The 115,343-nt window shown below is 59.4% G+C and carries 98 protein-coding genes, 2 tRNA genes, 2 rRNA genes, 1 other RNA gene and 1 riboswitch (2 of these 104 only partly in view); of the genes, 46 read left to right on the top strand and 57 right to left on the bottom strand.

Annotated elements, in window-relative coordinates; all coding sequences use genetic code 11:
* The 4 genes from hutC to FGF54_RS14170 form a co-directional block, all read right to left on the bottom strand.
* Nucleotides 1–6, bottom strand: partial view of a histidine utilization repressor gene (gene hutC / locus FGF54_RS14185; RefSeq protein ID WP_078051436.1) — the 5' portion only. The gene continues 732 nt to the left of window position 1, outside the view; only the first 6 of its 738 coding nucleotides appear in the window; it begins with the start codon at nucleotides 4–6; its stop codon lies off the left edge, out of view.
* Nucleotides 7–40: 34 nt separating this feature from the next.
* Nucleotides 41–826, bottom strand: coding sequence for an ABC transporter ATP-binding protein (locus tag FGF54_RS14180; RefSeq protein ID WP_142779993.1), 786 nt, complete (start codon nucleotides 824–826; stop codon nucleotides 41–43).
* Nucleotides 826–1,599, bottom strand: coding sequence for an ABC transporter permease (locus FGF54_RS14175; protein WP_020809179.1), 774 nt, complete (start codon nucleotides 1,597–1,599; stop codon nucleotides 826–828). The genes FGF54_RS14180 and FGF54_RS14175 overlap by 1 nt, the downstream gene beginning before the upstream one ends.
* A 137-nt stretch (nucleotides 1,600–1,736) precedes the next feature.
* Complete coding sequence (locus tag FGF54_RS14170; RefSeq protein WP_142779992.1) at nucleotides 1,737–2,678, bottom strand: ABC transporter substrate-binding protein; 942 nt, start codon at nucleotides 2,676–2,678, stop codon at nucleotides 1,737–1,739.
* A gap of 206 nt (nucleotides 2,679–2,884) precedes the next feature.
* Between FGF54_RS14170 and FGF54_RS14165 the strand changes: the two genes are divergently transcribed.
* Entirely contained in the window at nucleotides 2,885–3,595 is a 711-nt protein-coding gene (locus FGF54_RS14165) for a YoaK family protein (protein WP_003524382.1), read from the top strand.
* 12 nt (nucleotides 3,596–3,607) lie between these two features.
* Here FGF54_RS14165 and FGF54_RS14160 read toward each other — a convergent pair whose 3' ends face one another.
* Nucleotides 3,608–4,126: a hypothetical protein gene (locus FGF54_RS14160; protein WP_003524381.1), complete on the bottom strand. Its 519-nt coding sequence runs from the start codon at nucleotides 4,124–4,126 to the stop codon at nucleotides 3,608–3,610.
* 78 nt (nucleotides 4,127–4,204) lie between these two features.
* Here FGF54_RS14160 and FGF54_RS14155 point away from each other — a divergent pair, with 78 nt between their 5' ends.
* Nucleotides 4,205–4,843 carry a trimeric intracellular cation channel family protein gene (locus FGF54_RS14155; protein WP_003524379.1) on the top strand — a complete coding sequence of 213 codons (639 nt, stop codon included), beginning with the start codon at nucleotides 4,205–4,207 and terminating at the stop codon, nucleotides 4,841–4,843.
* A 75-nt stretch (nucleotides 4,844–4,918) separates the two neighbouring features.
* Here FGF54_RS14155 and irrA read toward each other — a convergent pair whose 3' ends face one another.
* Nucleotides 4,919–5,338 carry an iron response transcriptional regulator IrrA gene (irrA, locus tag FGF54_RS14150; protein ID WP_003507276.1) on the bottom strand — a complete coding sequence of 140 codons (420 nt, stop codon included), beginning with the start codon at nucleotides 5,336–5,338 and terminating at the stop codon, nucleotides 4,919–4,921.
* 317 nt (nucleotides 5,339–5,655) lie between these two features.
* Between irrA and fabA the strand changes: the two genes are divergently transcribed.
* The 5 genes from fabA to FGF54_RS14120 all read left to right on the top strand — a co-directional run bounded on the left by fabA (nucleotide 5,656) and on the right by FGF54_RS14120 (nucleotide 9,658).
* Nucleotides 5,656–6,171, top strand: a complete 516-nt coding sequence (gene fabA, locus FGF54_RS14140; protein ID WP_003507274.1) for a 3-hydroxyacyl-[acyl-carrier-protein] dehydratase FabA — start codon at nucleotides 5,656–5,658, stop codon at nucleotides 6,169–6,171.
* A 75-nt stretch (nucleotides 6,172–6,246) separates the two neighbouring features.
* Nucleotides 6,247–7,470: a beta-ketoacyl-ACP synthase I gene (gene fabB, locus FGF54_RS14135; RefSeq protein WP_003524377.1), complete on the top strand. Its 1,224-nt coding sequence runs from the start codon at nucleotides 6,247–6,249 to the stop codon at nucleotides 7,468–7,470.
* Nucleotides 7,471–7,476: 6 nt separating this feature from the next.
* Nucleotides 7,477–8,283, top strand: a complete 807-nt coding sequence (fabI, locus tag FGF54_RS14130; protein ID WP_020812529.1) for an enoyl-ACP reductase FabI — start codon at nucleotides 7,477–7,479, stop codon at nucleotides 8,281–8,283.
* 188 nt (nucleotides 8,284–8,471) lie between these two features.
* Nucleotides 8,472–9,068 carry a TadE/TadG family type IV pilus assembly protein gene (locus tag FGF54_RS14125; protein ID WP_003524373.1) on the top strand — a complete coding sequence of 199 codons (597 nt, stop codon included), beginning with the start codon at nucleotides 8,472–8,474 and terminating at the stop codon, nucleotides 9,066–9,068.
* The gene (locus tag FGF54_RS14120; protein WP_142779991.1) at nucleotides 9,065–9,658 is read left to right on the top strand and encodes a TadE/TadG family type IV pilus assembly protein; all 594 of its coding nucleotides are present in this window, start codon (nucleotides 9,065–9,067) and stop codon (nucleotides 9,656–9,658) included. Before FGF54_RS14125 ends, FGF54_RS14120 begins: the two co-directional genes overlap by 4 nt.
* 39 nt (nucleotides 9,659–9,697) lie before the next feature.
* On the opposite strand, the gene FGF54_RS14115 is transcribed toward FGF54_RS14120, so the two are convergent.
* The 3 genes from FGF54_RS14115 to FGF54_RS14100 all read right to left on the bottom strand — a co-directional run bounded on the left by FGF54_RS14115 (nucleotide 9,698) and on the right by FGF54_RS14100 (nucleotide 18,701).
* A complete protein-coding gene (locus tag FGF54_RS14115) occupies nucleotides 9,698–11,467 on the bottom strand; it encodes a sulfite reductase subunit alpha (protein WP_142779990.1) in 1,770 nt (589 codons plus the stop codon).
* On the bottom strand, nucleotides 11,464–16,965 hold the full coding sequence (locus FGF54_RS14110) for a glutamate synthase-related protein (RefSeq protein WP_142779989.1): 5,502 nt from the start codon (nucleotides 16,963–16,965) through the stop codon (nucleotides 11,464–11,466). Before FGF54_RS14110 ends, FGF54_RS14115 begins: the two co-directional genes overlap by 4 nt.
* A gap of 407 nt (nucleotides 16,966–17,372) precedes the next feature.
* A complete protein-coding gene (locus FGF54_RS14100) occupies nucleotides 17,373–18,701 on the bottom strand; it encodes an MFS transporter (protein WP_020812534.1) in 1,329 nt (442 codons plus the stop codon).
* Between the two features lie 249 nt (nucleotides 18,702–18,950).
* Between FGF54_RS14100 and cyoA the strand changes: the two genes are divergently transcribed.
* The 9 genes from cyoA to FGF54_RS14055 all read left to right on the top strand — a co-directional run bounded on the left by cyoA (nucleotide 18,951) and on the right by FGF54_RS14055 (nucleotide 27,918).
* On the top strand, nucleotides 18,951–20,081 hold the full coding sequence (gene cyoA, locus FGF54_RS14095) for a ubiquinol oxidase subunit II (protein ID WP_080852864.1): 1,131 nt from the start codon (nucleotides 18,951–18,953) through the stop codon (nucleotides 20,079–20,081).
* A 76-nt stretch (nucleotides 20,082–20,157) separates the two neighbouring features.
* The gene (gene cyoB, locus FGF54_RS14090) at nucleotides 20,158–22,161 is read left to right on the top strand and encodes a cytochrome o ubiquinol oxidase subunit I (protein WP_003524365.1); all 2,004 of its coding nucleotides are present in this window, start codon (nucleotides 20,158–20,160) and stop codon (nucleotides 22,159–22,161) included.
* 6 nt (nucleotides 22,162–22,167) lie between these two features.
* The gene (gene cyoC, locus FGF54_RS14085) at nucleotides 22,168–22,794 is read left to right on the top strand and encodes a cytochrome o ubiquinol oxidase subunit III (RefSeq protein ID WP_003524364.1); all 627 of its coding nucleotides are present in this window, start codon (nucleotides 22,168–22,170) and stop codon (nucleotides 22,792–22,794) included.
* Nucleotides 22,794–23,189 (top strand): cytochrome o ubiquinol oxidase subunit IV, encoded by a 396-nt coding sequence (gene cyoD / locus FGF54_RS14080; protein ID WP_003514416.1) that lies wholly within the window; start codon nucleotides 22,794–22,796, stop codon nucleotides 23,187–23,189. Before cyoC ends, cyoD begins: the two co-directional genes overlap by 1 nt.
* A 278-nt stretch (nucleotides 23,190–23,467) precedes the next feature.
* Entirely contained in the window at nucleotides 23,468–24,229 is a 762-nt protein-coding gene (locus FGF54_RS14075; RefSeq protein ID WP_168208104.1) for an SURF1 family protein, read from the top strand.
* 113 nt (nucleotides 24,230–24,342) lie between these two features.
* A complete protein-coding gene (locus FGF54_RS14070; RefSeq protein ID WP_142779987.1) occupies nucleotides 24,343–25,563 on the top strand; it encodes a phosphopentomutase in 1,221 nt (406 codons plus the stop codon).
* Nucleotides 25,560–26,537, top strand: a complete 978-nt coding sequence (locus FGF54_RS14065) for an adenosine deaminase (protein ID WP_142779986.1) — start codon at nucleotides 25,560–25,562, stop codon at nucleotides 26,535–26,537. The genes FGF54_RS14070 and FGF54_RS14065 overlap by 4 nt, the downstream gene beginning before the upstream one ends.
* 95 nt (nucleotides 26,538–26,632) lie before the next feature.
* Nucleotides 26,633–27,262 carry a uracil phosphoribosyltransferase gene (gene upp / locus FGF54_RS14060; protein ID WP_003524359.1) on the top strand — a complete coding sequence of 210 codons (630 nt, stop codon included), beginning with the start codon at nucleotides 26,633–26,635 and terminating at the stop codon, nucleotides 27,260–27,262.
* A gap of 134 nt (nucleotides 27,263–27,396) precedes the next feature.
* Nucleotides 27,397–27,918: a TIGR02281 family clan AA aspartic protease gene (locus tag FGF54_RS14055; RefSeq protein ID WP_142779985.1), complete on the top strand. Its 522-nt coding sequence runs from the start codon at nucleotides 27,397–27,399 to the stop codon at nucleotides 27,916–27,918.
* On the opposite strand, the gene deoA is transcribed toward FGF54_RS14055, so the two are convergent.
* The 10 genes from deoA to FGF54_RS14005 all read right to left on the bottom strand — a co-directional run bounded on the left by deoA (nucleotide 27,911) and on the right by FGF54_RS14005 (nucleotide 37,135).
* Nucleotides 27,911–29,227 carry a thymidine phosphorylase gene (gene deoA / locus FGF54_RS14050; protein WP_142779984.1) on the bottom strand — a complete coding sequence of 439 codons (1,317 nt, stop codon included), beginning with the start codon at nucleotides 29,225–29,227 and terminating at the stop codon, nucleotides 27,911–27,913. The two genes, FGF54_RS14055 and deoA, sit on opposite strands and share 8 nt — an antisense overlap.
* Nucleotides 29,224–29,997 carry a deoxyribose-phosphate aldolase gene (deoC, locus tag FGF54_RS14045; protein WP_003524355.1) on the bottom strand — a complete coding sequence of 258 codons (774 nt, stop codon included), beginning with the start codon at nucleotides 29,995–29,997 and terminating at the stop codon, nucleotides 29,224–29,226. Before deoC ends, deoA begins: the two co-directional genes overlap by 4 nt.
* Before the next feature lie 2 nt (nucleotides 29,998–29,999).
* Complete coding sequence (locus tag FGF54_RS14040; RefSeq protein WP_003524354.1) at nucleotides 30,000–30,800, bottom strand: purine-nucleoside phosphorylase; 801 nt, start codon at nucleotides 30,798–30,800, stop codon at nucleotides 30,000–30,002.
* Nucleotides 30,800–31,189: a cytidine deaminase gene (locus FGF54_RS14035; RefSeq protein WP_168208102.1), complete on the bottom strand. Its 390-nt coding sequence runs from the start codon at nucleotides 31,187–31,189 to the stop codon at nucleotides 30,800–30,802. The genes FGF54_RS14040 and FGF54_RS14035 overlap by 1 nt, the downstream gene beginning before the upstream one ends.
* A 19-nt stretch (nucleotides 31,190–31,208) precedes the next feature.
* Nucleotides 31,209–32,180, bottom strand: a complete 972-nt coding sequence (locus FGF54_RS14030; RefSeq protein ID WP_142779982.1) for an ABC transporter permease — start codon at nucleotides 32,178–32,180, stop codon at nucleotides 31,209–31,211.
* 6 nt (nucleotides 32,181–32,186) lie between these two features.
* Nucleotides 32,187–33,290 carry an ABC transporter permease gene (locus FGF54_RS14025; RefSeq protein ID WP_142779981.1) on the bottom strand — a complete coding sequence of 368 codons (1,104 nt, stop codon included), beginning with the start codon at nucleotides 33,288–33,290 and terminating at the stop codon, nucleotides 32,187–32,189.
* 7 nt (nucleotides 33,291–33,297) lie between these two features.
* Entirely contained in the window at nucleotides 33,298–34,803 is a 1,506-nt protein-coding gene (locus FGF54_RS14020) for an ABC transporter ATP-binding protein (protein WP_142780252.1), read from the bottom strand.
* An 82-nt stretch (nucleotides 34,804–34,885) separates the two neighbouring features.
* A complete protein-coding gene (locus FGF54_RS14015; protein ID WP_065654768.1) occupies nucleotides 34,886–35,878 on the bottom strand; it encodes a BMP family protein in 993 nt (330 codons plus the stop codon).
* 214 nt (nucleotides 35,879–36,092) lie between these two features.
* On the bottom strand, nucleotides 36,093–36,743 hold the full coding sequence (gene msrA / locus FGF54_RS14010; RefSeq protein ID WP_020812546.1) for a peptide-methionine (S)-S-oxide reductase MsrA: 651 nt from the start codon (nucleotides 36,741–36,743) through the stop codon (nucleotides 36,093–36,095).
* Between the two features lie 74 nt (nucleotides 36,744–36,817).
* Nucleotides 36,818–37,135: a hypothetical protein gene (locus FGF54_RS14005; RefSeq protein WP_059758969.1), complete on the bottom strand. Its 318-nt coding sequence runs from the start codon at nucleotides 37,133–37,135 to the stop codon at nucleotides 36,818–36,820.
* Nucleotides 37,136–37,355: 220 nt separating this feature from the next.
* Between FGF54_RS14005 and FGF54_RS14000 the strand changes: the two genes are divergently transcribed.
* The 3 genes from FGF54_RS14000 (at nucleotide 37,356) to dnaJ (ending at nucleotide 40,883) form a co-directional block, all read left to right on the top strand.
* A tRNA-Ser gene (locus tag FGF54_RS14000) sits at nucleotides 37,356–37,445 on the top strand.
* 309 nt (nucleotides 37,446–37,754) lie between these two features.
* Nucleotides 37,755–39,656, top strand: coding sequence for a molecular chaperone DnaK (gene dnaK, locus FGF54_RS13995; RefSeq protein WP_003524342.1), 1,902 nt, complete (start codon nucleotides 37,755–37,757; stop codon nucleotides 39,654–39,656).
* 90 nt (nucleotides 39,657–39,746) lie between these two features.
* Nucleotides 39,747–40,883: a molecular chaperone DnaJ gene (dnaJ, locus tag FGF54_RS13990; protein ID WP_004439156.1), complete on the top strand. Its 1,137-nt coding sequence runs from the start codon at nucleotides 39,747–39,749 to the stop codon at nucleotides 40,881–40,883.
* A 67-nt stretch (nucleotides 40,884–40,950) separates the two neighbouring features.
* On the opposite strand, the gene FGF54_RS13985 is transcribed toward dnaJ, so the two are convergent.
* The 9 genes from FGF54_RS13985 to polA all read right to left on the bottom strand — a co-directional run bounded on the left by FGF54_RS13985 (nucleotide 40,951) and on the right by polA (nucleotide 51,918).
* On the bottom strand, nucleotides 40,951–41,502 hold the full coding sequence (locus tag FGF54_RS13985) for a DUF924 family protein (protein WP_142779980.1): 552 nt from the start codon (nucleotides 41,500–41,502) through the stop codon (nucleotides 40,951–40,953).
* A 13-nt stretch (nucleotides 41,503–41,515) separates the two neighbouring features.
* Nucleotides 41,516–41,728, bottom strand: coding sequence for a SlyX family protein (locus FGF54_RS13980; RefSeq protein WP_142779979.1), 213 nt, complete (start codon nucleotides 41,726–41,728; stop codon nucleotides 41,516–41,518).
* Nucleotides 41,729–41,876: 148 nt separating this feature from the next.
* The gene (locus tag FGF54_RS13975; protein WP_059758961.1) at nucleotides 41,877–43,382 is read right to left on the bottom strand and encodes a tripartite tricarboxylate transporter permease; all 1,506 of its coding nucleotides are present in this window, start codon (nucleotides 43,380–43,382) and stop codon (nucleotides 41,877–41,879) included.
* Nucleotides 43,383–43,391: 9 nt separating this feature from the next.
* Entirely contained in the window at nucleotides 43,392–43,853 is a 462-nt protein-coding gene (locus FGF54_RS13970) for a tripartite tricarboxylate transporter TctB family protein (protein WP_035240376.1), read from the bottom strand.
* 99 nt (nucleotides 43,854–43,952) lie between these two features.
* Complete coding sequence (locus tag FGF54_RS13965; protein ID WP_003524332.1) at nucleotides 43,953–44,936, bottom strand: tripartite tricarboxylate transporter substrate-binding protein; 984 nt, start codon at nucleotides 44,934–44,936, stop codon at nucleotides 43,953–43,955.
* A gap of 198 nt (nucleotides 44,937–45,134) precedes the next feature.
* Entirely contained in the window at nucleotides 45,135–46,481 is a 1,347-nt protein-coding gene (locus FGF54_RS13955; RefSeq protein WP_142779978.1) for a sigma-54 dependent transcriptional regulator, read from the bottom strand.
* Nucleotides 46,478–48,280 carry a sensor histidine kinase gene (locus tag FGF54_RS13950; RefSeq protein WP_161987735.1) on the bottom strand — a complete coding sequence of 601 codons (1,803 nt, stop codon included), beginning with the start codon at nucleotides 48,278–48,280 and terminating at the stop codon, nucleotides 46,478–46,480. Before FGF54_RS13950 ends, FGF54_RS13955 begins: the two co-directional genes overlap by 4 nt.
* A 186-nt stretch (nucleotides 48,281–48,466) precedes the next feature.
* A complete protein-coding gene (gene rpmF / locus FGF54_RS13945) occupies nucleotides 48,467–48,652 on the bottom strand; it encodes a 50S ribosomal protein L32 (protein WP_003507205.1) in 186 nt (61 codons plus the stop codon).
* Nucleotides 48,653–48,918: 266 nt separating this feature from the next.
* Nucleotides 48,919–51,918, bottom strand: coding sequence for a DNA polymerase I (polA, locus tag FGF54_RS13940; RefSeq protein ID WP_142779976.1), 3,000 nt, complete (start codon nucleotides 51,916–51,918; stop codon nucleotides 48,919–48,921).
* Nucleotides 51,919–52,333: 415 nt separating this feature from the next.
* Here polA and FGF54_RS13935 point away from each other — a divergent pair, with 415 nt between their 5' ends.
* Both FGF54_RS13935 and FGF54_RS13930 read left to right on the top strand, forming a co-directional pair.
* Nucleotides 52,334–52,768, top strand: coding sequence for a MarR family winged helix-turn-helix transcriptional regulator (locus tag FGF54_RS13935; protein ID WP_168208101.1), 435 nt, complete (start codon nucleotides 52,334–52,336; stop codon nucleotides 52,766–52,768).
* 166 nt (nucleotides 52,769–52,934) lie between these two features.
* A complete protein-coding gene (locus FGF54_RS13930) occupies nucleotides 52,935–54,326 on the top strand; it encodes a dipeptidase (protein WP_142779974.1) in 1,392 nt (463 codons plus the stop codon).
* A gap of 402 nt (nucleotides 54,327–54,728) precedes the next feature.
* On the opposite strand, the gene FGF54_RS13925 is transcribed toward FGF54_RS13930, so the two are convergent.
* Nucleotides 54,729–54,938, bottom strand: coding sequence for a cold-shock protein (locus FGF54_RS13925; RefSeq protein WP_003492998.1), 210 nt, complete (start codon nucleotides 54,936–54,938; stop codon nucleotides 54,729–54,731).
* 470 nt (nucleotides 54,939–55,408) lie between these two features.
* Between FGF54_RS13925 and FGF54_RS13915 the strand changes: the two genes are divergently transcribed.
* The 3 genes from FGF54_RS13915 (at nucleotide 55,409) to FGF54_RS13905 (ending at nucleotide 59,327) form a co-directional block, all read left to right on the top strand.
* Nucleotides 55,409–55,867, top strand: coding sequence for a YbaK/EbsC family protein (locus tag FGF54_RS13915; RefSeq protein WP_142779973.1), 459 nt, complete (start codon nucleotides 55,409–55,411; stop codon nucleotides 55,865–55,867).
* Nucleotides 55,868–56,014: 147 nt separating this feature from the next.
* Entirely contained in the window at nucleotides 56,015–58,309 is a 2,295-nt protein-coding gene (locus FGF54_RS13910; protein ID WP_142779972.1) for a transglycosylase domain-containing protein, read from the top strand.
* A 289-nt stretch (nucleotides 58,310–58,598) separates the two neighbouring features.
* Nucleotides 58,599–59,327, top strand: a complete 729-nt coding sequence (locus FGF54_RS13905) for a sugar transferase (RefSeq protein WP_003524319.1) — start codon at nucleotides 58,599–58,601, stop codon at nucleotides 59,325–59,327.
* A gap of 97 nt (nucleotides 59,328–59,424) precedes the next feature.
* Here the strand turns inward: FGF54_RS13905 and FGF54_RS13900 are convergent, their stop codons facing one another.
* On the bottom strand, nucleotides 59,425–60,000 hold the full coding sequence (locus tag FGF54_RS13900; RefSeq protein ID WP_059758943.1) for a cytochrome c family protein: 576 nt from the start codon (nucleotides 59,998–60,000) through the stop codon (nucleotides 59,425–59,427).
* Between the two features lie 149 nt (nucleotides 60,001–60,149).
* Here FGF54_RS13900 and FGF54_RS13895 point away from each other — a divergent pair, with 149 nt between their 5' ends.
* Both FGF54_RS13895 and FGF54_RS13890 read left to right on the top strand, forming a co-directional pair.
* On the top strand, nucleotides 60,150–60,905 hold the full coding sequence (locus FGF54_RS13895; RefSeq protein ID WP_142779971.1) for a 3-deoxy-manno-octulosonate cytidylyltransferase: 756 nt from the start codon (nucleotides 60,150–60,152) through the stop codon (nucleotides 60,903–60,905).
* Between the two features lie 11 nt (nucleotides 60,906–60,916).
* Nucleotides 60,917–61,780 carry a prephenate dehydratase gene (locus FGF54_RS13890; RefSeq protein WP_142779970.1) on the top strand — a complete coding sequence of 288 codons (864 nt, stop codon included), beginning with the start codon at nucleotides 60,917–60,919 and terminating at the stop codon, nucleotides 61,778–61,780.
* A 15-nt stretch (nucleotides 61,781–61,795) separates the two neighbouring features.
* Here the strand turns inward: FGF54_RS13890 and nudC are convergent, their stop codons facing one another.
* A complete protein-coding gene (nudC, locus tag FGF54_RS13885) occupies nucleotides 61,796–62,758 on the bottom strand; it encodes an NAD(+) diphosphatase (RefSeq protein WP_142779969.1) in 963 nt (320 codons plus the stop codon).
* On the bottom strand, nucleotides 62,758–63,186 hold the full coding sequence (locus FGF54_RS13880; protein WP_065654787.1) for an HIT domain-containing protein: 429 nt from the start codon (nucleotides 63,184–63,186) through the stop codon (nucleotides 62,758–62,760). The genes nudC and FGF54_RS13880 overlap by 1 nt, the downstream gene beginning before the upstream one ends.
* A 65-nt stretch (nucleotides 63,187–63,251) precedes the next feature.
* Between FGF54_RS13880 and ffs the strand changes: the two genes are divergently transcribed.
* From ffs to FGF54_RS13865, 3 genes are all read left to right on the top strand, one after another.
* Nucleotides 63,252–63,348, top strand: an RNA gene (ffs, locus tag FGF54_RS13875) — signal recognition particle sRNA small type.
* A gap of 79 nt (nucleotides 63,349–63,427) precedes the next feature.
* Nucleotides 63,428–65,302 carry a DNA polymerase III subunit gamma/tau gene (locus FGF54_RS13870; RefSeq protein ID WP_142779968.1) on the top strand — a complete coding sequence of 625 codons (1,875 nt, stop codon included), beginning with the start codon at nucleotides 63,428–63,430 and terminating at the stop codon, nucleotides 65,300–65,302.
* A gap of 24 nt (nucleotides 65,303–65,326) precedes the next feature.
* The gene (locus FGF54_RS13865) at nucleotides 65,327–65,650 is read left to right on the top strand and encodes a YbaB/EbfC family nucleoid-associated protein (RefSeq protein ID WP_003507179.1); all 324 of its coding nucleotides are present in this window, start codon (nucleotides 65,327–65,329) and stop codon (nucleotides 65,648–65,650) included.
* 57 nt (nucleotides 65,651–65,707) lie between these two features.
* Here the strand turns inward: FGF54_RS13865 and FGF54_RS13860 are convergent, their stop codons facing one another.
* Complete coding sequence (locus tag FGF54_RS13860; RefSeq protein ID WP_168208100.1) at nucleotides 65,708–66,343, bottom strand: MOSC domain-containing protein; 636 nt, start codon at nucleotides 66,341–66,343, stop codon at nucleotides 65,708–65,710.
* A 37-nt stretch (nucleotides 66,344–66,380) separates the two neighbouring features.
* On the opposite strand from FGF54_RS13860, the gene recR reads away from it, so the two are divergent.
* Together recR and FGF54_RS13850 are read left to right on the top strand one after the other, a co-directional pair.
* Nucleotides 66,381–66,986 carry a recombination mediator RecR gene (gene recR, locus FGF54_RS13855; RefSeq protein ID WP_142779967.1) on the top strand — a complete coding sequence of 202 codons (606 nt, stop codon included), beginning with the start codon at nucleotides 66,381–66,383 and terminating at the stop codon, nucleotides 66,984–66,986.
* A gap of 35 nt (nucleotides 66,987–67,021) precedes the next feature.
* On the top strand, nucleotides 67,022–68,287 hold the full coding sequence (locus FGF54_RS13850) for a lytic murein transglycosylase (protein WP_142779966.1): 1,266 nt from the start codon (nucleotides 67,022–67,024) through the stop codon (nucleotides 68,285–68,287).
* A 21-nt stretch (nucleotides 68,288–68,308) separates the two neighbouring features.
* Here FGF54_RS13850 and FGF54_RS13845 read toward each other — a convergent pair whose 3' ends face one another.
* Nucleotides 68,309–69,937: an MFS transporter gene (locus FGF54_RS13845; RefSeq protein WP_142779965.1), complete on the bottom strand. Its 1,629-nt coding sequence runs from the start codon at nucleotides 69,935–69,937 to the stop codon at nucleotides 68,309–68,311.
* 286 nt (nucleotides 69,938–70,223) lie between these two features.
* Between FGF54_RS13845 and rimP the strand changes: the two genes are divergently transcribed.
* The 9 genes from rimP (at nucleotide 70,224) to FGF54_RS13800 (ending at nucleotide 81,613) form a co-directional block, all read left to right on the top strand.
* A complete protein-coding gene (gene rimP / locus FGF54_RS13840; protein ID WP_059758925.1) occupies nucleotides 70,224–70,820 on the top strand; it encodes a ribosome maturation factor RimP in 597 nt (198 codons plus the stop codon).
* 64 nt (nucleotides 70,821–70,884) lie between these two features.
* Nucleotides 70,885–72,501 (top strand): transcription termination factor NusA, encoded by a 1,617-nt coding sequence (gene nusA / locus FGF54_RS13835; RefSeq protein WP_059758923.1) that lies wholly within the window; start codon nucleotides 70,885–70,887, stop codon nucleotides 72,499–72,501.
* Entirely contained in the window at nucleotides 72,498–73,199 is a 702-nt protein-coding gene (locus tag FGF54_RS13830; protein WP_059758920.1) for an RNA-binding protein, read from the top strand. Before nusA ends, FGF54_RS13830 begins: the two co-directional genes overlap by 4 nt.
* A gap of 102 nt (nucleotides 73,200–73,301) precedes the next feature.
* Entirely contained in the window at nucleotides 73,302–76,040 is a 2,739-nt protein-coding gene (gene infB, locus FGF54_RS13825; protein ID WP_142779964.1) for a translation initiation factor IF-2, read from the top strand.
* A gap of 134 nt (nucleotides 76,041–76,174) precedes the next feature.
* Nucleotides 76,175–76,591 carry a 30S ribosome-binding factor RbfA gene (gene rbfA / locus FGF54_RS13820; RefSeq protein WP_004439055.1) on the top strand — a complete coding sequence of 139 codons (417 nt, stop codon included), beginning with the start codon at nucleotides 76,175–76,177 and terminating at the stop codon, nucleotides 76,589–76,591.
* A gap of 3 nt (nucleotides 76,592–76,594) precedes the next feature.
* Nucleotides 76,595–77,542: a tRNA pseudouridine(55) synthase TruB gene (gene truB / locus FGF54_RS13815; protein WP_142779963.1), complete on the top strand. Its 948-nt coding sequence runs from the start codon at nucleotides 76,595–76,597 to the stop codon at nucleotides 77,540–77,542.
* A gap of 225 nt (nucleotides 77,543–77,767) precedes the next feature.
* Nucleotides 77,768–78,037, top strand: a complete 270-nt coding sequence (gene rpsO / locus FGF54_RS13810) for a 30S ribosomal protein S15 (RefSeq protein ID WP_004439050.1) — start codon at nucleotides 77,768–77,770, stop codon at nucleotides 78,035–78,037.
* A gap of 277 nt (nucleotides 78,038–78,314) precedes the next feature.
* Nucleotides 78,315–80,462 (top strand): polyribonucleotide nucleotidyltransferase, encoded by a 2,148-nt coding sequence (pnp, locus tag FGF54_RS13805; protein ID WP_065656375.1) that lies wholly within the window; start codon nucleotides 78,315–78,317, stop codon nucleotides 80,460–80,462.
* A gap of 134 nt (nucleotides 80,463–80,596) precedes the next feature.
* Nucleotides 80,597–81,613, top strand: coding sequence for a class I SAM-dependent methyltransferase (locus FGF54_RS13800; protein WP_020812682.1), 1,017 nt, complete (start codon nucleotides 80,597–80,599; stop codon nucleotides 81,611–81,613).
* A gap of 17 nt (nucleotides 81,614–81,630) precedes the next feature.
* Here FGF54_RS13800 and FGF54_RS13795 read toward each other — a convergent pair whose 3' ends face one another.
* Nucleotides 81,631–82,575 carry an AEC family transporter gene (locus FGF54_RS13795; protein ID WP_003524298.1) on the bottom strand — a complete coding sequence of 315 codons (945 nt, stop codon included), beginning with the start codon at nucleotides 82,573–82,575 and terminating at the stop codon, nucleotides 81,631–81,633.
* Nucleotides 82,576–83,053: 478 nt separating this feature from the next.
* On the opposite strand from FGF54_RS13795, the gene FGF54_RS13790 reads away from it, so the two are divergent.
* The gene (locus tag FGF54_RS13790) at nucleotides 83,054–84,046 is read left to right on the top strand and encodes an adenosine kinase (protein ID WP_142779962.1); all 993 of its coding nucleotides are present in this window, start codon (nucleotides 83,054–83,056) and stop codon (nucleotides 84,044–84,046) included.
* Here the strand turns inward: FGF54_RS13790 and FGF54_RS13785 are convergent.
* The gene (locus FGF54_RS13785) at nucleotides 84,039–84,572 is read right to left on the bottom strand and encodes an SH3 domain-containing protein (RefSeq protein WP_168208099.1); all 534 of its coding nucleotides are present in this window, start codon (nucleotides 84,570–84,572) and stop codon (nucleotides 84,039–84,041) included. The two genes, FGF54_RS13790 and FGF54_RS13785, sit on opposite strands and share 8 nt — an antisense overlap.
* A 180-nt stretch (nucleotides 84,573–84,752) precedes the next feature.
* Here FGF54_RS13785 and FGF54_RS13780 point away from each other — a divergent pair, with 180 nt between their 5' ends.
* Complete coding sequence (locus FGF54_RS13780; RefSeq protein ID WP_142779960.1) at nucleotides 84,753–85,757, top strand: D-glycerate dehydrogenase; 1,005 nt, start codon at nucleotides 84,753–84,755, stop codon at nucleotides 85,755–85,757.
* A 45-nt stretch (nucleotides 85,758–85,802) separates the two neighbouring features.
* On the top strand, nucleotides 85,803–86,492 hold the full coding sequence (locus FGF54_RS13775; protein WP_142779959.1) for a hypothetical protein: 690 nt from the start codon (nucleotides 85,803–85,805) through the stop codon (nucleotides 86,490–86,492).
* Between the two features lie 46 nt (nucleotides 86,493–86,538).
* Here the strand turns inward: FGF54_RS13775 and FGF54_RS13770 are convergent, their stop codons facing one another.
* The 3 genes from FGF54_RS13770 to recF are packed head-to-tail and all read right to left on the bottom strand — an operon-like array spanning nucleotide 86,539 to nucleotide 88,926.
* Nucleotides 86,539–87,012, bottom strand: coding sequence for a GNAT family N-acetyltransferase (locus FGF54_RS13770; RefSeq protein ID WP_142779958.1), 474 nt, complete (start codon nucleotides 87,010–87,012; stop codon nucleotides 86,539–86,541).
* Entirely contained in the window at nucleotides 87,009–87,776 is a 768-nt protein-coding gene (locus FGF54_RS13765; protein ID WP_142779957.1) for a molybdopterin-synthase adenylyltransferase MoeB, read from the bottom strand. The genes FGF54_RS13770 and FGF54_RS13765 overlap by 4 nt, the downstream gene beginning before the upstream one ends.
* A 22-nt stretch (nucleotides 87,777–87,798) precedes the next feature.
* Nucleotides 87,799–88,926: a DNA replication/repair protein RecF gene (gene recF, locus FGF54_RS13760; protein ID WP_142779956.1), complete on the bottom strand. Its 1,128-nt coding sequence runs from the start codon at nucleotides 88,924–88,926 to the stop codon at nucleotides 87,799–87,801.
* Nucleotides 88,927–89,078: 152 nt separating this feature from the next.
* On the opposite strand from recF, the gene FGF54_RS13755 reads away from it, so the two are divergent.
* On the top strand, nucleotides 89,079–90,182 hold the full coding sequence (locus tag FGF54_RS13755; protein WP_142779955.1) for an alpha/beta hydrolase: 1,104 nt from the start codon (nucleotides 89,079–89,081) through the stop codon (nucleotides 90,180–90,182).
* A gap of 29 nt (nucleotides 90,183–90,211) precedes the next feature.
* Here FGF54_RS13755 and nrdF read toward each other — a convergent pair whose 3' ends face one another.
* The 8 genes from nrdF to FGF54_RS13715 form a co-directional block, all read right to left on the bottom strand.
* Nucleotides 90,212–91,186: a class 1b ribonucleoside-diphosphate reductase subunit beta gene (gene nrdF, locus FGF54_RS13750; RefSeq protein ID WP_142779954.1), complete on the bottom strand. Its 975-nt coding sequence runs from the start codon at nucleotides 91,184–91,186 to the stop codon at nucleotides 90,212–90,214.
* Between the two features lie 16 nt (nucleotides 91,187–91,202).
* The gene (gene nrdE / locus FGF54_RS13745) at nucleotides 91,203–93,365 is read right to left on the bottom strand and encodes a class 1b ribonucleoside-diphosphate reductase subunit alpha (RefSeq protein WP_142780250.1); all 2,163 of its coding nucleotides are present in this window, start codon (nucleotides 93,363–93,365) and stop codon (nucleotides 91,203–91,205) included.
* Between the two features lie 11 nt (nucleotides 93,366–93,376).
* A complete protein-coding gene (gene nrdI / locus FGF54_RS13740; RefSeq protein WP_080852901.1) occupies nucleotides 93,377–93,775 on the bottom strand; it encodes a class Ib ribonucleoside-diphosphate reductase assembly flavoprotein NrdI in 399 nt (132 codons plus the stop codon).
* A 12-nt stretch (nucleotides 93,776–93,787) separates the two neighbouring features.
* A complete protein-coding gene (gene nrdH, locus FGF54_RS13735; RefSeq protein WP_003492911.1) occupies nucleotides 93,788–94,009 on the bottom strand; it encodes a glutaredoxin-like protein NrdH in 222 nt (73 codons plus the stop codon).
* A gap of 255 nt (nucleotides 94,010–94,264) precedes the next feature.
* Nucleotides 94,265–94,489, bottom strand: a riboswitch (cobalamin riboswitch).
* A 133-nt stretch (nucleotides 94,490–94,622) separates the two neighbouring features.
* Nucleotides 94,623–95,252 carry a nucleoside triphosphate hydrolase gene (locus FGF54_RS13730; protein ID WP_142779953.1) on the bottom strand — a complete coding sequence of 210 codons (630 nt, stop codon included), beginning with the start codon at nucleotides 95,250–95,252 and terminating at the stop codon, nucleotides 94,623–94,625.
* The gene (locus FGF54_RS13725; protein ID WP_003524281.1) at nucleotides 95,249–96,031 is read right to left on the bottom strand and encodes an ATP-binding cassette domain-containing protein; all 783 of its coding nucleotides are present in this window, start codon (nucleotides 96,029–96,031) and stop codon (nucleotides 95,249–95,251) included. Before FGF54_RS13725 ends, FGF54_RS13730 begins: the two co-directional genes overlap by 4 nt.
* Nucleotides 96,031–97,113, bottom strand: coding sequence for an ABC transporter permease (locus tag FGF54_RS13720; RefSeq protein WP_142779952.1), 1,083 nt, complete (start codon nucleotides 97,111–97,113; stop codon nucleotides 96,031–96,033). Before FGF54_RS13720 ends, FGF54_RS13725 begins: the two co-directional genes overlap by 1 nt.
* A 224-nt stretch (nucleotides 97,114–97,337) precedes the next feature.
* Nucleotides 97,338–98,360: a sugar ABC transporter substrate-binding protein gene (locus FGF54_RS13715; protein WP_080818485.1), complete on the bottom strand. Its 1,023-nt coding sequence runs from the start codon at nucleotides 98,358–98,360 to the stop codon at nucleotides 97,338–97,340.
* A gap of 264 nt (nucleotides 98,361–98,624) precedes the next feature.
* Between FGF54_RS13715 and FGF54_RS13710 the strand changes: the two genes are divergently transcribed.
* The gene (locus FGF54_RS13710; RefSeq protein WP_020812694.1) at nucleotides 98,625–99,857 is read left to right on the top strand and encodes an ROK family transcriptional regulator; all 1,233 of its coding nucleotides are present in this window, start codon (nucleotides 98,625–98,627) and stop codon (nucleotides 99,855–99,857) included.
* Between the two features lie 56 nt (nucleotides 99,858–99,913).
* Here the strand turns inward: FGF54_RS13710 and recQ are convergent, their stop codons facing one another.
* The 7 genes from recQ to FGF54_RS13675 all read right to left on the bottom strand — a co-directional run bounded on the left by recQ (nucleotide 99,914) and on the right by FGF54_RS13675 (nucleotide 110,970).
* The gene (gene recQ, locus FGF54_RS13705; protein ID WP_142779951.1) at nucleotides 99,914–101,722 is read right to left on the bottom strand and encodes a DNA helicase RecQ; all 1,809 of its coding nucleotides are present in this window, start codon (nucleotides 101,720–101,722) and stop codon (nucleotides 99,914–99,916) included.
* A gap of 654 nt (nucleotides 101,723–102,376) precedes the next feature.
* Complete coding sequence (hutH, locus tag FGF54_RS13700; RefSeq protein WP_142779950.1) at nucleotides 102,377–104,041, bottom strand: histidine ammonia-lyase; 1,665 nt, start codon at nucleotides 104,039–104,041, stop codon at nucleotides 102,377–102,379.
* Between the two features lie 142 nt (nucleotides 104,042–104,183).
* Nucleotides 104,184–105,491 carry an MFS transporter gene (locus FGF54_RS13695; RefSeq protein WP_142779949.1) on the bottom strand — a complete coding sequence of 436 codons (1,308 nt, stop codon included), beginning with the start codon at nucleotides 105,489–105,491 and terminating at the stop codon, nucleotides 104,184–104,186.
* Nucleotides 105,492–105,594: 103 nt separating this feature from the next.
* Nucleotides 105,595–107,253, bottom strand: a complete 1,659-nt coding sequence (locus tag FGF54_RS13690; RefSeq protein ID WP_142779948.1) for a urocanate hydratase — start codon at nucleotides 107,251–107,253, stop codon at nucleotides 105,595–105,597.
* Between the two features lie 2 nt (nucleotides 107,254–107,255).
* Complete coding sequence (locus FGF54_RS13685; protein WP_137039314.1) at nucleotides 107,256–108,347, bottom strand: DUF917 family protein; 1,092 nt, start codon at nucleotides 108,345–108,347, stop codon at nucleotides 107,256–107,258.
* A gap of 2 nt (nucleotides 108,348–108,349) precedes the next feature.
* Entirely contained in the window at nucleotides 108,350–109,588 is a 1,239-nt protein-coding gene (locus tag FGF54_RS13680; RefSeq protein ID WP_142779947.1) for a Zn-dependent hydrolase, read from the bottom strand.
* Nucleotides 109,588–110,970 carry a dihydroorotase family protein gene (locus FGF54_RS13675; RefSeq protein ID WP_142779946.1) on the bottom strand — a complete coding sequence of 461 codons (1,383 nt, stop codon included), beginning with the start codon at nucleotides 110,968–110,970 and terminating at the stop codon, nucleotides 109,588–109,590. Before FGF54_RS13675 ends, FGF54_RS13680 begins: the two co-directional genes overlap by 1 nt.
* Before the next feature lie 108 nt (nucleotides 110,971–111,078).
* On the opposite strand from FGF54_RS13675, the gene FGF54_RS13670 reads away from it, so the two are divergent.
* Nucleotides 111,079–112,263, top strand: coding sequence for a LysR family transcriptional regulator (locus tag FGF54_RS13670; protein WP_142779945.1), 1,185 nt, complete (start codon nucleotides 111,079–111,081; stop codon nucleotides 112,261–112,263).
* A 399-nt stretch (nucleotides 112,264–112,662) separates the two neighbouring features.
* Here the strand turns inward: FGF54_RS13670 and FGF54_RS13665 are convergent.
* The 3 genes from FGF54_RS13665 to FGF54_RS13655 form a co-directional block, all read right to left on the bottom strand.
* A tRNA-Met gene (locus tag FGF54_RS13665) sits at nucleotides 112,663–112,739 on the bottom strand.
* 126 nt (nucleotides 112,740–112,865) lie between these two features.
* Nucleotides 112,866–112,980: ribosomal RNA gene (rrf, locus tag FGF54_RS13660) — 5S ribosomal RNA — on the bottom strand.
* 391 nt (nucleotides 112,981–113,371) lie between these two features.
* Nucleotides 113,372–115,343, bottom strand: a 23S ribosomal RNA gene (locus tag FGF54_RS13655); it runs 824 nt beyond the window's last position.

Here is a 115,343-nt window from a genome sequence, read left to right as displayed (position 1 = left end):
CCTCATCCCGATGCTTTTATCCTCCCCTTTGCCTGATCAACTATCCATGGGCAGCGGCGGCAATCGCCTCGCTGCGGATTTCCTCCGTAAGCTTGGCGCGCAGCTCAGAAAATTCCGGGCTGGCCTTGACGGTGTAGTGACGCGGATGCGGCAGGTCGACCGGCGTGATCGACTTGATGCGACCCGGCCTTGCAGACATGGTCACCACACGCGACGCCATGAAGACCGCCTCCTCGATATCGTGGGTCACAAAAATGACCGTCTTCTGCTCCCGCTCCCAAATGCCGAGCAGCAATTCCTGCATCAGCCCGCGCGTCTGGTTATCGAGAGCGCCGAAAGGCTCGTCGAGCAGCAGGATTTTCGGGCCGTTCGCCAGGGCACGGGCAATGGCCGTTCTCTGCTGCATACCGCCGGAGAGCTGTTTCGGCCAATGGTTCTCGAAGCCGCGCAGGCCGACCTTGTCGATATAGCTGTCGACGACCTCCCATTTTTCCTTCTCGGCAACGCCGCGTTCGCGCAGGCCGAAGGCGACATTTTCGCGGATCGTCAGCCAGGGAAACAGGGTGTAGGACTGGAACACCATGCCGCGATCCGCCCCCGGGCCCGTTACCGCTTTGCCGGACAGCAGCACTTCGCCGGTCGTCGGGCGGTCGAGACCGGCGATGATGCGCAGCAAGGTCGATTTTCCGCATCCCGACGGGCCGAGGATGGTGACGAAATCATTGCGGGGAATTTCCAGATCAGTGGGCTGCAAGGCCAGCGTCGGTTGCCCGCCCTGCACACCCGGAAAAGTGCGGCTGACGCCCTTGATAACGAGTTCGCTCATCAGGCAAGCCTCCAGGCGAAAAGCTTCCGGTTCAGCGATTTGAACGCGAAGTCCGAAATAAGACCGATAATGCCGATGACGATGATGCCGAAGATGATCTGCCCGGTCGCCATCAGCGCCTGGCTGTTGATGATCATATAACCGATGCCCGAGGAGGCGCCGATCAATTCCGCAACGATAACGTAGGTCCAGGCCCAGCCGAGAACGAGACGGAGGATTTCCGCAATATCGGGCGCATTGGCGGGAATGAGAACACGGCGAACAACGCCCCGGTCCTTCGCACCAAGCGTATAGGCGGCCTCCACCAGATCACGCCGCGTGCCGGCGACAGCCACGGCCACCATCAGGATGATCTGGAACACCGCGCCGATGAAGATCACCAGCAGCTTCTGCATCTCGCCGATGCCGGCCCAAAGAATGAGGAGCGGCACGAAGGCGGAAGCAGGCAGATAGCGCGCGAAGGAGACGAAGGGCTCCAGCAGCGCCTCGATGGGCTTATAGGCACCCATGGCGATGCCGACCGGCACGGCAACGAGCGATGCCAGCACGAAACCGCCGACCACGCGCCAGATCGTCATGCCGATATCGCTGGCAAAACCCTGATCGGTAAGCAGATAGATGCCGTCCTTCAGCATAGTGATGGGGTCGGCCAGAAAGGTCGGCGATACGAAACCGCCCAGCGTGGCAAAGCCCCAGGCGGAAAAAAACAGCACGAAGAACAGGATGCCGAGAGCAATTCTCGTGCTGTTCCTTATGGGTTGAAGAGGTTGCATCTGTCGCCTGTCCGGAAAACCGGCGCGGCACCTTCGCCGCGCCATCAGAACGCCGTGCGCGTCTCGTGACGCACAATCGACGCACTCACCTGTCTTTGGCTGCATATTCCCTGCAGGGAACGCGGCCATCTTTTCTGTTACTTGATGAAGGAAGTATCCGCGAGGGTCGAAAGATCGGGTTTCGACTTTATCACGCCGATTTCCAGCAGCAGGTCCGCCGATTTTTCCGAGAATGCCTTGAATTCACCCTCGAAAAACTTCTGGTTGGCGGCCTTGTCCTGCCATTCGAGGAACTTTGCCGAAGCGGCAAAGGCCTCGCCGGTCTGCTTCACATCCGCGCCCATCGTCGCATAGGACTTTTCGGGATCGGCCTTGATGAGCTCGAGGGCCTGGAAATAGCTGTCCGCCAGGGCTTTCGCCGCCTGCGGATTGGCCTTCAGGAAATCCGGGGTGCAACCGAACGTATCCATGACGGCGGGATAATCCAGCGTCGTGGCGAGGATTTTGCCCTTGTCGGGGGCGGCGCGGACAGTGGACAGATAGGGCTCATAGGTCATGGCCGCATCATTTTGACCGGCAACGAATGCCTGCGCGGCCGGTCCCGGCTCGAGGTTGACGACCTTGACATCTTTAAGAGTGAGGCCGTTTTCCTTGAGTATCCAGGCAAGGAAGAAATAGGGGGAAGTGCCCGGCGCGGAAGCGGCAACCGTCTTGCCTTTCAGGTCTGCGACCTTGGCAACATCACTGCGCACCGCAATGCCATCGGCGCCATGCGACTTGTCCATCTGGAAAATCTGGGTGGATTTCACGCCATTGGCATTCCACGCGATCCATGTTTCCACCGTGGTGGCGGCGCACTGGATGTCACCGGAAGCAAGGGCCAGATGGCGGCTCGCCTGCGGGATTTTCTTGATATCGACCTTCAGGCCGTTCTTTTCGAAAATGCCGGCCTGTTTGGCGAGCGTCAGCGGCGCAAAACCAGTCCACCCGGACATGCCGATCGTCACCGACGTCTCGGCATAGGCGGAAGCGGATGACAACAGCGCGGCGACTGTGGCGAGAACCCATGTTTTCTTCATGATCTGAACCCCTTTTGATTTATTTTTGTGCGATGTTGTTTATCGCTTTATTTGAGGCATGGTAGGCAGGGATTTTATATTTGTCTAGACAAAATAGAAGCTTCCGAAGGCCTCCAGAAAGATTGCAAATACACCATCCGGCATTCTAGACATAGGATAACACGGCCCCGCGCGCAGGCCCGCCGTTTTTCCATATCGAGCTTTCCATGACCAGACAAAGACGTCGCAGTATCATCAGGGCAAGACGAACCGGAACCGGAATTGCGCTGGTTGCCGCCATTTCCTTCATCGCGGGCATGACGGATGCGGTGGGCCTGCATATTTCAGGTGACTTCGTGTCCTTCATGACCGGCAACACCACGCGCGCCGCAGTCTCGATGGAGGCTGGCCTCTATTCCCATGCCGCGAAACTGCTTTTCGCGATCGTTGCCTTCGTGGCGGGCAATGCCGGCGGCATCGTGGTGGCGCATAAGTTCGACCGGCGCATCTTCGCCGTTCTGATGGCGGTGGGATTGCTGGTAACAATTGCCGCGCTGCTCGGCGGCGAGACTTCCGCTCTTGCGCAATTTTATCTCGTCGTTTTCGCCATGGGCATGGTCAACGCCGCCGTTGAGCACATTGAGGGACTGCCAATCGGGCTTACCTATGTGACCGGCGCGCTTTCCCGCTTCGGCCGCGGCATCGGCCGTTTTCTTCTCGGCGAACGAAGCCTCGACTGGGGCATTCAGATCGTGCCATGGCTTGGCATGATATGCGGCGCAATCTGCGGCGCCGTTCTCGCCGCCACCCTGCAATCGAATGCCCTTTGGGTGGTTGCGGCCACGGTTTTCGCCGTCGCCATCGCCACCTTCATCATCCCGCGCTCGCTTCGCCAGCGCTACAATCAAAGGGTCAAAATCCGGCGGATTACGCCCTGAAAATCGTCGCCGTCACTTTCGCGAGATGGTGACGAATTTCGTGCCGCGCACCCGCACCGTCATCAGGCAGGGTTCCTTGTCGGTACGCTCGCAATAACGCGGATGCATCTTCAGCACGAAAACCATGTTGCCGAAGCGCTTGATGAAATCATAGTCGTAAATCCGGGCCGTCGCGATCATCAGATAACCGCCCTCTTTCACCTGGACATAGAAATTATAGGGGCATCCCTCGTCGTCGCAGCTGCGGCCCTTTTCGCCGTCGCAATCGAGAACACCGTGATTGACGACGGCGTCCATCAGCCCATCATTGTTGATATCCAGCCGCGTGACGAAATCGTCGCCGAAGGCCGCCACCTTGCACTCGTTGCGGAAATGGTCCTTCTCGTAGATCTCGGGGTCGTTCACCAGTTGCTGCTGCGCCGAGAGCGCCACCGGAAACATCAAGAGAACCAGCGCCTGAAGAGCGGCAACGAGAGCGATTCGCACGGCATTTTCCTTTGCATCCGTTTCGGTTATGGATGTTGCGATCATCCGGGCGGCCAGCCTAGAGTTTAGTGCTTGCGCGACACTGACGTGTTCGCAGCCCTTGTTTCCGGGGGGAACCTTTTCATGACGCTTCTGGGTTTTCTCGACTATGCCGGCGTCGCCATCTTTGCCGCAACCGGCGCGCTCGCCGCCTCGCGCAAGCAGCTCGACCTGATCGGCTTCCTGTTTTTCGCCGCCGCAACCGGCATCGGCGGCGGCACGGTGCGCGATCTGGTGCTTGGCAGGACGCCGGTATTCTGGGTGGTGAACCCGACCTATATCCTCGTCTGCGTCTCGGTCGCGGTGCTGCTGTTTTTCACCGCGCATCTTTTTGAATCCCGTTACCGTGTACTGATCTGGCTCGATGCACTCGGGCTTTCCGCTTATTGCGTCATGGGAGCAGCCAAGGGGCTTGCCGCCAGCGGCTCCGCAACCGTCGCCATCGTCACCGGCGTTCTGACGGCGACGTTCGGTGGTGTGCTGCGCGATATTCTCGCCGGCGAACCGTCCGTGTTGCTGCGGCCGGAGATCTACATCACCTGCGCGCTCTTGGGTTCCTCCACCTTCATTGTCGTCTATTTCCTCGGCGCACCGCTTTATGCCGCATCAGCCGCAGGCGTCCTTACGGCCTTCGCCGTCCGGTCCGGCGCGCTGATCTTCGGCTGGACTTTTCCGCCCTATAAGGCAAAGCCCGGCAGACGGCCGGAAGATGTCATGAAGTGACATATAGAAATGACCGCCGAAAACAGAAATGGCGCCCGCGGGCGCCATTTTCACATCCGCTATCGGACTGAAGCCTCATCCGCGCTTGCGACGAAGGCGGATGACCACGTCCACATGGGCGATTTCCATGCCCTCGGGCGCTTCCGGCAAATTGTCGATCTGGAGGTTATTGACGGGAATATCCAGAACCTCGTTCTCGCCCTCCACGAAGAAGTGGTGGTGATCCGAGACGTTGGTGTCGAAATAGGTGCGGGCGCCTTCCACGGCGAGAACACGGATGAGGCCGGCTTCGGTGAACTGGTGCAGCGTATTGTAGACCGTGGCGAGAGAAACGGGCACGCCGGCGGTGACCGCCTCATCGTGCAGTTCCTCGACCGTCAGATGGCGATCGCCCTTTGCGAAAAGCAGATCGCCCAAAGCCACACGCTGTCGCGTGGGGCGCAGCCCCGAGCGCCGCAACCTCGTTCCGATATCCAATGTGGCGTCAAATGCCATGCAATCCCATTCCAAACAGAGGTATGAAACTTACCAATTGCATTAGCATATATCTTTTGCGGCGAGTGCTTTCAATAGTTTCGGCGTGGCTTAGGCGCGGCAAATGGCGGCAAACCGGCCATTCCTGCAAATTTCCTCTGGTTCCAGCCGTACGGTTCCTGTATGCGGACGGCATATTGAGGTAATGACTTCTGCGAAGAAGGTTCGAAGACAAAGAATGTGGGCAGAGCGGCCTCTGCCCTTGCAGCGCTTCATTTTGAACCTAACTTGCTCTAGTGAAGTCGATCAACACCAGTAACTGGGGAAGTGAAAGCGGTATGGCAACGAGGCAATCAAGTTACAATTACGAGGAGATCCTGTCCTGCGGTCGCGGCGAATTGTTCGGCCCGGGAAATGCACAGCTCCCATTGCCCCCCATGCTCATGGTCCATCGCATTACCGAAATTTCCGAAACCGGCGGCGCCTTCGACAAGGGTTTCATCCGCGCCGAATACGATGTCAGCCCCGACGACTGGTATTTCCCCTGCCACTTCCAGGGCAACCCGATCATGCCGGGGTGCCTCGGCCTTGACGGCATGTGGCAGCTGACCGGTTTCTTCCTCGGCTGGCTGGGCGAAGAAGGCCGCGGCATGGCGCTTTCAACCGGCGAAGTGAAGTTCAAGGGCATGGTTCGCCCTCACACGAAGCTCCTTCAATATGGTATTGATTTCAAGCGCGTGATGCGCGGTCGTCTGGTGCTCGGAACCGCCGACGGCTGGCTCAAGGCGGATGGCGAAACCATCTATCAGGCGACGGACCTGCGCGTAGGCCTGTCGAAGGAAAAGGCTGCCTGAGGCAGACGGAATAGTCCTGACAAACGCCGGGCGGCTTCTGTCGTCCAGCCGAAATCTTAAGAAAAGGTCCCTTTCATGAGACGAGTTGTTGTCACCGGCCTCGGTATTGTTTCTTCCATCGGCGGTGATGCCGCTGAAGTCACCGCATCGCTGCGCAATGCCAAATCCGGCATTTCATTTTCGCCGGATTTTGCCGAACACGGTTTCAAATGCCAGGTCTGGGGCAAGCCGTCTCTCGACCCGACCGATCTGGTCGACCGCCGCGCCATGCGCTTCCTGTCGCAGGGCGGCGCGTGGAACCATGTCGCGATGAAGCAGGCGATCGCCGATTCCGGTCTCGAAGAGAGCGACATCAGCGGCAATGAGCGCACCGGCATCATCATGGGTTCGGGCGGTCCTTCCACCCGCACCATCGTCGAGGCAGCCGATATCACGCTGAAGAACAACAGCCCGAAGCGCATCGGCCCCTTTGCCGTGCCGAAGGCCATGTCCTCCACCGCCTCCGCGACGCTCGCCACTTGGTTCAAGATCCATGGCGTCAACTACTCCATCTCGTCGGCCTGCTCCACCTCGGCGCATTGTATCGGCAACGCCGCTGAAATGATCCAGTGGGGCAAGCAGGACGTGATGTTTGCGGGCGGCCATGAGGATCTGGACTGGTCGATGTCCAACCTCTTCGACGCCATGGGCGCCATGTCGTCCAAATATAACGAGACGCCGAGCGTCGCCTCGCGCGCCTATGACGTCAACCGCGACGGTTTCGTGATTGCCGGCGGTGCGGGCGTGCTGGTTCTCGAAGAGCTGGAACATGCCAAGGCGCGCGGCGCCAAGATTTACGCCGAAATCGTCGGTTACGGCGCGACCTCGGACGGTTACGACATGGTGGCGCCTTCAGGCGAAGGCGCGATCCGCTGCATGCGTCAGGCCCTTTCCACCGTCAAGGGCGATATCGACTATATCAATACCCACGGCACCTCGACGCCGGTTGGCGACAGCAAGGAAATCGGCGCGATCCGGGAAGTCTTTGGCGACAAAATCCCGCATATCCAGTCGACCAAGTCGCTCACCGGCCATTCGCTGGGTGCGGCCGGCGTGCAGGAATCGATCTACGGCCTGCTGATGATGCAGGAACGCTTCATCGGCGAAAGCGCGCATATTTCCGAACTCGATCCCGAATTTGCGGGCGTTCCGATCGTTCGCAGCCGCATCGACAACGCCAAGATCGACACCATCCTTTCCAATTCCTTCGGCTTCGGCGGCACCAACGCCACGCTCGTCTTCCAGCGTCATAACGGATAATTGCCCATGAACGGCATCATGCAGGGTAAACGCGGCCTCATCATGGGCGTCGCAAACAATCATTCCATCGCCTGGGGTATCTCCAAGGCGCTTGCGGCACAGGGCGCGGAACTGGCCTTCACCTATCAGGGTGAAGCGCTCGGCAAGCGTGTGAAACCGCTCGCCGCCGAACTCGGATCCGATTTCATCGTACCATGCGATGTCGAGGATATCGCCTCGGTCGACGCCCTGTTCGCGACGATCCGCGAAAAATGGGGCTCGCTGGATTTCATCGTCCACGCCATCGGCTTTTCCGACAAGAACGAGCTGAAGGGCCTCTACGCGGATACGACGCGCGAGAATTTCAGCCGTACCATGGTCATTTCCTGTTTCTCCTTCACGGAAATCGCCAAGCGCGCCGCCGAACTGATGACCAATGGCGGCTCCATGCTGACGCTGACCTATAATGGTTCGCAGCGTGTCATTCCGAACTACAACGTCATGGGCGTCGCCAAGGCAGCTCTCGAAGCGTCCGTGCGCTATCTCGCTGCCGACTACGGCCCGCGCGATATTCGCGTCAACGCCATCTCGGCCGGTCCGGTCCGCACGCTGGCAGGCGCCGGCATCTCGGATGCACGGGCGATCTACGCATGGAACCAGAAAAACGCACCGCTTCGGCGGACCGCGGATATCGACGATATCGGCGGATCGGCGCTTTACCTGCTGTCCAATCTGTCGCGCGGTGTAACCGGCGAATGCCATTATGTGGACTGTGGTTATAACATCACCTCCACACCCACGCTGGAGGTTCTCTCCAAAGCGGATGCGGAATAAGCGTCCGTTTCGGCTTCAACAAAAGCCCGGCCATGTGCCGGGCTTTTTATATTGTGGGCCGTATCAATTTCGGAAATCACTAAAGTATAATTTATTGGAGTAACTGAATTTAAACATCGGGTGGTTATGGTCCGCAACAAATTCAACGGTTGCGCTTGCCGCATATTCTTAGAGATCGATATCGCCTCATGCGACTGGCCAGACTGAAGCCATTGCTGGAAAAATTCGGAGTATCGCGCGACGGGACAGCGGCTATAGAATTCGCGATACTCGCGATCCCCTATTTCCTCGTCGTCTTTGCGATCATCGAGACCTTCATCGCCCTGATGGCGGAACAGGTCGTCGCCAATGCCACCGAGAACATGGCGCGGCGTCTGCGCACCGGGCAGATCAGCAGCTCGATTTCGAAAGAGGATTTCCGCAAGAGCTTCTGCAATGAAGTTTCGGTGATGATCACCTGCTCAGCGGATGAAATCCAGAAAGAACAGAAGCTCTATATCGACCTTCGCTCCTTTACCGCCTTCAAGGATATTCCGACCACGATACCGCTGAAGGCCTACGGCGAATATTACGATCTCGATACCGCTCAATTCGGCTTCAAACCGGGCGGGCCGGAAACCATCAACATGTTGCGCGTCTATTATCGCTGGCGTGTGGTTGCCGATATCATCCGGCCATACCTGACAAAAATACGTCCGGCCGATGGATCGATGCCCTCACATTTCCTCATCGTCGCGACAAATGCGTTCATGAACGAGAAATACATCACAGGCGGGGGCTCATGATGGCAGGGCTGGTGTCCGTTTCGGCAAACGGCAAACGACGCCTGATGGCGCTCGTTTCACGCTTTGCCAAAGATCGCCGAGGCGTGGGCGCGGTGGAGTTCGCGATCCTCTTTCCGATATTGCTTGCGCTTTATCTGACCTCTTTCGAATTGACGATCGGATACAACACCTACAAGCGGGCAAGCAGCGCCGCAGCCTCCATCAACGATCTGATATCGAAAACAGGTTCCGTCGATAAAACCTATCTCGCGGGCATGCAGGACGTCGCAGCCGCCGTGTTTGCGCCCTACAGCACCAAGGGTCTGCAGCTGAAGATCAGCGGCATCAAGATCGATGCGCAAAAACAGGCGAAAATCACATGGTCCTGGGATGAGAAAAATCTGAGACCCTATGCGGTGGGTTCACCGGTCGCCGTTCCGACACGCCTGCTCGTGGAAAACAGCTTTCTCATCCACGTCGAACTTTCCATCCCGCATGAATTGCTGATGTTCATGCCCGATCTTGCCTCGTCCGGGGTGAAGTCGATCACGATCGGCCGCGAGTATTTCTTCAAACAGCGCGACGCCGAGACCGTCTGCACCAATTGCTGAACCAATCGGTGCGTCAGGACGGTCTCGTCATGGCAATCGTTAGTAGACGTCGCGCAGATAACGTTTTTCGCGCTTCAGCCGGTTCACGTATTCGCTTGCCGCCTCGGCGGAGATGCCGGCCTCATCGCTGATGATGTTGTGCAGGGCATCATCGACATCCTTCGCCATGCGGGTCGCGTCGCCGCAGACGTAAAAGTAACCGCCCTCTTCAAGCCATTGATAAAGCGCCTTGCCGTTCTGCCGCATGCGGGTCTGGACATAGATCTTCTCCGCCTGATCCCGCGAGAAAGCGAGATCGAGGCGGGTGAGCACACCATCGCGGCTCATGTCGCCAAGCTCGTTTTCATAGATGAAATCCGACTGCCGGTGCTGGTCGCCGAAAAACAGCCAGTTTTTGCCCTTTGCGCCTCGGGCTTGCCGTTCCTGCAAAAAAGCCCGGAACGGCGCGATGCCCGTACCCGGTCCCACCATGATAACAGGCGCATCATTGTCCTGCGGCACACGAAACGCCTTGTTCGGCGAGATGAAAATCCCGGCACTCTGCCCGGCCTCCACGCGGTCGGCGAGATAGGTGGAGCACACGCCGCCACGCTCACGGCCCTCGGCGCGATAACGCACGCTGGCGATGGTCAGATGCACGCTGTCTTTTGCAACCAGAGGGCTGGAGGAAATGGAATAGGCGCGATGTTGCAGAGGCTTCAGGAATGTCACGAATTCAGCAACCTCGAACAGCGGCTTTCCGCCGAGATTGATGAGGTCGAGAATATCCTTGCTCCAGAGAAAGGCGGCCAGCTGCTCCCTGTCTCCGTTCGCGAGAATGTGGCTGAGTTCGTCATGCCCCGCCCGCTTGCCGATTTCGGCGACGAGTTCACGCGAAGGCGTCGATATCTCGAACATGTTGAGAAGCGCGTCGCCGACCGGCCGGTCCAGCCCGGCGATTTGGCTGTCCGCAGCCGCCCCGAAGTGTTCCAGTAGCGCGCCGACCAATTTCGGATCGTTCAGGGGCACGACGCCAAGAGCGTCACCCGCCTCATAGTCCAGGCCACTTTCGCCGAGATCGAATTCGTAGTGACGAATTTCCTTGGATGAGCCGGGACCGGACAGACGACGATTGACGCTTACCTCAGCCGAATAGGGATTTTTGCGGCTCCAGCCCTGTTTTGCCCGTACGAGCGGCTCGGCGATGTCGGGCATGGTGACAGATGCCGCGCTGCCGCCATCGACAGCAACCGCGAGCGGCAGGGTCTCGCCGATCCATGCGGCGGCAGCGTCCTCGAAGTCGATATCGCAATCGATACGCGTCTTCATACGCTTGCCGCCGAGTTGTTCGAACCGCGTATCGATAAGCTTGCCCGCCTGGCAGAAGCCGTCATAGCCGGTATCGCCGAGCGCAAGCACGGCAAAATTCATCTCGTCCAGACGCGGCGCGCTGTCGGCGGCGAGCACTTCCCAGAAAAGCTGGGCGTTGTCGGGCATTTCACCTTCGCCATATGTCGAGGTGACGACGATGACCCGTTTCATCGCGCCGAGACTGTCCATCGAGACATCATCGAGTGCCGTCACCACCGGCTGCATGCCCTGCGCACGGGCGGCGGCGGCAATATCCATCGCCAGCGCCTCGGCATTGCCGGTCTGGGTGCCGAAGAGAATATTCAGCACGCTGGCCGCCGCCCTGGGAGCAGCGGCGGAAACCGATGTCTCCAGGCCGATGGCGGCGCGGGAATGGAGCCCCGCCAGAAAACCGGAAAGCCATGCGCGCTGATCACCGTTGAAGGGCGCGTCTTCGGGAATATAAGGTATCTTCATCATGCTGCCCTGTGGCTGGATGCGGTGGCGAGATCGGGGATGGCGCGGGCTGCGAAAAGCTCCTCGAAGCCGGGCAGGCGACCGATCTTCTCGATGTTTTTCCGGTTCTGCTGAATGATCCAGCCATAGGTGCCGGGGCTGTCCACCGACCAGATGTTCCTGCGCGCCAGCGCCTGCTTGTAATCGTCGAGCCGCTTGGCGGCGATCATCACCGCAAGCTGTTCATCGCTATGGTCTGAAAGCGCCTCGCGCGCATATTTCAGCAGCCGCTGCATCAGCGCATGGTCTTCCGTGAGGATGAGATTGCGCACGGCTTTTTCAATGGCCGGGTCGGAAGGACCTGATGCCGTCGGCACCCGCTGCAGGGCGATGGCCTGCGCCATGCTCAACACGGTATAATTGTTGAGCAGCGCATACATCTCCTCCGTATCCGTCTCGCCATAACCCGGCACCGTTCCGTTCAGGACGGCCTTGCGGTCACGATAAGCGAGCTTGAACTTGCGCAGTTGATGAGCGGCAAGCGCGGATGCGAGTTCCTCCAGCAGTTCCTTGCGGGGCTTCGCCTTCAAAATCTCATCGCTATCCTGATAAAGCAGCAGGGCGCGTGGCATACCATAGACGAAATTATGCTGTTCGCTTTCCCAGTTTTCCAGAAGCCACGCCGCCTTGGCCGAGCCGGTCTCTGCGACATGCCAGGTCAGAAGCTGGTGGATGGCCTGATTATGAATGGCGGCCTGTTCATCCTCACCGGCGACTGAACCGAGCAGGATGGAATCGTGGCTGACCTTCTTCGGCAGATCGCCATAGGGATCATACTGATAAACGAAACCGCCACTCATGCCGTTGCCGAAACCCTTGCCGAAGCTGCCAAGGTTCAGCACCGCGCCGTTGGTCATATATTCGCAGGCGAAATCACCCACGCCTTCGACCACGGCGGTGGCGCCGGAGTTACGCACCGCGAAACGGTCACCCGCCTGCCCCTCCACGAAGGTGCGGCCGCCGGTGGCGCCGAACAGCGCGAAATTGCCGACCAGCACATTGCCGCCCGCCTCTTCCGAGCCGCCGCCCGGGGAGCGCAAGACGATGGTGCCGCCGCAGGCGCTTTTGCCGACGCCGTCATTGCAGGTGCCGGTATGGACCATGACCATGCCGTCATTGCAGAAAGCGCCGAAAGACTGCCCGGCGGAACCGGACGTATCGATGCGCACCGAACCCGCCTCCAGGAACCGGCGGCCGCGGCTGTCCCGCTTCACGGCCGGCAACGCATCCGCCTCTTCGTCGGAAAGCTCATGGTTCAGCATGCGTTCGATATCGACGGCGAGCTGACCGCCGACGCTCTTGTTGCAATTGTTGAGGAAACGATTGCCGCCAAGCTCGATGTTCTCGCGCCGGCTGTCGATGAGGGCCGAGCGCACGAGTTCGATGAAGGCGTCGTCCAGTGCAAAGTCCTTTTCCATATAGACGGGGCTGTCGATCTTCACCTCTTCGACCACGGCGAGCATTGCCCGGAGGTCAAGCTGGCCGACGCTCGCCGGATGATCGAGGAGGTGAAGAAGATCGGAACGGCCGCGTGCTTCCCGCAGTGAGGCAACCCCAAGCCCGGCCAAAATCTCGCGCGTTTCATGGGCGATGTTCATGAGATATTGCGCCAGAGCGCGCGGATCGCCGTTGAAGGCCTCCTGATTGGTGGTGAGACCGGCCGGGCACTTGATGTTGCAGTTCTTGGCCATGACGCATTTCAGCATCATCAGCGCCGTCGTGCCGAATTCGAAGCTGTCACCGCCGAGAAGTGCCGATTTCACCACGTCGCTCGCCGTCTGGTGCGCGCCGGAGCAGCGCAGCAGCACCTTGGCGCGCAGGCCGGTGGCGCAAAGCGCCTGATGCACTTCTGCGATACCGATTTCCGCCGCGCGGCCGGTATATTTGAGGCTGGTGACGGCAGCTGCCCCCGTGCCGCCGGTGTTGCCGGCGACATTGATGACATCCGCCCCCGCCTTGGCGACGCCGACCGCAATCGTGCCGATGCCTTCCGACGAGACCAGCTTGACGATGACGCGCACGCGCGCCGCCTTGGCATCGTGGATGAGCTGGGCCAGATCCTCGATCGAATAGGTATCGTGATGCGGCGGCGGCGAGACAAGTTCGACGCCCGGCGTGCCGCCGCGTGCGGCGGCGATTTCCACCGTCACCTTGGGAGACGGCAACTGCCCGCCCTCACCCGGCTTTGCGCCCTGACCGATCTTGATCTCGATCTCTTCCAGCATCGGATCGGCAAGATAACCGGCCCAGACGCCGAAGCGGCCGGAAGCGAACTGCTTGATGCGCGAGGCACGGATGGTGCCGTAACGGGAAATATGCTCGCCACCCTCGCCCGAATTCGACATGCCGCCGACCATGTTGGTGCCATGGGCGACCGCCTCATGGGCGGCGGCGACGAGCGCGCCGTGGCTCATGGCGCCCGATGCGAGGGTTTTGGTGATCTCGCTCGCCTTCTGAACGGCATCGAGCGGAATGCTTTCCGGTGCAGTGCGGATAAGCGAGAGATAAGCGGACGCTTCACCCTTAGCCTGAACCATGAGCGCGCCGCCTTCCAGCCAATGGCCTGAAATATCCGCGCCGAAACGGTCGAGCAGCGATTGGCCGAGTGCGGCAAGCCGGGCAAGCTCATGACCGTGCGGGCCGGTCAATTGCAGCCGGAAAGCGCCGTCTCCCGCCTCTTCGCAGCGCAATCCGCGCACCATGAAGCTGTTATTGCCCTGCCGGGAAAAACGGCCCATTTCCCGGCGGAATTCTTCCGCGGAACCGGCGAAGGTCACATCGGCGGGCAATTCCAGAACATCGCGCAGGGCGGCCGGGCGGCGCGCCCTTTCTTCCGCCATCATGCGGGCGAAGGCGCGGTAACCGGGCGTTACCTCGAATCTGTCGATTGCGTCTGGCGTTAGCCGGTCGAAGCTGTTGTGATAATAGGCCGCATCGTTGAGACCGAAGGCATCCTCCAGCCGGTTAAGCGGCAGCAGGCGCAAAGCCTCCTCGTTTTCGGTTCCCTTGTCGAAACCGATCTTTTCCTCCGTCATATCCACGAAACCGCGAACAGCCGTCGTGCCATAGGAATGGCCGGCACCTTCCGCGCGCTCCTTGAAGAGACCGAGCAAGGGTATGTCGTTTTCGCCCTTCACGGACAACGCCTTGCGGTGCCAGTCCGCCACCGCCTGCGCGATGACAGCGAAGTTGACGCCGCCAACCGGGGTCTTCACATTCGGGAAATAGCGCTTCAGCACCGCATCGTCGGTATCGAGGAAGTTCGGTTCGAAGAACTCGCCGCCGATATAGCTTTCCGCTGTGCACAGGCCGACCTTGCCCATGGTCTTCATCAGCGACTTTTCCGCCGCCTTGGCAAAACGCTTGAAGGCCTTGTCGGCATCGGCACCAAATTTCTCCTCGGCACGGAACTGCACACCGAGCGGATAGGCGGCCGAAGCGCCGAAGCCGAGGCTCGCTGCTATGTGATGCGAAGAGGAAAATTGCCCGCTTTCAACGATCAGCGACACGCGCAGCCGCAAACCTTCCTCGATCAGCCGCTGATTGATGGCGGAGACGACCATGATCATCGGCAAGGCCGCACGGTTTGTCGAAACGTGCCGGTCGGTGATGATGGCGATGCCGCCTTCCTCAGCCGCAAAAGCCACAACCTCATCGCAGAGACCATCGATTGCCTGCCGCAGCGCGGCTTCGTTGGCCTCCGCAACATCGAAGACCGGCGAATAGAGCATTTCGAAACGGCGAAGGGGCGTCTCCGACTGTTCGCGGATACGCAGCATATCGAGATGGGTCAGGATCGGAGAGCGCACGACGATCTGGCGGGCCTTTTTCGCACCGCTGTTCGGCTTTGCACCGAGGGCCACACGCAACGTCATGCCGTCGGCCTCACGTATACTGTCGAGCGGCGGATTGGTGACCTGCGCGAAACGCTGCGAGAAATACTTCGCGACGCCGCCTTCCTGATCGGAAAGCGCATTGATGGCATTGCCGTAACCCATCGCCGAGATCTTTTCCGCGCCGGAGGCCAGCATCGGGTCCATCAGGAACTTGAAGCTTTCCTGATTGTGCGAATAGGCGACATAGCGCTGGTGGCGTTCCAGATCGCCATTGTAACGCAGCGGCGATCCCTGCTTTTCCGCCGGCACTTCCGGCAGATCCTCCAGCATGACACGGGCTTCGCGCAGCAGGGATGAATAGTCGCGGCGTGAGGCGAGAAGCTCCAACGCCTCGACGGTGGAAAAGGCGCAGCGTTCTGCATGGTCGTAATAAAGCATGCCGCCCGCCTCGATGCGGCCGCGACGGATAACGCTCTCTGCCGGAAAGGCGATCTGCCCGGCTTCCGACATGACGCAGAGATAATCTTGCGTCTCGACGGTGCGCAGCGGGCGCAGGCCAAGGCGATCGAGCCGCGCGCCGATAATGGTTCCGTCGCCGAAGATCAGCGCGGCCGGGCCGTCATTCTTCTCCTCATAGAGCGAGAAATACTCCAGCATCGCCTTGACGTCGGGTGACAGGGTATCGTCGTTTTCCCAGGCTGGCGGCATCATCGAGACCACGGCGGTGACAAGGTCGAGACCGTCTTCCATCACCCGCGCCTGCAGGGTCTGGTCCAGGCGGCAGCTATCCGACTGGCCCTTCGGGCGGATGATGCTGGCGTTCTTCGCCAGCGCCACGGCCGCTTCCGACAACCGGTTCTTCTTGTCGGTATTGAGTTCGCCATTATGCGCCATCAGGCGGAAGGGCTGCGCCATGGAGGGATGCGGATCGGTATTGGTGGAGAACCGCGTGTGGAAATACATTGTATGCACTTCATGGCGCAGATCGGTGAGATCGCAGAAATAGGGCATGACCTCATGGGAGTTCAGGCGGCCCTTCAGAACCTGCGTGCGGGCGCTGAGCGATAGCGGATAAAAGCCGGCGAGTTCCGGCACGGTATAGGCCAGCGCCTCGATGGCGAGCAGCGCCTTGTGGATGCGCCAATCAAATTCGGCGAGGGTTGCGCATTCGGCCGGAGCCGAAAAGACCCATTGGCGGATCGGCAACTGGTAGGGGATGGCGGCGGGACGGATGGCCGCATCATTCACCGGCACATCGCGCACGAGCAGGATTGCAAAGCCCTGCTCTTTGAGGGCGTTTGCGATGATACCGACAGCCTCGCCATGGAAAGCCGGATTTTGCGGCAGGAAAAAATTGCCGACGCCGAACCGGCCGGCCTGCAAGCCGGCCTCACCGGTCAATTCCCGAAAGAAGGAAAGCGACAAATCCAGCGACACGCCGGCACCATCGCCGACACCTTCCGCCGACATGCCGCCGCGATGCGGCACGGCACAGAGAGCCTCGTGGCCGCGCTTCAGCACATCATGCGTCTGCACGCCGTCCTTGCGGGTGATGAAACCGACACCACAGCTGCTTTTTTCAAAAGCCGCATCGTAAAGGCCGAATTTTTGCTCCGTCACGCTCAAGGCACTCTCCTCTCGTTGCGCATTTCGCGCGGCATCGCCCTCTTTCCCGAAACCCGGCGCGTCAGCCGGCACTCTGCGGGCGGAGCCGCAGGCGACCTGGCTGCTCCTCTTGTCTGCTGCCTATCGGCGTTTAATGGCGCGAACGGTCGTTTTGCGGCCGTCAAACGGCTTGGCGGCGATGGCCGCTTTTTCGCAAATAATGATCGTCGTCGTTCGCATCGCGTTCCCTGATAGCCGGCTTTCCGGCGGTGAGATACACTGAATTACGTCAGTATTACTTACATAATATTTCATGATCGACCGAGTCAAGATTAAAATCGGCCCGGCGCAATAAAAAAACAAAAACGCCGCGAAATCCGACAGGATTCCGCGGCGCGATGGCTGCAGAGATTTTTAAATTGCCCGGATCACTCCGAAGGCATGTCCAGCGTGCGGCTAAACCAGAGAGCAATCAGCGTGCAGAGCGCACCCGACATCAGGTAAATGCCGACGGCAAAAAGGCCGAATTTGGACGAAAATCCGAGCGCGACGAGCGGTGCGAAACCGGCGCCGATCAGCCAGGAAATATCCGAGGTGAGCGATGCGCCGGTATAGCGGTACTCACGGCTGAAGCGGGAAGCAAGCGCGCCGCCCGCCTGGCCGAAGGACAGGCCAAGCAGCGAAAAGCCAATTAGCACAAAGAGATAGCGGCCAATATCGCCGGAACCAAGAAGAACCGGCGCAACCAGACTGAAAAGGCCGATCAGCACCGCCGCGATGGCCAGAAGCTTCCGTCGACCGATCCGGTCGGCCAGAATACCGGAGACCACGATCATTCCGCCGGCGATGATGGCGCTGACGAATTGCACGAACAGGAAGTCCGAGACACGCTGGCTGGTGTTGAGCGAAACCCAGCTCAACGGGAAGACCGTGACAAGATGAAAGAGCGCAAAGCTTGCCAGCGGCACGAATGCACCTGTGACCACCACCGGAAACTGCGAACGCAGCATCTTGAACATGGGACGCGGTTCCAGCTCGTGCTGTTCCAGCATGGCCTGGAATTCCGGCGTCACGATCATGCGCAGGCGGGCGAAAAGCGCGAGAACATTCAGCGCCAGCGCCACGAAGAACGGGAAACGCCAGCCCCAGGCGAGGAATTCCGCATTGGAAAGCTGCGTCACGAAGACAATGAAAAAGGCGCTGGCGAGACCGAAGCCCATGGCCGCACCGATCTGCGGCATCATGGCGTACCAGCCGCGCTGTTTCTGCGGTGCATTCATGGCGAGCAGCGAAACCAGACCGTCCCATGCGCCGCCAAGCCCAAGGCCCTGGCCGATGCGGAATACCGCCAGAAGACAGGGGGCAAGCATGCCCGCTTCCGCATAGGACGGAAGAAAGCTGATCGCCATGGTGGAACCACAGAGCGTGAAGAGCGCGGCCATCAGCTTCACGGCGCGCCCGAATTTGCGGTCGATCTGGAGGAAGATCAGCGAGCCGATTGGCCTTGCGATAAAGGCCAATGAGAAGACCGCAAAGGAATAGAGCGTCGCCGTCAGCGGGTCGACGAAAGAAAAGAAGACGTGGGGAAAAACGAGCGCGGAAGCGATGGCATAGATGAAAAAGTCGAAGAATTCCGTCATTCTCGCAAGAATGACCGCAATCGTGATGCGATCCGGATCGACCTTAACGGGACCGGCCCCATTTCCGTTCGCCTCCGGCGCCTGCCCAAAGGATGGAGCAGCATTCGTATAACTCATAATATCCCTCCTGCGTCATGGACGAACCATTTCCTGTAACGCGCCGGCTCCTCTTCCGTTGCGTTACGATGCGGCGGATTGTCACACGCACCCTACGTAACGTCAATTGAAGTTTGGCAATAAAGGGTTGCCCAGTCAGCTGACCATGCGATAATGCACGCGCTCCGTCCTTAAACGCAGCTCTGCCCGAGACATGGTGCATCGCGAAGGTTTCGCTGCACCGCGACAATATACCTCATTTGAAAAATGATGTTCGGCAATTATTCGCGGCATAATCCAAACTGTACGAGTTCAAAGAACGTGCGCACGATCAAAAAAATCCTATCCGCCCTTCTGGCAATCCCGGCTCTGCTGCTGCTCAGCGGCTGTAACCTCGTGGTGATGAACCCTTCGGGCGACGTCGCCATCCAGCAGCGCGATCTTATCATCACGTCCACGGTCTTGATGCTGCTGATCATCGTCCCCGTCATCGTCCTGACGCTTTTCTTCGCATGGAAGTATCGGGAATCGGCAAAGGCCGAGGATTACGATCCCGAGTGGCACCACTCCACGCGCCTTGAAATGGTGATCTGGTCGGCTCCGGTCGCCATCATCCTGATGCTCGGCACGGTGACCTGGATTTCCACTCACCGTCTCGACCCCTATCGCCCGCTGGAGCGTATCGACGAGAACCGCCAGGTGACTGCCGATGTCAAGCCGATCACGGTGGAAGTGGTGGCCATGGACTGGAAGTGGCTGTTCTTCTATCCCGAACTCGGCATTGGCAGCGTCAATGAATTCGCCGCTCCGGTCGATGTTCCGATCAATTTCAAGATCACCGGCACGACGGCGATGAACTCCTTCTTCGTGCCCGCGCTCGCCGGCCAGATCTACGCCATGGGCGGCATGCAGACCAAGCTGCACGCGGTCATCAACAAGGAAGGCGTTTATGACGGCTTCTCGGCCAACTTCTCCGGCCCCGGCTTCTCCCACATGCGCTTCAAGTTCCATGGCCTCAGCCAGCAGGGCTTCGACCAGTGGGTTGCCAAGGCGAAAGAGGGCGGCAAGGGCTTCGGCCGTCAGGAATATCTGGAATTCGCCAAGCCTTCCGAGCGCGAACCGGTGCAATATTTCGCTTCGGTCGATCCGGAGCTCTACAGCGCCATCCTCAACCGCTGCGTCGAGCCGAACAAGCTCTGCATGCGTGACATGATGCATATCGACGCCAATGGCGGCGGCGGCAAGGAAGGCATCGATATCGCCAAGGCGCTGAACTCCGTCGTCTGCACGCCGCTTGCGCCCTTTGGCGTCGCCAGCGGTCCCCAATCCACTCCGGCTGCGCTCGAAGGACAGACTTTCGAGCCTGCGGCGCTGCCGGAAACGAAACAAGTCGCTGGCTGACGGATACGTCCCGGCATTATGCGGCGCGGCCAATGGCTGCGCCGATCTTATGTCTTAGAATCGCAAGAGGCTAAAAATGATCGTCAATTCCGATCAAACGTCGTTCCTGTTCGGGAAGCTGACATGGGAGTCCATCCCGCTTCACGAGCCCATTCTTGTCGCAACCTTCGCGGCCGTGGCTCTGGGCGGTATCGCCGTCGTCGGCGCCCTCACCTATTTCCGCCTCTGGGGCTATCTCTGGAATGAATGGTTCACGAGCATCGATCACAAGAAGATCGGTATCATGTACATCATTCTGGCGCTGGTCATGCTGCTGCGCGGTTTCGCCGATGCCATCATGATGCGCGTCCAGCAGGCGATCGCGTCGGGCGGATCGGAAGGTTACCTTCCGCCGCACCATTACGACCAGATCTTCACGGCCCACGGCGTCATCATGATCTTCTTCATGGCCATGCCGATGATCACGGGTCTGATGAACTTCGTCGTGCCGCTGCAGATCGGCGCACGCGACGTTTCGTTCCCCTTCCTCAACAACTTCTCCTTCTGGATGACCACGGCCGGCGCCGTCATCACCATGATCTCGCTGTTCATCGGTGAATATGCGCAGACCGGCTGGCTGGCCTACCCGCCGCTTTCCGGTATCGATGGAAGCCCGGGGGTCGGGGTCGATTATTATATCTGGGGTCTGCAGATCGCCGGTGTGGGAACGACGCTATCGGGCATCAACCTGATCGTGACGATCATCAAGATGCGCGCGCCTGGCATGACCATGATGCGCCTGCCGATCTTCGTCTGGACATCGCTGTGTTCGAACATCCTGATCGTGGCCTCCTTCCCGATCCTGACCGGCACGCTCGCGCTTCTCACCCTCGACCGTTACGTTGGCACCAACTTCTTCACCAACGATCTCGGCGGCAATCCGATGATGTATGTCAACCTCATCTGGATCTGGGGCCATCCCGAAGTCTACATCCTGGTGCTGCCGGCCTTCGGCGTCTTCTCGGAAATCGTCTCGACCTTCTCCAACAAGCGCCTTTTCGGTTATGCCTCGATGGTCTACGCCACGGGCGTCATCACCATCCTCGCCTATATCGTGTGGCTGCACCACTTCTTCACGATGGGTTCCGGCGCAAGCGTGAATGCCTTCTTCGGCATCACCACGATGATCATCTCGATCCCGACGGGCGCGAAGATCTTCAACTGGCTCTTCACCATGTATAAGGGCCGTATCAAGTTCGACGTTCCGATGCTCTGGACCATCGGCTTCATGATCACCTTCGTCATCGGCGGCATGACCGGCGTTCTTCTCGCCGTTCCGCCGGCGGACTTCGTGCTGCACAACTCGCTGTTCCTCATCGCCCACTTCCACAACACCATCATCGGTGGCGTCGTGTTCGGTGTGCTTGCGGGTATCGTCTACTGGTTCCCGAAGGCCTTCGGCTACCGGCTCGATCCGTTCTGGGGCAAGCTGTCCTTCTGGTTCTGGTTCATCGGCTTCTATTTCGCCTTCATGCCGCTTTATATTCTCGGCCTGATGGGCATCACCCGCCGGATCAGCCAGTTCGAGGATAATTCCCTGCAGATCTGGTTCGTGATCGCCGCATTCGGCGCCTTCCTGATCGCGCTCGGCATAGCCTCCTTCGTCATCCAGCTCATCGTCAGCTTCCTGAAGCGCGACAAGCTGCGTGACGTGACCGGCGACCCCTATAACGGCCGTACGCTGGAATGGTCGACGTCTTCGCCGCCGCCCGCCTACAACTTCGCCTTCACGCCCGTCATCCACGATGTCGACGCCTGGGCGGATATGAAGAAGCGCGGTTACAACCGTCCCAAGGAAGGCTTCATTCCGATCCATATGCCGAAGAACACCGGCGCCGGCGTGATCATCAGCGCCATCAGCGTGGTTCTCGGCTTCGCCCTGGTATGGCACATCTGGTGGCTTGCGGCTCTGTCGATGCTCGCCATCATCGCGGTCTCCATCGCCCATACCTTCAACTACAATCGCGATTATTACATTCCGGCTTCCGACGTTTCGACGGTCGAAGCGGAACGTACCAAGCTGCTCGCGGAACAGGCGTAACGGAACATGTCTCATACACCTGCACAAAGCGTCGACGGCGCTGAACCACCGGTCTTCTACCTGAAGGAAGACCATCACCCGGAGAACGGCACCTCGCTGGGCTTCTGGCTCTACCTGATGAGCGACTGCCTTATCTTCGCGACGCTGTTTGCCACCTATGCCGTTGTCGGCCGCAACTATGCGGCCGGCCCTTCCGGTGCCGACCTGTTCGACCTGAAGCTGGTGGCGATCAATACCGGCTTCCTGCTTTTCTCCTCCATCACCTATGGCTTCGCCATGCTGGAAATGGAAAAGCAGAAGGTAAAGGCCACGCTGGTCTGGCTGGGTGTGACCGGCCTCTTCGGCCTCGCCTTCCTCGCGGTCGAACTCTACGAGTTCCATCACCTGATCGCGGAAGGTGCCGGTCCGCAGCGTTCGGCGTTCCTGTCGGCCTTCTTCGCGCTGGTCGGCACGCACGGTCTGCACGTCACCTTCGGCATCATCTGGCTCGTCACGCTCATGTTCCAGGTCGCCAAGCACGGCCTGATCGCGGCAAACAAGCGTCGCCTGATGTGCCTGTCGATGTTCTGGCACTTCCTTGACGTCATCTGGATCGGCGTCTTCTCCTTCGTTTACCTCATGGGAGTTCTTTGATGAGTTCCGAAGCACACGCACATCACGACGCGCATGGCGACGACCATCATCACCATGATGGCGCGAGCCATGGCACCTTCAAGAGCTACATGATCGGCTTCGTCCTGTCGGTTATACTGACGGCGATCCCCTTCTGGCTGGTCATGGGCGACGTTCTTGAAAACAAGACCCTGCTGGTCATCGCCATCATGGGTCTCGGCGTCATCCAGATCTTCGTGCACATGATCTACTTCCTGCACATGGACACCAAGTCCGAAGGCGGCTGGACCTTCATGGCGCTGATCTTCACCGTCGTGGTGCTCCTGATCACGCTCTCCGGCTCGCTCTGGGTCATGTACAACATGAACAAGAACATGATGCCGCTGCACATCGAGGATGTGAAAAACCTGCCCTGAGCAGCAGAGACCTACGGCCTGCCGGGTTTCCGGCGGGCCGCCTTCGCGCCAACACATAACCCCATGAATCCTGGTGCGATTTATGGGGTTATTTGCTGAAAAAAGCGCATGCGGGCGCTAGAGTTTTTTCGCTTTTCTTCGAATCGCGAAAACACTCTAACTCTTTGTTTTGGCGCATTTCCGGACGGAAAACCGGGTTCCACTTTTCCTGGAAATGCTCTAGGAAACCCGCCAAAGCAGACTGGTTTCTGCCAGGCGCGCTTCGCAAGGACCGTGACATGAGCGAAACCACACCCCATAACCGGCGCATCCGCCCTGCGGCCATCGTCGTCCTGTTCCTGACCGTTGTTCTGACGGGTCTGCTGCTCGCGCTCGGCACATGGCAGGTCAAGCGCCTTTCCTGGAAGCTCGATCTTATCGAGCGGGTCGAAGCCCGCGCCCATGCCGATCCCGTCGACGCCCCTGCCGCCAAAGAATGGCCGGTGCTCGGCGATCCGGCGGAATACGAATATCGCCGTGTGAAACTGTCCGGCACCTTCCTCAATGACAGGGAGGTTCAGGTCTATACGGTCACGGACCTCGGCCCCGGTTACTGGGTGATGACGCCGCTCAAGCGCGACGATGGCTCCAGCATCATCGTCAATCGCGGCTTCGTGCCGTCCGACAGACGCGACCCGTCCTCCCGCCAGGAAGGCGAACCGGCCGGAAAGGTCGAGATCGTCGGGCTGATGCGCGCGCCCGAAACCGGCGGGCTTTTCCTGCGCACCAACGATCCGGCAAATGGCCGCTGGTATTCCCGCAACATTCCGCAAATCTCGCAGGCATCCGGCCTTTCCGATGTCGCGCCGTTTTATGTCGACGCCGATGCGACGCCCAATCCGGGCGGCCTGCCGGTCGGCGGCAAGACCATGCTCACCTTCCCCAACAATCACCTCTCCTATGCCGTTACGTGGTATATTCTGGCGGCGATGGTGGTGGCTGCGGGGTGGTATGTCCTGCGCAACCTCAACGCCCCCAAACCGAAACGGGACGAGGACTAAGCAGCTGGTTTTACCGGATGGTTCATAAAAGCACTTCCTTCTTCACGTTTTGCTGATCTATAACGGCAGTTCGGCCTGACATTGCCCGTCGGCGCATTTTGTTTCGGTGAGTTATGGCAAGAGCATTTCTTCTCGTTCTGGATTCCTTCGGCGTCGGCGGCGCGCCCGACGCGGAGCGCTATGGCGATCTTGGCGCAAACACACTCGGCCATATCGCGGAATTCTGTGCAGCGGGCGCTGCCGACAAAGCGGGGCTTCGCTCCGGTCCGCTGAAACTGCCGAACATGTGTTCGCTCGGCCTGCTGGAGATCGCGCGGCAGGCAAGCGGCGACATTCCCGCCGGCATGGAACCGCCGGAGCGCATTTTCGGCCTACACGGCTCCGCCAGCGAAATCTCCAAGGGCAAGGACACGCCTTCCGGCCACTGGGAGATCGCCGGTACGCCCGTCACCTTCGACTGGGGATATTTCCCGACGGAAGGCGATGCGTTTTCGCCGGAACTGGTGGAAGCGATCTGCAGGCAAGCCGATATTCCGGGCATTCTCGGCAATTGCCATGCTTCCGGCACCGAGATCATCGCTGCGCTCGGCGAGGAGCATATCAGGACCGGTAAACCGATCTGCTACACCTCATCCGATTCCGTTTTCCAGATCGCCGCGCACGAAACGCATTTCGGCCTGGAGCGCCTCATCGCGCTCTGCGAGACGGTGCGCAAGCTGCTCGATCCGCTGAATATCGGCCGCGTCATCGCCCGCCCCTTCATCGGCGAAACGGTCGCCACCTTTGAACGCACCGGCAACCGTCGCGATTTCTCCGTTCTGCCACCGGAACCGACCCTGCTCGGCAGGCTTGTGGAGGCCGGCCGAAAAGTGCACGCCATCGGCAAGATCGGCGATATCTACGCCCATCAGGGTGTGACGCGCGTCATCAAGGCAAATGGCAACAGCGCCCTGATGGATGCGACATTGCAGGCCATCGATGAGGCCGAAAACGGCGATCTCGTCTTCACCAATTTCGTCGATTTCGACATGCTTTATGGCCATCGCCGGGACGTTGCCGGTTACGCCGCAGCCCTCGAGGCCTTCGATGCGCGAATCCCCGAAATCCATCGCAAGATGGCGCCGGGTGACATCGCCCTTCTGACCGCCGATCACGGTTGCGACCCCACCTGGCGGGGCACGGACCATACACGGGAAAGGGTGCCGATCATGGCATTCGGACCGGGCATTCGCTCACGCGATGTCGGCATCCGTTCAAGCTACGCCGATATCGGCGAAAGCATCGCCCACCATCTTGGCATCGAGGCCGGTTCTCACGGCAGGAGCTTCATTTGACATCGCATTTGCTGAAAGCGGAAATTCACTGCCACATCGAAGGTGCGGCCCCGCCCGCACTCGTCGCGAAACAGGCGGAGAAATACGGTATCGACACCAGCGGCTTTCTGCGGGACGGCCAATATGTCTGGTCGGATTTCGCCGAATTCATCCGTTGTTACGATGCGGTGGCGCAGGTGTTCAAGACGGATGAGGATTATGCCATCCTGACTGAAACCTATCTGACCGAACTTGCCGAAGCCAATACCATCTATAGCGAGCTGATCATTTCGCCCGATCACGGCGACCGCATCGGGCTCGGTGCCGACGCCTATCTGGCCGGCATTGCCGAAGGCATCCGCATCGCAAGGGAAAAGACGGGGATCGAAACCCGCATCATCGTCACCGGTGAGCGCCACTTCGGCCCGGAGCGGGTAATCGCCGCGGCCGAATATGCGGCACGCGCCCAACATCCGCTGGTGACGGGCTTCAACATGGCCGGCGAAGAGCGCATGGGCCGCGTCGCCGATTATGCACGTGCCTTCGACATCGCCCGCGATGCCGGCCTTGGGCTGACCATTCATGCCGGCGAGGTTTGCGGGCCGGAAAGCGTTGCCGATGCGCTCGACCTCGTCAAACCGTCTCGCATCGGGCATGGCGTGCGCGCCATCGAAGATGCCGGTCTCATCGCCCGGCTAGCCGAGGCGGGAACGGTTCTGGAAGTCTGCCCCGGCTCGAATATCGCGCTCAACATCTATCCCGATTTTGCCAGCCACCCGCTGAAAGCTCTGAGCGACGCCGGGGTGCGCGTCTGCATCAGTTCCGACGACCCGCCATTCTTCTTCACGTCGCTTGCGCGGGAATATGCGCTGGCTGCGGATGAGTTCGGCTTCAGCGATGCCGAGATCGACCGTATGACGCGGACCGCACTGGAATGCGCCTTCGTGGACGAGGCGACACGCGCACGACTGCTTGCGAAACTCGATGGCGCCTGACGCTGCGGTTCGCGGGGGTAAAACCGCGAAGAAGGCTTGCGAAAAGCGCGCTTTCGGTGAATTACAAGGCATAAGATAAAAGGAAGGCCAGTTTCATGGACGGCGTCACAGTCATCGAACATCCGCTGGTGCGGCACAAACTTACCATCATGCGCAAGAAGGAAACTTCCACGGCCGGCTTCCGCCGCCTGCTCAGGGAAATTTCAACGCTGCTCTGCTATGAAGTGACGCGCGACCTTGAGATGACGATGGAAACCATCGATACGCCGCTCGAAACCATCGAGGCCCCCGTGCTCGAAGGCAAGAAGCTGGTTTTCGCCTCCATCCTGCGCGCCGGCAACGGCCTGCTGGAAGGCATGCTCGAACTCGTTCCTTCGGCGCGTGTTTCCCATATCGGCGTTTATCGCGATCATGACACGCTGGAAGCTGTCGAGTATTACTTCAAGGCTCCGGAAAGCCTCGATGCGCGCCTTATCATCGTTGTCGATCCGATGCTGGCAACCGGCAATTCCTCCATCGCCGCCGTTGAGAAGCTGAAGGAGCGCGGCGCGAAGAACATCCGCTTCCTGTGTCTGCTGGCGGCGCCCGAAGGCATCAAGAACTTCCGTGAAGCGCACCCCGATGTGCATATCTACACCGCCGCGATCGACAGCCATCTGAACGAGAAGGGTTATATCGTTCCCGGTCTCGGCGATGCCGGCGACCGCATGTACGGCACCAAATAACGCCGTTCATCATCGCTTAACCGTTTGAGCCATTCGCCGCCTCCACCAGCGGCGAATGGCTTTTTATTTTAAGGTTTCAGCATGTTTTGCGTCTATTCTGGGCAAGAATAACCTGCCCCTGGAGGAGCAAAGACTTGCTGACGCGCGCGATTTTCCTGCTTGTTGGCCTTTCCCTCGGCGCAACGCAAATTCCGGCGCTGGTGGAAAAGTTTCAGCCGCGCCCGGAAGCAAGCATTGAGAAAGCGGAAGTCAGACCCGAAGCGGCCAAGCCGGAGCCCGTTTCGCTGGGCGGCGTCAATCTGAAAGCGGATGCCCGCGGCCACTTCAACGCCACCTTCCGCATCAACGGCAAATCCTTCGACGGACTTGTCGATACCGGCGCTTCCATGGTCGCCATCAACGAGACGATTGCGCGCCGGCTCGGTTACGGCGTCAACAGCCTCGATTATAAATATGCGATTTCAACGGCCAATGGCCAGACCATGGCCGCCTATGTGAAACTCGACCGGGTGGAAATCGGCGCTATCCGGGTTCAGAACGTCGACGCCATGGTGCTGAAGGACAATGCGCTTAGCAACATGCTGATCGGCATGAGCTTCCTGAAACAACTATCGTCCTTCAAGGTATCGGGCGGCGAGATGCGGCTGGTCAGGTGATCCGCTCAAGAACGGGCGCACCAATCTCCGGCGCGCTGTCAGCAATTCCGTAGCAGGCCGCTACCCTTTTCACGGCGCGTTCCGCTTCGTCCCTGGAAGCGGCATGAACGGTGGCGAGCCGCTCGCCCTTTTCCACTTTTGCACCGAGCGGCAGAATATCCGAGATACCGACGGACGGATCGATCGTGTCCGATGGCTTTCTTCTGCCGCCGCCGAGTTCGACGACAACCATGCCAAGATCGCGCGTGGCGCAGGAGGCGAGCAAACCGCTGCGCTCCGCCAGAACCGGAAGAATGACCGGCGCTGATGGCAAATAGCGCGACGGGCGCTCGACGAAATCCGATGGACCACCCAGCGCCGAAACCATCCGTGCAAAGATTTCCAGCGCCCGGCCGGAGGACAGCGCAGCCGACGCCAGCGTCTCTCCTTCCTCCAGCGTGACCGCCTTTTGCGCCTGCACCAGCATTTCCGCCGCAAAGGACAGGACTACCTTTTCAAGACGGGTGCCGGCCTTGCGACCGGCCAGAAAATCCAGACAATTGACGATTTCGACCGCATTGCCAGCGGCATCGCCAAGCGGCTGGTTCATGTCGGTTATCAGCGCCGTTGTCGGCAGGCCTGCGCCATTCGCCACATCGACCAGCGCGCGGGCCAGATTGCGGGCATCCTCAACGCTCTGCATGAAAGCACCGCTGCCGACCTTCACATCCAAAACCAGCGTCTGCAGCCCGGCCGCAAGCTTTTTCGACAGGATGGAGGCGGTGATCAACGGTATGGAATCGACCGTCGCGGTCACATCGCGAATGGCATAAAGGCGTTTATCAGCGGGGGCGAGATCGCCCGTCTGACCGATGATGGCGCAGCCGACCGTCTTCACCGTCCGGCGAAACAACACCTCATCCGGCATGACGTTGTAACCGGGGATCGCTTCCAGCTTGTCCAGCGTGCCGCCGGTATGGCCAAGGCCCCTGCCGGAAATCATCGGCACGGCGAGACCACAGGCGGCAACAATGGGGGCGAGCATCAGGGAGACGTTATCGCCAACACCGCCGGTGGAGTGCTTGTCCGCCACCGGCCTGCCAAGATCGCTCCAGGACAGAACCTCACCGCTGTCGCGCATGGCGAGTGTCAGCGCCACCATCTCATCCCGGCTCATGCCGCGAAAGAACACCGCCATGGCAAAGGCAGCCGCCTGCCCTTCCGAGATGCCGTCTTTCGAAAGCGCCTCTATGAAAGCGGCAATCTCCCGAGGCTCAAGTGACAGGCCATCGCGTTTGCGGCGGATGATTTCCTGCGGGATCAAGCTCAATACCCGCTGGCGGCCTTGGCGGGCTCGCCGCCTGCCAGCACGTTCAGCACATCATCGAGAACACCCGAAGCGCCGAAACGGAAGGTGGACGGCATGGCCCAGTTGGGCGCCATGATGGTTTCCGCCAACCTGAGGTAAAGCGTGGCGTCTTCCACCGTGCCGATACCGCCGGCGGGCTTGAAACCAACCTTCTGCCGGCTGTCGCGGATCGCCTGCAACATGATGTCGGCTGCCTCCAGCGTGGCATTGATGGCAACCTTGCCGGTCGAGGTCTTGATGAAATCGGCCCCTTCGGCAATGGCGAGTTCGGATGCGCGACGGATCAGCGCCTTGTCCTTCAACTCGCCGGTTTCAAGAATGACCTTGAGCAGCACGGGTGCAACGCAGGCCTTGCGAACGGCGGCCACCATGGTGGAAACCGCCGTTTCATCGCCGGCTATGAATTTGCGATAGGGAATGACGAGATCGATTTCGTCAGCGCCGTCGCGGATTGCCGCCTCGGTTTCGGCAACCACGGTCGCGATGTCGAGATCGCCCGAAGGAAAATTGACGACCGTGGCGATGCGGATAGCATGGTCTTTTCCGAAAGCAGCACGGGCCTGCGCCACGAAGCGCGGCCAGATGCAGATTGCAGCCGTATTGCCATACTCCGTATGCGCCCGCTGGCACAGAGCGGCGATCTGCTCGGGCGTGCAGTCTTCCTTGAGATTGGTCAGGTCCAGCAAGGACAGGGTGAGGGCAGCCGCTTCGCGCGGACGCTGGAGTTCCATGGTCACGCTCCTCCTGCGATCATTTCCTTCAGAATGGCGGCAAGCCTCTTGCCACCCACGGGAGCCATATCCTTGGTTTCTTCATGGCTCAGTTCCGCGCCGGTCATGCCGGCACCGTAATTGGTAATAACCGATGCGGCGGCAACGCGCATCCCGAAAAAGCGCGCAAGGATGACTTCCGGCACGGTGGACATGCCAACGGCATCCGCCCCCAGCAGCCGCGCCATGCGGATTTCCGCCGGCGTTTCGAAGCTCGGGCCGGAAAACCACATATAGACACCGCCGAACAAAGGCACCGTGGCGCGGATGGCGGCGTTGCGCATGGCAAGCATCAGATCGGGATCGTAAGCGGTGGTCATGCCGACGAAGCGGCGGTCGCTTTCCTCGCCAATCAGCGGGTTCATGCCGGAATAGTTGATGTGATCGGTGATCTGCATGACCGAGCCGGGCGGCATATCCTGCCTGACCGAACCTGCCGAATTGGTGAGGATGAGCGACTGCACGCCGAGACCGGCCAGCGCCCCGATGATCGCGCGCATGGCGGACGGATCGCCCTTTTCGTAATAATGCACCCGGCCGGAGAGCATCATGACCGGCTCACCACCAAGATAGCCCGCCACCAGCTCGCCCGCATGGCCGGAAACGCCGCTCGCAGGAAAACCGGGAAGTTCGGCATAGGGCACCCGGATCGGATCGCTGACGTCTTCCACCAGCGAACCGAGGCCCGAGCCGAGGACGATGGCGACGCGCGGCATCAGGCCGTTCAGGCGCTCCACCAGAATATCGATCAGCATATCCGGCATCAGGGCAGCTCTGTCTTGAAGCTGAAGGGCAAAAGCTCTTCCATGGTCATGACCTTCTGCACGCCGGTTGCGTCGCAGAGATAGACTTTCGTATCCGGCGTGGCGAATTCGGCGATCTTCTGCCGGCAGCCGCCGCAGGGTGGGCAGAGAGCAAGTTTTTCGGCGATAACGGCGATTTCACTGATCTTCTTCGCCCCACCCATGATCATGGCGCTGATGGCGGAAGGTTCAGCGCACCAGCCCTGCGGGAAGGAAAGATTCTCGATATTGGCGCCCTTGTAAATCTTGCCGTCTTCGGCGCGGATCGCCGCACCGACCGGAAATTTCGAATAGGGCGCATGGGCAAAGGCCATGGCCTCCACCGCCGCCTCGAAAAGGGCATGGGACATCGGGTCTCGGGACATGGATTTAACGCTCCTTCGCATAGGCAACGCCACCGGCCTTGGGGGGCTTGGCGACGCCGATGAAACCGGCAAGCAGGATGCAGGTCAGAATATAGGGCATGGCCTGGAATATCTGCACCGGCACCTCGCCGATACCCGGCACGGATTTGCCCTGCATGAAGTTGGCGAAGGCATCCAGAAAACCGAAGAGCAGGCAGGCGAACATGACCGGCACCGGCTTCCATTTCGCGAAGATCAGCGCCGCTAGCGCGATATAGCCCTTGCCGGCCGACATGTTGGCGATGAAGGCCGCCGACTGCGCAACGGCGAGATAGGCCCCCGAAAAACCGCAGAGGAAACCGGCAACGATGACGGCGCGGAAGCGCATCCATGTCACCGAAATGCCTGCCGTATCCACCGCGCCCGGGTTTTCACCCACGGCGCGCAGACGCAGGCCGAAACGGGTGCGGTAAAGCACCCACCACGACAGCGGTACCGCCAGAAAGGCGAGATAGGTGAGGATATTGTTGCCGGAAATGACATTGGCATACAGCGGGCCGATGAAGGGCACCTCGCGCATCGCATCCGCACCCGGCAGGATGATCGGCGCAAAGCGGCCCTCGGACGGCAATTGCGGCGTGCGGCCGCCTTGCCCGAACCAGGCCTGCCCCAGAACCACCGTCAGGCCGGCGGCGATGAAGTTCAGCGCCACGCCCGACACGATCTGGTTGCCGCGATTGGTGATGACGGCGAAACCATGGATCAGCGAGAAGAGGATGGAGATGGTGATGCCCGCCAGCAGACCGGCCCATGGATCTGCCGTGAGATAGGCGACGCAGGCGGAAGCGAAGGCCGCCGCCAGCATCTTGCCTTCAAGGCCGATATCGAACACGCCAGCGCGTTCGGAAAAAAGCCCGGCAAGTGCGGTGAAGAGAAGCGGGATGGTGAGGCGGACGGTCGAGCCGAGGATGCTGACCAGCATATCGAAGAAATCCATATCAGCTCACCCCTTTGCCAAACGCTGGTAGATGCGGACGACCGCCGGCCGGTACATATATTCCAGCGCGCCGGCGAAGAGGATCACCAGACCCTGAATGACCACGATCATTTCGCGGGTAATGTTCGGCATCTCGAAGGAAAGATCCGCACCGCCCTGATAGAGAATGCCGAACAGCAATGCCGCGAAGATGATGCCAAGCGGATGGCTTCGCCCCATCAGCGACACGGCGATGCCGACGAAACCCGCACCGCCGACGAATTCCACCTGCAGGCGGGCTGAAGCGCCCATGACCGGGTTCAGCGCCATCATGCCCGCAAGACCGCCGGAAATCAGCATGGCGATGATGACCGTTCGCGCATAGGGAATGCCGGCATAGATGGCGGCCGACGGGCTGATGCCGAGCGTGCGCATCTCATAACCGAGCTTGGTGCGCCAGATCAGCACCCAGACGAGGAAACACATGACCAGCGCGATGATGAAGGAGACGTTGAACGGCGCCGGCCCGAGCTTAAGGCCGAACAGCGCCATCAGCCAGTCCAATTTCGGCAATTGCCCGCCCGGCAGGAAGGTGCGCGTTTCCGGCGCCATCTTGCCCGGCACGATCAGCACATTCACCAGCAGATAGACCATCAGTGCAGCTGCGATGAAGTTGAACATGATGGTGGTGATGACGACGTGGCTGCCGCGTTTTGCCTGCAACCATGCCGGAATGAAGGCCCAAGCCGCGCCGAAAAGCGCGGCACCGATGACGGCGAAAGGCATCGTCACATACCACGGCACGTAACGATCAAGCGTCAGCGCCACCAGCGCCGCACCCAGACCGCCAATATAGGCCTGACCTTCGGAGCCGATATTGAAGAGGCCGGCATGGAAGGCCACGGCGACGGAAAGGCCGGTGAAGATGAAGCTCGTCGTGTAGAACAGCGTGAAGCCGATGGCGTCGCCACGGCCGAGCGCACCTTCGATGAGCAGGCGCAGCGCCGCCAGCGGGCTTTCACCGATGGACCAGACAACGAGGCCGGAAATCAGAAAGGCGGTGACGACGTTCAGCAGCGGCAACAGGCCGTAGCTGATCCAGTTTGGTAGGGGAACGGAAGCGGTGCTCATTCATGCCTCATGCGGCGATGCCGGCCATCATCAGGCCCAGCGTCTGTTCTTCGGCTTCCGCCGTTTTTTCTCCAACGACACGGCCCGCGAACATGACCATGATCCGATCCGAAAGAGAACGGATTTCATCGAGTTCGACAGAAACCAGCAAAATCGCCTTTCCGGCATCGCGCATTTCAATGATGCGGCGATGGATGAATTCGATGGCGCCGATATCCACGCCGCGTGTCGGCTGGCCGATGATCAGCATCTTGGGGTCGCGTTCAATTTCGCGGGCGACGACGATCTTCTGCTGATTGCCGCCGGAAAAATTGGCGGTCTTCAGCTGCGGGTTCGGCGGGCGGATATCGTATTTCTCTATCTTTTCGACCGCATCCCTGCGGATGGCCTCAGGGTTGAGGAAAGGTCCTTTGCCGTATCGCTCATCATGGTGATAACCGAGGATGGAGTTTTCATATTCCTCGAATTTCAGCACCAGCCCCATATGGTGGCGGTCTTCCGGGATATGCGCGAGGCCGAGCCTGCGCAGAATGGCCGGATCGGGGCGGTCCACCTTCTGGCCATCCACCCATATCTCGCCCGAATGGGGCTTGCGGATACCGGCGATGGCTTCGAGCAGCTCGGACTGGCCATTGCCTGCCACGCCGGCAATGCCGACGATTTCACCGGCGCGGACGTCGAGCGAGACATCATCCACCATGGTGACGCCGCGACTGTCCTTGACAGTGAGATTACGGATGGAGAGCAGAACATCGCCCGGTGTCGTCTCGCCCTTTTCCACCCTGAGCAGCACGCGGCGGCCAACCATCAGTTCGGCCAGTTCCTCGACGCTGGTTTCGGAGGTCTTGCGGGTCGCAACCATTTCACCGCGGCGCATGACGGAGACGGAATCCGTGATCGCCATGATCTCGCGCAGCTTGTGGGTGATGAGGATGACGGTCTTGCCCTGCTCGCGCAGGACGCCGAGAATCTTGAAAAGGTGATCGGCCTCGGCCGGTGTCAGAACGCCGGTCGGCTCATCCAGGATCAGGATTTCGGCGCCACGATACATGGCTTTGAGGATTTCGACGCGCTGCTGCAGACCGACCGGCAGTTCCTCGATAACCGCATCCGGATCGACTTCCAGACCGTAGTCGTCCTCGAGGCGTTTCAGTTCCTTACGTGCTCCAGCCCGGCCACTCGATAGCGTCGCGCCGCCTTCAGCACCAAGCATGACGTTTTCCAGCACTGTGAAATTTTCCACCAGCATAAAGTGTTGATGCACCATGCCTATACCGGCATTGATTGCTGCCTGGCTATCGCGGATCGAGACTGGAGTGCCATTCACCCGGATTTCACCGGCGTCCGCCTGGTAAAAGCCGTAGAGGATCGACATCAGGGTCGATTTCCCGGCACCGTTTTCCCCGATGATGCCGTGGATTGTGCCCTTGGCAATGGTCAGATTGATGTTCTTGTTGGCGTGAACGGCACCGAATTTCTTGTCGATGTCCACGAGTTCGATTGCAGGGTCCATACTCAAACCGAAACCTCTCCGAAGGCTGGATATGAAAAGGGCGCAAGATGAAAATCATCATGCGCCCCAAGCTTGTATCATATCATTTCGGGCAGGACTTGTCCGCCATATAGTCATGGACCTTGACGGCGCCAGAGATGATGTCGGCCTTCGCCTTGTCCACGGCAGCAGTCATTTCCGGTGTGATCAGAGCCTTGTTGTTGTCGTCAACCGCGTAAGCGACGCCGTCCTCCTTCACGCCGAGCGCCACGACGCCAGCTGTGAACTTGTCGTCTTTGGCATCCTTGAACGCGTTATAAACTGCGAGATCGACCCGCTTGACCATGGACGTCAGAACCGAGCCGGGATGCAGGTGGTTCTGGTTGGAATCGACGCCGATCGAAAGCTTCTTATTGTCTGCGGCTGTCTGCAGAACGCCGAGACCGGTCGCACCGGCTGCCGCGTAGATCACGTCGGCGCCTTGGTCGATCTGGTTCTTGGTGAGTTCACCGCCGCGGACGGGATCGTTCCAGGCTGCACCCGTCGTTCCCGTCATGTTTTGGAAGACTTCGATTTTATCGTTGGCGGCCTTGGCGCCCTGTGCATAACCACAGGCGAATTTACGGATCAAGGGAACATCCATTCCGCCGACGAAGCCGACCTTGCCGGTCTTGGAGGCCATGCCCGCCAAAAGACCTACAAGGTAAGAGCCCTCATGTTCCTTATAAACAACAGAACGCACGTTAGGCGCATCTACAACGGTATCAACGATCACGAACTTGGTATCGGGATATTCCGCCGCAACCTTGGCCATCGGCGCTTCCCAGATGAAGGAAATCGCAACGACAGGATTGAAGCCCTTGCTGGCGAAGTTGCGGATGGCCTGTTCGCCCTGCGTGTCGCTGGTCGGTTCGAAATCGCGGAACTCGATGCCCGTTTCTGCCTTGAACTTTTCAGCGCCGGCCGCAGCGGCTTCGTTGAACGATTTGTCGAACTTGCCGCCCGTGCCATAGACCAGCGCCGGCTTGATATCGGCGGCGAGCGCGGAAGCCGACATTGCGGCGAGCGCAAAAAGCGTCAGAAGGGATTTTTTCATTGTGCAGCCCTGTTGTTGCAATTGATATTTTAAGGGTCCTCCCGCAATCCCGTTGACCGGGAATGTCTGCGGAACCGCCAGCCGTTTTCCCGGCTGTGCTTGCCTCATATCCTTGCATGGCTCAATGAAAAATTCATCCGGTTTTTTTGACCCGGTGGAAAAACTTTATTCTGGCGCTTTTTTGGTCTTTCCACCGGGGCGACCTGCAAAAAATCTAGTCGATATTGCAGCTTACGCCGGTTCCCCTCAGGCCGCAGTAGCCGCCCGGGTTCTTGGCAAGATATTGCTGATGGTAGTCTTCAGCGTAATAAAACTTTTCAAGCGGCCCGATCTCGGTGGTGATGGCGCTGCCATGGCCGGCCTCATCCAAAGCCTGTTGAAAAGCATCGCTCGCCTTCTGCGCCTGCTGCAACTGCCCTTCCGTCGTCGCGTAAATGGCGGAACGGTAGGTCGTGCCGACATCGTTGCCCTGCCGCATCCCTTGCGTCGGATCATGCTCCTCGAAGAATATCTTCAGCAGACCCGAGAGCGAGATCACGGCCGGATCGTAGACAACCTTGACCACTTCGGCGTGGCCCGTCTGGCCCGTCGTCGTCTCCTGATAGGTGGGGTTGCGGGTGAAGCCGCCGGCATAACCCACCGCCGTCACCCACACGCCCGGCGTTTTCCAGAACAACCGTTCCGCGCCCCAGAAGCAGCCCATGCCGAGATAGATGGTTTCAAGTCCGTCAGGATAAGGCCCCTTCAAGGGCCGGCCATTGACGAAATGGGCTTCCGGCACCGCAAGCGCCTCTTCACGGCCGGGCAAGGCGGTTTCTTCGGTCGGCATCGTCGTTTTTTTTGAAAGCGTATCGAACAGGAACATTCGGTCCTCCATGCGGCCAGTTCCGCCGCTTCTCATGGTTCACGTCCGCGGGCGCCCAATTCGACAGATACAAGTCAGGCCGATAAACGCCTCATCGCCTTGTGTTTCCTGTAACCCGCCATCCAGCAGAGCAGGGAAAGCGCCAGGGAAACGGCAAATGCGGGCACCGCCGACAGGGCATTTTCAATGAAGCGCCACGCTTCAGGGTGAATATAGTGAGCCATGGCCGCTTCCACCATGGTACGGGAAGCAGGAAGAAGATAGTTCCAGACGGACAGGATGCCGGTGATGTTGACCGAGGATGTGGAAACCGAGCGGATCGAATCGAGCACGCCCAGAAAAACCGCCGCAACGAGGAAAAGAAAGCTCAAAAACCGCAAAAAAGCTTTCATCAGGGACACCTCGTTTACGATCTGCCGGTCAGACAGCCATATTTTGAAATCTATAATGCATCGATAAAGGCGGGAAAACCGGTTTGCAATCGCATCGGAACACAGGAAATTGCCGACATTTCAAAAAACTGTCAGATTCGTGTTGATCCCTGCGAATTCATCGGTATATATCGCGCCGTTCCAGTGATTTGCATTCTTCAAAACATGCAGATTTGAAAAAGGACAGGTGGCCGAGTGGTTTAAGGCGCACGCCTGGAACGCGTGTGTGCGTGAAAGCGTACCGTGGGTTCGAATCCCACCCTGTCCGCCATTTCACCCCACCCCGATGCCGTTAAAAGCAAACCTCACCGGTTCACCCGCCGCGATGCCGACCGACGGCGCCGTGTAACACACAAGTCGCGTTTTCCCGCTTCCGCAAGCCGTGATGGCTATGCTTCTGCACAGACAGGGGTTTCTTGCGCTTTTTTGCTGCGCTTCCCCCTCTCTTGCGCCTTGCAGCAGGAAAAATCGCTCCTTATATACGCCGCAGAACTGCAGCAAATACTGCAAATCCAAGTCAAGGAGCTGCCACAAGAATGCCTCACGGGGTTCCGACAGCTCGCTTCAAGGAGAGAAGAGCATGGCAAAAGTAATCGGTATCGACCTTGGCACGACCAATTCCTGCGTTGCAGTGATGGACGGCAAGGACACGAAAGTTATTGAAAACGCGGAAGGCGCGCGTACCACGCCGTCCATGGTGGCATTTTCCGACGATGGCGAGCGCCTTGTCGGCCAGCCGGCCAAGCGCCAGGCGGTCACCAACCCGACCAACACCCTGTTTGCGGTCAAGCGCCTGATCGGCCGCCGTTATGAAGACCCGACCGTCGAAAAGGACAAGGCCCTCGTTCCCTTTGAAATCGTCAAGGGTGACAATGGCGACGCATGGGTGAAGGCGCAGGACAAGCCCTATTCCCCTTCGCAAATTTCCGCGATGATCCTTCAGAAGATGAAGGAAACGGCTGAATCCTATCTCGGCGAAAAGGTCGAGAAGGCCGTCATCACGGTTCCTGCCTACTTCAACGACGCCCAGCGTCAGGCAACCAAGGATGCCGGCCGCATTGCCGGTCTGGACGTCCTGCGCATCATCAACGAGCCGACTGCGGCAGCGCTCGCTTATGGCCTCGACAAGAAGGACGGCAAGACCATCGCCGTTTACGACCTTGGCGGCGGTACCTTCGATATTTCCGTGCTGGAAATCGGCGACGGCGTCTTCGAAGTGAAGTCCACCAATGGCGATACCTTCCTTGGTGGTGAAGACTTCGACATGCGTCTGGTCGAGTATCTGGCCGGTGAGTTCAAGAAGGATCAGGGCATCGACCTGAAGAACGACAAGCTCGCCCTGCAGCGCCTCAAGGAAGCTGCCGAAAAGGCGAAGATCGAACTTTCGTCCTCGCAGCAGACCGAAATCAACCTGCCGTTCATCACGGCCGATGCTTCCGGTCCGAAGCACCTGACGCTGAAGCTGACCCGCGCCAAGTTTGAAAGCCTGGTCGACGACCTGGTGCAGCGCACCGTCGCACCGTGCAAGGCAGCGCTGAAGGATGCCGGCGTTTCCGCTTCCGAGATCGATGAAGTCGTTCTCGTTGGTGGCATGAGCCGCATGCCGAAGGTGCAGGAAGTCGTCAAGCAGCTGTTCGGCAAGGAGCCGCACAAGGGCGTGAACCCGGATGAAGTGGTCGCCATGGGCGCTGCCATCCAGGCCGGCGTTCTGCAGGGCGACGTCAAGGACGTTCTGCTGCTCGACGTGACCCCGCTGTCGCTCGGCATCGAAACGCTGGGTGGCGTCTTCACCCGTCTGATCGATCGCAACACGACGATCCCGACCAAGAAGAGCCAGACCTTCTCGACCGCCGAAGACAACCAGTCGGCCGTGACCATCCGCGTCTCGCAGGGTGAGCGCGAAATGGCGCAGGACAACAAGCTGCTCGGCCAGTTCGACCTCGTCGGCCTGCCGCCGGCACCGCGTGGCGTTCCGCAGATCGAAGTAACCTTCGATATCGACGCCAACGGCATCGTGCAGGTTTCGGCGAAAGACAAGGGCACCGGCAAGGAACAGCAGATCCGCATCCAGGCTTCCGGTGGTCTCTCCGACGCCGACATCGAGAAGATGGTGAAGGACGCCGAAGCCAATGCCGAAGCCGACAAGAAGCGCCGTGCGGGTGTAGAAGCCAAGAATCAGGCCGAAAGCCTCATCCACTCCACCGAGAAGTCGGTGAAGGAATATGGCGACAAGGTTTCCGAGACCGACCGCAAGGCTATCGAAGACGCCATTGCCAGCCTGAAGACCGCCGTCGAAGCCGCTGAGCCTGACGCAGACGACATTCAGGCGAAGACCCAGACCCTCATGGAAGTTTCCATGAAGCTCGGTCAGGCCATCTACGAAGCGCAGCAGGCCGAGGCCGGCGATGCTTCTGCAGAAGGCAAGGACGATGTCGTCGATGCCGACTATGAAGAAATCAAGGACGATAAGAAGTCCGCATAATAGCGCGACTTCCCGACTCCTCACACCATATGCAAGACATCCGGCTGCCGACGTGCAGCCGGAAATCCATTTGCGGGGCTTGTTATCTTAATGGCGAAAGCAGACTTTTACGAAACACTTGGCGTCAGCAAGACCGCGGACGAAAAAGAGCTGAAAAGCGCCTTCCGCAAACTCGCGATGAAGTACCATCCGGACAAGAACCCGGACGATGCCGATTCCGAACGGAAATTCAAAGAAATCAACGAAGCATACGAAACGCTGAAGGACCCGCAGAAGCGCGCGGCCTATGACCGTTTCGGCCACGCCGCATTTGAAAATGGCGGCATGGGCGGCGGTGGCGGCTTTGGCGGCGGCGGTTTCGCCAATGGCGGCTTCTCGGATATTTTCGAAGACATCTTCGGCGAGATGATGGGCGGCGGCCGTGCGCGCCGCTCTTCCGGCGGACGCGAGCGCGGCGCCGACCTTCGCTACAATATGGAAATCACGCTGGAAGAGGCCTTCACCGGCAAGACGGCGCAGATCAGGGTTCCGACCTCGATCACCTGCGATGTCTGTTCCGGCTCGGGTGCAAAGCCCGGCACGCAGCCGAAGACCTGCGCGACCTGTCAGGGTTCCGGCCGCGTGCGCGCGGCGCAGGGCTTCTTCTCGGTGGAACGCACCTGCCCCACCTGCCATGGTCGCGGGCAGACGATCTCCGATCCCTGCGGCAAGTGCCACGGTCAGGGCCGTGTAACCGAAGAGCGTTCGCTTTCCGTCAACATTCCCTCGGGCATCGAGGACGGTACCCGCATTCGCCTGCAGGGCGAAGGCGAGGCCGGCATGCGTGGCGGCCCGGCGGGCGATCTCTACATCTTCCTGTCCGTGCGTCCGCATGAATTCTTCCAGCGCGACGGCGCCGACCTTTATTGCACCGTACCGATTTCCATGACCACGGCGGCACTTGGCGGCACTTTCGATGTCACGACGCTCGATGGCACCAAGTCGCGCGTTACGGTTCCGGAAGGAACCCAGCCGGGCAAGCAGTTCCGTCTGAAGGGTAAGGGCATGCCGGTGCTGCGTTCGGCGCAGACGGGCGACCTCTATATCCAGATCCAGATCGAAACGCCGCAGAAACTCAGCAAGCGTCAGCGCGAGCTGTTGCAGGAGTTCGAGCAGCTCTCCTCCAAGGAGAACAATCCGGAATCAACGGGCTTCTTCGCCCGGATGAAGGAATTCTTCGACGGCTGATTGTCGCCGCTCCCATGCCTTTAGAACGCCGCCACTCTTCGGGACTGGCGGCGTTTTCGTTTCCGGCTCAGCCGGAAAAGCCGCCTTCATTCAAATATTTCCGTTCCGCCGGCGTCGTTTCCCGCAGCAATATGTGGTTGCGATGCGGAAAGCGGCCGAAACGCTCGATGATATCGCGATGTTCTTCGGCGTGGTGAAGATAGAGCCCGCCAAGCGGCTGGTTCAGGACGCAGGCACGCTGCTGGGCCTTGATATCCTCCGCATGGGAAAAGGGCAGATAGAAAAAAACACGCAAATCCTCGCCCATCGCCTGATCGTGGCCACGGCGGATGGCCTCATCGGCAAAGAGCCGCGCCAGCGGGTCGGTTGCATACATGTGAGCGGTGCCGCGAAAGCAGTTGCGCGGAAACTGATCCAGCAGAAGCATCAGCGCGAGGCTGCTTTCCGCACTCTCCAGCCAGTCGTCCAGCTCACGCCGTGCTGCTGCAAAATGGGCATCGCGGAAACGGTCGTGAAAGTGGTTGTCGAAGGCGGCGTCCTTGTCGAACCACTTGTCCGGTCCGGCCTTCTTCCAGAAATCGACGATATCGGCGGCCAGCGCGGCGGTGTCGTTTTTCATTGGCTCTTCCCTGTCAATAATGCGGCGGTCGAGTGATCGCGGGCGCGTCCAGCGATTGCTCCTCCAGGCTCAGGAACCTCTCCGTCAGGCGGTCGAGCTTGGCGCGGGCCTGCTCCACCACCTTCCATTGTTCCGCCAGCTGATCGGACAGCTCCTCTATCACCTTGGCCTGGTGCGCGGCCGTCTCCTCGAGCGCGATGATCCGTTTTTCGGTTTCCGACGTCATATCGACCTCTCTTTCCAGCCCTTCCTTGGGCCTAAAAGCTTCCGAGTCAACCATATGTCGCTTTGGTGAAGCGAATTTGTCGTAACGATCCAGAAACGGAAAAAGCCGGCGATGTTTCCATCACCGGCATCCGAGTCTTTGGCATTCCTCAGTCTTCTTCTACGAAAACCTCTTCGCGCTTCTTCTTCACGCTGGGCAGGAAGACAACGATCAGCACGGCCAGAGCAATGAAAAGCAGGGTGGCGCTGATCGGCCGGGTGACGAAGGTGGTCGGATCGCCGCGCGACAGGATCATGGCGCGGCGCAGGTTCTCCTCCAGCAGCGGCCCAAGCACGAAGCCCAGGAGCAGCGGCGCCGGCTCGCAGCGCAGTTTCACCAGCACGTAACCGATGAAACCGAAGAAGGCGACGGCATAGAGATCGAAGACGTTGGAATTGACACTGTAGACCCCGATAGCGCAGAAGGCCATGATGATGGGGAACAGCACATAATAGGGCACCGTCAGCAGCTTCACCCACAGCCCGATCAACGGCAGGTTCAGGATGACGAGCATCAGGTTGCCGATCCACATGGAGGCGATGATGCCCCAGAACAGCGCCGGCTGTTCGGTCGCAACGTTCGGACCAGGCACGATACCCTGAATGATCATCGCGCCGATCATCAGCGCCATCACCGGATTGGCGGGGATGCCGAGCGTGAGCAGCGGGATGAAGGACGTCTGCGCGCCGGCATTGTTGGCGGACTCCGGACCGGCCACGCCGGCAACCGCGCCGTGCCCGAATTCTTCCGGGTTCTTGGAGACGCGTTTTTCCACCGTGTAGGAAGCGAAGGCCGCGAGGATCGCGCCGCCGCCCGGAAGAATGCCGAGAGCGGAACCAATGACCGTGCCGCGCAGCACCGGCGCGATCATTTTCCTGAAATCCTCCCGTGTCGGCATCAGCCCGCTGACCTTGGCGATCAGCACCGAACGGGTGCGCTCATTTTCGAGATTGCGCAGGATTTCGGCGATACCGAAGACTCCGACGGCCACGGCCACGAAGTTCAGACCGTCGGCATATTCGCGGATGCCGAGGGTGAAACGCGGTGTACCGCTATAGATATCGGTGCCAACCAAACCCAGTAGCAGGCCCAGCACGACCATGGCCAGCGCCTTGACGATGGAGCCATGGGCAAGCGCAATGGATGAAACGAGGCCGACGACCATCAGCGAAAAATATTCCGCCGCACCGAATTCCAGCGCAATCGCCGTCAGAGGCGGAGCGAAGATCGCCACAAGGAAGGTGGAGACCGTGCCGGCAAAGAACGAGCCGATGGCGGCGATGGCGAGTGCGGCGCCCGCCTTGCCCTTGCGCGCCATCTGATACCCATCGATGGCGGTGACGGCAGAGGAGGATTCGCCGGGCATATTGATCAGGATGGCCGTGGTCGAGCCGCCATATTGCGCGCCGTAATAAATACCGGCGAGCATGATCAGCGACGAGACGGGCTCGAGCTGGAAGGTAATCGGCAGCAGCATGGCGATGGTCGCCGTCGCACCGATGCCGGGCAGCACACCGATCAGGGTGCCGAGCAGCACGCCGATCAGGCAGAAGAACAGGTTGGCCAGCGAAGATGCCGTGACGAAACCGAGAGCGAGATTATCGAGCAAATCCATCACGGCACCTCAAAATTTAAGCCAGGGGCCGAAGCGCTGGAACGGCAGGCCGAGACCGTAGTTGAAAACAGCGACGGAAAAGACCGTGATGGCAGCGGAAAGAATGACCGCCATGAGCGGGCTCATCTTGTGCGAGGCAAAGGCCGCGATAAGGGCGCTGAAAAAAAGCGCCGGCACGAAACCGAGACCCCGGACAGTAAAACCGAAGAAGATCGGTGCGGGCAGGATGAAGAATATGCCCCGCCAGGCGATTGCTCCGATACCTTCTCCGGCCGGGCGGGCTGAGCGCAGAAATATGACGCCACCGAGCAGGATCAGGATGATTGCCAACACGAGCGGGAAATAGCCCGGCCCCATGCGAAAGGCGGTTCCGATCTCCAGCCCATAAGACTGCAAGGCGAAAAAGACGCCAAGTCCCATGAAAATTGCCCCGCAGACTGCCTCGGCAGGGTCATTAAATAACGACTTCATGAAAGATGCCTCTCCACCGCGGCCGGCATCACACCGGTCCGTCTGTTAAAATGATCACGGTCGACCGGCGGCGAGACACCGCCGGTCATTCCGCGTTCATCAGTCGGCATATTGGCCGGCAGCTTCGATCACCGGCTTCCAGCGCGCGATTTCGCTTTCAAGCTTGGCCTTCAGCGCCGCAGGCGTCGCATCGCTTTCCGAGGAGGGCGTCGTGCCGAGTTCGGCAAAACGAGCCGCGACATTCTTGTCCTTCAGCGCGACCTGCAGCGACTTGGAGAGCTTTTCGTTGATTTCCGCAGGCGTGCCCTTCGGCGTATAGATGCCGTGCCAGATACCCACTTCAAGCTTCGGCAGGCCCGCTTCAACAACAGTCGGCACATCCGGCAGCACGTCCAGCCGCTTGGCCGTGGTCACGGCATAGGCTTTCACGGTTCCGCCCTGAATCTGCTTGGTGGTGTTGGTGGTCTGGTCGCACATGATGTCAACCTGGCCGCCGAGCAGATCGGTCATGGCCGGACCGGTACCCTTATAGGGAACGGTGACGAGCGGGGTTTCGATGGCGCTCATGAACAGCATGCCGCACAGATGCGAGGCAGCGCCGATGCCGGCATTGGCGACGGTGACCTTGTCCTTGTTCGCCTTGGCGTATTCGATCAGACCTTTCAGATCCGTCGTCTCGAGGTTCTTGCGCGACAGGATGGTCATCGGCACTTCGGTGACCAGGCCGACATATTCGAAGGCGTTCAGCGTGTCATAGGCAAGCTTGCGGTAGAGCGTGGCGCTTGTCGCCATGCCGATATGGTGGAGAAGAACGGTGTAACCGTCCGGATCGGACGATGCCACACGACCAGCACCCAGCGTACCGCCTGCGCCGCCGACATTTTCGACGATGATCTGCTGGCCAAGGTCCTTCGACATGGATTCAGCGACAAGGCGCGCAACCGTATCCGTCGGGCCGCCAGCGGCAAAGGGCACGACCATGGTGATGTTGCGCTCCGGATAGTTCTGAGCGGATGCGGACAGCGCAAAAAGGGAAACGGCAGCGGCGGCAGCAAGGCCGGTGACTGTCTTCAGTATTTTCATCGATTCCTCCCGGATGAAAATGTTTCGCCACTTCAGCCGCGCATGCTCCTCCATGGCGACCGGGGTGAGATATTTGCGATCCGGGATCACCGTTCAGCAATGGCGGTCTTGTCGTAAGGTGCGCTTTTATTGCTATCCCGGACGGCAATGGGTGGATTTCTACCCATAGGGGCTCATCCATGGGTGGAAATCCACCCATCAGACCTCGGTCATGTGCCGGTGCAGCCCGTATTTCTGCATTTTTTCGTAGAGCGTTTTGCGCGAAATGCCGAGATTTTCATAAACGGATTTCAGGTTTCCGCCGTGCGCGGCGATTGCATGTGCGATCAGGCTTTTTTCATAAGCCGCGACCCGCGCGGCAAGGGCCGCTTTTCCGTCATCCTGAAACGGCAGCGAGGCTTCGGAAACATCGCTTTCCAGACCGAGAACGAAGCGGTCTGCGGCGTTGCGCAATTCACGCACATTGCCCGGCCACTCACGCAGGGAGACGGCCGAAAGCAGACTTTGCGGCACCTCCATGTCTTCCCGCCCGTAACGGGCAGCGGCTTCCCGCACGAGGTGCAGGAAAAGCAAGGGTATGTCGGCGCTGCGTTGTGACAGGGAGGGGACAAGAAGCGTCGCCACGTTGAGCCGATAAAGAAGATCGGCACGGAACCGGCCAGCCGCGACTTCCTGTTCCAGATCTACCTTGCTGGTGGCGATGAAACGGACATCGAGTTCGACCGTTTCATTCGAGCCGAGACGGGTAATCACTCGTTCCTGCAAGACACGCAGGAAGCGGCCCTGCAATTCGAAAGGCATGGAGCCGATCTCATCCAGCAATATGGTGCCGCCGCGAGCATGTTCGAACTTGCCGTAGCGCGGGCGCAGCGCTCCGGGAAACGCACCGGCCTCATGGCCGAATAGTTCACTTTCAATCAGTGTCTGCGGAAGGGCGGCGCAATTGATCGCCACGAAGGGCCGGTTGGCTCTGGCGCTGATATCGTGAAGCGCCCGTGCCACAACCTCCTTGCCCGCGCCCGTGTCACCGACGATCAGCGTATCGGCGTCCGTCGCGCCGATGGCGCGGATACGATACCGCAGATCGACCATGATCTGGGTTCTGCCGGGCAGACGCGTTTCGAGATCGTCATGCTTGCCCGCTACCGCCTTGAGGCGGCGGTTTTCCAGTACCAGCGCCCGCCGATCGTTCGCCCTTTTGATGATGCCGGCGAGATATTGCGGCGTGAACGGCTTTTCGATGAAATCATACGCGCCGTTGCGCATGGCGTTGACCGCGAGCTGCACATCGCCGTGGCCCGTCATCAGGATGACAGGTATTTCAGGATCGAGCTCCCGCACCTTCTGCAGCAGCGTCATGCCATCCATGCCGGGCATCCTGATATCGCTGACCACGACGCCGTCGAAGCTGTAGCCGATGAGTTCGAGCGCATGTTCTGCGCTTGCCAGCATGGTGACGGCAAAGCCGGAAAGCTCCAGCGCCTGCGCGGTGGAAAAGCGCAGTTCTTCCTCATCATCGATCAACAGAACCCGCGACATGGTCATTCCGCAGCCGCCTCCACGCGCCAGGCGGCGGCTGGCAATTCGATCTCGAACTCCGCCCCGCCATCTTCATGGTTTCTGACGCGGAGCTGGCCGCCAAAATCCTTGATGATGTTATAGGAGATGGACAGGCCAAGACCGAGGCCGCGCCCCACACCCTTGGTGGTGAAGAAGGGATCGAAAATGCGTTCTGAAATCGCCGCCGGCACGCCCGGACCGCGATCACGAATGAAAATCGACACCGACTGGCCATGCTGCACGGCCCGCAGCGCAATGCGGCGATCCTCGCGCCCCTCCACCGCATCGGCAGCATTGGAGATGATGTTGACGAGCACCTGCTGCAGCCGCACCGGGCCGGCCTTCACGGCAAGCGGCACCCGGCCGAGATCCACATCCAGCACCGCATCGGCGGCCTTCAGGCGCGCACCGACGATTTCGAGCGTATCGCGAAGGACGGCTTCCAGACTTACCGCGGCCATTTTTTCATTGGGCTTGCGGGCGAAATTCCTGAGATGCTTGCTGATGGAGGCCATGCGATCGATAAGGCCCGAAATGCGCCTGAGGTTTTCCGTCACCTCCTCCAGCCGTCCCCTCTCCACGAGAAGCGAGGCGTTTTCGGCATAGTTCTTGGCGGCTGCGAGCGGCTGGTTGAACTCATGCGACAACGCCGCCGACATCTGCCCGAGCGCTGCGAGCTTGCCCGCCTGCACCAGATCGTTCTGCATCTTGCGCAATTGTTTTTCCGTCTGGCGGCGTTCGGCGATTTCGTGCTCGATCTCCTGATTGACCCGCGCCAGATCGGCCGTACGCTCCTCCACCCGGCGTTCCAGTTCCGCCTGCGCCTCCGCCTGATGGGTCAGACGCTCCCGCAGACGACGACGCCTTTGCAGCATGGCGGCGATGAGGGCGGCCGCCAGGCAGAGGCAGAGGATGATGGCTATCATCGCCGTCTTCACCTGCGTTCGGAGCGAGCCCGTGTCCATCAGCACGCTGACTGTCCAGCCCGCGTCCGGCATCGGCTGCGACAGAACCATGTATTCCCTTTCACCGTCATCCTGGCTGATCGTCATCAGCTGATGCGAACCGAAATTGCCGTTTTTCAGGGGCAATTCCTTAAGGGTGGCATTGGCGTAACGGCGGGAAGTCTCCGTTCGCGCCAGCCTTTCGGGCGTCAGCGGCATCAGGCCGGAATAAAGCCATTGCGGCGTTCCGGTCATGAAGATGATGCCTTCCGGGTCCGATACCAGAATTCGGTTCTCGCCATCGCCGAATGACGCTTCTATGCCTTCAATATCGACCTTGAAGACGATGACGCCCTTGATCTCCTCGTTGAAGAGAATGGGCGCTGAAAAATAATAGCCACGCTTGTGGGACGTGGTGCCAAGCGCGAAGAAGCGTGACTGGAAGCCTTTGGCGGCATCCTGAAAATAGGGACGGTAGCTGAAATTCTCACCGACGAAACTCGTTGGACCATCATAGTTGCTGGCGGCGATGGTCTCCCCATCCAGCGTGATGATGTAGATATCGGAGGATTCCAGCAGGGTGTTGATGGATTTGAGGTAGATATTGGCGCGCTGGCGCAGTTCGGCATCCTTGGGATGTGCGACCAGCTCCTCAATGTCGTCGTGATCGGCAATCAGGGCCGGCAGCGGCTCGTAACGGTTCAAAAGCCCACCGAGCGCGGAAACGGCCAGCCGCAGCGTCGTGCGGCCCTGCTCGGACATTTCGCCGAAATAGCTTTCCGCTATGATGCCGCCACCTCTCGTCACGGCGCCATAACCGAGACCAAGGCTGAGAAGCATCAATAAAATCCAGCGATATTTCACCGAAGCTCCCCTCCTGTTGCAGGCGTCAAAACCTGCTCTCCCTGAAAGAGTGTAGGAGGAGTGGCCGAATTTTCCAAGTGAGCGGAAAAGGCAGGTGGACGGTCCTGAAAACAAAAAACCGGCCACAAGGACCGGTTTTTGCAAAGATGATTTCAGAAAAGCTTATGCGCTTTCCTTCGGCGTCAGAACCTGACGGCCGCGATACATACCGGTCTTCAGATCGATATGGTGCGGACGGCGCAGTTCGCCGGAGTTCTTGTCTTCAACATAGGTCGCAGACTTGAGACCGTCAGCCGAGCGGCGCATACCGCGCTTGGACGGGCTTGTTTTTCTTTTTGGTACAGCCATTTTTGTTACTCCACTTAAGCGGCGAAACAACGGAACCGGCCAGAACCAAAGGCCGAATGTCGGATGTCTCGATATCGGAAATTTGGCGCGCTTATACATGCCCAAACGGGCTTTGACCAGCCCTGACGCACATTTTTTCCGATTCAACGGAATCAGCGTGGCGAGCTGCCCTCATGCATCACAAATCACGGCTCACATCTTATCGAAAACGACATGCCCCTTGAAGTGGTTCATGTCCCGGAATCCACAGAAAGCCGGTTCGCCAGTTAGTGCGCTTCATCCCAATTGTCAGCCGCACGTGCATCCACTTTCAGCGGAACCTTCATTGAAATCGCCGGCATGGCCGCGTTTTCCATCACCGAGACGACGACCGGTAGGGTCTTTTCGATTTCCGCTTCCTCGACTTCGAAGATAAGTTCGTCGTGCACCTGCAAAAGCATGCGGGCGGAAAGCTTTTCCGCCTCCAGCGCAGGCTCGATACGAACCATCGCCCGGCGGATGATATCGGCAGCCGAGCCCTGGATCGGCGCGTTGATGGCCGCGCGTTCGTTGAAGGCTTTTACCGAAGGGTTGGAAGAGCGGATTTCCGGATAATGGGCGCGGCGGCCGAAAATCGTTTCGACATAACCGTTTTCGCGGGCGAAGGCTTTGGTTGCCTCCATGTAGTCGCGAATGCCGGGAAAGCGCTCGAAATATTTCTTGATGTAGTCGCCGGCTTCGGAGCGGGCGATGCTGAGCTGGTTGGCGAGACCGAAGGCGGAAATGCCGTAGATGATACCGAAGTTGATGGCCTTGGCGCGGCGGCGCACTTCCGACGGCATGCCTTCCACCGGCACGCCGAACATTTCCGATGCCGTCATGGCATGAATGTCGATGCCGTTTTCAAAGGCGTTGCGGAGCTGCGGAATATCGGCGACATGGGCCAGCACGCGCAGCTCGATCTGGCTGTAATCGGCCGACAGAAGCTTGTGACCGGGCGTGGAGATGAAAGCCGTGCGGATCTTGCGGCCTTCGGCGGTGCGGACCGGGATGTTCTGAAGGTTCGGCTCCGAGGAGGACAGACGCCCCGTTGTGGTGGAGGCGAGCGCATAGGACGTATGCACCCGTTTCGTCTCGGGATGGATATATCCGGGCAGCGCATCCGTATAGGTCGATTTCAGCTTCGTCAGCTGCCGCCAGTCGACGATCTTGCGCGGCAGTTCGGCGCCTTCCGCCGCGAGATCTTCGAGAACCTGCGCCGATGTCGACCATTGCCCGGTCTTGGTTTTGGAGCCGCCCGGCAGGCCCATCTTGCCAAACAGGATATCGCCGAGCTGCTTTGGCGAGCCTATGTTGAAACGCTCGCCCGCCAGCTCGTAGATTTCCTCTTCGAAGGATGCGGCCTTCTGGGCGAGTTCGCCGGAAAGACGCGAGAGAATCTGCCGGTCGACGGTGATGCCGCGCTCTTCCATATGCGCCAGAACCGGCACAAGGGGGCGCTCCAGCCGCTCGTAAACCTTGGTCAGCCGTTCCGAGACAAGCCTCGGCTTCAGCGCCATCCAGAGCCGCAGGGTCACATCGGCATCTTCCGCAGCATAAGCGGTCGCCTTGTCGATATCGACAAAATCGAAGGTGACGCTCGACTTGCCCGATCCCGCCACGTCCTTATAGGCGATCGGCGTGTGGCCGAGCCAGCGTTCGGAAAGCGAATCCATGCCATGCGTGGCCTTGCCGGCCTCAAGGACATAAGAAATCAGCATCGTGTCGTCGAAGCTCTGCATGACGACGCCGTGGCGCTTCATCAGCAGATAGTCATATTTCAGGTTCTGCGCGACCTTCAGAACGGCCTCATCCTCGAGCAGGTCCTTCAGACGCTCCAGTGCCTCGGCAAATGGCACCTGCCCTTCGGCCAGTTTGATGCCATCGCTGAAGAGATCGCCGCCGGAACCGGTCTTGTGCGTCAAAGGGACATAGGCGGCCCGGATATCGGTGCCCGTAGCATCCTTGCCATTATCGGCAATGGCCAGAGAAAAACCGACAAGTTCCGCCTGCATCGGGTCGAGCGAGGTCGTTTCCGTATCGAAGGCGACGACGCCTGTCTCCCGGGCCGCCGCGATCCAGCGGTCGAGCGTCGCAAGGTCCCTGATCGTCAGATAGGCGGTCGTATCGATCTTGGCGGCGGAAAAAAGCGCCTGTCGCGCTGTCGCGAGATCAGCGGGCGCGCTGCCCTCCCCCGTTACTTTCCTTGCCGGAGCGGCAGGCGAAGCCGAAGCGCCGGCGGCGTTAGTGGCCACTTCGCCAGCGTTCACGGCAGCGGCCGGCGCATCGAGATCGGGACCATGGGCATCGGCACCCCATTGTACCGGCACATTGGCGGGGTCGATGGCGGAAGCGTCGGTTTCGGTCGCCTCGGCCACCCGGCGTGTCAGCGTCGTGAACTCCATCGCCTTCAGGAAGGCGATCAGTTTCGGCCCATTCTGCGGTTCGAGCACCAGCGCTTCGAGAGACTGATCCAGCGGTACATCGGTTCTGAGCGCCACGAGCTGTCTGGAAAGACGGGCAAGCTCCGCATTGGCGATGATATTTTCCCGACGCTTCTGCTGCTTGATTTCGCCTGCCCGCGCCAGCAGCGTATCGAGATCGCCGTATTCCTCCAGCAATTGCGCCGCTGTCTTGGGCCCGATACCCGGAATGCCCGGAACATTATCGGTAGAATCGCCGGTCATCGCCTGCAGGTCGATCATCTTTTCGGGGCCTACGCCCCACTTCTCGACAACGTCCGGAATGCCGATCTGCTTGTCCTTCATGGCGTCGTACATGTGTACATTGGCCGTGACGAGCTGCATCAGATCCTTGTCGGAGGAGATGATCGTGACATCGGCGCCGATCGCCTCGGCCTGCCGGGCATAGGTGGCGATGATATCGTCCGCCTCGAAGCCTTCTGTCTCGATGCAGGGAAGGTTGAAGGCGCGCGTCGCCTCACGGATCAGGCCGAATTGCGGCACCAGATCTTCCGGCGGCGCGGTGCGGTTGGCCTTGTAGAGATCATAAAGTTCGTTGCGGAAGGTCTTCGATGAATAGTCGAAAATCACCGCAAAATGGGTCGGCGTCACGCCGACATCGGTATTGCGCGCATCCTTGAGCAGCTTCCACAACATGTTGCAGAAGCCAGAGACGGCGTTGACCGGCAGCCCGTCCGACTTGCGGTTCAGCGGCGGGATTGCATGGAAGGCCCGGAAAATGAAACCGGAACCGTCAACGAGGAAGAGATGATCGCCTTTTTTCATGGGTAGCATGGATAGCGCGGGGCCGTTTTGACGTCTACCGAAACTTCGCACAACGCACCGCAAAGAGCGGGGAATGAGGCGGTAGCACAGGCCTGCAAAATTCACCTGAACGTTACCGATTTGTAATCCGCCCTTCCCTTGAAAAGCCGCATTTGCAGACACATTTCATAAGGGACGGCGCCTGATCACGCCGTAGTCTGATAGCTGGCTCGTCCCCCGCCGCGTCAGACCGGACAAAGGCCTTTCCCCCTCTCCGGGCCTTTGTCCTCCAATATGACCGCCATGGCCGACCCCTCCCGGCCATGGCGGTTTTATTTTATGCGCCGTTTCGGGCTGGCTTAAACATGTCATGCGATATATATCGCGCTATCGAATTGCCGGGCTAAGCCGGCCGTGATGCTTTATGGGCGGAAAAATGGGTTTTTCCCGGGACGAATCGGCAATCTATCTCGCTTCGAAAATGGCGCGAGAATTCACCATGACGCTGCAGAAAAGAGCCGCCGCCCTGGGTTTCTCGCCCGGACAATTCCCCATCCTCATCGAACTCTGGCATGAGGACGGCCTGACCCAGAGACAATTGCTCGATAGAATCGATGTCGAACAGGCGACGCTCGCCAATACGCTCTCGCGCATGGAACGCGACGGGCTGATCGTCCGCAAATCCCATCCAAGCGACCGCCGCGCCCAGATCATCGAACTGACCCAGCGCGGCAGGGATTTGGAAGCCAACGCCATTGCCGCCTCCGAAGCCACCGAAGACGCGCTGCTCAAGGATTTCCGGCGTTTCGAGAGACAGCTTTTGCTGGAATATATGCGCCGGGCGATCGAAAGCGCCAAAAAAGCGAAATAGCATTTACAGCCCGAAACCGCTTCGCACTTTCCCTGAACTGCTCTATCGTTCCGGCGGCCGCACGTTTGCCGATTCACGACGCGCCGGCCCCCTTGTTTCCCGCGATGCGCGATGCCCGGACGTTTTGTCTTATCGCCGGGTCACGACAGACATGACAGGATCAGCGATGACAGACGTTTCCCCCATTCTTTCCACCGCCGACAACAATCTCACCTCCAGCCTTGAGCGACTGTTCGAGCTCGTACGCATTCCGTCGATTTCGACGGACCCCGCTTACAAGGCGGAATGCCGCAAGGCGGCGGAATGGCTGGTCAGAACGCTTTCAGCGCTCGGCTTTACGGCCTCCGTGCGCGATACGGCCGGCCACCCCATGGTCGTGGCGCATCACGATGCGGCCACCAAGGACGCGCCGCATGTGCTTTTCTACGGCCATTATGACGTACAGCCGGTCGATCCGCTCGAGCTGTGGGAAAACGATCCGTTCGAACCCGCCGTCAAGGATATCGGCGCCGGTCGACAGGTGATCACCGGACGCGGGACGGCGGACGACAAGGGCCAGCTGATGACCTTCGTGGAGGCCTGCCGGGCGTACAAGGCTGTCAATGGCGGCCTGCCGGTGCGCGTCACCATTCTTTTTGAGGGCGAAGAAGAATCCGGCTCGCCGTCGCTGAAGCCTTTCCTCGAAGCCAATGCGGAAGAACTGAAAGCCGATTATGCGCTGGTCTGCGATACCGGCATGTGGGACAGGGATACACCCGCCATTGCCGCAGCCCTTCGCGGCCTGGTCGGCGAAGAAGTCGTCATCACCGCAGCCGACCGCGATCTGCATTCCGGTCTGTTCGGCGGGGCGGCGGCAAACCCCATCCACATCCTCACCGACATTCTCGCCGGCCTGCATGACGAGACCGGCCGGGTGACGCTTTCCGGCTTTTATGACGGCGTGGAAGAAACCCCCGCCAACATCAAGGCCTCCTGGGAAACGCTGGGCCGCACGGCCGAAGCCTTCCTCGGCGAAGTCGGCCTTTCGGTTCCCTCGGGTGAAAAGGGTCGCTCCGTGCTGGAGCAGACCTGGGCGCGGCCGACGGCGGAAGTCAACGGCATTATCGGCGGCTATACCGGCGATGGTTTCAAGACCGTGATCGCCGCCAAGGCCTCCGCCAAGGTGTCTTTCCGCCTCGTCGGCGAGCAGGACCCTGCGGCCATTCGTGAAAGCTTCCGGGCCTATGTGCGCTCGAAGGTTCCCGCCGATTGCTCCGTGGAGTTCCACGAACATGGCGGCTCACCCGCCATCCAGCTGTCTTACGACTCGCCCGTGCTGACCAAAGCCAAAAACGCGCTTTCGGAAGAGTGGCCGAAACCAGCCGTCGTCATCGGCATGGGTGGCTCGATCCCTATCGTCGGCGATTTCCAGAAGATGCTGGGAATGGATTCGCTGCTTGTCGGCTTCGGACTTACCGATGACCGTATTCATTCGCCGAATGAAAAATACGACCTGCAGTCCTTCCACAAGGGCATTCGCTCCTGGGTCCGCATTCTCGACGCGCTCGCGACGAAATAATCCAGAAAAAAGAGGAGGTGCCGAATATTCGGCACCTCCTCGGCACATAAAACAAAAAGGCCGGGCAAGCCCGACCTTTCCATCCGTTTTCCGTCAATGCCAGTACATCCGTGGTCAAAGCGTTCAAACGGCCTGATGCTCCAGAGCGCGTCAAAGATATCGACGCTGCTTTCCGGCTCAGGATCGGCTGCTTTGGTTAATCTTTGGTTAACACAACAGCAGCGGCACTTTTAGAAGCGCCATTCCCGGCAGTTCCGGTCCGGAGCACTGTTGAACCCTATATTGGTATGTGACCCGGCTTTTTCAAGGGCAACCGGTCCAGCCCCTTCCTGCAAAAGAAAAAGGCCGGAAAAATCCGGCCTTTCCATTCATGCGAATGACCCTTTCGGGCCAAAGCGCTTATCAGGCAGCAACGAGGTTGCCTGCGGACATCTTGCCCGAGCGACGATCCTGCATCAGCTCGTAGGAGAGCTTCTGGCCGTCGTTGAGGGCGGTCAGACCAGCGCGCTCAACAGCGGAGATGTGAACGAATACGTCCTGCGAACCGTCGTCAGGCTGAATGAAGCCGTAGCCCTTGGTTGCGTTGAACCACTTTACTGTACCAGTCGCCATAACGATTTCCTTCCGTTGGCAATTGTATTTGCACTGCGAGCAGTGCGGACTTGGGTCGAATTTGAAGGAAAAGATCGTCGTGAGCGCCTAAAAAGACGCCGAAGCTCTGGTCGTCAAACAAATATCGATGGCGAAGTACCTAGGTTGGAAGGGGCTGAAAGTCAAGTTTCTTTGAACATGACCATCTGGTCAGGGTTCAGCGGGGAGCCAGACAACAGGAACGCCAAAAAGCAAAAACCCGGCGCGGGAGGAGGTGCGCCGGGTTCTTGAAACTGACTGACAATTGGGAGGAGGAGTATTGTCAGTCCAATCGGGCGACGCTGGGAGGAGGAGTGCGTCGCTTCGATGATTTGAAGATACAGGATCGCCGCTTAAAAAACAGACGTTTCATCGCAGCGCAGCATTGCGCATAATGCATAGCTGTTTCGAGGTGACTTGAAGCTTCTCCGCGTAACGCCTAATAAATACGCATGTCTATCGAATCCGTCAGAGCCTTTTTCACCGAAAAGTCGCCCGAGGTTGCCGTGATCGAAACGGAAACAAGTTCGGCGACGGTTGCGTTGGCCGCTGAAGCGCATGGCGTCGACCCCGACCAGATTGCGAAAACCATTTGCCTGAAGGCGGGTGAAACCATTCTTCTTGTCGTCGCCGCCGGCACGAAGCGGCTCGACAACCGCAAATTCCGCGATCATTTCGGCGCAAAGCCGCGCATGCTCGGACCGGAGGAGGTGGTTGCGGTGACCAGCCATCCCATAGGCGGCGTGTGCCCTTTCGGCCTACCCTCCCCGCTTCCGGTGTTTTGCGACGTCTCGCTGAAAAACTATCATGAGGTGGTTCCCGCGGCCGGCGCCACCAATGCGGCGGTGAGAATTTCGCCGGAGGTGATGGCCGAGCTGACGGATGCGGAATGGGTCGACGTCTGCCAATGACGCCGATTTGATCCGGCCAGGACTTAACCCCGCCTTAAATTGCCGCATTTAAACTCTTCATCCTGGATTAAGGATCGCGCAGGCATAGAAGCCTGAAAACCCGAACGGGATGCGCGCGGTTTCGCGAATAGGAGCGACTTCGGCTGGATGGCAGGCAAGGGTAAATCACGCGAACGGGTAGAACCCTCCTTCGGGGATTTCCACGAATCCGGCGATGACCTGCGCCTCGACGCCAGCGAGCGCATCAGCGGAACCACAAAGCAGCAAGCCAGAAAACCGAAGCCGACATCCGGCCGCACCAAATCCAGGAAAAAAGGAAAGCGCACCCGCAGCTCCGGCCGCGGCGCGACGGGCTTCATTCGCTCCCTCGTCTATTGGTGCATCGTACTCGGCATCTGGGGCGGCATCGGTATTGCAGGTCTCGTTCTCTATTACGGCGCGCGCATGCCGAGCGCCAGCAGCTGGTCCATTCCCGAACGCCCGCCGAATGTGAAGATCGTTTCGGTGAATGGCAGCGTGCTGGCCAATCGCGGCACCACCGGCGGCGAGGCGCTCGCGCTGGAAGATATGTCGCCCTATATTCCGCAGGCCGTCATGGCGATCGAGGACCGGCGGTTTTATTCGCATTTCGGGGTCGATCCGCTCGGCCTCGGACGCGCCATCGTCACGAATGTGCTGACGGGACGAACCGTGCAGGGCGGCTCGACGCTGACGCAGCAGCTCGCGAAAAACCTGTTCCTCTCGCCGGATCGCACGCTGGAACGCAAGGTTCAGGAAGTGCTGTTGTCCTTCTGGCTGGAGCATGAGTTCACCAAGGACCAGATTCTCGCGATGTATCTCAATCGCGTCTATTTCGGCTCCAATGCCTATGGTGTCGAGGCGGCCTCGCGGCGCTACTTCAACAAATCCGCGCGCGACGTCAATCTGGGCGAGGCGGCGATGCTGGCCGGACTTCTTAAAGCGCCCTCGCGCCTCTCGCCGGCGCGCGATCCGCAGGCGGCGGAAGAACGGGCGCAGGTCGTGCTGCAATCCATGCGCGATGTCGGCTTCATCACCGACGATGAAATCAAGACGGCCATGTCGCAGCCGCCGACCAAGGCGAAACGTTTCTGGTCTGGCGCCGAACATTACGCCGCCGATATGGTGCTGGAGGAAGTGCGCAACCTCGTCGGCGAGGTCAAGCAGGACATCGTCGTCGATACGACCATCGACCCCAATCTCGAGCGCGACGCCGAAAAGGCGCTGACCCACGTACTGCAGGGCGATGGCAAGAAGCAGGGCGCTTCGCAGGCGGCGCTGGTTTCCATCGATGGCACGGGCGCGATCCGGGCCGTGGTGGGCGGGGCGGATTATGCGGACAGCCAGTTCAACCGCGCCGCCAAGGCAAAACGGCAACCCGGCTCCGCATTCAAGCCCTTCGTTTACGTCGCCGCACTCGAATCCGGGCTCACTCCCTATACCGTTCGTAACGACGCGCCTGTTCGTATCGGCAACTGGACCCCGGAAAATTACGAGAAGAAATATCGAGGCGAAGTGACGCTCGCCACCGCGCTCGCCAATTCGCTGAATACCATTGCCGCGCAGCTGGTGATGGAAGTGGGTCCCGATCGTGTGACCCAGGTGGCGCATCGCATGGGCATCGAATCCGAACTGCAGAACAATGCCTCCATCGCGCTCGGCACCTCGGAAGTGTCGCTGATGGAGCTGACGGCCTCCTACGCCCCCTTCATGAATGGCGGCTACAAGGCGACGCCGCATATCGTCAAACGCATCACCGATGCGGATGGCAAAGTGCTTTACGAAAACAAATACGACAACCCGCCGCGCGTCCTGAGCGAAGAGATCGCCGCGACCATGAACAGCATGCTGTCGCGCGTCATCACCGAAGGCACCGGCAAGGCGGCACGGCTGCAGGGCTGGCAGGCGGCAGGAAAATCCGGCACGACGCAATCCTTCCGCGACGCCCTTTTTGTCGGCTACACAAGCAACCTGACCACCGGCGTCTGGTTCGGCAATGACGACGGCACGTCGATGAAGAAGGTCACCGGCGGCGGGCTTCCCGCAAAGGCCTGGAAAGATTTCATGACCGCCGCCCATTCGGGGCTTTCGCCCTCACCGCTCTTCGGGCTTGGCGCAGGCGGCGTGCCGCCGCTTGGGGAAATGCAGCAGCCGGCGCCGGAAAGCGCGCCCTCCTCCATCGGCGATATCATTTCCAATGCGCTCGGCGGCGGAACGGTGGATACGCGCGCCTATCCCGAAGCCCCGGTTGCGCCGAATCCGAATCAGCCCGGCGCACCGATGCCGCCGGCAAATATCCCTTCCCGCGATATCGAACCCGGCTATTCAGCCGGCAACGGGCCTGTACCACCCGCCGATATCGGCGGTCAGGCGCCATCCGGACCGAAGCAGACGACCCTGCTCGATATTCTGATGGGAAACTAGCGGCTTAGAGCGAGCGGCAGGTGCTGGTCTCAAGACCGATGGAGTTTCGCCAGTGCTGCATGAAAACTCCCGATTTTGCAGGTTTTGGTTCCATGGGACAGGCCGTCTCCGCAGCCACGAGCGGAGAGGATGCCGACCCTGCAACATCCGCGTGCAGTCACATTAACCGTAGATTGCCATTTGCGCCGGCGCGGTTACATTTCGGATGACTTTTTACGGTAAATGAATTATTAATCGTTCATATAAATTAATTTTCTTCTATCAAAATAACTTTTCAGGGCTTTATATTATGCTGGGTACTAAAGGCTCATCGCATGCCGTTTTTTACGGTGCCTCCTATTCCGCAGCCACCACTTTCGAATCGCCGGAAACGCAACCTTCCTCTTCGGAAAAAACCGTCTCCGCATTCCTGCGCGGCCAGTTCGCGCTCAAAAGAACGATTGACATCGCAGGGGCGTCCATCGCCCTTGTCGCACTCGCGCCGGTGCTGCTCACCGTGGCAGTGATGGTCAAACTCGACAGCAAGGGACCGGTCCTGTTTTCGCAGGTCCGCTGGGGCATGAACGGGCGGAAAATCCGTGTCTATAAATTCCGCTCCATGAGGACCGATCTTTGCGACGCCACCGGCGTGGCGCAGACGGTGAAGAACGACCCCAGAATAACCCGGATCGGCGCGGTTCTTCGCCGCACCAATATCGATGAACTGCCGCAGCTTCTGAATGTGCTGAAAGGCGATATGTCGCTGGTCGGGCCCCGCTGCCATGCCATCGGCATGCTGGCGGCCGGCCGTCTTTATGAGGAGCTGGTACCGCACTACCATATGCGGCACCGGGTGCGGCCGGGCATTACCGGCCTTGCCCAGATGCGGGGGTTGCGCGGCCCAACGGATCGCAGCGACAAGGCGCGCGCCCGAATCGTCTCCGATCTTTATTACGTCGACAATTTTTCGCTCTGGCTGGATATCAAGATCATGGTCGGAACGGTGATTTCCGAATTGCGCGGCGGCAAGGGGTTCTGATTTTTCAGGCGCCATTGCCGCAGCCGCAATCCGCCGCTGCAAAAATTAGAAAGCCCGGCATCGCTGCCGGGCTTTTTTCATGAGATCATCATGACAATCAGTTTGTCGGCGCGGGAGCCGCAGCAGGATCCGGAAGCGGTGCCGGGTTTGCCGACAGCGTCCGCAGATAAGCGATGAGATCGGCGCGTTCCGTCTCCTTCTTCACGCCCGCAAAGCCCATGGCCGTGCCGGGAACGTGTTTCTTGGGAGCTTCGAGGAAGAAGCTGAGATGATCGTAATCCCAATGCACGGAACCACCCTTGGAGAAATCCTTCATCCCTGCGGAGTAGCTGAAACCTTCATGGCTGGCGATCGGCCGGTTGACGATATCGAAGAGATTGGGGCCGACCTTGTTTGCACCACCACTCTCTCCGGTATGACAGCTCGTACACTTCTTGAAGACCGTCTCGCCCTTGGCGGCATCGGCGCTCGCAAGCAATTGCGCGATCGGCGTCGCCGCGGCAGCGGCTTCTCCGCCGGCTGCTTCGCCGCCACCCTCTGCCGCAGCGATGGCATAACCTTCCTTTTCGGGCGCAGGCGCATGGAAAATGCCCTCAGACGCAATCGACACCGACATCAGGACGAAAACCGTGCCAAGCAACGCCCCAACGCCCATATTTACATAAGAATTCATCTATATGCGCTCCCTCGCATCCGCTTGATATAACGGGCATCTTGAAATTGCTCGAAAGCTATGGCTTTTGCACAGCCTGCGCAACTTGAATAATGCTCCCCACACCGTGACGTTTTGACACTTTTCGGGCGGGATTTGAAGGGTGTCGGATGAAGAATCGGGATTTCGAGAAAGCTGTCGTCCTCATACCGGCGCGGATGGCATCCACGCGCCTGCCGGGCAAGCCGCTCGCCGACATCGGCGGCAAGCCGATGATCGTGCAGGTGGCGCTGCGCGCACGCGAGGCCGGCGCAGAGCGAATCGTTGTAGCCGTCGACGACGAACAGGTGTTTTCGGCCGTCAAAAATGCCGGTTTCGACGTGATGATGACGCGCGACGACCACCAATCCGGCTCGGATCGCATTTTCGAAGCGCTGCAAAAGGCCGACCCCTATGGCAAGGCGGAATATGTCATCAATGTCCAGGGCGATCTTCCGACCATCGAAGCGGAGACGATCCGCGCTTCGCTGCGTCCACTGGAAAATGCCGCCGTCGATATTGCGACACTGACGGTCGAAATCACCGACGAAGAAGAAAAAACCAATCCGAACGTGGTGAAAGTGGTGGGCAGTCCGCTTTCCGAGTCGCGATTGCGCGCGCTTTATTTTACCCGCACCACCGCCCCTTATGGCGATGGCCCGCTTTATCATCACATCGGACTTTATACCTATCGCCGCGCCGCGCTGGAGACATTCGTGAGCCTGCCGCCCTCGCCGCTAGAAAAACGCGAGCGGCTGGAGCAGCTGCGCGCGCTGGAAGCCAGCATGCGCATCGACGCCGAAATCGTCAGTTCCGTGCCGCTCGGGGTCGATACGCCGCACGATCTGGAAAAAGCCCGCAAAATTCTCGCAAGCAGAACCCTCTAACGGACAGTCCCATGACCTTGAGCACAAATCGCATTGCCTTCCAGGGCGAATTCGGCGCGAATTCCGATATGGCCTGCCGCGACATGTTCCCGGATATGGAGCCTTTGCCGTGCCCGACATTCGAGGATGCCTTCAACGCCATTGAAAACGGCGAAGCCGATCTCGGCATGATCCCGATTGAAAACACACTGGCCGGCCGCGTTGCGGATATTCATCACCTGTTGCCGGAATCGCGCCTGCACATCATCGGCGAATATTTCATGCCGATCCGCTTCCAGTTGATGGTGATGCCGGGCGTGAAGAAGGATGAGATCCGCACCGTCCACAGCCACATTCACGCGCTTGGCCAGTGCCGGAAAATCATCCGTTCGAACGGCTGGAAGCCCGTCATCGCCGGCGATACGGCGGGCTCCGCGAAACTGGTGTCCGAAAAGGGCGACCGCAGCATGGCGGCACTTGCGCCGCGCCTTGCCGCCAATCTCTACGGCCTCGATATTCTCGCTGAAAACGTCGAGGATTCGGAAAACAACGTCACGCGTTTCGTTGTGCTTTCCCGCGATGAAAACTGGGCCCAGCGTCAGTCGAGCGACGAAATCGTCGTCACCACCTTTGTCTTCAACGTCCGCAATATTCCGGCCGCGCTCTACAAGGCCATGGGCGGTTTTGCCACGAACGGCATCAACATGACGAAGCTCGAAAGCTACCAGCTCGGCGGCAAATTCGTGGCGACGCAGTTTTATGCCGATATCGAAGGCCACCCCGATGACGAGCCGGTGCGGCATGCGCTGGACGAGTTGCGCTTCTTCTCCGAAAAAGTTCGCATTCTCGGCGTCTACAAGGGCCATGCGATGCGTGGCAAGCTCAACCAGGGTTGAGCCTGCCGAACGCGATTATTTCGTCCATTCCACCCAATCGCGCATCAGCCGATGCGCGATGGCGCCGCCGGGAGGCGCGGAAAAGCCCTCGCCCGTTGCCGTTTCCAGCATCTTGGCGACTTCCGCCCGCGTGAACCAGCGGCAATCCTCCAGTTCGATCTCATCGCGGGCAATATCGAAAGACAGTGCCTCGGCATAACAGCCGATCATCAGCGTATGCGGCATCGGCCAGGGCTGCGACGCGTGATAACGCACACGACCGACTTCAACACCGGATTCCTCATGCGTTTCGCGGCGGACGGCCTGCTCGATGGTTTCCCCCGGCTCCACAAAACCGGCAAGGCACGAATACATGCCCGGTGCAAAATGCGCACCACGGCCAAGCAGACAAAGATCACGCTCTATATCGATCGTCATCATGATGACGACGGGATCGGTGCGGGGAAAAATCGTGTGGTTGCAGGAGGCGCAGATACGCTTGTAGCCGCCGATGCGCAGTTCCATGGTGCCGCCGCACTTTCCACAAAAGCGATTGTCGGCGTTCCAGTGGGTGAGACTGACGGCCTGGGCAACCTCGCTCAACAATTCCTCATCGAGAAGATGGTCGCGATAAAGGATGCGAGCGTCGGCGAGCTTGTAGTGGCTCGCCAGCTGATCCTCGGCAACGGCGACCGGCACCGCAATTCTCGGCTCGCCGGTTTCGCGATATCCGAGCAGCACGGCACTGTCGAAATCCGGCTGCAATTCAGCCAGCTCATAGGCGGAAAACAGGGGATCGATGACCTGCTCGTCATGCTTCAGGACAAGTCGGTTGCCCGAGAAAGCGAAAATATGGGTGCCATCGATCTTCAGCGCATCGGCGACGCACTCTTCCGACCGCTTTTCGGCGAAACGGTCGAGGGCGTTCTTGGAAAAGGCTGTCAGCAGGCTTGCTTCGGGATGGGGGGCAGTGGTTTCAAAAATTTTCATGGAAATCATCAGAGCGCGCCGGAGATTTTTTTCATCAAACTTTCCTTTTCGCCCGCGGCATAGGGCACAGGCGTTCCGTGACCCCAGATGGGACCCGGCCAGCAGGTGTCGCCTTCATTGCGGGCGATTATATGGACATGAAGCTGCCGGACGATATTGCCCAAAGCACCGACATTGATCTTGGTGGCTCCGGTGATTTCTTTCAAGGCAGAGGCGACGAGATTGGTCTCGAATGTCAGCACGGCCTGATCAAGCGGGGTGAGATCGAACAATTCACTGACGCCGTCTCGCTGCGGCACGAGCACCAGCCAGGGCCAGCGGTTGTCGTTTTGCAAACGCAGTTCACATAGTCCCAAACGCGTCACAAGCACGCTGTCGCGCGCCAGTCTGTCGTCCAGCCGGAATGTCTCCAAGGTGTCCTCCATGTTTGTTTTCATTGTGATAGCAGTTTTTTGAAGGCTTGGCTTGCATTTGCTTTCGATATTGCCGATATGTGGCCCCGGGAGGTTGGTGGTGGACGAGCCACTCGCCAACCGGGTCAGGTCCGGAAGGAAGCAGCCCTAACGAGCCCGGCACGGGTCGCCGTGCCAGCCTCCCACCTTTTTTAAAAGACGTGCTCAGCTTTCGCCGGGCCAGTTCAGCGCCCCAAGACAACTGGCAAAACAAACTGGCGAGGCAATGAGCGACACCGTACCCACCACATCAAGCGAATCCCAGGTCGGGACCGGCTACCGGGTACTGGCGCGCAAATATCGCCCCAAGGATTTTTCCGATCTGATGGTCGGCCAGGAGCCGATGGTCCGCACGCTGACCAACGCGTTTGAGACCGGCCGTATCGCGCAGGCCTATATGCTGACCGGCGTTCGCGGCGTGGGCAAGACGACCACGGCCCGCATTCTCGCCCGCGCGCTGAATTACAAGACCGACACCATCGACAAGCCAACCATCGACCTGCGTATCCCCGGCGAACATTGCCAGGCGATCATGGAAGGCCGGCATGTCGACGTGATCGAGATGGATGCCGCCTCCCATACCGGTATCGACGATATTCGCGAGATCATCGAACAGGTGCGTTACCGCCCGGTTTCGGCGCGCTACAAGGTCTATATCATCGACGAAGTGCACATGCTGTCGACGCAGGCTTTCAACGGTCTTTTGAAGACCTTGGAAGAGCCGCCAGAGCATGTGAAATTCATCTTCGCGACTACCGAAATCCGCAAGGTTCCGATCACCGTTCTGTCTCGTTGCCAGCGCTTCGATCTGCGTCGCATCAGCGCCGCCGATCTGGTCGGCCTGTTCACCGCCATTGCCGGCAAGGAAGGTTTCGAAGCCGATCCGCAGGCACTGTCGATGATCGCCCGCGCTGCCGAAGGTTCCGCCCGTGACGGCCTTTCGCTGCTCGATCAGGCGATTGCCCATGGCAGTGGGCGTGTGGAAGCGGAAGCCGTGCGCGGCATGCTCGGTCTTGCCGACCGTGCACGTATCGTCGATCTCTTTCAGCATGTCGTCAAAGGCGATGTCGCGGCCGCCCTTTCGGAATTCAACGGGCAATATGAGGCGGGCGCAAACCCCGTTGTCGTATTGAACGATCTTGCCGATTTCACCCATCTCGTCACCCGCATGAAATATGTGCCTGACGCGGCGGAAGACCCCTCGCTTTCCGAGATCGAGCGCGTGCGCGGCGCGGAATTTGCCGAGACGATTGCGGTAACCGCGCTTTCGCGCATCTGGCAGATGCTGCTGAAGGGCATTCCGGAAACGGAAAATGCCTCGCGCCCGGCCGGTGCGGCCGAAATGGTGCTGATCCGGCTTTCGCACGCCGCCAATCTGCCCGCACCTGAAGATGCCGCGCGGCGCTTGGCGGAGCTTTCGAACGGTGACGGCGGTTACGCCAATGGCGGACCTTCGGGCGGCGGCAATGGCGGCGGTGCGCGCGCCTATTCGTCAGGACAGGCCGTGGCCGCGGGAAGACCTGTCGATCTTCCCGCCCAGCGCCAGACGACACCGCAGACCTCCGCCGTGCTGCGCGCCGTTCCGGACAGCCGCCCGCAGGAGATGCAGGTCGCGGCACCGAAAACCGAAGAGCGGCCGGAGCCGAAGGTTCCCGTCAATTCGGTGCAGGATATTGCCGATCTCTGCCAGAAGAACCGCGATCCCGTCATGCGGGCGAAGGTGCGAAACTTTGTGCGGATGGTGCGGCTGGAGCCCGGCCGGCTTGATATGCGCCTCGGCGAAGGCGCGCCGGGCTCTCTGCCGGGTGAACTTGGCGTGAAGCTCAAGGAATGGACCGGTATCCACTGGATCGTCAGCCTCAGCAAGGAACAGGGCGAGCCGACCCTTGTTGAAGCGGAAAGCAATGCCCGGGATGCCCGTCTTGTCGATGCGCGTCAGGATCCTGACGTTGCCGCCATTCTGGCGCAGTTTCCCGGCGCAAAAATCACCGACGTGCGCATCCGCGCCGCCGCACAGGATGAGGCGGAAGAAATCGCACCGCCATCGGTTGCCGAATCGAGCGAAGGCGACATCCTTCCCGGCGACGACATCGAGTTTTAAACAAAAAGAACAGGAGATTGGCACATGCGTGACATCATGGGCATGATGGGCAAGGTCAAGGAAATGCAGTCCAAGATGGAGAAGGTGCAGGAAGAAATCGCCGCCCTTGAAGTCGAAGGCAGGGCCGGTGGCGGCCTGGTGACCGTCATTCTCAATGGCAAGGGCGAAATGCGCGGCCTGAAAATCGATCCTTCGCTGTTCAAGGAAGACGAGGTTGAAATCCTCGAAGACCTGATCGTGGCTGCCCACAAGGACGCCAAGGAAAAGGGCGAAGCACAGGCGCAGGAAAAGATGGCCGGCCTGACCGCGGGTCTGCCGCTGCCGCCCGGCATGAAATTCCCGTTCTGATATAATCCGGCCGAAGAGGATGGCGTGATGCACGCCGTCCTCGCGGCAAGACAAGGTCTAGGCTTCCAGCATCGCGCGGAACCGGCTTGCAAGCGGCGTTTCGAGATAGGCCCTGCGTTCGGCCATGTCGAGCTGCATGGGGCGGAAGCGCTGCAGAATAGTCGGTATGGCCAGTTTCGTTCCCTGATAGGGTTCGAAGGCGATATCCTCCCCGGCGGCGAGCATTCCGCCTTTCAACACCCGGCAATAAAAACCCGGCTGGCCCGCCTGCCGGAAACGCGGTGCGAAATCGGCGTCGCCGATGCGGGCCGACAGGGTGGCGCAGGGAATGCGGGCGGCGGTCACCTCCAGCACGACTTCGTGGGCCGAGAACCTGTCGCCGACATGGAGTTTTGCGCTGTCGACGCCATCCAGAACAAGGTTTTCGCCGAAAAACCCGGCTTCGACGACAAAGCCCAGAGAGCGCGACCAGAAATCGAGATCGACGGACCCCATGACGTAAATCGCCTGATCCGGCCCGCCATGATGTTTGCGATTGCAGACGGCGTCGCTGACGATACCTTCCGCGTCAACCATGACCGGGCCCTGCACGGCATGTTTGAAGATGCCCGTCTTCGCCGTCTTTCCCGGCAGGCTTTTTGCCTCGCCCCGGCATACCGCCCTGATTTTCATGGACTGCCCTTTGCGCTTCATGATTCCCGTTTCCCGATTTATGCAGTAGAAAGCGCTCATGGCAAAACGAGTCACCGGTCCCGAAATTGAAAAACTGATCCAGCTTCTGGCAAAAGTGCCGGGGCTTGGGCCCCGCTCTGCGCGGCGGGCGGCGTTGCATCTCATCAAGAAGAAGGAACAGCTTCTCGGGCCGTTGGGCCATGCGATGGGCGAGGCCTATGACAAGGTGAAGATCTGCTCCTGCTGCGGCAATGTCGATACGATCGATCCCTGCACCGTCTGCACCGACGACCGGCGCGACCAGTCGGTCATCATCGTGGTGGAAGACGTGTCGGATCTTTGGGCGCTGGAGCGGACGGGCGCGATGAACACCGCCTATCACGTTCTCGGCGGCACGCTGTCGCCGCTCGACGGCGTCGGGCCGGAGGATTTGAATATCAAGGGCCTGATCGACCGTGTCAGCGCCGGCGGCATTCGCGAACTTATCATCGCCGTCAATGCGACGGTGGAGGGGCAGGCAACCGCCCACTACATCACCGACCGCCTTTCCGGTCTCGACATCAATATCACCCGGCTTGCGCATGGCGTGCCGGTGGGCGGTGAACTCGATTATCTCGACGAGGGTACATTGACGGCGGCGCTTCGGGCGCGCACGACGATCTGAAGCCTCCCCCCCCCGTCATTCAAAGAGGAGACCGAATGCGAAACCATTTTGTCCCGAAGGCACTGGCTGCACTTCTTTCCGTTTTTTCAGCGGCGACGGCTTTTGCGCAGTCGGTACCGACAGGTGCAGCCGCAGCCCGATACGACGCCGAATTTAACGTCTGGCTGAAAAAGGAAATCTGGCCGGAAGCCCGTAAAGCCGGCATATCGCAGAAAACGCTTGAAGCCACCCTCAGCGGTCTGTCCATTAGCTGGAACCTGCCCGATCTCGTCATTCCCGGCCAGAAGCCACCGAAGGAGCAGAGCCAGAGTCAGGCGGAATTCTCCTCGCCGGGCGCCTATTTCTCCGAAAAGCGGCTGCAGGGGCTGGCCGGCACCGGCCGCTCGCTTGCCGCCACCCACGCCGCGACGCTGCGCAGGATCGAGACGAAATACGGCGTGCCCGGCGATATCGTCGTTGCGATATGGGGCCGCGAATCCGGTTTCGGCCGGGCAAAACTGCCGCATTCGGTGGTCGATGTGCTGGCAACGAAAGCCTATATGTCGACCCGCAAGGAGATGTTCCGCGCCGAGCTGATCGATGCGCTGAAGATCGTTGAAAGCGGCGATATCGCAGCCTCGCGCATGATGGGCTCCTGGGCCGGCGCGCTCGGCCAGCCGCAATTCATGCCGTCGAGCTATCTCAAATATGCCGTGGACTTCGATGGCGACGGCCATCGCGATATCTGGAATTCCGTACCGGATGCGCTGGCATCCATAGCGAACTATCTTTCCCAGCGCGGCTGGCAGCGCAATCGCGACTGGGGTTTCGAAGTGTCGATCCCCGCCAATGTCTCCTGCGCGCAGGAAGGCCCTGATCTTGCCCGGCCGGTGGCCGACTGGGCGAAGATGGGCATCACCCGCATTTCCGGAAAAGCTTTCCCGTCCAATGACCTATCCGCCGATGGCATGATGCTGGTGCCGGCCGGACGGCACGGACCAGAATTCGTGGTGACGCCGAATTTCTACGTCATCAAGGAATATAATAATTCCGATCTCTATGCGCTGTTCATCGGCAATCTCGCCGACCGCATCACCCATGGGGCCGGCCCGTTCAAGGGTGAATGGGGCAATGTCCGATCGATGCTGCGCTCGGATGTTCTCGCCATGCAGAAGGCGCTGGTGGCCAAAGGTTACGATGTCGGCAAGGCAGATGGGCTGGCCGGTTTCAAGACGCGGCGGTCGCTGGGCGACTGGCAGGCGAAAAACGGCCTCGCTCCGACCTGCTTTCCCGATGCGACGCTGAAGGCGAAGCTGAGATAATCCGCTTTTAGCCCTCGCCTCTCAATGCTGGTCGGTATGGGGCTTGTGGAAGATATCGTCGGTCGGCGGAATGGTCTGCCGCTCGATCATCCGGTGCACGCGCGGCCTTGTCTTGCCGCGGTGAAGCTCGAGCAGCCGATCCCAGGCTTCCGCATCCGCTTGGGTGCGGCGGTGGTTATGGCGGACATATTCCACCCAGGTCGGCACATGGTAGCTTTCGGTCCAGATGTCGGGGTTCTCCAGATCGCGCATCAGGTTCCAGTTGCGGGCACCGTCCCGGATGCGGATACGGCGACGCTCGGCCATCAGCGGCAGGAATTCGCCGAGGTCCTCATCATGGATTTCATAGTCGATGAGGATAGCGATGGGGCCGCTGCGCGGCTTGATATCCAACCTCAGCGGCGGTTCCACGAAACGGTTGAGCGGATCGAGATTGAGCGAAGCGAAGGCTGGCATGGCGAGCTTGAGGCCGACGATGACACCGAGCAGCATCAGCGCGCACGAACAGAGCAGCGAATAGGAAATGCCATAGTCTTCCGCCAGCTCGCCCCACAGCCAGCTACCGACCGCAATGCCGCCGAAGGTGAGCGTCTGGTAGAGCGAGAGCGCCCGGCCAACCACCCAGCGCGGGGTGGAGAGCTGGACGATGGTGTTGAAGAGCGATAGCGCCAGAACCCAGCAGGCGCCGGCAACGGTCAGCACCAGCGAAGTGACGATCGCACTCGTGCTCACCGCCGTTACGCCAGCGCTGAAGGCGAAGCCTAGAAATGCAACGCGCACGATCCATTCGCTGGACAGGACCTCGCGCAATCTGGCGCTGATCAGCGCACCGCCAATGGCGCCGACACCGAAGGCGCCCAGCATGACGCCGTAGGTCAGAGGGCCGCCTTCGACCAGATCGCGGGCGACGATGGGCATCAAAGCGAGGATGGCGCTGGCGGAAAGGCCGAAAAGGAAGCCGCGCACCAGCACCTTGCCGATGTTGGGCGACATTGCCACATAACGCATGCCGGCCGAAATGGCGGCCAGAAGCTGCTCGCGCGGCAGGGTCGAGGCATATTTGGGCGGCTGCCAGCGAAACAGGGCGTAGATCAGCGTGAAATAGCTCAGCGCATTCACGAAAAACGCGGCAGCGGCGCCGGCGGCAGCAACGATGATGCCGCCGATTGCCGGGCCAACGCTGCGGGTGATGTTGAAGCCAACGCTGTTCAGCGTCACGGCGGCCGGCAAATCCTCGCGCGGCACCATTTCGCCGACGGAGGCCTGCCAGGACGGGTTGTTGAGCGCCGTGCCGCAGCCGATCATGAAGGTGAAGAAGAGCAGAAGCCACGGCGTGAGCCAGCCGGACCAGGCAAAAACCGTCAGCAGCACGGAGGCCGTCAGCATCAAAAGCTGCGCCGAAATCATGATGCGGCGGCGGTCGAAACTATCTGCCAGCGCCCCCGAAATCAGCGAGAACAGCATGATCGGCAAAGAGGTGGAGGCCTGCACCAGCGCGATCATGTTTTCAGAACTGGAGAGCGACGTCATCATCCATGCGGCGCCCACCGCCTGGATCAATCCGCCGAAATTCGAGGCAAGGCTGGCGATCCAGATTCGTCTGTAAGTCAAATGCCTTAAAGGCGCGAGTGGCGATTTACGGTCAGGCACGCTCTGTCCACTTGATGCAACTGCGATTTGTCAAACGGCAACTATAGACAGTGCCGGCAATCATGCCAGCCTTTCCGACATGGTAAGGGTGAAAATGTGGCCGAGCCGTCACTGAAACGCAGACGCCCGCGAAAACCTTGCAATCCTGCCCCGATGGGTCTATATGAGCCCTGAAATTCTTGATCGCTTGATGAAGAGTGGGGCCGCAAGGCTCCGCTCTTTTTCGTTAGGCGAACCGGAAACCACGGGCAGAAGGCCCGGTGAACATCAAAGACCGGAAGGCCAGATGGCAGACACCGCACATGAACCGCGACTGATAACCGAAACGGGCATCGACCAGCGTATCGCCGAGATCATCGAGCCTGTTTTGACGGGCATGGGATATCTTCTGGTGCGCGTGCGGCTCTCCAACCAGAACGGCATGACGCTTCAGATCATGGCCGAGCGCGAAGACGGCACCATGACCGTCGAGGACTGTGAAGCCGTCTCCATGGCGATTTCACCGGTTCTTGATGTGGAAGATCCGGTCGATAAAGCGTATCATCTCGAAGTTTCCTCGCCCGGCATCGACCGGCCGATGGTTCGCAAATCGGATTTCACCCGCTGGCAGGGTCATCTGGTGAAGGTCGAAACCTCCATTCTGGTCGAGAACCGCAAGCGGTTTCGCGGCAAGATCGTCGAGGTCAATGCGGACGGCTTCAAGCTGGAACGCGACCAGATCGCCTATGGCGAGGAACCGACAGTCATCATTCCGTTCAGCGCGCTTTCGGATGCGAAGCTCATTCTGACGGACGATCTTATTCGTGATGCGCTGCGGGCAGACAAGGCGGCCAAGGCCGCCGCCGCAAACCAGAACGACGAAAACGAAGCAGACGAAGACTAATTCCAACGTAAAGCCCGGAAACAAGGGCGAACCCCGCAATCATGCGACTTACGGAGATAGAAAAATGGCAGTGAGTGCTAACCGGCTTGAGCTTCTGCAGATCGCCGATGCTGTGGCGCGCGAAAAGGTCATCGACCGCGAAATCGTGCTTGCCGCAATGGCCGACGCTATCCAGAAAGCCGCCCGCTCGCGCTATGGTTCGGAAACCAACATCCGCGCCGACATCAACTCCAAGACCGGCGAAATCCGCCTGCAGCGTCTTCTGGAAGTTGTCGAGGCCGCTGAGGATTATTCGACCCAGATCCCGCTGGAGCTGGCCCGCGACCGCAACCCGGACGCCAAGCTCGGCGACTTCATTGCCGATCCGCTGCCGCCGATGGATTTCGGCCGTATCGCCGCCCAGTCCGCCAAGCAGGTCATCGTGCAGAAGGTGCGCGAAGCCGAGCGTGACCGCCAGTATGACGAGTTCAAGGACCGCATCGGCGAAATCGTCAACGGCACCGTCAAGCGCGTCGAATATGGCAACGTCATCGTCGATCTCGGCCGTGGCGAAGGCATCATCCGTCGTGACGAAATGATCCCGCGGGAAAACATGCGTTACGGCGACCGTGTACGCGCTTACGTCTACGACGTTCGCCGCGAACAGCGTGGCCCGCAGATTTTCCTGTCGCGTACCCATCCGCAGTTCATGGTGAAGCTCTTCACCATGGAAGTTCCGGAAATCTACGACGGCATCATCCAGATCAAGTCGGTTGCCCGTGACCCGGGTTCGCGCGCCAAGATCGCCGTCATCTCGAACGACTCGTCGATCGATCCGGTCGGCGCCTGCGTCGGTATGCGCGGTTCGCGCGTTCAGGCCGTCGTCGGCGAATTGCAGGGCGAAAAGATCGACATCATCCCATGGAGCCAGGAGCCGGCCTCCTTCATCGTCAACGCCCTGCAGCCGGCGGAAGTCGCCAAGGTCGTTCTGGATGAAGAATCCGAGCGCATCGAAGTGGTGGTTCCGGACGAGCAGCTGTCGCTCGCCATCGGCCGCCGCGGCCAGAACGTGCGTCTGGCATCGCAGCTGACCGGCTGGGATATCGACATCATGACCGAGCAGGAAGAATCCGAGCGCCGCCAGAAGGAATTCAACGAGCGCACGGCCCTGTTCATGGAAGCCCTCGACGTCGACGAAATGGTCGGTCAGGTTCTGGCCTCCGAAGGTTTCGCGCAGGTCGAAGAACTGGCCTATGTCGATCTCGACGAAATTTCCTCGATCGACGGTTTCGATGAAGACACCGCCGATGAAATCCAGACCCGTGCCCGCGAATATCTGGAGCGCCTGGAAGCCGAAATGGACGCCAAGCGCAAGGAGCTCGGCGTTTCCGACGAGCTGCGCCAGATTGACGGTCTGACCTCGCAGATGATGGTGGCGCTGGGTGAAGACGGCATCAAGACCATTGAGGATTTTGCCGGCTGTGCAGCGGACGATCTGGTCGGCTGGAGCGAGCGCAAGGATGGCGAGACGAAGAAGTTCGAAGGCATCTTCTCCAAGCTCGATGTTTCACGCGTCGAGGCCGAGAACATGGTGGTACAGGCCCGTCTTCTGGCAGGCTGGATCACCGCCGAGGAGCTTGCTTCCGCTGAGGAAGCCGATCCTGAGGCTGCCGAGGAGGCGGATACCGCCGAACAGGAATGATATCGCAGGCGCATGAGCCGGATGAGCTGCCCGAAACGGATGACGACGGGCGGCTCAAGGGCGACGTCAATGGACGTATGTGCATTGTGACACGGCAAAGCGGATCGCCCGATGAGCTGATCCGCTTCGTCGCAGGGCCGGACGGCAGCGTCGTTCCGGATCTGAAACGCCAATTGCCGGGGCGCGGCTGCTGGGTAACACCCGAGCGCGCCCTGATCGAGAAAGCCATCGCGAAGAAGCTCTTCGCACGGGCTCTCAAACGCGACGTCAAGGCCGGGCCGGAGCTTCTTGCTCTTCTCGACCGGCTGATGGCGCAGCAGCTTGCAGGCATGATGAACATGGCGCGCAAGGCGGGCCAGTTCATCAGCGGCGCGATGAAAGTCGACGCCGCCGTCCGTTCGGGGAATGCGATTGCCGTGTTCCACGCGACCGATGCTGCGGCAGACGGCGTGAGAAAACTGGACCAGGCCCGCAAGGCCTGGGCGCTCGGCAGCGATGCCGGCAACGAAATTCCGTCCTTCCGGCTCTTCAGCGGCGCCGAAATGGACGAGTTGATGGGCCAGAATGCTTTTATCCATGCCTGCGCGCTTGCAGGGCAGGCGGGTGAGGGTGTAGTGAAGCGCGCAACGATGCTTGAGCAGTACCGTCTTGGCGGTCGATCTCAGGCGGAACGCGACGCTGCCCGGACAGAACAATGACGCGGTTGCCCGACATGAACGGTCGCCGCGTTCCGATGCAGCAATTGAACGACGAGACCTGATGAACGTCATCCGGTTCTCGTCCGAAGGAACGGGAACGGAATGACCGACAACAACGACGACAAGACACTTAACGCACCTGCCAAGAAGACTCTCACCCTCAAGCCGGGCGGGATGAATCAGGGCACCGTGCGGCAGGATATGGGTCGAGGTCGCACGAACGCGGTTGTCGTGGAAACACGCAAGCGCCGCCCCATGCGTCCTGAAGACGAGAAGCAGGTTCATTCGGTTGCAGCGCCCGCTCCGAAGCCGGCCGCCCCTGCCCCCGCGGCAGCACCGCGTCCGCAGGCACCGCAGCAGCGCATCCACCAGCCCAGCGGCCAGCAGCAGCGTCCGGGTTCCTCCCAGCCGCAGCAGCGTCCCGGCTCGTCCGCACCGCAGCAGCGCCAGCCTGAGCGTCCGCGCGGCAACGTCCTGCACGACCTGTCCGCAGGCGAGATGGAAGCCCGCCGCCGCGCACTGATGGAAGCACAGGCCCGCGACGTGATCGAAGCCAAGCAGCGTGCTGAAGACGAAGCGCGCCGCAAGGTGGAAGAAGAGCGCCGCATCGCGGCCGAAAAGGAAGAGGCCGCACGCCGCGCCGCCGAAGAGGCCGCTGCCGCCAAGGTGGCCGCAAGCCAGCCCGCCGTGGAAGCAAAGCCGGAACCGGTCGATGAAAAGCCGGCCGCTGCCGCTCAGCCGGCGCTGCGCGCCGAGGCTCGTCCTCAGCCCGCCGCTGCCGCCCCTGCTCGCGCAACTCCCGAAACCGCCGCTCCGCGCGGACGCCGTACCGATGGCGACGACGAGGACGACCGCGGTGCACGCCGTGGCAACCTGCCGGTCCGTGGCAAGGTCGCCGCGCCTGCGCCTGCGAAGCCCGCAGCCCGCCTGAAGACAGAAGAAGAACGCCGTCGCGGCAAGCTGACCGTCACCTCGTCCAACCTCGATGAAGACGGCACGCCGCGCGGACGCTCCATGGCATCCATGCGCCGCCGACAGGAAAAATTCCGCCGCAGCCAGATGCAAGAGACCCGTGAAAAGGTCATGCGCGAAGTGATCCTGCCGGAAACCATCACCATTCAGGAACTGTCGCAGCGCATGTCCGAACGCGCCGTCGACGTCATCAAGTTCCTGATGAAGGAAGGCCAGATGATGAAGCCGGGCGACGTGATCGACGCCGATCTGGCGGAACTGATCGCCGTCGAATTCGGCCACACCGTCAAGCGCGTTTCTGAATCCGACGTGGAAGAAGGCATCTTCAACCAGGCAGACGACGAGGGCGAAATGCTGCCGCGCCCGCCGGTTGTCACGATCATGGGCCACGTCGACCACGGCAAGACCTCGCTGCTTGACGCCATTCGTCAGGCGAATGTGGTCGCAGGCGAAGCCGGTGGCATCACCCAGCATATCGGTGCCTATCAGGTCGAGAAGAACGGCCAGAAGATCACCTTCATCGACACCCCCGGCCACGCCGCCTTCACGGCCATGCGTGCCCGCGGTGCGCAGGCGACGGATATCGCCGTTCTGGTGGTCGCCGCTGACGACAGCGTGATGCCGCAGACGATCGAGTCCATTAATCATGCCAAGGCGGCCGGTGTTCCGATCGTCGTTGCGATCAACAAGATCGACAAGCACGAGGCAAACCCGGAAAAGGTTCGCCAGCAGCTCCTGCAGCACGAAGTGTTCGTGGAATCCATGGGCGGTGAAGTGCTTGACGTGGAAGTCTCCGCCAAGAAGCAGCTCGGTCTCGACAAACTGCTTGAAGCGATCCTGCTGCAGGCTGAAATTCTCGACCTCAAGGCAGATCCGAACCGTACCGCAGAAGGTACCGTCATCGAAGCGGAACTCGACCGCGGCCGTGGTGCCGTCGCGACAGTTCTCGTGCAGAAGGGTACGCTGAAGCCTGGTCAGATCATCGTGGCCGGCGACCAGTGGGGCCGCGTTCGCGCCCTCGTCAACGACAAGGGTGAACACGTCAAGGAAGCCGGTCCGGCCATGCCTGTCGAGATTCTCGGTCTTTCCGGCACGCCATCTGCCGGTGACCGTTTCGCGGTTGTCGAAAACGAAAGCCGCGCTCGCGAGATTTCCGAGTACCGCCAGCGTCTGGCACGTGACAAGGCTGTCGCACGTCAGACCGGCCAGCGCGGTTCGCTGGAACAGATGATGAGCCAGCTGCAGACTTCGGGAATGAAGGAATTCCCGCTGGTCATCAAGGCAGACGTGCAGGGTTCGGTCGAAGCCATTATCGCTTCGCTCGACAAGCTCGGCACCGACGAAGTCCGCGCTCGTATCGTTCACTCGGGCGCTGGCGCCATCACGGAATCGGATATCTCGCTTGCCGAGGCATCCAACGCCGCGATCATCGGCTTCAACGTTCGCGCCAACGCACAGGCACGTACGGCTTCCGAACGCGCCGGCATCGAGATCCGCTACTACAACATCATCTACGATCTGGTGGATGACGTGAAGGCAGCGATGTCGGGCCTGCTTTCGCCGGAGCGTCGCGAGACCTTCCTCGGCAACGCGGAAATCCTCGAGGTGTTCAACATCACCAAGGTCGGCAAGGTCGCGGGTTGCCGCGTCGTCGAAGGCAAGGTGGAACGTGGTGCGGGTGTGCGTCTGGTACGCGACAACGTCGTCATCCACGAAGGCAAGCTCAAGACACTCAAGCGCTTCAAGGACGAAGTGGCAGAAGTACCGGTCGGTCAGGAATGCGGTATGGCCTTCGAAAACTACGAAGACATCCGCGCCGGCGACACCATCGAGTGCTTCCGCGTCGAACACATCACGAGAACGCTCTAAAGCATTCCCAGGAAAATTGGACCCCGGTTTTCCGTCCGGAAATGCGATTAGAACAAAGAGCGTTCTCGCCGCAAAACAGGAATTTACTGTCGGGCGCCGGCTTACCGGCGCTCGCTCCGTTTGAGGCATAACCAATGGCAAAAGCTACATCATCGGCCCCTTCGCAACGCATGCTGCGCGTCGGCGAACAGGTGCGCGCCGCACTGACCCAGATTCTCCAGCGCGGTGAAGTCCGCGACGATCTGATCGAAAGCACCGTCATTTCCATTTCGGAAGTGCGCATGTCGCCCGATCTGAAGATCGCCACCGCCTACGTGACGCCGCTCGGCGTTGCGGACCACACCGACATCATCACCGCGCTCAACCGCCATGCCAAATTCATGCGCGGCCGTCTCGGACCCCAGCTTCGGCAGATGAAATACATGCCGGAACTGCGCTTCCGCGACGATACGAGTTTCGACAATTACCAGAAGATCGACGCGCTTCTGCGCTCGCCCGAAGTACAGCGCGATCTTGGACCTTCGAACGAAAAAGACGACGAACAGAACTGAAGCATGTCCAAACCACGCAAACAGCAGAACCGCAAACCCAAGGGCCGCCCGATTTCCGGTTGGCTCATTCTCGACAAGCCGCTGGATTTCGGCTCGACCGAGGCCGTTTCCAAGATCAAATGGCTGTTCAACGCCCAGAAGGCCGGCCATGCCGGCACGCTCGATCCGCTCGCTTCCGGAATGCTGCCGATCGCGCTTGGCGATGCCACCAAAACCGTGCCCTACGTGATGGACGGCCGGAAAATCTACGAGTTTACCGTCACCTGGGGCGAGCAACGCTCGACTGACGATCTTGAAGGAGAGGTGGTCGATTCCTCCGAGCAGCGCCCGGACGAACAGGCAATCCGCGATCTTCTGCCTAATTATAGCGGCGTTATCATGCAGACGCCGCCGCAATTTTCGGCCATCAAGATCGCTGGAGAGCGCGCCTACGATCTGGCGCGCGACGGCGAGACGGTGGAAATTCCCGCGCGCGAGGTGGAAATCCATCGCCTGACGCTGCTTGCCTGTCCGGACGCCGATACCGCGCATTTCGAAGTGGAATGCGGCAAGGGTACTTATGTGCGGGCGCTGGCGCGCGACATGGGCCGCGATCTCGGCTGTTTCGGCCATATTTCGGAACTGCGCCGCACCATGGTCGCCCCCTTCGGCGAAGACATGATGGTGCCGCTCGAAACCTTGACGGCACTGGAAGCCGTGGAGGATCGCGACGAGCGACTGGAGGCGCTGGATGCCTTCCTGATCGACACGGCCGAGGCGCTTTCCGCCCTTCCCCGCCTCATCATCAACGATGACCAGGCGCACCGGCTGAAGATGGGCAACCCTATCCTGCTGCGCGGGCGCGATGCACCGGCCAACCATCCGGAAGCCTATGCCACCGCGCATGGCAAGCTCGTCGCCATCGGCGAAATCGGCGAAGGCGAATTCCGGCCGAAGCGTGTTTTCGGCTGAAACGGGCTCTATCTATTTGTTTTACGCGTTTCCGGACGGAAAACCGCTTCGCACTTTTCCTGGAAACGCTCAGGGAGGCGCTGTCAATCGCCTCTTTCAATTGCACCCGGAATAGTTTATAGGCAGCGCCAGCTTGGGCTTTGCCTATGCTGCTGAATGGCCAGAGCTGGACGACATCCCGGCTTTAGGCGTCCCATTTTTCCTTAAAACAGAAAGGATCGTCCGATGTCGATTACTGCAGAGCGCAAAGCCGCCCTCATCAAGGAATATGCCACGAAGGAAGGCGACACCGGTTCGCCGGAAGTTCAGGTCGCAATCCTCACCGAGCGGATCAACAACCTGACCGGTCACTTCAAGGACCACAAGAAGGACAACCACTCCCGTCGTGGCCTTCTGACGCTGGTTTCGAGCCGTCGTTCGCTTCTCGACTATCTGAAGAAGAAGGACGAAGCCCGTTACACCAAGCTGATCGGTGCTCTCGGCATTCGCCGCTAATAACTTCTCCGGCGGGTTTCGCAACGATGCCCGCCGGTTTTTATATCCGGCCTTTGAGGCCACAGAAATTTCCGGGCGTTCGCCGCAAATGTGGCCCCGGACGATAAGGGTGACCCGGATGGGCCGGTGCCGCCTTTTTCAACCGCAGACCTGTCATGGGGCAGGATTGCCGGATGCTTCTTTGGGAAGCCTCCCGCTGTCTTGCCCGTGATTGAGTCACAGCGCTGCTTCCGCCGGTCACGACGCCGGAGCGGGCAGCCACAACCAAGGACAAGATATGTTCAATCAACACTCCGTGGAAATCGAATGGGCAGGCCGCCCGCTGAAGCTCGAGACCGGCAAGGTTGCCCGTCAGGCTGACGGCGCCGTCATCGCAACCTACGGCGAGACGATGGTTCTCGCGACCGTGGTTTCCGCAAAGTCTCCGAAGCCCGGCCAGGACTTCTTCCCGCTGACCGTCAACTATCAGGAAAAGACCTACGCAGCCGGCAAGATCCCCGGTGGTTACTTCAAGCGCGAAGGCCGTCCGAGCGAAAACGAAACGCTCGTTTCACGCCTGATCGACCGTCCGATCCGTCCGCTTTTCCCGGAAGGCTACAAGAACGACACGCAGGTCGTCGTCACCGTCATCCAGCACGATCTGGAAAACAACCCGGACGTCCTGTCGATGGTTGCGGCTTCCGCAGCGCTTACGCTCTCTGGCGTTCCCTTCATGGGCCCGGTTGGCGGCGCGCGCGTTGGCTACATCAACGGTGAGTATGTTCTTAACCCGCATCTGGACGAAATGGACGAGTCTGTTCTCGACCTCGTCGTTGCCGGTACGCAGGACGCCGTTTTGATGGTTGAGTCTGAGGCCAAGGAACTCAACGAAGAAATCATGCTCGGCGCCGTCATGTTCGGTCATCGCGGCTTCCAGCCGGTTATCGACGCGATCATCAAGCTCGCCGAAGTTGCTGCCAAAGAACCGCGCGAATTCGAACCGGAAGATTTCTCCGCGCTCGAAAACGAAATGCTGGCGCTCGCCGAAGCGGAACTGCGCGATGCCTACAAGATCACCGAAAAGGCAGCCCGCTACGCCGCCGTCGACGCCGTTAAGGCAAAGGTGAAGGCCCACTTCCTGCCGGAAGAAGGCGAAGCCAAGTACACGCCGGAAGAAATCGGCGCTGTCTTCAAGCACCTTCAGGCAAAAATCGTTCGCTGGAACGTTCTCGACACCAAGAGCCGTATCGATGGCCGCGACCTGTCGACCGTTCGTCCGATCATCTCGGAAGTTGGCCTTCTGCCGCGCACCCACGGTTCGGCGCTGTTCACCCGCGGTGAAACCCAGGCGATCGTTGTCGCGACCCTCGGCACCGGCGAAGACGAACAGTATGTCGACAGCCTTACCGGCATGTACAAGGAACGCTTCCTGCTGCACTACAACTTCCCGCCCTACTCGGTCGGCGAAACAGGCCGCATGGGCTCCCCGGGCCGTCGCGAAATCGGTCACGGCAAGCTCGCATGGCGCGCTATTCGCCCGATGCTGCCGACTGCGGAACAGTTCCCCTACACGCTGCGCGTCGTTTCCGAAATCACCGAGTCCAACGGCTCCTCGTCGATGGCAACGGTTTGCGGCACCTCGCTCGCACTGATGGACGCCGGCGTTCCGCTGGCCAAGCCGGTTGCCGGTATCGCCATGGGCCTCATCCTCGAAGGCGAGCGCTTTGCGGTTCTCTCCGATATTCTCGGTGACGAAGACCACCTCGGCGACATGGACTTCAAGGTTGCGGGTACGGCCGACGGCATCACCTCGCTGCAGATGGACATCAAGATCGCCGGCATCACCGAAGAGATCATGAAGATCGCTCTGGAGCAGGCACAGGGTGGCCGCAAGCACATCCTCGGCGAAATGGCCAATGCCATCACCGAGAGCCGCAGCCAGCTCGGCGAATTCGCACCACGCATCGAAGTGATGAACATTCCGGTCGACAAGATCCGTGAAGTCATCGGCTCCGGCGGCAAGGTCATTCGCGAAATCGTCGAAAAGACCGGCGCAAAGATCAACATCGAAGACGACGGCACCGTCAAGATCGCTTCTTCTTCCGGCAAGGAAATCGAAGCGGCCCGCAAGTGGATCCACTCCATCGTTGCGGAACCGGAAGTCGGCCAGATCTACGAAGGCACGGTTGTGAAGACCGCTGACTTCGGCGCTTTCGTCAACTTCTTCGGCGCCCGTGACGGCCTCGTCCACATCTCGCAGCTCGCTTCCGAGCGTGTCGCCAAGACCTCCGACGTCGTCAAGGAAGGCGACAAGGTCTGGGTCAAGCTGATGGGCTTCGACGAGCGTGGCAAGGTTCGCCTGTCCATGAAGGTTGTCGACCAGGCAACCGGCAAGGAAGTCGCTGCCGACAAGAAGAAGGAAGACGGCGAAGCCGCTGCCGAATAAGGCCGCGCCGCCAGACCCTATCGAGGCGCGGGTTTTGCCCGCGCCTTTTTTTCGTTTTGTTATCGTTTGTCTTTTCGGAAAAACCGGTTTCCACTTTTCCCTGACAAACTCCATCCTACCTCGAGGACGCTCCCATGAGCCGTGACGCCGTGAAAACCCTTTTCCATCCCTTTGCCTCGGACATGCTTTCCATGCCGAAAGAGGGCGAACGCGTTCTGTTTCTAGGAGCGGAAGCCGGTCCCCGGCTTGACGGTTTTGACGCGGAGATCGTCGCGGTTCAGCATCTACGGCCGCTTTATCGTGCTCTGCAAGCTCAGGGCGCTGAGGTGACACCGGATATTTCGGGCGAGGACTACGATGCGGCGCTGCTGCTATGCGGCAAACATCGCGGCGAGAATGAAAACCGCGTCGCCGAAGCGCTTTCGCGCGTGAAGGCGGGTGGCCTGATCGTCGCGGCCGGATCGAAGGAAGACGGCATCGTGACGCTGCGCAAGACGCTGGCAAAGCTTGGCATCGAGGCGGAATCCACGCCGAAGTATCACGGCGTCGCCCTCTGGTTCAAACGGCCGGACGATGTTGCAGCCGTCGTATCGAAGCTTGCTCAAAAGCCCGTCACGGTCGAAGGCCGCTTCACCGCCCTGCCCGGCATGTTCTCCCATGACCGCGTGGATGACGGATCGGAACTGCTCGCATCGCGCCTGCCCACAGATTTTGACGGCAACGCCGCCGATTTCGGTGCCGGCTGGGGTTATCTCTCCGTCATGCTGGCCGAGAAATCGCCGCGCACGGCCCGTATCGATCTGTTCGAGGCGGACTGGAACGCGCTGGAATTCGCCAAGACCAATCTTCTCGAAAACAATCCGCGGCTGACGGCGCGCTTCTTCTGGCAGGATCTGGCAAACGAACCGCCGAAGGAAAAATACGATCTCATCATCATGAACCCGCCTTTCCATGCGGCGGGACAGGCAGCAGAACCTGCCCTCGGCCAGGCCTTCATCAAGGCTGCCGCCGGCGCGCTGCGCAGCGGCGGCAAGCTGCTGATGGTCGCCAATCGCGGCATGCCCTATGAGCCGGTGCTCGCGGCGGAATTCCGCACCAGCACTGAAGTGTGCCGTAACGCCCGTTTCAAGATTCTGAGCGCCCAGAAATAATCAACTCGGCAGAATAATCAGCTCAGCAGCCATGCCCACAGCGACACGGAAAGAACGCCTGTCGCCGTGGAAATGCTGATGGTGGAGGCCGCAACGCTGTGGCCGATGCCAAAGCGGTTGGCGATCAGCCAGGCATTCACGCCCGTCGGCACGGAAGATGTGAGCACAAGCGCTGCCGTCCATTCCCGGCTGAGGCCAAGAAAGTGACCCATGGCCCAGACACAGGCCGGGAAAAACAGCAGCTTGAACACCGTCATGGTGACGGCAATGCCGAGATTGCCGCGAATGGTGTATTTCGTCAGCGCCATGCCGAGCGAGATAAGCGCCGCCGGCCCCGCCATGGAGGCGATCTGATCGACCACGGTTTTCAGGATGGGCGTCAGCGCCACGCCGGAAACATTGGTCGAAAGCCCGATGAACAGGCCGATCACCAAAGGATTGGTGATGAGGTTGCGGCCCACCTGCTTGAAGACCGCCGCCATGCTTCGCTTTTCCCCGCCGACCGCCTTGTGCGTGGCGTTTTCCATCAGGATCGTGCCGGCGATCATCATCACCGGCAAATGGATGGCCAGCAGAATGGAGAGAGCCACCAGCCCCTCATCCCCGACGGAGCGCCCGACTAGCGGCAGGCCGATGAAGATATTGTTCGCAAATGCCGAGGAAATGCCGGCAATGACGGCGATGCGGACATCCTGCTTGAAAACATAACGGGTGACGATATGCCCGACCGTCCAGGTGACGGCCACGCCGGCGAAATAGGTGATCCAGAGCCGGAAGGGCGAAGCACCGTGAAAATTCGCTTCCGCAAGTGTGCGGAAGATCAAGGTCGGCACGGCGATCTTGAACACGAAATCGCTGAGGATATCGCCGGCATCGGCCCTGAACAGACCGGCCTTGACGGTGAGCCAGCCGATCAGGATGAGAATGAAAATCGGGGCGACATTCGCGGCAACGGCAGACATGGAGGGAAAGCTTTCGCGGCTTTTGCGGGAGATACTCCGCTTTAGAGCCTTTTCCACGGGAATGGAATCGCGAAAACGCTCCCACTCTTTGTTTTCGCCAAATGGGCGCCCAAGAAGGAGAAAGCCAGTGAGCCGCTTTGGATAGAAAGCGCGTCTTGGCCCACAAAATCCGCAGGGCCGAATGTTGCCCAAAAGAAAAAGCGGGGTCTCCCCCGCCTTTTATGTCCGTTATATGCCGCCAGTACATCCGTGGCGGAGATAACGGTTGAGCCAGAAGACCATCATGTCTTCCATTCCGGTATGCATTCACACACCTTTTGCTCTGACAAATGAAATAGCTTAACCACATTACAGGCAGATGACGCGTTTTCGCTCCTCGCGGAGAACCGCATATTTTCTGTTTGGGCTTTTCTTGCCGCCAGAAATGTTTAAGACCTTTCGAAAAATACGCACACACCGTGCGAAACGGATAGGGCCTATGACGAAATTCGACGTACTGACTGTCGGCAATGCCATCGTCGACATCATTTCTCGCTGCGACGATCGCTTTCTCAACGACAATGCCATTACCAAAGGCGCGATGAACCTCATCGATGCGGAACGGGCCGAGTTGCTTTACTCGCTGATGGGACCGGCTCTCGAAGCCTCCGGAGGCAGCGCCGGCAACACGGCGGCGGGTGTGGCCAATTTCGGCGGCAAGGCCGCCTATTTCGGCAAGGTTGCTGAAGACCAGCTCGGCGAAATCTTCCAGCACGATATTCGCGCGCAGGGCGTCTATTTCGAAACCAAGCCGGAAGGCACCTTCCCGCCGACTGCGCGTTCGATGATCTTCGTAACCGAAGATGGAGAGCGTTCGATGAATACCTATCTCGGCGCCTGCGTCGATCTCGGTCCTGAAGACGTGGAAGAAGACGTGGTGACGGATACGAAAGTCACCTACTTCGAGGGTTACCTTTGGGACCCGCCGCGCGCCAAGGACGCCATTCGCGAATGCGCCCGCATTGCCCATGAAAACGGCCGCGAAGTCTCCATGACGCTTTCCGACAGCTTCTGCGTCGGCCGCTATCGCGACGAATTCCTCGACCTGATGCGTTCCGGTACTGTGGACATTGTTTTCGCCAACAAGCAGGAAGCGCTTTCGCTTTACGAAACCGACGATTTTGAGCTTGCGCTGACCAAAATCGCCGCCGACTGCAAGATCGCAGCGGTGACGATGAGTGAAGAAGGCGCCGTCATCCTGCGCGGCACGGAACGTGTGAAGGTCGAAGCCTATCCGGTGCATGATGTGGTCGACACGACGGGCGCCGGCGATCTTTTCGCTGCGGGCTTCCTGTTCGGTTATACGCAGGACCGGTCGCTCGAAGATTGCGGCAAGCTCGGCTGCCTTGCGGCTGCCGCCGTCATTCAGCAGGTCGGGCCGCGTCCGATGTCATCGCTCAAGGCGCTTGGCGAGAAGCACGGCCTTATTTAAAGGCTTCGCCGGGGTAAGCACCCCAGATTTCGCCCTGCGAAACCCAGCCCGAGGCCTGGCCGGCCTCGGCGCGGCACCAGTCGCCATTGCATTCGCCGATCCTGAAGACGACGCCCGGCTCAAGCCGTGCCACGACGGAAGCGCCCGACTGCGCCTCGCGGCGCATGTTCACGTAAACTTCCTTGCCTTTGCCACGCATCCACGGTGCCGCAACGGCCGTGCGCTCACCGGAAAGCAGAGCCTGGTTGACCCAGCCTTCCGTCCCGTCAGCATCGCGGATGCGCCGCCAGTTTTCATATTCCTGAATGATTTCCACCGGCATTCCCGATTTGAGATACATCCATGACACGGCATAATCCGTGCTCGGTCCGATGCGCATGTTGACGCGCTTGGATTTCAGGCTGACAAAACGCGGCAGCGGCAAGCCGCTTGCGCCTTTGGCGGCACCCTGCGCCATGGCGTCGGTTGCCGCACCGAGGAGGCCCAAAGACAATGCAATGCAAAAGATAGAAACCACACTGCGCATGCCCATTTCCGTTTCCCGCCTTCTGCAAACCGGATGATATTTAAGGAGGCTCGCTTCCACATGCCTCAAGCTTCAGCGAGTTTTGTTTGTCTTCGCCGGTGGGTCTGGTAGAAACGCCCTGATTGAAAGAAATTATCGCTCTTTCTGGTTAATGACTTCTGAACAAGGCAGCGGCAAACGATGACCCACAAGAAGAGACCGACAGTCTATATCACCCGCAAATTGCCTGACGTCGTCGAAACCAGAATGCGCGAACTCTTCGATGCCGAACTGAATATCGACGATACGCAGCGAAGCGAAGACGAGCTTGTGGCCGCCTTGCAAAGGGTGGACGTGCTCGTGCCGACCGTCACCGACCGCATCACCGCCGCCATGATCGAGAAGGCCGGACCGCAGCTGAAGCTGATTGCGAGCTTTTCCAACGGCATCGACCATGTGGATGTGGACGCCGCCGCCCGAAAGGGCATTACGGTTACCAACACCCCCAACGTGCTGACCGAAGATACCGCCGACATTACCATGGCGCTGGCGCTTGCGGTGCCGCGCCGCATGATCGAAGGTACACGCGTGCTCGCCAATGGTGCGGACGAATGGCTGGGCTGGTCGCCCACATGGATGCTCGGGCGGCGCATTTCCGGCAAGCGCATCGGCATTGTCGGCATGGGTCGCATCGGAACGGCGGTGGCGCGACGCGCCAAGGCCTTCGGGCTTTCCATTCATTATCACAACCGCAAACGCGTCAATCCGGCCACCGAGACGGAGCTTGAGGCAACCTACTGGGACAGTCTCGACCAGATGCTGGCGCGGGTGGATATCGTCTCCGTCAATTGCCCCTCGACGCCCGCAACCTATCACGTGATTTCGGCGCGGCGGCTGGCGCTGATGCAGCCGACCAGTTACATCGTGAATACCGCACGCGGCGATATCATCGATGAGGCAGCCATGATCCAGTGCCTGCGCGACGGAAAGATCGCCGGCGCCGGTCTCGATGTCTATGAGAATGAGCCTGCGGTGAATCCCAAGCTCATCAAGCTCGCCAAGGAAGGCAAGGTCGTGCTGCTTCCGCATATGGGCTCTGCGACGATTGAGGGCCGTATCGAAATGGGTGACAAGGTCATCATCAATATCCGCACGCTGTTCGACGGCCACCGTCCGCCGAACCGGGTGCTGCCGGGGCGGAACTGAGCCGGTTCGGGCCGCCATCTTTCGATCATGGGGAGGGAGAGTTCAATGGGTATCCGGGCGAAGTTCTTGATGCTGGTCTCCGTCCTGATCGTGCTGGTCTGCGGTCCGGCCTCGGCTGCTCCGCCCTCACCAGAAGAGACCGCGGAACTCTATTATCGCGCCTGGCTGAATTTTGATCGCGCCAGCATGTCTCGCCTGAACAGGGAATGGGGAGCTTCGGGCGGCGGCCCGCGCTACACCGATATGGAACTGGTTGCGGACCCAGTCGCGTGGCAGCGCAAGAACAGGGGCATGCATTCACCCAAGGGGACGACGAACGAACAATCGGAGCAGTTCGCAAGGCTCTGGGTGGCAAGTACAGAGCGGGTGCGTTGTAAGGCGGAACCTGCGCGTCTCGGTGCACAAACGCCCACGGGTGTTGTTGTGGCGCGAATCAAGATGAACTGCTCTCTGCCGGATGTCGCGCCAGCTTTCCAGCGACTGAAGGCCAGCGCAAATGCGAACGAGACAGGCGATAGAACGCGCATGCCGTCCGCAAGACTGATGAAGCAGATGGTGGAAGCGACGAAGGCGGCTCCTCTCACCCACAAGGTCAGCACGGAAATCCAGCTCTTCAGCGGGCCGGACAAAGCTGTGTGGCGGGTCGGGTCGGCAGAAAACCAGCCGCAGACCGGCATTGACCGCGTCTCCTCCGTTTTTCTCTCCCAGATGGTGCAATCCGGCCTTTTGCAATAGGCTCTGCGATTGGCGAAGGACGCAGTGGGGTCGGCTGAAGGCAATTTTAACCGAGTAACTTGGTCATCTCGATCGAGGTCGTGCGATCATAACCGGCATGGGCGTTTTCAGCGGTCTTGACGAAACCCCAGGCGGCGAATCTGGCATGATTGGCGATGAGCTCGATGCGGGTTTCCAGCCGCAGCGCCGGCAGCGCCAGTTCACGGGCAAGCGCTTCGGACTTCTGCACAAGCATCCTGCCGATACCCTTTCCCTGTGTTTTCGGTGAAACGCATAATTTGCCGATATAAAGACAGGTCGGCTCCGGCCGGCAAAACAGGCAGCCAACAATCTCATCGCCATCAAGCGCCACAAAAGCGATCTCCACCCTCGCCTTCTCGGCAAGATTTTCCAGCGTCAGGCGATGAGCCGATGACGGCGGATCGATGACGCCATCCATATAGGCGAAGGAGGACATGATAAGCGCCAGCAATTCCTGCCAGCGATCGAACTCCTCCCCGATCCTGACGATCTCCATCATGGTTTTTTTCCCGCTGGCCGCCGCTTGTATCGCACGGTTTCGAAACGGGCCGAGAGGGCGTCATAGAGGAGCAGGCGGCCGATCAGCGGCTCGCCGGCACCGGTGATAACCTTGATCGCCTCCATGGCCATAAGCGTGCCGATAACACCGGTCAGCGCGCCGACAATGCCTGTTTCCGCACAATTGGGAATGAGGCCCTGCGGCGGCGGTTCCGGAAACAGGTCACGATAGCCGGGCAGCAGAGCGCCCTCGGCATTCGTCTCATAGGGTTTCAGCACCGTCACCGAACCATCAAAACGGCCGACAGCCCCCGTTACCAATGGTCTTTTCGCAGCCTCCGCCGCATCGGCGGCCGTATAACGCGTATCGAAATTGTCCGAGCCGTCGATCAGGAGATCGAAGGATCGCAGATGGTCATGCGCCCAGACCTGCGAAAAGCGCTCTTCATAAACAGGAGTGCGGACATGCGGATTGAGCCGGGCGATGGCCTTGCGCGCGCTCTCCGTCTTCAGCTCCCCAATAGTACCGGTATCGTGGATGACCTGTCGCTGCAGATTGGACAGGGAAACCACATCGTCATCAATCATGCCGAGCGTGCCGACACCGGCGGCGGCAAGATAATGCAGGACGGGAGCACCGAGGCCGCCGGCCCCGATGACCAGCACGCGTGCCGCCTTCAGCCGCTGCTGACCAACGCCGCCGATTTCCGGCAACAGGATATGGCGCTTGTAGCGTTCGATTTCTTCCGGGCTCAGCGGGTCCATGCCGCCCTCCATCTTTTAGCCGTCATGCGGTGATGCTCCCGTGGGATACATTGAAGAATTGCGCCCTGTCGCCAAGGGCGGAGAACATCGCCGTATCCGTTCCGGTCATAAAACTCTGGCCGCCAAGTGCATGAATGAGATCGAACAGAGCCGCCCGCCTGCCCTCATCCAGATGGGCGGCAATCTCGTCCAGCAGCAGAACCGGCGCATGACCAGTCATATTGGCGGTAAGCTGCGCATGTGCAAGCACCAGCCCCACCAGCAGCGCCTTCTGTTCCCCGGTTGAGCAGCGCTCGGCCTCCATGTCCTTTTCCGCATGGCGCACGAAGAGATCGACGCGGTGCGGCCCATCCAGTGTGCGGCCGGCAGCGGCGTCACGATACCGGCCATCGCGCAACATAAGCCTGTATTCATCCTCCAGATCGACGGCGGGACGATTGAGCCCATCGTCCACGAAACCGGAGAGAGAAAGCGCCGCCGAGGGAAAAGCGGCATTGCCCGCCCGCCCCTCTATCAGGCCCTTCAAGAGGCCGAGCATCTCGTAACGGGCGACCGCCATTGAGATGCCGAGTTCGGCCATCTGTTTTTCGATACCGTCCAGCCAGACCGGATCGAAGCGGCCTTCAGAAAGCAGGCGGTTGCGGCCACGCATGGCCTTTTCGAAATCGCTTGCCCGCCTTCCGTGAGCGGGGTCGAGCGACAGCACCAGCCGGTCAAGGAAACGCCGGCGATCCGAGGACGAGCCGGTAAAGAGGCCATCCATGGCCGGCGTCAGCCACAATACCCGCAGATGATCGGTCAATTCATCGACGGATTTCACCGGCGTGCCATTCAGCCTCAGGCGACGCGACACTACCTCGCCATCGCCTTCAATTCCCGTACCGATGGCGACTTCGCCATCCATGCCCTCGACATCGGCGAAGATCGAGAAACCGGTGGCTTCGGCCCCTACCCGCGTCACATCAGACAGGGTGGCGCGGCGCAGGCCCCTTCCGGGAGAGAGAAAGGAGACGGCCTCCAGAAGATTGGTCTTGCCGGAACCGTTGTCGCCCGTCAGTACCACATGGCGGTCATCGAGCGTGAGTGCAGCCGCCGCATAATTGCGGAAGTCCGTGAGTTTCAGCCGTAAAAGCGACACCTTGTTCGTCATGTTTACGGCCTAAAACGAAGATGGACGGATAGCAAGGTGGGGAACGTCCGTCCCCACCGAAGACAGCCGCTAGAGTGCAATTCATTCTTCAGTAGCAACTTTTTTAGTCGCCGGTTATTTATGAGCCGGTCCTCATCACCGGTAGCCCATTCATGCGCCTGATCTTTTCTCTCTTTCTCGCTCTCGGTCTTCTCTCCTCCTGCGCAGGCCGACCGGGGGCGGATGTGCTGGAAGCCGTCAACACCAGGACCCGCGACACGAAAATCGTGACCGCCTTCGTGGCGAGCACGCGGGAGAAAAACACGGACGCGAAAAAGGGCTTCGGCACGGCGCGGGCGATGGAGCCGAACTACGCCAGTTTCGATATTTCCATTCCGCCCACCCATAAAAGCGGAAAAATCGAATGGGCCAGCGGCAAGCCCGACCCGAAAAAGGATTTCGTCGTTACCAGGGCCGATATGCTGACGAAAACGCGCTTTAATGCCGATCTTGGCGACGTAGCCCGCTCCGGCAAGCAGATCGCACTTTTTGTGCACGGCTATAATTACAGCTATCAGGAAGCCCTGTTCCGCGCGGCGCAGATGGCGGCGGATGCCAATATGAACGGCGTGCCGCTGGTCTTTTCCTGGCCGTCGCAGGCCTCTGTCGCCGGCTATGTGGCCGACAAGGAGTCCGCGACCTTTTCACGCGATGCGCTCGCCGCGATGTTGATCGATCTCACCCGGCAGACCCCGAAGAAAAGCGTCGTCGTGTTCGGGCACAGCATGGGAGGCTGGCTGGTCATGGAAGCGCTGCGGCAATTGCGCTTCCAGGGCAGAAACGATGTCATCGCCAAGCTGCAGGTGGTGCTGGCTGCGCCCGATATTGACGCCGATGTCTTCCGCAAGCAGATCGAGGTTGTCGGCCGGCTCAGCCCGCCGCTCACCGTTCTCGTTTCCAAGGATGACCGTGCGCTCAAAGCCTCTTCCATCCTCGGTGCCGACGTTACCCGTATCGGCGCGCTGGATGTCACCGACCGCCAAGTGCAGGAGGCCGCCCTCAAGGAGGGTGTGCAATTCGTCGACATCTCCAATCTGAAGGCGTCGGACCCGCTCAACCACGACCGCTATGCGGCGCTGGCCTCCATGGTGCCGCAACTTGAGGCAAGCAGGCGCGGGGGTGATATCAACAGCGCCGGAGCCTTTGTTTTCGATGCGATCGGCGCCACCGTTGCCAGCCCCTTCCGCCTTGCGAGCCAGGTGGTGAACCCGCAATAGTTTTTGCGGGTCCTGCCGACAAACCGGTTTCAGAAATCCCAGTCCTCATCCTCGGTCGCAACCGCCTTGCCGATGACATAGGACGAGCCGGAACCGGAAAAGAAGTCGTGGTTCTCGTCGGCATTCGGAGACAGCGCCGACAGGATCGCCGGATTGACCCGGCAGGCCTCGGCCGGAAACAGCGCCTCATAACCCAGATTCATCAGGGCCTTGTTGGCGTTGTAATGCAGGAACTGCTTGACGTCCTCCGTCAGGCCGACGCCGTCATAGAGGTCTTCGGTATATTTCGCCTCGTTGTCGTAAAGTTCGAGCAGGAGATCGAAGGCGAAATCCTTGATCTCCTGTCTCTGCGTTTCGCCGAGACGCTCCAGCGCCCGCTGGAACTTGTAGCCTATATAATAGCCATGCACGGCCTCATCGCGGATGATGAGGCGGATGAGGTCGGCCGTGTTGGTGAGCTTGGCGCGGCTTGACCAGAACATCGGCAGATAGAAGCCGGAATAGAACAGGAAACTTTCCAGAAACACGCTGGCGATTTTTTTCTTCAGCGGATCGCCGCTGTCATATTCCCGCATGATGAGCGCGGATTTGCGCTGCAAAAACTCGTTTTCCTCCGACCAGCGATAGGCGTCGTCAACGTCAGGGGTGAGGCACAGCGTCGAGAAAATCGATGAATAGGAGCGGGCGTGAACGGCCTCCATGAAGGAGATGTTGGAAAGCACCGCCTCCTCATGCGGCGTTGCCGAATCCTCCATCAGGCGCACGGCGCCGACACCGTTCTGGATCGTGTCGAGCAAGGTCAGGCCAGTGAAGACACGGATTGTCAGTTTCTGTTCTTCCGGCTTCAGCGTTCCCCAGGAGGGGATATCGTTGGAGAGCGGCACCTTTTCCGGCAGCCAGAAATTCGAGGTCAGGCGGTTCCAGACTTCGAGATCCTTGTCGTCCTCGATGCGGTTCCAGTTGACCGCGCGGATGCGGGACGCGGGTTTTACGGCGATGTTCATTGTCTTGTCCCTCAATTCAGAGCGTGCAGGAAACGCAGCCCTGAACCTGCGTGCCTTCCAGCGCCATCTGGCGCAAACGGATGTAATAGATGGTCTTGATGCCCTTCTTCCAGGCATAGATCTGCGCCCGGTTGATATCGCGCGTCGTCGCCGTATCGCGGAAGAACAGCGTCAGCGACAGGCCCTGATCGACATGCTGGGTCGCGGCCGCATAGGTGTCGATGATCTTTTCCGGGCCGATCTCGTAGGCATCCTGATAATATTCAAGATTATCATTGGAGAGATAGGAAGCCGGGTAATAAACGCGGCCGATCTTGCCCTCTTTACGGATTTCGATCTTCGAGACGATCGGATGAATGGAAGAGGTGGAGTGGTTGATATAGGAGATCGAGCCTGTCGGCGGCACGGCCTGAAGGTTCTGGTTATAGAGACCAGACACCATGACGTCCTTCTTCAAAACTGCCCAGTCCTCCTGTGTCGGAATGGCGATGCCGGCTTTCTCAAACAGCACCTTCACTTTTTCGGTCGCAGGCAGCCATTCCCGGTCGGTATATTTGTCGAAATATTCGCCGGAAGCATATTTGGAGTTTTCAAAGCCCTTGAAGCTCTGGCCCCGTTCCACGGCCAGCCGGTTGCTGGCGCGGATAGCGTGATAGGTCACGGTGTAGAAATAGATATTGGTGAAATCGACGCCTTCTTCGGAACCGTAAAAGATGCGTTCGCGCGCCAGATAACCGTGCAGGTTCATCTGGCCAAGCCCGATGGCGTGGCTGGCATCATTGCCCTTCTCCACCGAGGGCACGGAGGAAATATGGCTCATATCCGACACGGCCGTCAGCGCCCGGATGGAGGTCTCGATGGTCTTGCCGAAATCGGCCGAATCCATCGCCGAAGCAATGTTAAGTGAGCCGAGATTGCAGGAAATATCCTTGCCCATATGGCTATAGGACAGATCGGCGTTGAACTCGCTCGCTTCGCTGACCTGCAGGATTTCCGAGCAGAGATTGCTCATGCTGATACGACCGGCAACCGGATTGGCGCGGTTCACCGTATCTTCGAACATGATGTAGGGATAGCCGCTCTCGAACTGGATTTCGGCAATCACCTGGAAGAATTCGCGCGCCTTGATCTTCTTCTTGCGGATGCGGCTATCAGCGACCATTTCATGATATTTTTCGGTGACCGAAATTTCGGTCAACGGCACGCCATAGACCCGCTCCACATCATAGGGCGAGAACAGATACATATCCTCATTGTTGCGGGCGAGTTCGAAGGTGATGTCGGGGATCACCACACCGAGCGACAGGGTCTTGATACGGATTTTTTCGTCCGCATTTTCGCGCTTGGTATCGAGGAAGCGCATGATATCCGGGTGGTGGGCGTGCAGATAGACCGCGCCGGCACCCTGGCGCGCGCCGAGCTGGTTGGCGTAGGAAAAACTGTCCTCCAGCAGCTTCATGACAGGAATAACGCCGGACGACTGGTTTTCGATCTGTTTGATCGGCGCTCCAAATTCGCGAATATTGGTCAAGGACAGCGCCACGCCACCACCGCGCTTGGAAAGCTGCAGCGCCGAATTGATAGAGCGACCAATGCTTTCCATATTGTCTTCCACGCGCAGCAGAAAACACGAGACCAGCTCGCCGCGACTCTTTTTGCCGGCGTTGAGGAATGTCGGCGTTGCCGGCTGGAAGCGGCCGGAAATGATCTCGTCGACCAGATTGCGGGCAAGCTGCTCATCGCCACGCGCAAGGGCCAATGCCACCATGCAGACGCGATCCTCGTAACGCTCCAGATAACGTTTTCCGTCAAAGGTCTTCAGCGTATAGGAAGTGTAATATTTGAAGGCGCCGAGAAAGGTCGGAAAACGGAATTTCCGGGCATAGGCCTCGTCATAAAGGTCGCGGACGAAATTGAAGGAATACTGGTCCAGTACCTCTTGTTCGTAATACCCCTCCGTCACCAGATAATCGAGCTTTTCCCTGAGGTTATGGAAAAAGACTGTGTTCTGGTTGACGTGCTGGAGGAAATATTGCCGGGCGGCCAGGCGATCCTTGTCGAGCTGGATCTTCCCGTTCTCGTCGTAAAGGTTCAGCATCGCGTTCAGCGCGTGGTAGTCCAGAGCCGCATCGAGCGGTTTCTGGGTCGCGGCTGCCGGCTGTTTGGCGTCCTTGCGCATGGCGCTCGAGGTCAGCGTGTCCAAAATCGTTCCAATCCATGTTTGACGTTGGCGACATCTTCCTCCGTGCCGAGAAGCTCGAAGCGATAGAGAAACGGCACGGCGCATTTGCGCGAGACGATATCTCCGGCGGATGCGAAAGCTGCGCCAAAATTCGTGTTTCCCGCCGCGATGACGCCGCGAATGAGATTTCGGTTGGAGGGCTCGTTCAAGAACCGGATGACCGGTTTCGGGACGGCCCCTTTGGTGCCGCCGCCCCCATAGGTGGGGGTGACCAGCACATAGGGCTCCGACACATGTGGCACATCCTCGTCGGCACCCAACGGCAGGCGAAAGAGACGCCGCCCCAGTTTCAGAAGGAAACGATGGGTGTTTTCAGAGCGGCTGGAATAATAGACGATCAGGCCCATCGTCCCGCCGCCTCAGCTGATCGAGCCGATCATATCCGGCCGGAAACCCGCCCAATGGCGCTCACCGGCGACGACCACGGGAACCTGCATGTAACCGAGACCGCGCACGTGATCGAGCGCATCCGCATCTTCGGAGATATCGATGATCTCATAGGAGACGCCGATGCGGTCGAGGGCGCGATAGGTGGCGGTGCATTGGACGCAGGCGGGCTTGCTGTAAACGGTGACGGTCATAATTTCCTCTCTCGAAACCGATTTCGGACACGGCTCAACATTGCCGATTGCAATCGCAATCGGGCGGCGATGGTTCTGTCATTAGGGTGGGCGCGCGCGGCTTTTAGCCGCGTAAAATCACTCTCTACGCCGACGAGCGCAGCAACTCAAACAAATGCACTGGCATGACTTCACCCCGAAGCTTGTTCTGGAGGGGGCAGAAAAGGGCGCACGCAAATCATTTGCGTCATACACCTTCCTCCGGACACCCCGCCCGTGGACGTTTGCGCTCAAGGCAGGTCTCCTGACTTGCGGGTCACAACATCTATTCCGGCCTTCCCGGAGCTTTCAGCCCCAGTGACCCAAATCGGAACGATGCTCACCGCTTACAGTTGCGGGGGCAGTTTCGGCCTTGTTCCACCATGATAGCGTTACGCACCGAATTCCCGTCTTAGCTCCCAACCCTTGCGAATCGGAAGAACCTCGAACACCACATATAGTATATGAGGAAATTTTCGCGTCAATAAATAGACACACAAAAGCCCCACCCTGTGGATCAAAAAGATTCAACACATGGTCAACAAAGGCTTAACGGCACAAGCGCGCCGTCGCTCAAACAGAGAAAAGCGTTAATCTATTCCCAGATATCGATGCGGATATCGACGGGACGGGCGTTTTCAATCACCCTTTTTCCGTTCGGAAGATCATTTTCGAAAAGTTTGGCGTGGATCTGGGCCTCGTCCAGACCATAGCCCTGCCACCTTTTCCGCAGCCTCTCCTCAAGCACCTCGACGGACGGCCCTACAAAAATGGTGAGGTCGAAGCTTTTGGAAAGAGTTGTCCATGGCGCCTCGTCCAGCAGCAGATAATTGCCTTCAGCGAGGATAAAGCGTGTTTCCGGCGCAATCGCCCGGGCGGACGCTATGGCGATTTCACGGGAGCGGTCGAAAACCGGAACAAGCACCTCCTGCCCGCCCTTGCGGACGGCGGAGACGATATCGAGGAAACCGCGCACGTCGAATGTTTCCGGTGCGCCCTTTCGCGGCAGCAGCCCCCGCTCTTCAAGGATGCCATTGTCCATATGGAAGCCATCCATGGGCAGGACGGCGGCCGTTTCGCCCTGTGCAAGCAGAGCATCACAAAGGGCATCCGCCAGCGTGGATTTGCCGGCCCCAGGGGGACCGGCAATAGCGACGATAAAACGGGATTTACCTTCTGCCCGCCGAAGAACGTCTTCGGCGATCGTCTCAAGCTTCAGCGTCATGCGGCAAGCGTTTCCTTCGGCGCTTCCTTGGCACCCGTCATGAAGGCGACCGCATCCGACATGGAATAGTCCTTCGGATTGATGACGCACAGACGCTTGCCGAGCCGGTGGATATGAATGCGATCCGCAACCTCGAAGACATGCGGCATGTTATGCGAGATGAGAACGATCGGCAGGCCTCTCGAGCGCACATCCAGAATAAGCTCCAGAACACGCCGGCTTTCCTTCACGCCGAGTGCTGCCGTCGGCTCGTCAAGAATGACGACCTTGGAGCCGAAGGCGGCTGCACGTGCCACCGCCACACCCTGACGCTGGCCCCCGGAGAGGGTTTCCACCGCTTGGTTGATGTTCTGGATCGTCATCAGGCCGAGTTCCGACAGTTTCTCCCGGGCGAATTTTTCCATGGCCGGGCGGTCCAGCGCCCGGAACAGGCTGCCCTGAATGCCGGGTTTACGGATTTCCCGGCCGAGAAACATATTGTCGGCTATGGAAAGCGCCGGCGACAGCGCAAGGTTCTGATAGACCGTCTCGATGCCAGCCTTGCGCGCCTCTATCGGCGAGCGGAACTGCACGGGCTGGCCTTCCAGCCGGATTTCCCCTTCATCGGGTGTCACCGCACCGGAAATCGCCTTGATGAGAGAGGATTTGCCAGCGCCGTTATCGCCGATCACCGCCAGGATTTCGCCCGGATAGAGATCGAAATCGGCATGATCGAGGGCGGTCACACGACCATAGCGCTTGACGAGATTGCGTGCTGTGAGAATGGGTTCTTTTGCCATCAGCCTGCTACCTTTCTGATCCACTGGTCGATTGCGACAGCCATGATGATGAGGACGCCGATCAACAGATAGGTCCATTGCGGATCTGTTCCGATGAGCCTGAGACCGAGCGAAAAGACACCGACGATCAGGGCGCCGAAGATCATGCCCATGATGGAGCCGCGTCCACCGAACAGCGACAGGCCGCCGATAACCACTGCAGTAATGGATTCGATATTGGCGAATTGACCGGCGGTCGGCGAAACCGAGCCGATACGGCCGATGAGGGCCCAGCCAGCGAAGGCGCAGATGAGGCCGGACAGCGTGTAAACGGTGGTCAGCATGCGCTTGACGTTGACACCGGCAAGTTCGGCGGCATCCGGATCGTCACCGACAGCATAGAGGTGGCGACCCCAGGCGGTGCGGTTCAGCACATACCAGAGCAGGGCGACGAGCAGGACCATGGCGATAACGCCATAGGTGAAGACCGCGCTGCCGACACGGATATTGGCGCCGAAGAATTGCAGGATCGGCGCCTGCTGGGCGATATCCTGGGCGCGGATCGTCTCGTTTGCGGAATAGAGGAAGTTGGTCGCCAGTACGATCTGCCACATGCCGAGCGTGACGATGAAGGGCGGCAGGCGCATGCGCGAGACCAGAATACCGTTGATGAAGCCGCAAAATGCGCCGACAGCGAGGCCACAGAGAATGGAGAGTTCCGCCGGCAAGCCGTAACGGAAGGTGAACTGTCCCATGATGACGGAGGACAGGACCATGATCGCGCCAACCGACAGATCGATGCCCGCCGTCAGGATGACCAGCGACTGCGCCGCGCCGACAATACCGACGATGGCGACCTGCTGCAAAATAAGGGTCAGCGTGAAGGCCGAGAAAAACTTGCCGCCGAGAAGCAGGCCGAAAACAATCAGCGACAGCACCAGAACGATAAGCGGAACGGCCGCCGGGCTGGAGTGGAGAAAGTGCTGCAGTTTTTCCAGCACACTCTTGTCGTGCGTATCGAAAGCGGCGACCTGCGTCGAACTTCCCGAAATCACTTTTTCAAATTCATTATGCGGCTGAGCCCGCACCGGCTGATCGCTCATGGATTTTCCTCCCGATCGCTCTATCGCACCAGCCCTGACACCGGGGTCTATCTCCAAAGAGAATGATGCGTAGATTTCAAAGTGTTGTGAAGCGGCCTATATCATCCCCGCAGGACGCGTGACGCGCTCGTTTGTTCCTTTGTCCGATCCCCCGGATCGTGCCTGAATCATTCTCGTCCAAGGGCGGGGGCACGAATGCCCCCGCGGGTTTCAACGGTGAGGCATCAGCCCCAGCACTTGTTGAGACCTTCCTTCGTATCGATCGAGTCGAGGCCCTTGACCGGCTTGTCGGTTACCAGCGTCACGCCGGTATCGACGAAGTTCTTGCCTTCGGTCGGCTTCGGCTTTTCACCCGTGTCGGCAAACTTCTTGACGGCTTCGACGCCGAGAGCCGCCATCAGCAGCGGATATTGCTGCGAGGTCGCGCCGATCACGCCTTCCGCCACGTTCTTGACGCCCGGGCAACCGCCATCGACGGAAACGATCAGAACATCCTTTTCACGGCCAACCGCCTTCAGCGCCTCATAAGCGCCGGCTGCCGCAGGTTCGTTGATGGTGTGGACGACATTGATGGTCGGGTCTTTCTGCAGCAGATTTTCCATCGCCGCGCGACCGCCTTCTTCGTTACCATTGGTGATATCATGGCCAACGATGCGTGGATCGTTTTCATCGCCGATCTTGTTGATGTCCTTCACGTCGATTCCAAAGCCCTTCATGAAGCCCTGGTTCCGCAGCACATCCACCGTCGGCTGGGAGGGGGTGAGGTTGAGGAAGGCGATCTTCGCATCCTTGGCCTTGTCGCCGAGGCTGCCGGCGGCCCATTTACCGATCAGCTCACCAGCCAGAAGGTTGTCGGTGGCGAAGGTGGAATCAGCGGCATCGACAGGCTCGAGCGGTGTGTCGAGGGCGATGACCAGAAGACCGGCGTCACGCGCCTTTTGCACGGCCGGAACGATGCCCTTGGTGTCCGATGCGGTGATCAGAATACCCTTGGCGCCATCGGCAATGCAGGTCTCGATGGCGGCTACCTGGCTTTCGGAATCGCCGTCGATCTTGCCGGCATAGGATTTCAGCGTCACACCAAGTTCTTTAGCCTTGGCGGTCGCGCCTTCTTTCATCTTGACGAAAAAGGGATTGGTATCGGTTTTGGTGATGAGGCAAACCGAGGTATCGGCCGCAGACGCAACGGAAGCGAAAGAAACGCCAAGCGCAAGCGCGCCCAGAAGAGCGGAAACAGTGGTCTTCATGAGATCCTCCCAATGGATATTTGAGCACCGTGACGGTTACCCGACGATCCCGTCTCCTCCGAGATCGACGACCGTTGGCTCAGATGGAACCACCAAAGGAAACGCCTGTCAATAAATAAATCCGATTGAATTATTAATTCCGTATGGCATTCTAATATGCGGCAGGGAGGAATATCGCCACGTCGTTTAACGTTGCGATAGCAAGATTGCCATAAAGCCTGCTGTATCGGTCGCGGCGGATAGGGCGGGCGGGAGGATGACACTATGAGACAATCTGTCGAGACGGCGCCGCCGGCGCCGCCCACCACCATGGATATAAGCGGCGGCGCCAACCAGATCGGAGTGCGCGCTTATAATGAGCGGCTCGTGCTCTCGCTCGTTCGCCGTCACGGCGGACTGTCAAAAGCTGAGATATCAAGACTTTGCGGCCTTTCAGCGCAGACCGTCTCGGTCATCATGCGCTCGCTTGAAAAGGACGGGCTTCTCATTCGCGGTGAAAGGTTGCGCGGCAAAGTCGGCCAGCCATCGACGCCGATGCGGCTTAATCCCGACGCCGTCTTTTCTTTCGGTGTGAAGATCGGCCGACGCAGCGTCGATCTCGTGCTGATGGATTTTGTCGGCCGGATCAGGCTCAAGCTGCGCAGAACCTACCCCTACCCTCTTCCGGAATGGATACTACCCTTCGTAATCGACGGCATAACGGAACTCGAATCGAAGCTTTCCCCTGCCGAGCGGGAGAAAATTGCCGGCGTCGGCATCGCCGCTCCATTTGAATTGTGGAACTGGGCGCAGGAAGTGGGCGCTCCACAGATTGAAATGGAGAGATGGCGGGGAGTCGATATCCGGTCGGAAATTGCCGAAAACGTCAGCTATCCGGTTTTTCTGCAGAACGACGCGACCAGCGCCTGCGGCGCCGAACTGGTTTTTGGCGCAGGCCAGCACTATCCGGATTTTCTTTACGTCTTCATCGGCTCCTTTATAGGCGGCGGCGTCGTTTTGAATTCGGCGCTATTTTCCGGAAAGACGGGAACGGCCGGCGCCATCGGCCCCCTGCCGGTGCAGGGGCAGGATGGCAATACCGTCCAGCTTCTGAAAATCGCGTCGATCTTTGTTCTGGAAAACATGCTGCGCGAAAAGGGTATCGATCCGCGCCCCCTGTGGTTTTCTCCGGACGAGTGGATCGATTTCGGCGAGCCGCTGGAAAGCTGGATCAGGAAAACAGCCGCGGCGCTGGCGCAGGCCGTCATTGCCGCCGCCTCCATCATCGATTTTTCGAGCGTCATCATCGATGGCGGTTTTCCCGACTGGGTCAGAACAAGGATCGTCGCCGCCACCCGCCTTGCCCTTAAACACCACGATCTGCAGGGTGTCACAGTGCCTGACATCATCGAAGGCGCGGTCGGTAGCCAGGCGCGGGCAATCGGCGGCGCGAGCCTGCCCCTGTTTTCGCGCTATCTCATCGATCAGAACGTCCTGTTCAAGGACACGACCGGCTGAGCCTTCGCAACGCCCTGCGGTTTTATTACTCGGCTATTAATTTGGATATCTGCCGGTCATTCGCCAGCGGCGTGCTGCATGATCGCCGCCAGAAAAGCAGGTCCGTATCGCTCGAGCTTGGTGTCGCCGACGCCGGGAATCCCAGCCATTTCCTTCGCCGAGGCCGGTTTTGCCGTCGCAAGTTCTATGAGGGTCTTGTCGTGGAAAATCACGTAGGGTGGAACGTTCTGTGCCCGGGCAATTTCCATGCGCTTCGCACGCAGTGCCTCGAAAAGACTGCGATCGGATTCCGGCAAGACCGTCGATACCGTGTTGCGGGGCGTCTGCTGCCGTGCGGAACGGGGAGCGGATGGTATCCTCAGCATCAATGCCGGTTTTTCGCGCAGGAACCGCCGTCCATCCTCGGAGATGGACAGGCCGCCATGTCCCGACAGATCCACTTCAATCATGCGTAACGCAACCAGCTGACGCAGGATGGCGCGCCATGTGCGGTTGTCATGCTCCTTGCCTATCCCGTAGGTGGTGATTCGATCATGTCCGAAGCGGGCAATCCGCTCGTCCTCGACACCCAGTAATACCCGGATGACGTAGGCCTGGCCGAAACGTTCACCCGTGCGATAAATACAGGACAGAAGTTTCTGCGCGGCGATGGCCCCGTCAAACAGGTCCGGCGGCTCGGCGCAGGTATCGCAATTGCCGCAGGGCTCACACCGGTCGCCGAAATAGGAGAGCAGAACCTGCCGGCGGCAACCGGCCGTTTCTGCGAGGCCGAGCAGCGCATCGAGCTTCTGGCGCTCCATATATTTGCGTTGGTCCGCAGCATCGGATTCTTCGATGAAACGATTGCGCAGGGCAATATCTTCGTAGCCGTAGAGCATGAGCACGTCCGACGGCAGACCATCACGACCGGCTCGGCCCGTTTCCTGATAATAGGCCTCGATGCTGCCGGGCAGGTCGATATGAACCACGAAGCGCACATCCGGCTTGTCTATGCCCATGCCGAAAGCGACGGTCGCGACAATGATGACCGCCTCGCCGTGCTGGAAACGGGTCTGGTTCTCCTCACGGGCGGCCTTGTCCATGCCAGCGTGATAGGGTAGCGCATCGCGACCCTCCTCCCGCAGCCATGCCGCCGTTTCGTCCACTTTGCGTTTGGAAAGGCAATAGACGATACCGCTCTCACCGTCGCGATCCTTCAAAAAGCGCTTCAACTGCGCGCGGGGATTATCCTTCTCCATGATCGCATAGCGGATATTAGGCCTGTCGAACCCGGCGATGAAGGCATCGTGCTCTTCAATCCCCAGGTGACCGAGAATTTCGGCGCGCGTGGGCTCGTCGGCCGTCGCCGTCAACGCCATGCGCGGCGTATCGGGAAAACGCTCGATCAGCGTGTCTAACTGGCGGTAGGGCGGCCGGAAATCATGCCCCCATTGTGAAAGGCAATGAGCCTCGTCGACCGCGATCAGCGACAGGTCGATGGATTGCAACGCATCGAGGACATCTGGCTTGAGCAGGGTTTCCGGCGCGGCATAAAGAATATCGACCTTGCCGGCCCGCATGTCGCGCCAAAGCGCGCGCCGCTCTTCCGGGGAAAGATCGGAATTGAGAGCTTCGGCCCGCACACCGGCCTGACGCAAAGCAGCGACCTGATCGACCATCAGTGCGATGAGCGGCGAGACGATCAACCCCATGCCATTACGAGCAAGCGCCGGGATCTGGTAACAAAGCGACTTTCCACCGCCCGTCGGCATCAAAACGAAGGCATTGTTTCCCGCCATTACATGCCGAATGATGTCAGCCTGCCGCCCGCGAAACGCATCGTAGCCATAGACGGTCTTGAGGATATGCAAGGAATCAGCGGTCACGGCGTTTTTTGTCCGAAGGGGAATGATTGTGCATCATCACGGTTTTGTGGTCCATGGCAATGCCGAAGATAGAGTTGGCCGTGGAAGTAGGAGCGTGATTGAGCTTGTGATTCCTTCGCAAGCGCCGACGAAAGCAAGAGTGACACTCTTGAGAGAGAATCAGACCTCATAGCACCAGATTATTATCTTCGGCAAAAATCCCAACCTGTTGCGTATGTTACTTTTTAACAAGAGGGAAGGGTACGGCTGAAGGCGTTTGGAGCGCATCGGCGTCTTCTCCTCCGACAACAAAAAATGGGCGCGTCCTCAAGAAGGTATCCATCAGGCGTTCGTAACGATGGTGATTGGATATAATGTTTGACCGGAGAGACGAGCCAGATTTGATCGGCGAATGCGAGTTTTCGCCGAATTCTGCAGCATGATTTCTTTAATCTTCACATGGCATGGAGCGGTGGCTTGCCGTTAAGATCAATCGCGCTGTAGAGAAGCCAATACCGACGAGAGGAACCCGAAGCACGCATCCCATATAGAGCTCCTCACGAATAGGGATGGCCGAGGTCTTCGGGCCGTGCCGCAGCATCGAGTATCTGCTCTGCGAAACGGGGCCGAAGACATCGGTCCTCTCATCTGGTTCGACACCAATATAACAGCCGCTCAACGGGCCTTCAGAAAGCGATAGCCCTCATTGAAATCATTGGTGTATATTCGATCCGTCGCCACAAAGGGCACATTTCTGCGATAATCTTCAAACAGCGCTTTCGTTCCCGCTCCCAACTGCCCGGGCTTGCGCAGATCAACGGCTTGCGCGGCATGTAGCAACTGGATCGAGGACATCCAGTACAGGTTATCCAGAATTCGGCCGAGATTGGCGACCGAAAGCGGTGCGTGGCTGTCCAGATCCTCGATATTTCCTGCCATCGCAATTGAGCCGACGGGAGCCTGCGCGCCGATCTGCTGGTTTTCGGCCAGAAGCGCGACGAGTGGCTTCTGGATCGCACCAAACGCATGTCCTTGATTGGTTTCAGCAGCAAGGAACCGCGAAAGATGTGTTATATCCGGGTTCTCGAAGCGGATCGTCTGCATCGTAATGGCCTGTGACAGACGCACCAGCGCCGTGTTCAGTGCTTCAACCCTTGAGGCCACCGGCAGCATCTCAAAACCCGCACTCGGATAGATCGCTCCCGATACCTCGCCCTCGATAAAATATTGGGAGACCTGCCCGGAAGCCTTGTCGTCCGAGGCTCCCGCAACCACGCCCGGATTGTCATCACTGTGATTGATCTGGATTTCCAGCGCCCTGGTCAAATCCTGCGTTGCAATTTCGGCTCCACCAAGCACATAGGCCATGGTGCGATAAGACAGCGGGTCCTGCAGTGCCCGATCCTTCGCGGGTGACCAGAGATAGCTGCCGTCGAGGGCAGAGCGAACCATCAGTGCCCCGGATGTGTTTTCGGCAAAGGGGCGCAGCTCGTTCGTCGCCGCGAGGAAAGGGGCGACATTGCCGTTAAAACCTTCCAGTGCCAAACCAAAGACAACGGCTTCCTTCTCGAGATAACCCGCCGTATCGTGCGCCAGCAGGACAGCCTGCCCGGCGGTCAGCGCATTTGTGCTGAGGATCGAAAGGAAATCCTTGCCAACCGGCTCGAGCGGAGCGATGCCCGCCTCTGCCAGGGCACGCGCTGCGGGAATGCGATTGCCCTTCGTGAAGACCTCCCCTTCGCCGACCATCGCCAGACCGATATGGGAGGCAAGGGTGATATCCGCCTCGCCAACAGAACCGCGTGAAGGAACGACCGGGGTGATCCCCTGCTCCAGAAACTGTCGATACATTTCCGCGACGGCGCTCTGAACGCCGGTTCGGCCGGTTGCAATCTGGTTTAGACGAATCGCCATGCCCGCCCTCACGGCCTCGACCGCCATCGGCTCGCCCACGCCTGCGCCATGCGCGCGCAGGGATGTCGAATTGAAAGCGCGTGACAGTTTCAGCAGATCGTCGTCCAGCACGCGCTTGCCGTCCTTCATCGCGAAAACTGGGCGATCCTTGTTCCAGCCAACGCCAACCGTCAGGCCATAGACCGCCTTGCCCTGCAGGGCGGCCTCCATCACCAGATCGAAGCCTTCGGCGATCCGTTTCCCCGCGCTCTCGGTGAGAGTAATCTTGGCGCTGGCATCCCGCGCCAGGCCGACGACCTGTTCCACGGTCAGGCTTTGGCCGTCGATGGACCAATGTTCCGCCCGTGCGTTTGAAGCAGTAAGCCCGACCATCGCAAAAGCTGTGACAATGGAGAGGCGATGAATAGTCCCGTTTTTAACAGACATGATGTTCCCTTGAGTTGGTTATTATTATGCCGTCATGTTTGCAGCACTGTCCGGCGTCGAAACGGCTTCGCTTCGATTGGAAACTTCCAGACATGACGGGTGGAGCAATTGGGGGAGCTGGGCCTTGAGCGGCCCATCTCCTTCAGTTCGTGGAATACGGCTTCGGCAGGATCAGGACCGCTATCAGCGATATGAACGCCGCGGCCATGACGTAAAATCCGGGCGCGTGATAACCGATGCCCGTGCTGCCAAGCCAGGTCAGCGTCGCCGGGGCAAATCCTCCGAAGATCGTCACGGCGGCATTGTAGGCCAATGACATGCCGGTGGTGCGGATATTCGTCGGGAAAACCTCGGACAGGGTTGCAGGTGCGACCCCGACATATCCCGAGACCATGATGCAGAAGAGGCTTTGCACGATGATGAGCGTCGTCAGCGTTGGCGAAGATTGCAGCCACCAGATCAGGGGATAGACCGCGACCAGCATCGCGCCGGCGGCAATGGTAAGCATCAAGCGCCGGCCGATCCTGTCCGAAATGCTGCCGGCGCTGACGCAACCGACCGCGAGGAAGACGTTGCCAATCAGCGATGCCGTGAAAGCCTCCGAAGCGCTGAAACCGAAAGCGCGCTGAACGAAGATCGGCATGTAGATGATCAGCACATAGACGCAAACCGCCCACAGGATCGAGAAAGCGAAGCCTTTGATCAGATGGCCGAAATAGTCCGAGAAGACGAGCTTCAGGGGTGTTTTGGCGGACTGGTTCTCCAGACTTGCCTGTTCGGCCTGAAAAGCCGGCGTTTCGTCCAGCGTTTTGCGCAGCCACAGGCCCACCGGCGCGATCAGTACGCCAATGAAGAACGGAATCCGCCAGCCCCAGTCTCCGATCTCCTGCTCCGTCAGAAGCGAGGTAACCGCAAAGGCGACAAGTGCACCCATGATGTTGGAAATCGCCATGCTTGCCTGCAGCCAGGAAGCATATTTTCCTTTTTTGTCGGCTGGCGCATGTTCAACAAGAAAGGCGGCTGCTCCGCCGATTTCTCCGCCCGCAGAGAAGCCCTGAAGGACTCGTCCGGCAAGGATCATGAGCGGCGCTCCCACACCAATCGCGGCATAGGTCGGCGCCACCGCGATCAGCAGGGTGCCCGCCGCCATGATCATGATGGTCAGGAACAGTGCTGCCTTTCGACCAGCCTTGTCGCCATAGACCCCGATCACGATGGCTCCCAGGGGGCGGATCACGAAGCCTAGCCCAAAGGCGAGAAAGGCTTTCACGAGTTCGACCGTGTGATCGCCGCCGGGAAAGAAATTATGGGCGATGTAGATTGCAAACAGCGCATAGACGGTGAAGTCATACCATTCCAGGGCGTTGCCTATCGATGCTGCTGCAACGGCGCGCTCCGGTGATGACCGTCTGGCCGGTGTCACTGACAAATTTTGATATGTTTTTCCCATTATTGTCCCCTCTTGGCCTGCCGGTGCCGGCAGGCGGTGTTGATTGGTGATCGTAATTTTCCGCCCTTAGTGGCGATTGATGGCGTCTCCTCGCTTTGACCTGTCAGATCTGCACGTGATTTATGCCCTTGCTGGCAATTTCATCCTGTGCCTCGGCATAGCCCGCATCCGCGTAACGGATGACGCCGAGCCCCGTATCGTTATCGAGCGATTGCGAGAGCCGGTCGTCAGCCGCATTAGTGCCATCAGCGACGATCGTGACCCCTGCCGAGGTCATGAAACCCGCATATCCCCCGCCGCCGGAATGAAGCGCGACGAGGTCGGCACGCGAAGCGCAGAGCAACATCGCGTCGAGAAGCGGCCAGTCGGCGATGGCGTCCGAACCGTCGAGCATGTTCTCCGTCATGATGTTCGGATGCGCCATGCCCGCTGAATCGAGGTGATCGCGAGAGAAGGCGACCGGCCCCTTCAATTCGCCCGAAGCGACCAGAGCGTTGACCCGTCGTGCAAGCGCACTTCTTTCGCCATGGCCGAGCCAGGCGATGCGCGCCGGCAGCCCCTCGAACGGAACATACTTGCGCGCCAGCGAAATCCAGTTGGTAACGATCTTGTTGTCCGGAAACATCTCCAGCACCAGCTCGTCTATCCGCGCAATGTCCGAGGCCTCGCCCGACAGGGCCATCCAGCGGAAGGGACCAATCGCCCGGCAGAAAAGCGGGCGCAGATAGGCTTCGGTGAAGACCGGAATGTCGAAGGCGTCAGCAACGCCACCGGCCTGCGCCTGCGTGCGGATCAGATTGCCATTGTCGAAAACCTCCGAGCCGGCCCGCTGGAATTCCAGCATGGCTGTTACCTGTTTGGCAATCGACACCCTGCCGGCCTCGATCAGCTCATCCGGATTCTGGCTGCGCAGGCGGCGTACCCGTTCCAGATCGTAACCGATTGGAATATAGCCATAAACGAGATCGTGGGCGGAGGTCTGGTCGGTCACGATATCCGGGATGATCCCGCGCGCAGCTATTTCGGGATAGATTTCCGCTGCATTGCCGACAAGTCCGACGGACAGCGCCTCACCCTTGGCGCGGGCCTCTTCAATTCGCGCCAGCGCGCTATCGAGATCATCGGCAATCTCGTCGAGATAGCCGATATCCTTGCGGGTGCGGGCCCGTTCCGGATTGATCTCTATGCACAGGATGGCTGCGCCCGCCATGCGACCGGCAAGTGGCTGCGCGCCTCCCATGCCACCAAGGCCCGCGGTCAATACGAAACGCCCGTTCAGCGTGCCGCCGAAGCGGCGTTCGGCAATACGCATGAAGATTTCATAGGTGCCCTGAATGACGCCCTGCGAGCCGATATATTGCCATGCCCCCGCAGTCAGGCCGCCCCAACATATGAGGCCCTTGCGTTCAAGAGCATAAAAATTCTCGGCCTTGGCCCATTGGCCGACCATGTTGCAATTGGCCATGATGACCATCGGGGCCTCGGTCGAAGTCTTCATCAAGCCGACCGGCTTTCCCGACTGGATGACGAGCGTCTGATCCTCGTCCATGGTCGTCAATGCACGCACGATGGCATCATATGCGGCCTTGTTGCGCGCCGCCTTCCCGAGTGCTGCGTATACGACGAGATTTTCCGGGTCTTCACCGACAGCCAGCACATTTTCCATGAGGCGCAGCAGCGCTTCCTGCCGCCAGCCCTTCGCGCGAAGCTCTGGGCCTGAAGGGATCGGGAAGCCGGGATTGCGGGGATTCTCTCTCGGCATCTTCAGGCCTCCAATGCGTAATTGGTCAGGTTGATACCCATGACCTTTTCGGGGTGGACATAGATCGCCGGGTCCATCAGGCCCGCGCCGATCGGAATGAGGGTCTTCGGGACATGCAGCAAGTGGATCTTCATGCCGACTTTCAGCTCACCGACAGACAGCGGCTCGATCTCCTGCGACAATGTGGTGATGACGTCCGGAAAGGTTGCGAGACGACGGCCATCGACCGCATCGACCGCCATGTATTCGTTCATCACATGCAAGGTCAGCGCCGCATCGCCCCTGCCGATGGTGACGGTGCCGACGTCGAAAGCCTCATTTGTATAAACGACATCCTTCGCCGTGATCTCTCCTTCAATCATGATCCTGCCGCCCGTGGTCGCAAGGATCGCATCGAGGACTGCCGCATGCCCTCGAGGCTCGGCGGCGAGGATTGCGTGACCAAGCTCCAGCGCCTTGGAAATTCCGCCGAGCGCCGCATTTTTCGCGACGTAGCCGGCGCGAACCGGATTGCGGGCCGAGGCGATGAAACCGCCCGACATGTCGGAGGCCGTGCGCAGGATGGGAGAGATGCGGCCGGTTGCGCCACGCGTTACGAGTTCGATATAGCGATTCTGGTCGCGATTTCCGCCGACGGCCGTCTGGATCGACTGGTCCGGTTTTCCGGCCATGCCGATCGCCCCCATGTCGCCGGTCGGATGGGCACGCATGTCACCCACCGCGTCCAGCACCTTGCAGCCAAGGATCGCCGAAGGCAGCCATGCGTTGAGGGTCGAGGACTTGCCGTTCTGCCCGATCATCAGGGCCGCGACCTTCGCACCAAGCTCATCCTGCAAAAGCTGCACGGCCTTGACATAATCCACGCCCCGCATTTCCCAGGGCGTCGTGGAGGCCGGCGCACCGATGGCGGCAGCCGTCGCCACCCAGTCATCTTCGTTCAATTCGTCGATGGAGACGAGTTCAGGCGCACCGGCGTTCACTGCGGCATAGCCCAGCATCCGTCCGTGGTGGACCCAGCCGCCACCCCCTGCCGCATAGACCGCGCCTCCCCGCACCGCGGGTTCCACATCCTTCTCCGTCAGAATTCTGGCCACTTTCAGCCCTCCCTTTTTCTGTCCAATTCCATAATCGTGTTCGCCAGAACTTCAGCCGCCAAAGCGAGATCGGCTGCATCGGCCCATTCTTCCGGGCAATGGGAACGGCCGTCGCGGCAAGGGATGAAGAGCATCGCCGAAGGACACAGCCGTGTCATGAATGCCGCGTCATGGCCTGCACCCGACACCATCTTTCGATAGGGCGTGTCCAGCCCGTCGGCGGCCTTTGCCAGCATCTCTTGCAATCCATCATCCATCTGCATGCCGGGATTGGCGGAAATCAGCCGCGCCTCAATCGTGTTTTCGCCGTCCGCGTCAAGTCCCGTCAGCCAGGATACGAATGCTTCCTTGTCCTCGGCCCGCTCGGCGCGGATATCGACCAGCATGCGGACCCGGCCTGGCACCACATTGGCGGCGTTGGGGGAGATTTCGAACTCGCCCACAGTTGCGGTAAAATGTCCGGGACCACCGGAAAGCTCCGTCGCGTACCGCTCGATCTCACTCACGATCCGCGCCGCAGCGACGAGGGCATCCGCGCGCAACCCCATCGGGGTCGTGCCGGCATGATCGGGACGACCCTTAACCTCGATCTCGACGCGATTGATGCCGACAATGGTCGTCACCACCCCAAGCGCAATCTTTTCCCGTTCGAGAACCGGCCCCTGCTCGATGTGCAGTTCCAGAAAGGCCTTCAGGTCATCAGCCAAGGGAGCTTCAAGACTTTCCGGCTTGCCGCCCACATCACGTATGGCCGTCGCCAGATCGCGCCCGTCACTGATACGCCTCAGCCAGTCCTGCGGCAGAACGCCCGCCATTGCTCGCGAACCGATGCAGGAAACCCCGAAAATGGAGACTTCTTCAGCAAGAAAATCGACGACGGCCAGGTTGTGCCGCAAGGCAACACCGCGCCGGGAAAGAATGCGTGCGACCTCCAATGCAACGACGACACCGGCAACGCCATCGAAACGTCCGCCGTCCGGCACAGTGTCGGAATGCGAACCCAGCATGATCGTTCCGGCCTGCGGCTCGGTGCCTTCGCGGCGGCCGATCAGGTTCCCGCCCGCATCCGTCGAGACATTCAATCCTACACCCAGGAAACGCCGCCGAAGATAGTTGCGCCCTTCATCGAAACGGGGCGAGAAGGCGCGGCGGGTCCAGGGACGTTCCGGATCAGTAATCTGCGCCAGTGCGTCGAGATCCGCTTCTATGTCCTTTATTGACGCATCGAGATTGCGGCGCATCACAACAGCACCTTGCGCAGACCAAGTGTTTCGGGCGGCCGCACAAAAATGCCGGTTCCCGGCGCAGCCAGCACGTTTTCACCGTCAAAGACCATCTCGCCTCGCCGCCAGGTGGCTGCGACCGTCCAGGGCAGTTCCATGCCGTGATAAGGCGACCACCCCGCAATGGAGTGAGGACTGGTGGCTGCGTCATACACCACGGGCCGATCGACGAGCACCATGACGTCAGCGTCACGCCCGACCTGCAACCCGCCTTTCTGGTGATCCAGACGAAAATGCCGGGCCGGATTTTCGGCCATCAGCCGGGCCGCCCACACCAGCGGTACGCCGCGTGCGATCGCGCCCTTGACGAAGAGCGGCACCATCACCTCCAGCCCCGGGACGCCAGAGGCATTTTTCAGCATATCGGGATTGGTCTTGCGGTCCTCACTCCAGCTCACGTGATCGGTGGACACCATCGACACCCGCCCTTCCGCCAGATGGTGCCAGATCGCCTCCACTTCTTTGCGGGGGCGTATCGGCGGGTTGATCTTGGCCTTGCCGCCAAGCCGCGCGACGTCGTTCTCCTCATCCAGAACAAGATAGTGAATGCAGCATTCGACGGAGGAATACCGGCCGTTCCTGCGATACATCTCGGCGATCTCGTAACCGCGACTGACGGAGCAATGGACGACATGCGCCGGGCAATCTGTCTCGGCGCCGGTTTCATAAATCTGCAGCATCGCCAGCGTCTCGGCCAGTTCGGGACGTGACAGACCGTGCGCACGCCAGTCGGTTATACCGGATGCTTCGACCTCGGAAATCGCGGCGCGGACATAGGCGTCGTCCTCATTGTGGACGCCTGCGGCGAGCCCGGTCTTTGCAATCTCGGCGAAACAGGCGCGAAGCAGCGCAGGTGGGATACGCGGAAAGCGTTGGGGATCCGTGCCGAAAGTCGAGAACTTGTAGGCGCAAACTCCCGCCGCCGCCTGTTCGGCAATGCGGGCGGAACCCTCTTGCGGATCGACGGTGCCATAAAGCGCAACGTCGATGCGCGCCTCCGCGTCGATCATCGCGACCTTGCGCCTGACAGCCTCGGCGGAACACACGAGATTGCCCTCATCATAGGGCATGTCCACGATTGTCGTGACGCCGCCCGCCGCCGCCGCACGGGTCGAGGCCGCAAAACCTTCGGCCCCCTTCTGCGACAGCGAGTGCACCTGTGCATCAATGGCGCCAGGCAATATAAGGCCGGTGCCGAAATCATGATTTTCTCGTCCAGCCGGCGCGGGCCCCTCTCCGATGAGTGCCGTTTTCCCCTCGCGAATAGCCACGAAACCTCGAGAAATCTCGCGGTCGGTCAGAATGACTCGCCCCGCCAAAACCGTATCGAAATCCGCCATGTCGTCCTCCTGTCATATTTCGACTATGAGGCACAATTAAATTAGTGGTATATCCCAAAATCCGGACAGACGATGCCGAAATGGGAAGGCCAAGACGAGGCGTAGGCAGTGAAGGTTTCGACGATTCTTTTATGTGACCAGGTGGTTCGGCTCGGCGGCATCCACCTTACGTCCAATACAACGGGGATTCCGGTTTCAACCGTATCGGATGCCGTCAGCCGCCTGGAAACCGCCCTCTCCGTCAAGCTTTTCGTGCAGGGCGCAAAAGGCCTGATCCTGACGGCGGAAGGCGGGAGACTTAGCCCTTATCTCGCGCAGGCCGCCCATGAAATCTTCGCGATCCATGGCGCGTGTGGCGATGACCATGCGAAAGATATTTATCAGAGAGGCGTGTCGCTGATTGCACTCTTCCGCTTCGCGGACATTCTCGAATCGGGCTCGATCCGTAAATCCGCATTGAGGCTTCAAATCGGGCAACCGCAGTTGACGCGGATGATGGCGATGCTGGAGGACAATCTGGGCGTCCGGCTTTTTGAACGGACCCGCAGCGGCTCGCGCGCATCGCCCGAGGGGCTGCGCATATCGCCCCACGTCCACAAATTACGCGATATTTGGGCTGCGCTGGACTCCACATCCGCCCTGCGTTTCAAGCGGCATTTGCGGCATTGGTCGTTCGGCGGCATTCCTCCCGCAACGACGGACAGCCCGTCAGCAATTATTCTGGCGCGCATTGCCGCCAACTGGGCACGGCGTTTCGACACACCGCTACTAATGCAGCCCGGACTTGCAGACAGTCTGCTGGAAGGACTTGAACAGCAGCGGTACGATGCAGTCCTTGTCGACATGCCAGTCAACAATTCCCGCCTGCGCAGCCGTGAGGTTCTGCGCAGCCACCTTTCATGTTTCCTGCAGCATGAAGCACCTGAACTGACGGATGCAGATTCGCCGTCACGGGTGCGCGAGGCGATCCTCAAGCACCGTCTGGTACTGCCTTCCCGCGCCTCCGGGCTGCGTCAGACCGCAGAAAGCTTTCTCGAGCATCTGCTTGGACCAACGTGGCTATCAAAGGTGCAGTTGATTGAGATCGACAGCATACCGGTGGCAGTGCAACTGATTGTCGGCCACGGATATTGTTCGATATTGCCGTCCAGCGTGGGAATAACCTCCCCCAAGGTAACGAGAATCCCATTGCCGATGACATTTTCCGTTCCATTGCTATTGGCCTGGCGCGCCGATGACAGAGGTACATATATGTCGCAGCGCGTTCTTCAGCTGCTTGATATAACGAACTAACGGTGGCTGGTAAGCTCGGCTCCTGCAACTCGGATTCATATCTATTACTTTGCCGAGCGGTCGGCTTCGGGCGCAATGAACTTGCAAGAGAAATAGAGGACGGTCATGGGAAGCCTGTCTTCAGGCTTGGTCAAGCTCGACACTACCTCTTCTATTTTTGCCATCACGGCGCTGATGTCAGTCAGTTGAGCTTCGGGCTGTCCAAGTGTCGCTCGCGCCAGTTCCTGAAAGCACGCGAACGATCGCGACGTCGATGTCTTAGTCGAGAACCCGTCCACCTCACAGATCCAGTACTGGCTTGCCGGCCTCATTTCCCGGCGATCGTGAGTTTTTCGTCTCTATAGGCTCGCGAGAAACAAAAAAACTCCCGTAGCGTTAGCTACGGGAGTTTTGGATGTTTGGTTGCGGGGGCAGGATTTGAACCTGCGGCCTTCAGGTTATGAGCCTGACGAGCTACCGGGCTGCTCCACCCCGCGTTATCCGGTTTTGCGTCTGCAAAATAGGTTTGGTTTTATTATAGCATAAAGGCCGCATTTGCGGCCTTTTGATTTGGGCTTTGTGGCCCTTTTGTGAGTGAGAAGATTTTGTGTTGCGTTTTGCAGACCTGGCAGCGACCTACTCTCCCGCGTCTTGAGACGAAGTACCATTGGCGCTGGGGCGTTTCACGGCCGTGTTCGGAATGGGAACGGGTGCAGCCGCCCCGCGATAACCACCAGGTCGGCAAAACGCAACATATGTTCATGCGGGACGCATGAACATATGTTGCTCTTTATTGGATTGGCATGCCTTATCCCGTTCGCTTGTCGCTCACGGGGGACGCCAATCGGCCATACGGTCACCTCTGATATGAGGGACCAGGTGGCCAAAGCAACCTAGTTCATGTTTTCACATGACTGTTGTTCGAGAAGCTGGAGAGCCAAGGCTCTATTTAATTTACACGTCTTTCTCTGACTTGTCCGTTTGCCTGCCTTGCTCGAGATCGAGCTAGGCAGCCATACAGGACGCTAGTCCGTCGCCAATCGTTTGGCGCGCCGTCCGCAGGGCCTTTGGCCCGTGAGGACAGAAGATGATGTCATCAAGCTTGGCTTGATGAACATATTCAATGGGAACGAAGAAGTCGATCGAGCTATTAGTAACGGTAAGCTTCACACATTGCTGTGCTTCCACACCCGTCCTATCGACGTGGTCGTCTTCCACGGCTCTGATAGGGAACACTCGTTTTCAGGTTGGTTTCCCGCTTAGATGCCTTCAGCGGTTATCCATTCCGTATATAGCTACTCTGCTATGCCCTTGGCAGGACAACAGATCCACCAGAGATACGTCCATCCCGGTCCTCTCGTACTAGGGACAGATCCTGTCAATATTCCTACACCCACGGCAGATAGGGACCGAACTGTCTCACGACGTTCTGAACCCAACTCACGTACCGCTTTAAATGGCGAACAGCCATACCCTTGGGACCTGCTCCAGCCCCAGGATGCGATGAGTCGACATCGAGGTGCCAAACAACCCCGTCGATATGGACTCTTGGGGGTCATCAGCCTGTTATCCCCGGCGTACCTTTTATCCGTTGAGCGATGGCCCTTCCACACGGGACCACCGGATCACTATGACCGACTTTCGTCTCTGCTCGACTTGTCAGTCTCGCAGTCAGGCTAGCTTATGCCATTGCACTCGACGACCGATTTCCGACCGGTCTGAGCTAACCATCGCGCGCCTCCGTTACTCTTTCGGAGGCGACCGCCCCAGTCAAACTACCCACCATACACTGTCCCGGATCCGGATAACGGACCGCGGTTAGACATCCACGAAGATAAGGGTGGTATTTCAAGGATGGCTCCACAGAAACTGGCGTCCCTGCTTCAAAGCCTACCACCTATCCTACACATGCCTTGGCGAATGCCAGTGTAAAGCTATAGTAAAGGTGCACGGGGTCTTTCCGTCTGACCGCAGGAACCCCGCATCTTCACGGGGAATTCAATTTCACTGAGTCTATGTTGGAGACAGCGGGGAAGTCGTTACGCCATTCGTGCAGGTCGGAACTTACCCGACAAGGAATTTCGCTACCTTAGGACCGTTATAGTTACGGCCGCCGTTTACTGGGGCTTCAGTTCAGAGCTTGCACCCCTCCCTTTAACCTTCCAGCACCGGGCAGGCGTCAGACCCTATACGTCGTATTGCTACTTCGCAGAGCCCTGTGTTTTTGATAAACAGTCGCTACCCCCTGGTCTGTGCCACCCCATCATACTTGCGTACAAAAGGGTCACGCTTCTTCCGAAGTTACGCGTGCAATTTGCCGAGTTCCTTCAACATAGTTCTCTCAAGCGCCTTGGTATACTCTACCTGACCACCTGTGTCGGTTTCGGGTACGGTCTATACGGTGGAGCTATTTCCTGGAACCTCTTCGCCGCCCAACCAATCCAATAAGGTTGAACAACACACGAGATCCGTCACTACCACCAGGCCCACGAATATTAACGTGGTTCCCATCGACTACGCGTGTCCGCCTCGTCTTAGGGCCGGCTAACCCTGCTCAGATTAACTTTAAGCAGGAACCCTTGGTCTTTCGGCGAGGGAGTCTCTCACTCCCTTTATCGTTACTCATGTCAACATTCGCACTTCCGATATCTCCAGCAGCCCTCACGGGTCCGCCTTCACAGACTTACGGAACGCTCCGCTACCACTTGCACAAAGTGCAAATCCTCAGCTTCGGTGCATGGCTTTAGCCCCGTTACATTTTCGGCGCAAAGACCCTTATTTAGACCAGTGAGCTGTTACGCTTTCTTTAAATGATGGCTGCTTCTAAGCCAACATCCTGGTTGTTTTGGGATCCTCACATCCTTTCCCACTTAGCCATGACTTGGGGACCTTAGCTGGAGGTCAGGGTTGTTGCCCTTTTCACGACGGACGTTAGCACCCGCCGTGTGTCTGCCGACTAGTACTCCTCGGTATTCGGAGTTTGGTTAGGATCAGTAAGACGGTGAGTCCCCATAGCCCATCCAGTGCTCTACCCCCGAGGGTATTCGGTCGACGCTCTACCTAAATAGATTTCGCGGAGAACCAGCTATTTCCGAGTTTGA

The organism is Agrobacterium sp. T29 (assembly GCF_006970545.1).
GTDB lineage: Bacteria > Pseudomonadota > Alphaproteobacteria > Rhizobiales > Rhizobiaceae > Agrobacterium > Agrobacterium leguminum.
Note: the sequence above shows the minus strand (reverse complement) of the source record. Positions and strands in the feature narration are given on the sequence as shown.

Bases quoted from the DNA above. Each gene is read 5' to 3' on its own strand.
- FGF54_RS14180 (WP_142779993.1), bottom strand. From the start codon at position 826: ATGAGCGAACTCGTTATCAAGGGCGTCAGCCGCACTTTTCCGGGTGTG.
- FGF54_RS14175 (WP_020809179.1), bottom strand. From the start codon at position 1,599: ATGCAACCTCTTCAACCCATAAGGAACAGCACGAGAATTGCTCTCGGC.
- FGF54_RS14170 (WP_142779992.1), bottom strand. From the start codon at position 2,678: ATGAAGAAAACATGGGTTCTCGCCACAGTCGCCGCGCTGTTGTCATCC.
- FGF54_RS14165 (WP_003524382.1), top strand. From the start codon at position 2,885: ATGACCAGACAAAGACGTCGCAGTATCATCAGGGCAAGACGAACCGGA.
- FGF54_RS14160 (WP_003524381.1), bottom strand. From the start codon at position 4,126: ATGATCGCAACATCCATAACCGAAACGGATGCAAAGGAAAATGCCGTG.
- FGF54_RS14155 (WP_003524379.1), top strand. From the start codon at position 4,205: ATGACGCTTCTGGGTTTTCTCGACTATGCCGGCGTCGCCATCTTTGCC.
- irrA (WP_003507276.1), bottom strand. From the start codon at position 5,338: ATGGCATTTGACGCCACATTGGATATCGGAACGAGGTTGCGGCGCTCG.
- fabA (WP_003507274.1), top strand. From the start codon at position 5,656: ATGGCAACGAGGCAATCAAGTTACAATTACGAGGAGATCCTGTCCTGC.
- fabB (WP_003524377.1), top strand. From the start codon at position 6,247: ATGAGACGAGTTGTTGTCACCGGCCTCGGTATTGTTTCTTCCATCGGC.
- fabI (WP_020812529.1), top strand. From the start codon at position 7,477: ATGAACGGCATCATGCAGGGTAAACGCGGCCTCATCATGGGCGTCGCA.
- FGF54_RS14125 (WP_003524373.1), top strand. From the start codon at position 8,472: ATGCGACTGGCCAGACTGAAGCCATTGCTGGAAAAATTCGGAGTATCG.
- FGF54_RS14120 (WP_142779991.1), top strand. From the start codon at position 9,065: ATGATGGCAGGGCTGGTGTCCGTTTCGGCAAACGGCAAACGACGCCTG.
- FGF54_RS14115 (WP_142779990.1), bottom strand. From the start codon at position 11,467: ATGATGAAGATACCTTATATTCCCGAAGACGCGCCCTTCAACGGTGAT.
- FGF54_RS14100 (WP_020812534.1), bottom strand. From the start codon at position 18,701: ATGAGTTATACGAATGCTGCTCCATCCTTTGGGCAGGCGCCGGAGGCG.
- cyoA (WP_080852864.1), top strand. From the start codon at position 18,951: ATGTTCGGCAATTATTCGCGGCATAATCCAAACTGTACGAGTTCAAAG.
- cyoB (WP_003524365.1), top strand. From the start codon at position 20,158: ATGATCGTCAATTCCGATCAAACGTCGTTCCTGTTCGGGAAGCTGACA.
- cyoC (WP_003524364.1), top strand. From the start codon at position 22,168: ATGTCTCATACACCTGCACAAAGCGTCGACGGCGCTGAACCACCGGTC.
- cyoD (WP_003514416.1), top strand. From the start codon at position 22,794: ATGAGTTCCGAAGCACACGCACATCACGACGCGCATGGCGACGACCAT.
- FGF54_RS14075 (WP_168208104.1), top strand. From the start codon at position 23,468: ATGAGCGAAACCACACCCCATAACCGGCGCATCCGCCCTGCGGCCATC.
- FGF54_RS14070 (WP_142779987.1), top strand. From the start codon at position 24,343: ATGGCAAGAGCATTTCTTCTCGTTCTGGATTCCTTCGGCGTCGGCGGC.
- upp (WP_003524359.1), top strand. From the start codon at position 26,633: ATGGACGGCGTCACAGTCATCGAACATCCGCTGGTGCGGCACAAACTT.
- deoC (WP_003524355.1), bottom strand. From the start codon at position 29,997: ATGGAACTCCAGCGTCCGCGCGAAGCGGCTGCCCTCACCCTGTCCTTG.
- FGF54_RS14040 (WP_003524354.1), bottom strand. From the start codon at position 30,800: ATGCCGGATATGCTGATCGATATTCTGGTGGAGCGCCTGAACGGCCTG.
- FGF54_RS14035 (WP_168208102.1), bottom strand. From the start codon at position 31,189: ATGTCCCATGCCCTTTTCGAGGCGGCGGTGGAGGCCATGGCCTTTGCC.
- FGF54_RS14030 (WP_142779982.1), bottom strand. From the start codon at position 32,180: ATGGATTTCTTCGATATGCTGGTCAGCATCCTCGGCTCGACCGTCCGC.
- FGF54_RS14025 (WP_142779981.1), bottom strand. From the start codon at position 33,290: ATGAGCACCGCTTCCGTTCCCCTACCAAACTGGATCAGCTACGGCCTG.
- FGF54_RS14020 (WP_142780252.1), bottom strand. From the start codon at position 34,803: ATGGACCCTGCAATCGAACTCGTGGACATCGACAAGAAATTCGGTGCC.
- FGF54_RS14015 (WP_065654768.1), bottom strand. From the start codon at position 35,878: ATGAAAAAATCCCTTCTGACGCTTTTTGCGCTCGCCGCAATGTCGGCT.
- msrA (WP_020812546.1), bottom strand. From the start codon at position 36,743: ATGTTCCTGTTCGATACGCTTTCAAAAAAAACGACGATGCCGACCGAA.
- FGF54_RS14005 (WP_059758969.1), bottom strand. From the start codon at position 37,135: ATGAAAGCTTTTTTGCGGTTTTTGAGCTTTCTTTTCCTCGTTGCGGCG.
- dnaK (WP_003524342.1), top strand. From the start codon at position 37,755: ATGGCAAAAGTAATCGGTATCGACCTTGGCACGACCAATTCCTGCGTT.
- dnaJ (WP_004439156.1), top strand. From the start codon at position 39,747: ATGGCGAAAGCAGACTTTTACGAAACACTTGGCGTCAGCAAGACCGCG.
- FGF54_RS13985 (WP_142779980.1), bottom strand. From the start codon at position 41,502: ATGAAAAACGACACCGCCGCGCTGGCCGCCGATATCGTCGATTTCTGG.
- FGF54_RS13980 (WP_142779979.1), bottom strand. From the start codon at position 41,728: ATGACGTCGGAAACCGAAAAACGGATCATCGCGCTCGAGGAGACGGCC.
- FGF54_RS13975 (WP_059758961.1), bottom strand. From the start codon at position 43,382: ATGGATTTGCTCGATAATCTCGCTCTCGGTTTCGTCACGGCATCTTCG.
- FGF54_RS13970 (WP_035240376.1), bottom strand. From the start codon at position 43,853: ATGAAGTCGTTATTTAATGACCCTGCCGAGGCAGTCTGCGGGGCAATT.
- FGF54_RS13965 (WP_003524332.1), bottom strand. From the start codon at position 44,936: ATGAAAATACTGAAGACAGTCACCGGCCTTGCTGCCGCCGCTGCCGTT.
- FGF54_RS13955 (WP_142779978.1), bottom strand. From the start codon at position 46,481: ATGACCATGTCGCGGGTTCTGTTGATCGATGATGAGGAAGAACTGCGC.
- FGF54_RS13950 (WP_161987735.1), bottom strand. From the start codon at position 48,280: ATGCTTCTCAGCCTTGGTCTCGGTTATGGCGCCGTGACGAGAGGTGGC.
- rpmF (WP_003507205.1), bottom strand. From the start codon at position 48,652: ATGGCTGTACCAAAAAGAAAAACAAGCCCGTCCAAGCGCGGTATGCGC.
- polA (WP_142779976.1), bottom strand. From the start codon at position 51,918: ATGAAAAAAGGCGATCATCTCTTCCTCGTTGACGGTTCCGGTTTCATT.
- FGF54_RS13935 (WP_168208101.1), top strand. From the start codon at position 52,334: ATGGGTTTTTCCCGGGACGAATCGGCAATCTATCTCGCTTCGAAAATG.
- FGF54_RS13930 (WP_142779974.1), top strand. From the start codon at position 52,935: ATGACAGACGTTTCCCCCATTCTTTCCACCGCCGACAACAATCTCACC.
- FGF54_RS13925 (WP_003492998.1), bottom strand. From the start codon at position 54,938: ATGGCGACTGGTACAGTAAAGTGGTTCAACGCAACCAAGGGCTACGGC.
- FGF54_RS13915 (WP_142779973.1), top strand. From the start codon at position 55,409: ATGTCTATCGAATCCGTCAGAGCCTTTTTCACCGAAAAGTCGCCCGAG.
- FGF54_RS13910 (WP_142779972.1), top strand. From the start codon at position 56,015: ATGGCAGGCAAGGGTAAATCACGCGAACGGGTAGAACCCTCCTTCGGG.
- FGF54_RS13905 (WP_003524319.1), top strand. From the start codon at position 58,599: ATGCTGGGTACTAAAGGCTCATCGCATGCCGTTTTTTACGGTGCCTCC.
- FGF54_RS13900 (WP_059758943.1), bottom strand. From the start codon at position 60,000: ATGAATTCTTATGTAAATATGGGCGTTGGGGCGTTGCTTGGCACGGTT.
- FGF54_RS13895 (WP_142779971.1), top strand. From the start codon at position 60,150: ATGAAGAATCGGGATTTCGAGAAAGCTGTCGTCCTCATACCGGCGCGG.
- FGF54_RS13890 (WP_142779970.1), top strand. From the start codon at position 60,917: ATGACCTTGAGCACAAATCGCATTGCCTTCCAGGGCGAATTCGGCGCG.
- nudC (WP_142779969.1), bottom strand. From the start codon at position 62,758: ATGATTTCCATGAAAATTTTTGAAACCACTGCCCCCCATCCCGAAGCA.
- FGF54_RS13880 (WP_065654787.1), bottom strand. From the start codon at position 63,186: ATGAAAACAAACATGGAGGACACCTTGGAGACATTCCGGCTGGACGAC.
- FGF54_RS13870 (WP_142779968.1), top strand. From the start codon at position 63,428: ATGAGCGACACCGTACCCACCACATCAAGCGAATCCCAGGTCGGGACC.
- FGF54_RS13865 (WP_003507179.1), top strand. From the start codon at position 65,327: ATGCGTGACATCATGGGCATGATGGGCAAGGTCAAGGAAATGCAGTCC.
- FGF54_RS13860 (WP_168208100.1), bottom strand. From the start codon at position 66,343: ATGAAGCGCAAAGGGCAGTCCATGAAAATCAGGGCGGTATGCCGGGGC.
- recR (WP_142779967.1), top strand. From the start codon at position 66,381: ATGGCAAAACGAGTCACCGGTCCCGAAATTGAAAAACTGATCCAGCTT.
- FGF54_RS13850 (WP_142779966.1), top strand. From the start codon at position 67,022: ATGCGAAACCATTTTGTCCCGAAGGCACTGGCTGCACTTCTTTCCGTT.
- rimP (WP_059758925.1), top strand. From the start codon at position 70,224: ATGGCAGACACCGCACATGAACCGCGACTGATAACCGAAACGGGCATC.
- nusA (WP_059758923.1), top strand. From the start codon at position 70,885: ATGGCAGTGAGTGCTAACCGGCTTGAGCTTCTGCAGATCGCCGATGCT.
- FGF54_RS13830 (WP_059758920.1), top strand. From the start codon at position 72,498: ATGATATCGCAGGCGCATGAGCCGGATGAGCTGCCCGAAACGGATGAC.
- infB (WP_142779964.1), top strand. From the start codon at position 73,302: ATGACCGACAACAACGACGACAAGACACTTAACGCACCTGCCAAGAAG.
- rbfA (WP_004439055.1), top strand. From the start codon at position 76,175: ATGGCAAAAGCTACATCATCGGCCCCTTCGCAACGCATGCTGCGCGTC.
- truB (WP_142779963.1), top strand. From the start codon at position 76,595: ATGTCCAAACCACGCAAACAGCAGAACCGCAAACCCAAGGGCCGCCCG.
- rpsO (WP_004439050.1), top strand. From the start codon at position 77,768: ATGTCGATTACTGCAGAGCGCAAAGCCGCCCTCATCAAGGAATATGCC.
- pnp (WP_065656375.1), top strand. From the start codon at position 78,315: ATGTTCAATCAACACTCCGTGGAAATCGAATGGGCAGGCCGCCCGCTG.
- FGF54_RS13800 (WP_020812682.1), top strand. From the start codon at position 80,597: ATGAGCCGTGACGCCGTGAAAACCCTTTTCCATCCCTTTGCCTCGGAC.
- FGF54_RS13795 (WP_003524298.1), bottom strand. From the start codon at position 82,575: ATGTCTGCCGTTGCCGCGAATGTCGCCCCGATTTTCATTCTCATCCTG.
- FGF54_RS13790 (WP_142779962.1), top strand. From the start codon at position 83,054: ATGACGAAATTCGACGTACTGACTGTCGGCAATGCCATCGTCGACATC.
- FGF54_RS13785 (WP_168208099.1), bottom strand. From the start codon at position 84,572: ATGCGCAGTGTGGTTTCTATCTTTTGCATTGCATTGTCTTTGGGCCTC.
- FGF54_RS13780 (WP_142779960.1), top strand. From the start codon at position 84,753: ATGACCCACAAGAAGAGACCGACAGTCTATATCACCCGCAAATTGCCT.
- FGF54_RS13775 (WP_142779959.1), top strand. From the start codon at position 85,803: ATGGGTATCCGGGCGAAGTTCTTGATGCTGGTCTCCGTCCTGATCGTG.
- FGF54_RS13770 (WP_142779958.1), bottom strand. From the start codon at position 87,012: ATGATGGAGATCGTCAGGATCGGGGAGGAGTTCGATCGCTGGCAGGAA.
- FGF54_RS13765 (WP_142779957.1), bottom strand. From the start codon at position 87,776: ATGGACCCGCTGAGCCCGGAAGAAATCGAACGCTACAAGCGCCATATC.
- recF (WP_142779956.1), bottom strand. From the start codon at position 88,926: ATGACGAACAAGGTGTCGCTTTTACGGCTGAAACTCACGGACTTCCGC.
- FGF54_RS13755 (WP_142779955.1), top strand. From the start codon at position 89,079: ATGCGCCTGATCTTTTCTCTCTTTCTCGCTCTCGGTCTTCTCTCCTCC.
- nrdF (WP_142779954.1), bottom strand. From the start codon at position 91,186: ATGAACATCGCCGTAAAACCCGCGTCCCGCATCCGCGCGGTCAACTGG.
- nrdE (WP_142780250.1), bottom strand. From the start codon at position 93,365: ATGCGCAAGGACGCCAAACAGCCGGCAGCCGCGACCCAGAAACCGCTC.
- nrdI (WP_080852901.1), bottom strand. From the start codon at position 93,775: ATGGGCCTGATCGTCTATTATTCCAGCCGCTCTGAAAACACCCATCGT.
- nrdH (WP_003492911.1), bottom strand. From the start codon at position 94,009: ATGACCGTCACCGTTTACAGCAAGCCCGCCTGCGTCCAATGCACCGCC.
- FGF54_RS13730 (WP_142779953.1), bottom strand. From the start codon at position 95,252: ATGACGCTGAAGCTTGAGACGATCGCCGAAGACGTTCTTCGGCGGGCA.
- FGF54_RS13725 (WP_003524281.1), bottom strand. From the start codon at position 96,031: ATGGCAAAAGAACCCATTCTCACAGCACGCAATCTCGTCAAGCGCTAT.
- FGF54_RS13720 (WP_142779952.1), bottom strand. From the start codon at position 97,113: ATGAGCGATCAGCCGGTGCGGGCTCAGCCGCATAATGAATTTGAAAAA.
- FGF54_RS13715 (WP_080818485.1), bottom strand. From the start codon at position 98,360: ATGAAGACCACTGTTTCCGCTCTTCTGGGCGCGCTTGCGCTTGGCGTT.
- FGF54_RS13710 (WP_020812694.1), top strand. From the start codon at position 98,625: ATGAGACAATCTGTCGAGACGGCGCCGCCGGCGCCGCCCACCACCATG.
- hutH (WP_142779950.1), bottom strand. From the start codon at position 104,041: ATGTCTGTTAAAAACGGGACTATTCATCGCCTCTCCATTGTCACAGCT.
- FGF54_RS13695 (WP_142779949.1), bottom strand. From the start codon at position 105,491: ATGGGAAAAACATATCAAAATTTGTCAGTGACACCGGCCAGACGGTCA.
- FGF54_RS13690 (WP_142779948.1), bottom strand. From the start codon at position 107,253: ATGCCGAGAGAGAATCCCCGCAATCCCGGCTTCCCGATCCCTTCAGGC.
- FGF54_RS13680 (WP_142779947.1), bottom strand. From the start codon at position 109,588: ATGCGCCGCAATCTCGATGCGTCAATAAAGGACATAGAAGCGGATCTC.
- FGF54_RS13675 (WP_142779946.1), bottom strand. From the start codon at position 110,970: ATGGCGGATTTCGATACGGTTTTGGCGGGGCGAGTCATTCTGACCGAC.